Origin of the sequence: Kitasatospora sp. NPDC089913, from assembly GCF_044748625.1 — a bacterium.
GTDB lineage: Bacteria > Actinomycetota > Actinomycetes > Streptomycetales > Streptomycetaceae > Kitasatospora.
The window spans coordinates 1-115,343 of the sequence record NZ_JBIVGI010000027.1; the positions used below are offsets into that span (position 1 = coordinate 1).

A 115,343-nucleotide genomic window follows, 5' to 3' on the forward strand; every position below is an offset into this window, starting at 1 on the left:
CGCCAACAGCGGCGTACATGGCCGGACGGCGCGACACCTACAGACACTCCGCCCCAGGCCGTTCCAGAGCCGTCTGCGGGCCCCACGCGGCCTGACGTTCGGAAGGTCGCTCCACTGGATGAGTTTGTCGAGCTGATCGGCCATGAGGCCGTCTGCGGCTCTCATCGTCAGTGCCGACTCGTGGATGATCGCCCACAGTTTGAGTGGCGCATCGGCGCGCGTGAGAACCGACTGCCGATTGATCCGCACATCGACACGGGCCTCGACGCTGGGAGTTGTGAACACACCACTGGAGATGATGGCGTGTGCGTACCGTCGCGTCTGGAGAAGTCCAGGGATGTAGGAAGGCTCGTAGGACTTGTTGCCGATGGCGGTCTCTTCGAGTCTGATCAGATCGTGATACAGCGAGTTGAGCTGATCGAATCCAGCAGCCCAGCCCGGCCGGTGCTTGTCTCGCAGGATCTCGACGAGGACTTCCTTGAGGTCCGGCTCGCACTCGTAGAAGTCCAGGAGCGCGCGCACCACGTCGGGCTTCAGCTGGACCCGGGCGTTCTCGTATCTGCTCAGCTTCACCAGGTTGACGCCGTCGACCTGGGCGACGACTTCCTCCGCCGAGAGGTTCCTGAGCTCGCGAAGCCTCCGCAGCTCTGCCGCGATGCGCCGGTAGCGCACGGCCGGCACTGCAACTGCCATCTGTGTAACCCCTCCTGAGTGGTGCGTAGTCCAGTGTGCACGGCGGTGGCGGTGCTTCGCCACCGCCAACTCGACTCTAGACGTGCCACCTTGTGGGTGTAGGTGAAAGTTTTCATATTTGCTCGACATGACTTGCTTGCTACTCGCCCTCTGCTCCATGCTGTGTGTAGCGAGATGATGACGAGCTGTGACTCCCGTGTCGGCTGCTGGACTCTTCTTGCGTTGTGCGGCTGATCGGTGCGCACGCCCATGCCTGCGACCGCATCGCCGCCCCGGTTCAACCCCCATGTTCGGAAGGTGGCTCCCCCATGTCCGGATTCTCCGAAGCGGCCCGCGAGGCCAAGTGCTGGCTGCCGCGCAGCAGGCGATCGCCGGCCGAGGCCCGCCGCCGACTCGAACGTCTTCTCGATGGCGCCGTCGATGGCGAACGTTTCATCGACACCGGCCTGTTGCTCGTCACCGAACTGGTGACCAACGCGGTGCTGCACGCGACCCCACGTGACAACCGGGTACTGCTCGAACTCTCCGTCGACCCGGTCCGGCTGCGGATCGAGGTGCACGACGCACGGGCCGACGGTGTGCCGGAGGTCCGGGCCGCCGGTCGGGACGACGAGTCGGGGCGGGGCCTGATGCTCGTCAAGTCCCTGTCAGAGAAGTGGGGTTGCTGCCCCAGAGCCGGGATTGGGAAGATCGTCTGGTGCGAGATCGCCCCGTCGCCCGCCGCTGCGGAGGGTGCTGCGTGAAGGGCGACCGACTCGTCACGGCCGAGATCACCGGTCTCATGGCGCCGACGACGTACCTGCTGCTCCCGAAGGCGCTGGACTCGCTCTGGGCGGCGCTGCGGTTCCGGCCGATGAGCCGGCCGCAGTGGGAGTGGTTCGAGCGCTTCCTCACCGGCCCCTGCGCCGAGCGGATCGTGCGCGAATACCTGGACCGGACGGGCCCGTTGTCTCTTCCGGTGATCCTTCCCGACCGTGTGCACCACCTGTGCGTCCGGTGGACGGCCGGTGGCCGGGCCGACTGACCGGTGTCGCTGGACCTGAACGCGTCGAACCCGGTCCTGACACTGCCGCGCGCGGCTCACGCCTCGTCGGCCGGGGGCTCCAGCACGTCGTAGCGCAGCCCGCTGGAGCCCGAGCCGGTGCCGCTGACCTTGCGCCGGGCCGACCAGGCGTGGGCGGAGCCGTCGTGCCAGCGGGTGTACTGGCGGCTGCGCTCCACCCGGACGCCGGAGCGCGGGACCTCCTCCTCGAACAGCCACTGCTGCTCCCCGAGCAGGCGGCCGAGCGGGCGCGCCGGGGTGTTCTCGTCGCGGACCAGACCGGCGAGTTGCAGCCGGATCTGCTCCGGGGCGGCCGGGTCGACCGGCTGGGGAGCCAGCGGGTACCAGTGGCCCGGGACCTCGGTGGCGAGCAGGTACCGGTCGGCGGGCGGGTCGCCGGGTTCGGGGGTCGGGCGGGGCGGGAGGGCCGCCACCCAGCGGGCGTAGCGGTCCAGCGGCTCGCCGGCCAGGTCGCCGACGGTCTCCTCGACCGCCCAGGCGAGGTTCGCCGCCTCGTCGCGCAGCAGCAGCACGGACTCGTCGGGCGGGCTCTCCAGCCCGGCGGGCAGTGCGGCGGCCCGGTAGAACCACGGGGAGGGCGGCGGCCCGGTGCCGTCCCCGGCGCCGCCGCCCATGGCGCTGCCGCCACGGTCCTCGCCGAGGCCGAAGAGGTTCCACTCCGGGTCCTCCAGGGCGGCGTGGGAGAGCACCGTCGCGCCGCCGAAGACATCCGTGACCGAGCAGTGCACGACCCGGCTGAGCGAGCCCACCGGGCTCGGCAGCGGGCAGCAGAACCAGTCGTTCCCGTACACCGTGGTGAAGGCGATCAGCAGCAGGCGTCCGAGGTCGGCGGGGCTGGTGTCCACGGCGCCGAAGTTGATCCTGGCGTCCTCCATCTCCCAGTAGCGGGAGGCGGGCATGCCGCCGAAGATCGCCGGGGTGGGGACGACGGCGCGCTGTTCGCGCGTCACGGCGGCCTCGGTGACCGGGATGTCGGCGGGCAGGGCGTCGACGGCCCACCAGTCCAGGTGGCCGCCCGGGTACTCCTGCGCCCGCAGCTCGAGCCCGGGCACGGTGGAGGAGCGCACCGCGAAGGCGTATTCGAGCCGGTTGGGGTTCCAGCAGGCGGGGGGCGCGGGCGCTGCGGGCACCGCGCCGTCGGGAGTCGGGTCCGGCGCACGCGGCGCCCACCAGTCCAGCCAGCGGGCCGCCGCGCCGGCCAGCGCCTCCTGGTCGGTCCCGGCCGCGCCGAACTCCTTCGCCGCGGTCTCGTCCCGGTCCACGAGCCTGGCCAGCCACGGCGCCAGCGCGACGGGGTCGGGCAGCCGGCTCCGGACGGCGGCGGCGAGCGGGGCGGGCGCCAGCGGCCCGTCGACGGGGCAGGGGCAGGTGGTGGCGAACGCGGGGAGCAGCGCGGCGAGGCCGGCCGAGGCGAGTTCGCGGCGCCAGCGCAGGCCGGCGGCCAGCGTCAGCCTGGCGTCGGGTCCGGTCGTGGGCTCCTGCTCGACGAGTTCCTCCAGCACCATCCGGCCCGGCCGGTACGGCTGCCAGCCGCCCTCGCCTGCGCCGTCGCTTTCTCCTTCGCCCTCGCCTTCTCCTTCGGTCCCGGAGCTGCCGGGCCGCCAGCCGTCCAGCAGATGGATCTCCTGCGCGAGTGCGACGTCGACCGGCGAGGCGGCGTCGTCGCCGGCGAACTCGCCGAACGCGTACTGGCGGGCGAGCAGATGGGCGGCGTCGCCGATCCGGGCCGCCAGCGCCTCCTCGACGCCGACGTCACGGGGTACCGGCTCGTACCGGAACATCGTCGGCATGGCTCCTCCTGACGGGCTTCCGGGCCGCGGGCCCTCGCGGGCCGGGCGGATCAGACCAGCTGGTGCGGCGGGGTCTTGGTCTGGACGGGCAGCAGCCCGCGCAACTCGGTGAGGTCGTTGAGGTCCAGCCCGCGGATCCGGGCGACGGCGTAGGTCTCCTCGACGACCGCGTGCACGTCCTCCATCCGCCAGCCGCGCAGCGGGTCGGGCGGCACCGCGACCAGCAGGGCCTGCGGGGCGCGGGCGTCGGGCTGGTTGTAGTGGAAGGCCAGCCCGCCCAGTTCCTCGACGGCGGGTTCGGCGTCGCCCCCGGCCGGTGGGGCGTCGGCGGGAGGAGCGGGGGGCGGCTCGGGCACGGACTCGGTCCAGGAGTCGATCAGGAGTCCGGCGACCCGGTCCGGATCGGGCGCGCCGTCGGTGCGCAGCAGCGCGCTGTGGCGGGCCGCGGGCCTGGTCCTGGACGGTACGGGGGTCGGCCCGCGGGCGATCCAGGGCTGTCCGGCGGGGAGTTGGACGACGGTCGTTCCGCTGGGCGGGGTGTCGGCCAGGACCTCTGCGGCGGCGAGCGCGTCGTCGAGGGCGCGGACGGCCGGCCGGACGCGTTCCATCTGCACCAGCCAGGTGCCGGTGCCGTCCTCGTCCGCGCCCTCCGGCGGCCCGGCGGTGAGCGCGTCGCCCGCCGGGGTGCCGCCGAGGCGCAGCTCGGTGAGGACGGGCAGGGTGCCGGCGAGTGCCGAGGAGACGGCGGCGGTGACGGCGGTGACCCAGCCGAGTGCCGCGGTCGGTTCCGCGGGCGGGGGGCCGGGCAGCGGGGCGAGCGGGTCGGCGGCGAAGCGGTTGAGGACGGTGGCGGCCTGGTTCCGCAGCTCCGCGATCCCGGCCTCGTCGGTCGGCGGGCCGAGGCTGTAGGCGGAGGTGATCCCGAGATCGGCGAGGCTGTCCAGGGTGCGGGAGACCGTGTCGGCCAGGCCCGGCAGCACCTTCACCTGTTCGACCAGGTTGGCCAGGGCGCTGGTGGTGGCGCTGTGCCAGGTCTCCACCCGGGCGGCGAGGCCGGTCAGGTCGGCGCCGGCCCGGTCGTCGCCGCTCCCCTGGTCGAGGTGGGAGGTGAGCAGCGGTTCGGCCCCGGCGAGCACGCCCGCCAGCGCGTTGCAGAGCAGCCGCAGTTCGGCGAACCGGGCGGCGCCGGCCGGCGTGACGGGCGGGGTGGTGGCTGCGCCGGCCAGGGCGCTTGCCCGGCGCAGCAGGCGGCGGGCGAGGGCGGTGTCCTGTTGGGCGGGGTCGGTGTCACGGTCGCCCGCCGGCCCGGCGCCCAGGACCGCGTCGAGTGCGCAGATGCCGAGGTCGGCGAGGGTGAGGGTGAGCGGTGCGGCCGGGTCGCCGAAGTCGAACCGCCAGCCGCCGGGGTCGCCGAGCCGGGCCTCGCACCAGCGTTCGACGGCGGGCTCCAGCTGGGCGAGCGGCCGGGTCGCGTCCCAGCCGGGAACGGGGGCCCGGGGCGCGAGCACCGCGACCCGGTGGGTCAGGGCTACGGCGGCGCGCGGGGTGCGGATCACCTCGAAGTCCTGCGGGAGGCGGTCGCCGCGGGTGATGCCGTCGGCCGAGGAAGCGGCCCGCAGCGGGCTGCCGGCGACCAGTTGGTGCACGCTCTCGGCGAGCAGCAGGTCGCCGACCGCGTCGAGGGTGTCGTCGAGTTCCAGCACCAGGGCGGTGGCCGCGTCGAGCAGGGGCAGGTCCTCGGGGGGAAGGTTGCCGAGGACGTCCTGCAGCTGCTGGCCGTGGGCGCGCCAGTCGGCCAGCAGTGCGAGTCCGTCGACGACGTCGCGGGCCGCGATCGCGGTCCTGGCCTCGTCGCTGCCGGGGACGCTCGGGTCGACGAGCCGGGGCGTCGGGAAGGCCTCCCGGACCGGTGCGACGAGGGCGTCGAGCCCGTTGTCGTGCAGGCCGCGTTCGAACCGGTAGCCGAGCAGGGCACCGAGGCTCTGGCCGGAGCGGACGCCGTCGACGACGGCCAGCGCGCGGCGGACCCGGGCGGCCCGGAGGTCGACGGCGAAGGCCTGGCGGTCGGTGTGGCTGAGCCAGCCCGAGCGCAGCACGGCGGCGGTGACGGCGTGGTGCAGGGACGGGGCGAGCAGGTAGCCGTCGTTGGTCTGCGGCTCACCGGAGCCACCGGGTTCACCGGCCTCACCTGCCTCGCCGTCCTCGGGCACCGGCCCCGGTTCGTCACCGGGCAGCGGTTCCTCCGGGGGCAGCGACGCCGGGCTCGGGTGGAGGTCGGCCACCCAGCCGTACGCCCCCAGATGGGTGCCGTCGGGTCGGGTGGCCCTGGTCCTGGCGAGGCGGGCGTGGGCGACCGAGGACATCCACGCGTCCAGCCGGTGGGTCTGGGTGTCCAGCGCCTCGCAGAGCAGCAGTTCCAGGCGCGGAGTGTCGGCGTACGGCAGGTCCGCTCCCTCGGGCGGGGGCGGCTCCGACGGGCCGGGCGGGGGCGGGGTGACGAGCGACAGGTCCTCCGCGGCGGCGAGCTGTTCGAACGCGAGGGAGAGCCAGTCGAGGAACTGCGGCGCGAAGCCGGCGGCGGCGACGAGCTCGCCGTCCTTCAGCCCGACCCCGGGCGCCGGCACCGGCGCACCGGCCCGGAGGAATTCGCCCACGTGGAAGGCGTAGGTGAACATCACGCTGGTGGCGTAGTGGTAGAAGAGCCCCAGCCGGCCGGTGCTGATCGCCTCCGTGGAGGCGGACAGCGCCTGCATCCGGGCGACGAGCTCCGGCGAGGCCCCCTGCCCCGAGGCGAGCCCGGGGAGCACCTGCTGCCAGAAGCCCCACATGAAGCGGAGCGGTCGGGCCCGGGCGAGCTCCACCATCTCGGGGGTCGGCCGCTGGTCGCACAGGAACTCCACCGGGAAGGGGACGAAGTCCGGCGAGGGCGGCAGCGCCCAGGTGAACCGGCTGTCGTGCGGGACGGTCCCGATCGGGGTGTCCGGCGGCGGCTCGAACGGCGCGTCGAGGATGTCCTGCTGCATGTACCGCAGGCGCCGGGAGGCGGGCAGCCGGTGCAGCAGGTCGTTGATCACCTGGTCCGGGTCGCCGCCCGCGCCGACCCCGGGGGAGCGGAAGGCCTGCGACTCGACCAGGGTCCGGAAGCCGGAGATGTGGTTGAGGATCCGCAGGTCCACCTCGCTGCCGTGCCACAGGTCGAGCGAGGTGACGGGCAGCAGGCCGTACGGCTGGTTGCCCACCCGCAGGGTCGGCAGCAGGCCCCGGCCGCGGACGTGGTGGATGTAGTGCGAGACCAGGAAGGTGAGGTCGGGCAGGGTGGTGCCCTCGAGGGTGCGCCAGTTGCTGGAGGCGGCGGAGAAGGCGCCGGCCGCGGTCTGGAGCAGGGTCAGCAGTTCGTGCTCGTCGTCGGCGAGTCCGTCGGTGACCTCGGCGAGGACACCGGCGGCGCTCCGGCCGAGGGCGGTCGCGGCCCGCGCCGCCGCCTGGGTGCTGTCGGGGGTGAGGGCGGCCCGCTGCTCGTCGACGCGGTCCGGCGGCGCGGGCGGGGTGCGCGGGTGCCAGGCCGAGCGGGTGGCGTCGGTGTTGTTGGTGGGGGTGCCGGTGGGCAGGACGGCCAGGCCGTCGGTGCAGCGGTGGGCCTCCAGCAGGGTGCTGAGCAGCTGTGCGGTGTCGGCGGAGGCGCCGCCGCGCACGCCGGTCACGGTGACCAGGCTGAAGTCGGTGCGCAGCCCGGCCAGTGGCACCCGGACGCCCATGCCGACCCGTACGGCCTCGTCGAAGTCGCCGAGCCAGCGCGGTGGCACCGGTCGGCCCGGGGCCGGGCCGACGTCGAGCTCCGCGTCGATCGCTTCGCCCTCCTGGCGCCAGAGCAGGCCGATCTGGCCGTCACCGGTGGTCTCGTAACCGGAGAACACCAGCCGGTCGGGCAGCACGTAGCTGTGCGCGGCGCGGGTGAACGTGCTGTCGGCGACGGCCGGTTCGGCGGCCCAGGGCTCCGGGGAGGGCGCGATCGCGTCCGGTGGGGTCCGCGTCCCGGGGCGGGGGCCCTGTGGGTGCAGGACGCGGACGGCCCAGCAGGCCCGGCCGGGGCCGACGGCGGCGACGAGGGCGCTCCAGGCGTCCGCGCGGCCCTCCTCGTCCGGCCCGGCGGCCCAGACCTCCTGCCAGTAGGCCTCGGTGGCGGTGCGCTCCTCGGCGGTGAGGCCGGTCTCGTGGGAGTCGACGTGGATGTCGTCGGGGTAGGCCCGGATCCACAGCTGCGGTTCGGGGCCGCCCAGGCCCCGGTACACGGTCTCCAGCCGTAACGGGAGGAGCACCAGCGGGTCGGAGCCGTCCTGGGCCCAGAGCGGCGGCTCGGCGGTCGCCAGGTCGCGGTAGGCCTCGCGGGCCTGCTGGTGGCGGATCTGGGCGGCGTCTGCCTCCTGGGCGGCGGCCAGGTGCTCGGCCTCGAGACCGGTCTCTTGGGCCAGCACCCGCTTCTCGTAGCCGGCGAGTCCGGTCCTCGACCAGTCCAGGGCGATCCGGGCGTCACTGACGGCGCGGTGCGCGGCGGCGATCTCGCTGGTCACGGGGCTTCTCCCATCAGGCTGCGGGCGGTGCGGAGCAGACGGAACGGCCGTTGCAGGGTGACCCGGGCGACGTCGGCGGAGTTCCAGCTCCGCCCGGCGGTGCGGGGGTTCTCCCGCTCCGACACCGGCGGGTCGTCCGGCAGCCGGCCGAGCGAGGCGAAGCCGCCGACGAGGACCCGGTCCCAGTTGAGGTCGTCCCAGGTCTTCATGCCGGGGCCGGTGCCGGGTGCGGTGTCGTAGCCGAACCGGAGCCGTCGGCCGTTCTCGGCGAGCACGATCCACCAGTCGTGGATGTCCTGGCCGGGCGGCAGCTGGAAGGCGTAGGCGCAGGTCCGCTCGTCGACGGGGAGCACCATGACGGGCGCCACCCAGCTGTCCGGGGCGAGCAGGGGGTCCTGGACGGCGGCGGGCGGGACGGCGGCCACGACCATGCCGGGGTAGCGGTGCACCAGCCGGCCGCGGATCAGCAGCACGTCCAGGTCGTTGGCGTCCAGGGCGAGGTGGCTGCCGAGGGCGCCGTCGGGGGCCCAGCCGTGCACCGGCGGGATGTCGGCGAGGCCGTCGGGGCGCGGCCAGAAGTGGGTGAACGGGCTCCCGCGCAGGTCGGTGGGGTACTCGCGCCAGCGCATCTCCCGGTTGAGCTCGTCGTTGGCGCCGACCATGAAGGCGGCGATGAACGGCCCGTTGGCCTTCAGCAGGACGGCCCGGTCGTCCGGGACGGCGGCGATGCCGGGCAGGAACCAGTCGGGTTCGCTCTCCTTGATCGCGAGTGCCATCGCGGCGGGGAAGTCCGGGCAGACCATCACCGGGTCGGTGACCTGTTCCGGCAGGGCGACCAGCGATTCGCCGGTCACGGTGATCCGGTCCGCCAGCCGGGCGGTCAGCAGCGGCGTCGGGTCGAGCGCGCCGACCAGTCGCTGCCGGTAGGCGTCCGGGTCGATCGGCACCCCGTACTGGAGCAGTTGGCTGCCGGGGTCGTCGGTCATCGACTCCTGGCCGGGCAGCACGGTGAACGGGGCGGGGAGCGTCATGCCGAAGCCGTCCGGGAGCGCTTCCGTCGTGCCGGTGAGGTCGCCGACGAGCGGCGCGACCGTCCCGGAGTCGAACAGCTGCTCCGACGTCAGCAGGTCGTCGGCGGTCATCGAGTCCGCGGCGAATCCCTCCTGGCCGCCCGCCATCCGCCCGATCGAGGGGGCGAGCAGTGCGGTGATCGCCCCGGCCTGGTCCGTGAAGCCGTTGGCCAGCGCGGCCGGGGCCACCGCGGCCATCGTGCGCAGCATCCCGGTGGTGTGCCGGGTGGCGGCGGAGTGCAGGGCACCGTCGACGCGTTCCGCGAACGCGTCGCCGGCCGCGGCCTCGAAGGCGGGCGAGGTGCCGGGCCGGGTCACCAGCGGCACGGGCAGCGGGGGCAGCAGCGCGCCGGTCATCGTGCGCCGGGCCAGGCTGTCGCCGTCGAGGGAGGCGCGGCGGGCGAGCGGCCCGCGCCGGCGCAGCAGCCGGTGGTAGGCGGCGTCGGCCATCGCGGTCGGGGCCGGGCTGACCGCGACCTCGGTCCGCAGCGGCAGTCCGCTGTCGGTGCGGACCCGGTCGCCGACGGGCGCGGCCACCGCCATCAGCTCGCCGGGGGAGAGGGTCTGCAGGTGGCGCCGGTACAGCGAGTCGGAGACGGCGGTGCAGAAGGCGGTCTCCTGGAGCTTGCGGTTGGCCTCCCGGACGGCGCCCAGCTGGTCCCAGGCCCGGGCCATCAGGAACTCCTGGTTCTCCCGCACCCAGTCGCCGCCGAGGGCGGCCGCGATCCGGCGCTCCGGGTCGAGGTTGAGCTCGGCCAGCCAGCCCGTCGCACCCGGTTCGACGGTCCGGGCGGCGACCGGGTGGCCGCCGTACAGCGGCGGTGCGAGCTCGGTCTCGGTGCCGCGGTCGATGTGCGCCGCGACCCTGGTCCTGAAGTCGTCCAGCGCGGCCCGGGTGACGGTGCCCGGCGGCGGGTCGAACAGGGTGAGGACACCCTGGACGGTGACGGTCTGCCGGCCGGCCGCCGGGTCGCCGGGGGCGAGCGGATCGCCGTGCAGCCAGGGCCGGGTGACGTCGACGGTCCGCCCGCCCAGCAGTCCGGCCTCCTCCGGCCGCAGCGGCACCACGGCGGTCGCCAGCTGCTCGAAGTCGCCCTCCTCGCCGGTGCGGAAGCCCCAGGAGTGGTACACGGGCAGCCGGAAGACGTCCTGGCCGGGGAGCGGCCAGGCGTCGCCCGGCTGGTCGATCTCGGTGATGCCGCCGGTGAGCCCGGCGGTCACTCCGCCCTGGAAGGACGGCACCAGGCAGGCCAGGTAGTCGGTGTTGCCCTGGAGCCGGCGCGGGCAGAGCAGCCGGGAGATCATCGGCCCCGGCTGTCCGGCCGGCCGTTGGATGTGCGCCCACTGCCAGGCGTCGGCGAGCGGCGGCAGCAGGCCGATCCCGACGTCGACGACGGGCAGCGGGTTGCCCGGTCGGACGGCGTGCCCGGCGGCCTCCACCACGATCAGCTGCAGCCAGGGCCGCAGCCGTTCGTGCTCGGCGGCGGCCGGGGTGAACAGCCAGGGCAGCTCGGGCAGGTCGAACTCCACGAAGGGCAGGTAGTTGGGCTCCACGTCGACGCTGCCGGGCACCGGTTCGACGCGCAGGATGTGCCGGGTGTCCAGGCCCACCACGCCCTCGGGGCCGAGCATCCGCAGCTTCGGGCCCTGGACGGGCAGTTTCCGGGGCCCGGACAGGGTGAAGGTGGGCAGCAGGTCGGGTTCGACGGCGGTGTGGGCGATCGACGCGGCCAGCGGGCTCTGCAGGTACGGCGCGAACTCCAGGTCGTCGCCGCTCATCGGAGTCTCGCCTCCCAGGCCTCCACCACCCGGACCCCGGCGCGGTCGCGCAGCAGGCCGCGCAGTTCGGCGTTCGGTATCCCGGTGCCGCCGCCGGGCGGTGCGGCCGCGACCGTGAGCTGCGTCATCGACCAGCTGGACACCGCCGCGAGCGGCTGTTCCGCCGCCACCCGGAGCGCCGGCCCGGCGGTCCGCCACCAGTGGGCGTCGCGGATCGAGGCGGCGGCGGCCACGTGCTCGGCGGAGACGTGGGCGTGGGAGCGGACCATGCGCAGGAAGTGGGTGCGCATCGGCACCGGGTCCTGGACGATCCTGGTCTCCCAGCCGAGCTCCGCCCCGACGAAGGCCGCGTCGGCGGGTCCCGAGAGGTCGGGGGCGAGCCGGACGCCCGAACGGTACTGGGCGTAGGCGTCGGTGCTCAGCTGCTGGTCCTCGGTCAGGTCCAGGAACTGCCCGGGCGCGAACGAGTCGGAGACCGGGCCCTCGGCGTCCTGGTTGCCGAGCCGAGGGACGGTGATGTCCCACCGCTCCGGCGGGTCGACCGCCGCGTTCCCGAAGCGCGCGATGTCGACCCCGAGCGGCAGCACGTGCTGGCGGGCCGCCAGCCGGCCGTGCGGGTGCACCCGGCTCCCCTCGGCCAGCAGCCGGTTCGCGGACGGGGAGAGCAGCACCGGGCTGCGTTCGGCGGCGGACGGCGGCAGCACGCTCCACGCCGACGGCTGCGCGAACGCCTTGACCAGCTCGCCGCCGAGGTCGACGCGGGCAGTGGGCAGCGGGGGCGGCCCGTCGCCCCAGCTCAGGTCGAAGTTGAACGACACCTTGAACAGGAACAGCTTGATCCGGCCCCGGCCGACCGCGTGCCAGGGGGTGGGGCCCTCCAGGACCAGCTCGAAGGCGATGCCGAGCAGGGTCTCGCCGAACGCCTCGACCGACAGCGCGCCGCGCATCGACGCGGTGAACGCCATCTGCGGCTTGAAGTGGATCAGGACGTCCAGGGCGAACTGCCCGCGCAGGCCGCAGTCCGCGATCTCGGCGACCAGGGACAGCTTCGCCCCGAACTGGACGGTGTTGCTGGTCACCGCGAAGTACGCCTCGCAGCGCAGCTGGAGCCACGGCGCGGGGGAGAGGTCCATCGCCAGCCGGTGCAGCTTCGGCACCCCGCGCGGGACCGGGAACGCCGGGTGGAAGCCGCCCGCGCTGAGCACGAAGAGCGGGTCGTCCCCGCCCCGGCTGAGCACCAGGACGTCACCGTCGAGCGGGATGCCCGCCATCCGCGAACCCGTCAGCGAGGCCATCAGGAAGGCGCTCGGCTCGGCCGTGTCGTACTGGCCCGCGAAGGTCGCCTTCAGCTCGATGACCGGCGCCGCCGGATCGGGCACCATCACCCGCAGGATGCCGAGGACCGACAGCCGCACCGGATCGGGCAGCTCCGCCACCACGGCCGCCGACAGGTCGACCATCCGGCCGCCCCAGGAGATCCGGAACATCGGCCCGACCACGAGCCGCCCCGGAACGGTCGGGAACAGCGACGCCAGGCGCGGGACCACCCGCAGCGCGGCCTCCACCGGGTCGGGCGGGAACAGCAGTTCGCCGGCGGTGCCGTCGGCGATGCAGGCCAGCAGCGTGTCCCGGTCGACCGCCTTGTTGACGCCCACCACCCCGCCGATGCCGCTGACCGCGAAGCCCAGCCCGATCTGCAGCCCGGGCTCGGGGAAGGTCGCGCCCATCAGCACGATGAACGCCGGCGGCCGGCCGAGCGAGATCTGACCGAACGCCGTCACCGTGGTGACCGGCATCGCCGCGCTCAGCACGCCGGACAGCTCCTTGGTGCCTTTGCGGTCCAGCTGCCCGCGCAACCGCACCGGAGGCAGGGGCAGGTCGATCTTCAGCGTGTCCGGGAGAACACCGTCCGCCAGTTTCTCCAGGTCGAGCCCCGGAAGAACGCCCATGGCACACCTCGCTCCTCGTCAGCCGCGCGTCGGCGGCATCCGGCCTCCGGCCGGCAGGACGTCCCAGAAGTCGTGCTCCCCGGCGGGCCGGTAGCGGACCAGGCCGAGGAAGGCCGGCGCCCGGGTGACCGGTGCGTCGGGCCCGTCCGGGCCCTCGGCCGCGGCGTCGGCGAGCGAGTCGGTCGCGGTGCCGTGCCAGTACCCCTGATCGGCGAGCGGGTCGCCGGTCGGCTCGGCCGGGGGATCGCGGGGTACCAGCCGGACCGGCAGATAGAGCCGGAAGACGCCCTTGTCGGCGCAGGCCCGGTCCAGGCGCAGGCCGGGGAACTCCCGGTCGGAGCCCGGGGCGAACTGCTCCAGCAGCACCCGCAGCGCCGCCGCGCCCACGCAGTGCCAGGCCAGCGGGTAGTCCGCCCGCGCCGGTCCGCCCTCCCCGGCGTTCACCGGCTCGGCGGGGCTCTGCGCCGGCTGCGGTCCCTGCCCGGTGTCGTCGCCGGACCGCGCGTCCTCGCCGAAGTACCGCCAGCGCCAGCCCTCGGCCAGGCCGTCCGCCCGGCCCGCCGCCGCGCCCAGTTCGAACGCGTCCATGAACTCGGTGCTGCGCACCAGCGGGGTCCGGGGCGGTGCGGACGGCGAACTCACCGCGGCGACGTACCCCTGGTGCCAGCCCTTGGCCGAGGCGGACGGACCGAGTCCGCCCTCGCCGTCGTGGGGGAAGGGATTGAGCTGGGGCATGGCGGACTCCTCGCGGCGAATCCGGGAGAATGGCCGGGAAATATCACGGGCAGTGACAATTCACGGCCCGTGCCACGGATGGTGATCGATGCGGGAACGCCGCGCCGGTGGCACTGCGCCACCGATCGGACCGTGGAATGCCGCACCGCCCCCGAGGGGAATCGGTCGCGCCGATGGGACGAAGCGCCGCCGATCTGATGAAGCGCCGGTTCCGGGTCCGACGGCAATGGTCCGGGACATTCCGGACCCAGCTCCTCAACAGCGGGTCGACCTGCGGGAAAGAACTCCCGGCAGGGAAAGTTGTCGGGTATGTGACCCACTCTATTCCCGAGCCTGCGGGTGCTCCAACACTTTCCGTGAGATTCTTTGCGCCCCTCGGACCTGTCACCGTGAGGAGTGGACCGTGTTCCCGGATCGGAGCGACAATGGTCGCATTCCGTCATTCGTCTCCTTTCGATCCTTTCGACGCTCGATGAGAGCCGACCCGATCAAGTCGACCCAGGAGGCCGTCATGACCGCGACCGCGACAATTCGTGACGTGTGGTGCCTGCACGCCGCGACCGGTACCGATGTGGGGGTCAACGAAGCCATCGCCAACCTGGCCGAGTCCATTCCGCTGGACGAGCTCGGCCTGGGGTCCTTGGAGTCCATCGTGCGCGGCATCCCCTCGGCCGTGCAGATGATCGACACCGCCCGATCCGACCCCGACGACCTGTACCTCACCACCGACACCGCCGGCGGCCTGGACCGCAGCATCTGGCCCGGCGGCGAGCAGACCACCAGCATCCAGGCCGGCCAGTCCGCCCAGCCGGGCATCGACGTTCCGGTCTCCTTCGCCCAGAACCTCTCGCTCTGGGACTACGACTCCGTGTCCAGCGACGACCTGCTCGGCTCCGTCCAGATCCGCGAGGACGAGCAGGGGAGGGGCAATATCGCCAAACTCGCCAAGTCCGACGTCGAGGGCTCCGTCTACTACGTGACCTACGCCGTGAACTGAGCCCCCGTGGCTCCCGCGCCGGGGGCCGACCCGCTGTCACCGCCGGTCCGTCGACGGACCGGCGGCCGGCGGGACCGGGCCGGACTCGTGGGCGAGGAGAACCAGGTGGACCCGGTCGCGGACACGGGCGCGGGTGCGGCGACCGGGACCGGGACGTGTGAGTGGGACGCCCGGTCGGGAGCGGGTCCGTGGCGGTCGGTCTTGACGGTCCGTCGGGATGATCGGTGGGGGGTGATCGGTGGGGGTGATCGGTCGGGGGGTCAGTCGTCCCGGACGGGGAGAGCCCGGTCGCGACCGGGACCGGGAGCCGTACCGGCCCCGGCGGAGGGGCGCCGCCGGCCGCGCCGCAGGGTGCGCAGCGCGCCGAACGCGACCAGCAGCCACACCGTCGCCGCGACCCAGAGCAGTGCCCGGCCCAGCGGGTCCAGCCACTCCACCCGGGCGGCGGCGGAGGTCGACAGCGCGGCCACCGAGGTCATGCCCAACGGGAAGACGGTCGACCAGCGGCGCAGGTCGTAGCGGAAGCGGGGGTGCGTCAGCTCGGCGACGGCCAGCACGGCGTACCAGAGCAGCGCGATCCCCAGCAGGACCAGCGTGACCACCCGCAGCGCCGTGTGCGCGCCGCCGCTCCAGACGCCGGAGGCGAGCAGCTTGGAGCCGGCCAGGGCGGAGATCGCCAGGGCGCCGCCGGCCACCCAGTGGTCACCGGCGCCCTCGGTCACCTGGCGGAGGTCGAAGCGCAGCAGCGCGTCCAGGTAGAGCAGCAGCCCCAGCAGGAACAGCGCCAGGGCCGCCCGGGCGAGCCAGTCGGCGGTGTGCGGGGCGAGGGTGGCGGCCAGGACGGCCAGGCCCTGGGTGGCGACACAGATCAGGAAGGCGCCGCCGGGCAACCGGCGTCCCAGGTGGCGCAGTACGGAGGTCAGCAGCACCGGCCAGGCCGCGGCGGCCAGGGCGAGCAGGGCCTCCGCCGCCGTCGTCCGGCCGAGCTGGTCGAGCCGGACGCCCAGCACGGTGGTCGCGGCCACGGCGGTGAGCGCGGGCGGGGTGTGCGCCCGGGCGGTCCAGTCGCTCCGGTCGCCGACGAGCAGGGCGACGAAGGCGGCGGCGAGCAGCAGCCAGAGCAGTGCGGCGATCCAGAGCGCGGCGGCCGACAGCGCGTCGAAGCCGCTGAGGTGGAAGCCGATCGAGATGATGCCGGTCGCCATCACCGCCGCCCCGGTCGCCGGGGGGAGGGCGGCCCACCGCGGTCCCCCGCGCCGCCCGCCGGGTCCACCGCGGTCCGCGCCGTGCCCGTCCGCTGTTCCCACGGCTCTGTCGTCCATGACCCCATCGCACCGCCCGCGCGGGCGTCCTGCCAGCCGGGCCCGCCGGACCGGGCCGCGGCCGGGCGACAGGTCACCCGACGGGACGTCCCCGGGTGCGGTGCCGCGGCCGCGCGGTTTCGATGGGCACACAGTCCGGCCCGGATCGGGAGGGTGTTCACGTGCGGGAGCCGACCAGCGGCACCGGCGGTACCGGCAGTGATGGTGGCAACGCCGGCACCGGCGCCCCGGCGCCGGGCGAGCCGGGAGCCGCGTTCCTGCGGGCGGGCCGGTTCTTCCGCCCCGGAACCCCGGCGCCCGACCTGCACAGCGTCCGGCTCACCGGCGGGCGGGACTCCGACTCCTTCTACCGGGACCGTTGGAGCCACGACAAGGTCGTGTACTCCACCCACGGCGTCAACTGCACCGGCTCCTGCCGCTGGAAGGTCTTCGTCAAGGACGGCATCATCACCTGGGAGACCCAGGCCACCGACTACCCGTCCGTCGGCCCCGACCGCCCCGAGTACGAGCCGCGCGGCTGCCCGCGCGGCGCCGCCTTCTCCTGGTACACCTACTCGCCCACCCGGGTCCGCTACCCGTACGTGCGCGGGGTGCTGCTGGAGCTGTACCGGGAGGCGCTCGCCCGGCTGGGGGACCCGGTGCTCGCCTGGGCGGACGTCCAGGACGATCCGGAGCGCCGCCGCTCCTACCAGCGGGCCCGGGGCAAGGGCGGCCTGGTGCGGACGAGCTGGGACGAGGCGGTGGAGATCGTCGCCGCCGCGCACGTGCACACCGTGAAGCGGTACGGGCCGGACCGGATCGCCGGGTTCTCGCCGATCCCGGCGATGTCGATGGTCTCGCACGCGGCCGGCGCCCGCTTCCACGCGCTGATCGGCGCGCCGATGCTCTCCTTCTACGACTGGTACGCGGACCTGCCGGTCGCCTCCCCGCAGGTGTTCGGCGACCAGACCGACGTGCCCGAGTCGGGGGACTGGTGGGACGCCGCCTATCTGATGATGTGGGGCTCCAACGTGCCGGTCACCCGGACGCCGGACGCGCACTGGATGGCCGAGGCCCGCTACCGGGGGCAGAAGGTGGTGGCGGTCTCCCCGGACTACGCGGACAACACCAAGTTCGCCGACGAGTGGATGCACCCCCACCCCGGCACCGACGCTGCGTTGGCCCTCGCGATGGGCCATGTGATCCTGCGCGAGTTCTTCGTCGACCGCACGACGCCCTTCTTCGACGACTACGTCCGCCGCTTCACCGACCTGCCGTTCCTGGTCACCCTCACCGAACGGGACGGTGGGTACGTGCCCGCCAAGTTCCTGCGCGCGAGCGACCTCGGGGGCGGTGGCTCGGGCGAGGACGGGGGCGGGGACGGGGGCGACGGCGTCGAGGGCGCCGACTGGAAACTCGTCGTCCTCGACGGGGCGACCGGCCGCCCCGCCGTGCCCAACGGCTCGCTCGGCTTCCGCTGGACCGCCTCCGGCGAGGGCCGCTGGAACCTCGACCTCCAGGACGTGCACCCGCGCCTCACCCTGTACGGCGACGAGGCGGCCACCCCGGTCGAGGTGCTGCTGCCGCGCTTCGACACCGACGGCGGCGAGCACGGCCAGGGCCTGGGCGGGATCGTCCGCCGCGGCGTCCCGGCCCTGCGCCTCGACGGCGGCGCGCTGGTCACCACCGTCCACGACCTGCTGCTCGCCCAGTACGGCGTGGGCCGCCCGGGCCTGCCCGGCCGCTGGCCGGACTCCTACCAGGACGCCGAAACCCCCGGCACCCCCGCCTGGCAGGAACGCCACACCTCGGTCCCGGCCGCCCAGGTGGTCCGGGTGGCCCGGGAGTTCGCCCGCACCGCCGAGGAGTCCGGCGGCCGCTGCATGATCCTGATGGGCGCCGGCACCAACCACTGGTTCCACTCCGAGACCATCTACCGGTCCTTCCTCGCCCTGCTCACCCTGACCGGCTGCCAGGGCCGCAACGGCGGCGGCTGGGCGCACTACGTGGGCCAGGAGAAGTGCCGCCCGTTCACCGGCTGGGCCACCCTCGCCGGAGCCACCGACTGGTCCCGCCCGCCCCGGCAGATGATCGGCACCGGCTGGTTCTTCCTGCACACCGACCAGTGGCGCTACGACACCTACCCCGCCGACGTGCTCGCCTCCCCGCTCGGCACCGGCCGGTTCCGCGGCCTGGCCACCGTCGACCTGCTGGCCCGCTCGGCCCGGGTCGGCTGGATGCCCTCCTATCCGACCTTCGACCGCAACCCGCTCGACCTGGCCGACGAGGCCCGCGACCTCGGCCGCGACCCGAAGGAGCACGTGGTCGCGGAACTGCGCGCCGGACGCCTGGGGTTCGCCTGCGAGGACCCGGACGAACCCGCCAACTGGCCCCGGGTGATGACGCTCTGGCGGGCCAACCTGCTCGGCTCCTCCGCCAAGGGCGCCGAGTACTTCAGCAAGCACCTGCTCGGCACCCACTCCTCGCTGCGGGCCCGCGAGGCCGGGCCGGAGCAGCGCCCGCGCGACGTCCGCTGGCACCCGGAGGCACCCGAGGGCAAGCTCGACCTGCTGCTCTCGCTGGACTTCCGGATGACCTCCTCCACCCTGCTGTCCGACGTCGTCCTGCCCGCCGCCACCTGGTACGAGAAGCACGACCTCTCCTCCACCGACATGCACCCCTTCGTGCACTCCTTCGCCCCGGCCGTCGACCCGCCCTGGCAGGCCCGCACCGACTTCGACGCCTTCCACGCGATCGCCGGGCGGTTCTCCGAACTCGCCGCCGAGCACCTCGGGGTGCGGCACGACGTCGTCGCCACGCCGTTCCAGCACGACACCCCCGGCGAGACGGCGCAGCCCGGCGGCACCGACGCCGACTGGCGCGACGGGGACTGCGAGCCCGTCCCCGGCGTCACCCTGCCGAACCTGGCCGTGGTCGAACGCGACTACCCCGCCGTGGCGGCGAAGATGGCCGCGCTGGGTCCGCTGGTCGAGCAACTCGGCCTGCCCGTCAAGGGCGTGGTGCTGCGGCCGGACCAGGAGGTCGAGCAGCTGAAGGCACGCAACGGGACCGCCCGCGGCGGCCCGGCCGACGGCCGCCCGCTGCTGGACACCGCCGTCAAGGCCGCGGACACCGTGCTCGCGCTCTCCGGCACCACCAACGGGCGGCTCGCCACCCAGGGCTTCCGGGACCTGGAGCGCCGCACCGGACGGGAGCTGGCGCACCTCGCGGCGGAGAACGAGGGCCGCCGGGTCACCTACGCCGACACCCAGGCCGCCCCCGCCCCGGTGGTCACCTCGCCCGAGTGGTCCGGCAGCGAGTCCGGCGGGCGCCGCTACAGCCCGTTCACCGTCAACACCGAGCACCTCAAGCCCTGGCACACGCTCAGCGGGCGCCAGCACTTCTTCGTCGACCACGACTGGATGCACGAACTCGGCGAGGCGCTGCCGGTCTACCGGCCGCCGCTCGACCTGCGCCGGCTCTTCGGCGAACCGGCCCTCGGGGCGGACGGGCACGCCGAAGTGACGGTCCGTTACCTCACCCCGCACAACAAGTGGTCCATCCACTCCGAGTACCAGGACAACCTGTTCATGCTCGCGCTCTCCCGCGGCGGGCAGGTGGTCTGGATGTCGGTCGAGGACGCCGCCGCCATCGGCGTCGCCGACAACGACTGGATCGAGGCCGTCAACCGCAACGGCGTCGTCGTCGCCCGGGCCGTCGTCTCGCACCGGATGCCGCCCGGCACGGTCTACATGCACCACGCGCAGGAACGCACCGTCAACGTGCCCCGGGCCGAGACCGGCGGCAGACGCGGCGGCATCCACAACTCGCTGACCAGGGTGCTGCTCAAGCCCACCCACCTGATCGGCGGCTACGCCCAGCTCTCCTGGGCGTTCAACTACCTCGGACCGACCGGGAACCAGCGCGACGAGGTGACGGTGATCCGCCGACGGAGCCAGGAGGTGCGGTACTGATGCGTGTGATGGCCCAGCTCGCCATGGTGATGAACCTCGACAAGTGCATCGGCTGCCACACCTGTTCGGTGACCTGCAAACAGACCTGGACCAACCGCGCCGGCACCGAGTACGTCTGGTTCAACAACGTCGAGACCCGCCCCGGGCTCGGCTACCCGCGCCGCTACGAGGACCAGGAGAAGTGGCGCGGCGGCTGGCGGCTGGACCGCCACGGGCGGCTGAAACTCCGCCAGGGCGGGCGGCTGTACAAGCTCGCCACCATCTTCGCCAACCCGGTGCTGCCCACCCTCCAGGACTACTACGAGCCCTGGACGTACGACTACCGCGCCCTCACCGACGCCCCGCTCGGCGAGGACTACCCCGTCGCCCGGCCGCACTCGATGATCACCGGCCGGCCGATGGCCGTCGAATGGTCCCCCAACTGGGACGACGACCTCGGCGGCGCCCCCGAGCACGGACCCGCCGACCCCAACGTGGAGCGGATGCGCGAGGAGGTCGGGCGGCGGATCCGGTTCGAGTACGAGCAGAGCTTCATGTTCTACCTGCCCCGGATCTGCGAGCACTGCCTCAACCCCGCCTGCGTGGCCGCCTGCCCGTCCGGCGCGATCTACAAGCGGGCCGAGGACGGCATCGTCCTGGTCGACCAGGACGGCTGCCGGGGCTGGCGCCAGTGCGTCACCGGCTGCCCCTACAAGAAGATCTACTTCAACCACCGCACCGGCAAGGCCGAGAAGTGCACCTTCTGCTACCCGCGCACCGAGGTCGGCCTGCCCACCGTCTGCTCCGAGACCTGCGTCGGGCGGCTGCGCTACCTCGGCGTCGTCCTCTACGACGCCGACCGGGTCACCGAAGCCGCCTCCGTGGCGGACGAGCACCAGCTCTACCGGGCCCAGTTGGGCGTCTTCCTGGACCCGGAGGACCCCGAGGTGCGGCGGGCCGCCGAACGCGACGGCGTGCCCCACGACTGGATCGAGGCCGCCCGCCGCTCGCCCGTGCACGCGCTCATCAGCACCTACCGGGTCGCGCTGCCGCTCCACCCCGAGTACCGCACGCTGCCGATGGTCTGGTACATCCCGCCGCTCTCCCCGGTGGTCGAGGAGGTCGCCGCCAGCGGCCACGACGGCGAGGACGCCGGCAACCTCTTCGGCGCGATCGACGCCCTGCGGATCCCGGTCGACTACCTCGCCCAGCTCTTCACCGCCGGGGACCCGGTGCCGGTGCGCGCCGCCCTCGACCGGCTGGCCGCGATGCGCGCCCACATGCGCGCCGTCAACCTCGGCCGGACCCCCGACCCCGCCGCCGCCGAGGCGGTCGGGCTCGACGCCCGGCAGGTCGAGGACCTCTTCCGGCTGCTCGCGATCGCCAAGTACGAGGACCGCTACGTCATCCCGACCGCCGCCCGCGCCGACGCCGAACGCCTGGAGGAGTCCGCCGTGCCCACCGGCTGCGGCCTCGACCACACGGACGGCGACCCCGGCGGCGCGGACGGGCCGTTCGGCGAGGGATCGGGGCGCCGCTCGCTGCCGCTGATCACGGTCGAGAGCTTCCACGCGCTGCGCCGGCGCCAGACCGGCGACCGGCAGGACCCGCCGGAGGCCGGCCGGTGAGCGGCGACGGGGCGGCGGCGGTGGTGCGCCGGGTCGCCGCCGAATGCCTCTGCTACCCCGACCGGACCACGCCGCCGACGGAGCTGACCGCGCTGCTGGCCCCGGTCCGGCACGCCGCCGCCGCGCCGCTGCGGGCCTTCCTCGGCCGTGCCGCCGGCCTCCCGCCCGGCGAACTCGCCCGCCAGTACGTCGAGGTGTTCGACTTCCGGCAGCGGCACAGCCTCCACCTGAGCTGGTGGACCGACGGCGACACCCGCCGGCGGGGCGCGGCGCTGCTGCGCTTCAAGGCCGCCTACCGGGCGCACGCCCTGGAGTTCACCGGCGAGGACCTGCCCGACTTCCTGCCCGCCGTACTGGAGTTCACCGCCGCCACCGGCGACGACACCCTGCTGCGCGAGCACCGGCCCGCGCTGGAACTGCTGCGGCTCGCCCTCACCGAGCACGGCACGCCGTACGCGGACGTGCTCGCCGCCGTCTGCGCCACCCTGCCCGGCCCCTCGCCGAAGGACCGCGCCGCCGCCCTGGCCCTGGCCCGCAGCGGGCCGCCCCGGGAGGACGTCGGGCTGGACGCGCTGACGCCGTACGGGCACCTCGGGCTGCTGCCGCTGCTGACCGAGCCGTCCTGACCGAGCCGTCCTGACGGAGCCGTCCTGACGGAGCCGTCCCGACCGAACCGTTCCGACCCCCGACCGGAGACCCGCCGATGGACACCTTCCTCTGGGGCGCGCTGCCGTACATCGCGCTCGCGCTCCTCGTCTCCGGCCTCGTCTGGCGCTACCGCTACGACAGGTTCGGCTGGACCACCCGCTCCTCCGAGATCTACGAGTCCCGGCTGCTGAACCTCGCCTCGCCGGTGTTCCACTACGGCATCCTGTTCGTCCTGGTCGGCCATCTGATGGGCCTGTTCGTGCCCGCCTCCTGGACCGACGCGGTCGGCCTGGACGAGCACGCCTACAACCTGCTCTCGCTGTTCGCCGGCTGCGCGGCCGGACTGCTCGCCGTCACCGGGATCCTCGTGCTGCTCTACCGCCGGCGCACCAACCCGGCCGTGCTGCGCGCCACCACCCGCAACGACAAGCTGATGTACGCGGTGCTGCTCGCGGCGATCGTGCTCGGCCTGGTCGCCAAGCTGACGCACGCCTCGCTCGACGCCGGATACGACTACCGCACCACCATCGCCCCGTGGGTCCGCAGCCTGTTCACCCTGAGCCCGGACGTGTACCGGATGGCGGGCGTGCCGGTCGCGTTCAAGGTGCACGCGGTGGTCGGCCTGCTGCTGTTCGCGCTGCTGCCCTTCACACGCCTGGTGCACATGTTCAGCGCACCCGTGCAGTACCTCTTCCGCCCGTACATCGTCTACCGCTCCCGCGACCCGAAGCAGCCCGCCGGCGCCCCGCCCCGGCGCGGCTGGGAGGGGATCGAGGACTGACCGCCGTCCGGTTGTCGGTGGTCCGTGCCAGGATCGGTGCCGACCCACCCGAATCCGGAACGGAACGGTACGACCGTGAGCACCATCGACGAGGCACCGGCGGCAGAGCTGTCCTGGCAGCGGTTCTGGCAGCTGATCGACCTGATCGGCGGCGAGCCCGCGGTCGCCGTCTGCGCGACCCTCGACGAGGGCTGCGAGCGGCTGGGCGAGGTGCTCGCCGCCGGTCCGGTCGAGGAGATCCTCGGCTACGGCGAACGCCTCGCCGAAGCGCTGTACCGCCTGGACCGGGAGGAGTACGGCACCCAGCGGGCCGCGGACCCGGACCTCCCCGGGGCGCCGGTGCCGCTGAGCGACGACGGCTTCCTCTACGCCCGCGCCGCCGTGGTCGCCGCCGGACGCGCCGCGTACGACCGGGTGCTCGCCGATCCGGAGCTGTTCGCCGCCCACTCCTTCCGCAGCGGCGAAGCCCTGCTGTACGTCCACGAGGAGGCGTACGAAGCGGCGACGGGCGAGGAGTGGGACCACGACACCCGCTACGACTACGAGTCCTGCTCCAACCGCGAGGGCTGGCCGAACCTCTGACGGTGGTCCGGCCGTCCCCGCGGGGGAGGTCAGCGAGTGCCGAAGTCGGCGTTCCAGGAGGCCGCGCCGACCTGGGAGAGGCCGACCTCGGTGTAGTTGCCGTCGATCATGATGTTGAAGTGCAGCGAGGACCTCACCCAGCCGTCGAAGGCGGCGTCGATGCCGGTGGGGCCGTAGAAGGCGATCTCGCCCCAGGCCCGCCAGTTGTAGCCGAGGCCCTTGGCGATGGCGCCCGAGTCGCAGAAGTGGCCGGACACGTGACGCTGGTCCATCTGGCCGGCGTTGCACCGGGCGGCCTGGCCGAGGGTCGCGTTGAGCCGCACCGGTGCCTTGCCGTACTGGGCGCGCAGCTCGTTGAGGCGCTGGAGGAAGCGCTGCTCGTTCGAGGACGTCGGGGGCTGGGTGGTGCCGGACCCGGGCACCAGGTCGAACCGCTGGGACATGCTGCCGTCGCAGGACTCGACGGTCACCTCGCGGTCCTGGCCGTGGTAGGTCAGACAGCGGTTGTCCCGGGCGTTGTGCAGGTAGGTGCCGCCCTCCGCGGCGTTCTCCAGGGTCCACTGCTGGTTGTCCCCCGCCCACCAGTGGACGAACTGGGTGGTCCGGCCGTCCCTGGTGTCCATCTCGACGACACGCTCGGTGCCGTTGACGTTGCGGACGAAGTCGACCCGGCCGTTCGGCTTGTTGGATATCCAGAACTGGGTGGAGCTGTCGCGGTAGTTGCGCGCGACGATCCGAGAGCCCTCCCCGTCCGCGCCGGCCAGCGCGTGGTGGTTCTGGTGGTCCTGGATCGTGATCGTCTGCTCGACCACGTCCGTGGCGGCGGCGTTCGCCGGCGCGGCGGACAGCGCGAGGCCGGTGACCGACAGCGCGCACGCGGCGAGCACCGCCCCCGCCGACCGGGCGCGGACACGGGTGGTGCGGGTGGAGGTGTCGTTCACGGGGTTCTCCTACTGCTCGACGGTCCCGCCCCGGTTGCGGGGCGGGCATGAGCAGGACACCAGCGGCGTGTGCACAGGACGTCAGCGATCCGTGGACGCCGTGGCGGCGACGGTCCACCGGTCGTGTACGGCGTGTGTACGCGGGCGGGCCAGAGTCGTTCCCGTTCCGCTCGACCCGGCCGGCCGGATGCCGCCCGGGCAGCGACTCACGGAGAGACGGACATCATGTTTCGCAAGTTCCTCGGAACGGCGCTCGCCGCCGTCACCGCGACCGCCGGCATCGCTCTCGTGGCGCCGACCCAGGCGTCCGCCGACATCAGCATGGGCGTCGAGTGCCGGCAGATCGTCGGCGGGATCAGCACCCCGGTGGTCCGGACCTCGCCCATCACGCCCAGGAGCTCGGCCGGGGGCATCGACCCGGGTGCGCTGATCGGCGGTGTCTTCGCGGGAGCCGACTTCGTGAAGTCGCTGATCGACGAGGCCCGGAAGAGCGCCGAACTGCGGGAGAACCAGGCCGGGTTCCTGGAGAGCCTGTCCAAGAAGCTGCAGTACCTCACCCGGGGCGAGTACAACATCAGCATCTTCCGGTCCGGCAAGGGCTTCCGGGAGAACATCCTGCAGAAGTCGAACTGCTTCGGCACCGTCCAGTACGAGGGCTCCGACGACAAGGCGCTCTACGACGTGTACGTCTTCGACTCCGACGGCCAGGTCTGGAGCAACGACGGCAACTACGGCTACCAGAACTGGCGCCACTACGGGCACACCCACTCCACCGGCACGGCGGGCAGCACCAGCGACAAGTACACCTACTGGTTCCCGACCACCTCGCAGAAGTCCGCGCACGAGGCGGCCGACGCCCGGGCCAGGGGCGAGGGCGGCCGGCCCGCGCACGGGAAGGTGACCACGCTGATCGCCGACAACGGCCTCGCGGTGGACCTCCAGGACGCCAACACCAACGCGGGGGCGTGGATCCAGGGCCAGTACCCGAACGGCAACCAGGCCCAGAAGTGGGCGCTGTGGGACGTGGGCAACGGCAACTGGCAGATCGAGACGGACTACCGCGGCGCCATGCTGGTGGACGTCATCCCCAACGACTGGCGGACGCACCTGGTGAAGGCGCACGGTGGCAGCAACCAGCTGTGGCGGTTCGAGGAGTACGGCAACGGCTGGTACCGGATCCGGGGCGTCTACAACATGCAGAACGGCTACCCGAACGGCGGCTGCCTGACCGCCGGTTCGGCCGGCAGCCCGCTGGCCGCGCTGGACTGCACCAAGGGCCTGGGCGGTGGCCAGCTCTGGAAGCTGGCGGGCTGACGGCCTCCGGGCACGAGCCGCTGCGGCTCGTGCCCGGTAGCCCTGGCGGCGGGTAGCTGCGGTGCCCGGTAGCCCCGGCGGCGGGTAGCCGCGGTGCCCGGTAGCCCCGGTGGCGGGTAGGCCGGGCGGCGGGTAGCCGCGGTGGCGGGGAGCCGCGGAAACCCGCTGGAGGCCGGTGGTCCGGCCTCCGTAGAATCCCGTGTCTGTGACCGACACCAGCACCCCTTCCGACGCCTCTCCCGCCGCGCTCCGCCAGGACGCCGAGCTGATCGCGGGCGTCGTGGCCGCCGCCGGGCGCGACATGGTCGACCGGGAGACGGTCGCCGAGGTGGTGGCGCTCTGCGCCGTCGCCGGGGAGCACCTGCTCGTCGTCGGACCGCCGGGCACCGCCAAGTCGGAGGCCGTGCGCCGGGTGGCCGGGCAGCTCGGCGGCCGCTACTTCGAGTACCTGCTCGGCCGGTTCACCGAGCCCAACGAGCTGTTCGGCCCGGTCGACCTGCGCAGCCTGCGCGAGGGCCGGGTCGAGTTCGAGACCTCCGGCATGCTGCCCGAGGCGGACGTGGCCTTCCTCGACGAGGTGTTCCTCGGCTCCACGGCCGTCCTCAACACCCTGCTGGGCCTGCTCAACGAGGGGGTGTTCCGGCGCGGCGGCACCGTCCTGGCCAGCCCGCTGCGGGTCTGCGTCGGCGCCGCCAACCACCTGCCGGAGGACCCGGCGCTCGCCGCCTTCGCCGACCGCTTCCTCGCCCGGGTGTTCGTCGATCCGGTGGCCGACGCCCGGCTGGAGGAACTCCTGGAGGCCGGGCGCCGGCCGGCCCCGGACCCGGTCGTGCAGCTCCCCGACGGCCCACGCGGTGGGGCCGGCCCGGACGACCGGCTCGGTGCGCTGGACCGGCTCGCCGACGCTGCCCGGGGCTGCGGACTCGACGGCGTCACCCCGCTGCTCGCCTCCGCGCTGCGCCGGTTGCGCGCCGCCGGGGTGCCCGTGAGCGACCGGCGGGCCGTCCGCTCCCAGCGCCTGGTCGCGGCCGCCGCCGTCCTCGACGGCCGGACCGTCGCCACCGCGCGCGACCTGTGGGTGCTGCCACTGGTCGCGCCCACCGCGGACACCCAGGCGCTGGCCCGCGACACCCTCGGCGACCTGATCGAGAAGGCCGCCAACCAGAGCCTCGCCCACGCCGCCGAGGAGCTGTCGCGCAGCTCGGCGGCCCGCGCCGAACGACTCGCCCGCACCGGCGCCGCCCTGCTCGCCGGCCACCGCGGCCTGCCCGAGGGCCGGGACTCCCGGCTGCGCCTGGAGGCCGCGCTGCGCGAGATCGACGCCGGCTTCGCCCCGGCCGACCTGCCCGCCGCCCTGGCCGGTATACGCGCCGAGCTCGTCGCGGCGGTCGCGCCCTCGTGACCGCCACCGACGGACCGACCCCGCCACCCGCCGTGGCGCTCACCTGGGAGCGCCGCGAGCCCCCGCTGACCGCCGCCGCCGTGCTCGCGGTCGGCGATGCCGTCCCGGCCCTGGCCGCCGCGACCCGGGACCGCCTCGCCGACGGCGCCCGGCTCGGCGTGCTCGCCGACGACACCACCCTGCTCGTGCTCGGTGCCGAGGACGGGCTCCCGTGGGCGGACGGCGCCCACTACCTCGGCCACGACGAGGAGTTGCTCGTCCCGACCACCGCCCGCCCCCGGCCTGCCGCGACCCTCTGGCGGTCCGCCCTCGGCGCCCGGCCCGGGGACCTCTGCGTGCTCGTCCCCGGCCACGCCCTGGTGGCCGCACCGCCGGCCGCCGCCACCGACCCGGACGCCCTCACGCCCTTGACCCGGCGGGCCGGACGATGAGCGCCACCCGACTGCCCGCCGCACTCGCCCCGTGGGCCGGGACGCTGTCCGCGCTGACCCCCGAACTCGCGGTCGCCCTCGGGCCGTTGCTGCGACGGCTGGACCGACTCGTCGGTGCCCGCGAGCCGGTGGCCGACGGACCGGGGGAGCCGGACGGCGCGGGCGGGATCGGCCGCCACGGCCGGCCGGACCAGCTGCTGCCCGCCGAGTGGCTGCTCGCCCAGGAGCACCCCGAGGAGTTCCTGCGCCGCTTCGTCGACCGCGAACTCCTGTACCTGGCACCCGAGTTCCGCAGCACCGCCACGCGCGGCCGGACGGTCGTGCTGGTCGATGCCGGCCCGTCCCAGGCCGGCGCCGGCCGACTGGTCCAACTGGCCGCGCTGCTGGTGCTGCACCGCCGGGCCACCGCCCGCGGCAGCGAACTGCGGGTGGGCGTGCTCGGCGACCCGCCCGGCTGGTGGCTCGCCGGTGAACCGGCCGACCTGCTGCCCTCCTGGCTCGCGGCCCGCCGCCCCGCCGAGCCGACCGCCGAGCACGTGCGCCAGGCCGTCGCCGGACTCGACGCCGCGGACCGGGTCTGGCTGCTCACCTCGCCCCGGCTCGCCGACGGGCTCCCGGGGCTGCTCGGTCCGCCGGACGGCTCGCCGTCCGGCCCGCCCCGCGTCCTCGCCACCGACGTGGCCCGCTGGGGCCCGGAGGGCGCCACCCACGTCACCGTCCGCCTCGACCGCACCGAGGCCGAACTGCCGCTGCCCACGGCCGACATCGCCGTCCGCGCGCTGCGCGGCGCGGAGTTCCGGCGCAACGGTCCGGTGCTCGTCCCGACCCCCGCCGACACGGCCGGTCCGGCCGGCCTGGCCCTGCCCGTCTTCACCACCGACACGACCGTGCTGCTCACCCGGGGCCGGCACGAGGGGGTCCTGCTCGCCACGGACGTTCGGCAACCCGAGCACAAGCACGCCGCCGCCACCCGCTCCAAGTCGCACCACCTGAACGGCCGGGTGATCGCCGCCGGCCGGACCGGCCGCCGCCTGTTCGCCCTCCACCTGCACCGGGACCGGGTACTCCGGTACGTCAGCGGGCGACAGGTCGGCGGGAGCGCGGAGTTCGCCGTCGACCCGGCCTTCCTCGGCCTCGACGGGACGGTCCTGGGGGCTCTGGCGAGCCGCCCGGTGCTGCCGCTGCTGCGCTCCGGGGACGACCTGCTCGTCCCGGTCGCCGGCCGCTGGCGCCGGATCGGGCCCGACGGCGCGGTCACCGACGACGGCCCGGTCGGCCTGCGGGCGGAGGGCCCGTTCGGCTTCGAACGATGCCGCGAGCCAAGGCTGTTCGAGCAGACGCTGCCTACCGACGCGCTGCGGGCCCGGCACCTGGTGCACGCGGGCGGCACCGCGGCCTGGTCCGAGGACGGCAGGACCTGGACGGTGCGGACCCGGCTCGGCGACGAACGCCGGCTTTCGTTCCGGGAGAAAGCCCAGGTGGCGGGCCTGGTGCACGACGGGCGCGAGCCGGTGCTGATCACCTGGGCACCCGGGAGCCGGACGGTGCGGGCGATCCGGCACGACGGTGTCCGGACCCTGAACGGATTCTCCGGCGGCACCGCCCCGCCGGCCGTGCACCCCGCCCGACCGCTGATCGCGGCCGAGCGCCCGCCCGGCCGGGTCGTGGTCGGCGACGCCACCACCGGCCGGATCCACCACGTGATCGGGAGCAGCGCGTGAACGCCCCCCTCCGGCGTGCCGCCGGGACCGTCCTCGCCACCGGCTTCGTGCTCGACGTGCCGCTGATCGGTGCGCCGGAGGCCGCCGGGCGCGTCCTCGAACTCTGGCGTGCGGACGCGCGGCTGTGCGAACTGCCCGACGGCCGCTGGCTCCTGCTGCTGCCCGAGCCGGTCCGCACCCGGGTGGACCGGGCGCCAGGGCTTCCGCTGGAGCGCGCCGGGCACGGCGGGCACGGCGGGCCGTCGGCTGCGGACACTCCTGCCTCCGGCTCCGCCGCGGTCACCGCCGACGGCCGCCTCGTGCTGACGGCGGGCGGATCGACGGTCACCCACCTCGTCGCCGAGCTGCCCGGGTTGGACCCCGCCGACTGGCTCGATCCGACCGGCCTCGCCCTGCACCGGCCGCGCCCGGTCGGTGCGGCCCCGGCACCGGAGGCGCCGCCCGTCGAGGACTCGGTCCCGGACGTCCCCCGGCCGGACCTCAGGGCGGCGGCCGGCATCCGGCCGCCGTCCGGGCGGGCCCGGCGGCTGACCGCCGGGACGCCGCGCGCCCGCGCCCGCCGGGCCCGGCGGCAGTCCGAGCGGCCGACCGACCCGCCGTCCGCCGGGCGCACCGGCGCCGGGGGCGGTGCCGGGGGCGGCGCCGGCCGAGGGGCCGGCCGAGGGGCCGCCTGGTGGCAGACCACCCGGCCGATCACCCTCGCCCCCCACCACGCGGCGGTCGTCGTCGTCCTGCTGATGGTGGTGCCCCTGCTGTTCGTGGTGCTCTTCGGCCTCGGTCTGCTCAAGGACGCCGGTTTCGACCCGGGCGGCGTCGTCTTCGCCTCGATCGTCGGGGGTCTCGCCCACGGGGCCCTCTTCGGCCGACGCGCCGCCCGGGACGGGGGCGGAGCCACGGCGGGGCCTTCCGGTCCCGCCGCCCCCGGGCCTTCCGGCAGCGCCGCCCCCGCCCCGCGCCGGGGCCGCCGACCCTGGCTCGGCGACCTGCTGGCCCGGTTCACCCTGCGCACCCCCGCCGCCCGCCTCCTCCACCAGCGCCACGCCCGCTACCTGCGCGACCTCACCCGCGCCTTCGAGCAGCAGCGCTGGGAGGACGCCCTGCGCGACGCCCCGCCGCTCGCGGGCCGGGAGCGCGGCGCCGCGACCGAAGGCCCCCTGGTCTCCCTCGCCCTGCCCACGCGCTTCACCGGGCAACTGCGCCCCACTCTGCTCCGGATCGGCCCGGCCGCGGCGAACGCGTTCTCCGGCCCGACCGTGCACCAGCACCTCACCGAGCTCTACCGGGCCGCCGCCGAGCGACTGGAGCAGCAGGGCCGGTACGACGAGGCGGCCTTCGTCCTGGCCGACCTGCTGGAGGCACCCGCCGAGGCCGTCGCCCTGTTCGAACGGCACGACCGCCTCACCCGGGCCGCCGAACTCGCCGAGGGCCGCGAGCTCGCCGCCGACCTGGTGGTCCGCCTGTGGTGGCGGGCCGGCGAACGCGCGCGGGCCGTGCGGACCGCGCACCGCCGGGGCGCCTTCGCCACCGCGGTCGAACGGCTGGCCGCCACCGATCCGCAGGCCGCCCGCGAACTGCGCGCGGCCTGGGCCGAACACTGCCGCGCGGCCGGCGACCGGCTGGGCGCCGTCGAGGCGGTCTGGCCGGACGAGGCGCTGCGGCCGTCGGTCGCCGCCGACCTGCGGGACGCGGTCGCCCTCGGCGGCCCCACCCGGGGCCGGGCCCTGCCCTACCTGCTCGCCCTGCCGGACCTGACGGCCCAGGGCTCCGGCACCGCCACCCGGGCGCTCGCCCGCGCCGTCCTCGACGGCGACGGCGACCCGAACGCCACCGGCCGCTCGGCGCTGGCCGCCGGCCTCGCCCGCCTGCCCGCCGCCGACCCGGCCACCGACCGCGAACTCGCCACCGCCGCCGCCCGGGCGGCCGTCCGCGACGGCGGCCTCGGCGGCGGCGTCGCCGAGCACCCCCTGTTCGACCGACTGCTCGGCCGCGCCGACCCGTTGACCGCCGCCGACCTGCCCCGCCCCCGCCCGCGACCGGTGCCCCGGCCCGGCGGAGCCGCTCCCGCCCACACGGCGGTCGACCGGCCGGGCACCCTGCCGGTCCTGGACGCGGTACTGCTCGCCTCCGGCTCCCTGCTGGTGGCCTGCGGCCAGGCCGGCGTCCGGCTGCTCGCCCCCGACGGTCGCACCCGGGCCCACTGGGACACCCCCACCGACCGCCTGGTCCTCGCCGACCACGGCGGCGGTGCGCTGCTGGTGACCGAGCACGGTCCCGACCTGCTCGGACTCGCCCGTCTCGATCTCGCCACCCGCACCGTCCGGCCCTGGACCACCCTGCGGGCCCGGCGGCCGGCCCTCACCTACGACGGCCACCGGCTGATCGCCGCGGCGGACGGCGGCATCGTCGTCCTCGACACCACGGCCCCGCGCCCGGTCGCCGTCCGGCGCGAACTCGGCGGCGAGGAAACGCTGCTGGGCGGCATCACCCGAACCGCGAACGGCTGCGCGGCGCTCGTCCGCAGCCCGTCGACCGCCCACTCGCCGCTCACCGAGGTCTGGCGCTGGGACCTGCCCGGCTGGGAACTGCGGGCCCGGCTGCGGGTGGACGACGCCCTGTCGGACCTGCTCTCCCGCACGGACCCGGCGGACGCCCTCGAACCGGTCGCGCTCGCCGCCGGCGGCCTGCTCACCGCCGAGGCGCTGCCCGCCGGGAGCGGTACGGCCTCGGCCGACCGCACCGTGCTGCGCTGGACCTCCGGCCTCCCCGCGGCCGAACTGACCGTCGACGGCTGCGCCCCGCTCGGCCCGGCCGCCGACGGCGACCACTGGGCGCTCACCGTGCCGACCCCGGACGGCACCGGCCTGCGCGCGTACGCCGGTTCCGGCCCGTGCTCCGCGCCCGGCGTCACCGTCCTGGTGCCGAACGCGTCCGGCGACCGGATCGGCGTGCGCCACCATGCCGGCACCGTCACCTACTGGCACCGCTCGGGCCGCGTCCTCGCCACCTCCGCCGACGGCACCGCCCTGCTCGCCAACCTCAGGGTCACCGTCCGCTGACCGGACACCGGGCGGCCCCGGATTCCGCTTTTCCTCGACGCGCCACCCTGCGAACATGCGACGCTACTCACTGCGTCCGTCCGAGGAGGAATCCTGTGTCATCGCCCTGTGACCCCGCCAACGCGCCCGTCGGTGACGTGAGCACCGCGCTCATGGTGATCGACTCGCGGCTCAAGGCCATCTACGACGGCCGGACCGGCACCGACCCCGAACAGCAGCGGATGGTCGACCAGTTCGCCGCCTCCCTGGGCCCCGCGGAGGCGGACGCGCTGCTGGAAGGCGTGTGCACGCTCATCTACATGTACATGGACTGGCTGCGGGTCGTCTGCGAGCGGCACGACAAGGAGGTGGTCGAGCACGTGGTGCCCACCCTGGTGGCCACGATGCGGATGATGCCCAACACCTTCCGCCCCGAGGTCATCCCCACCATGGCGGGCTTGCTCATCGCCGCCGGTACCGGCCTGAGCCCCAACCTGTGGCGGGCGCAGTACGGCGACTGGACCGGCGCCGAGATGAACCCCCTGGAGGCGACCTCCGTCCTGCTCGCCGAGCACATCAACCGGATCGTCGGCGACGACCAGGACTTCGCCACCCGCCTGATCGCCGACGCCCTGGCGGTCACCGACGACCACTGACCGCCCGTCGGGCCGGTTGCCGGTTGCCGGTTGCCGGTTCCGCCCGCCTCGGCCTCCGCCCGCCTCGGCCTCCGCCCGCCTCGGCCTCCGCCCGCCTCGACCTCCGGCCGGTGGGTCCCGGAGGCGCGGATCTTTAATCGGTGGCGCCGGGTGGCGGGGTGCCGCTAGGTTGATCGAACGCGGGCGGCTCCGCGGCGTGCTTCCTTCTCCTTCACTCCGAAACCTGTAGCGCGCCCCCTCTCCGCCCGCTTCTTCAACCTCTCTGCCACGTTCGTGGGGGTCCTTCCGCATGCCCCGAGCCATCACGGCTCCCTTCGACAGCGATGTCGACCTCGATCTCGGTTCCTTCCTCCTCCGCCGGCGCGGCGCCGTCGCCGTCGCCCCCGGTGACCTCCTCCCCGCAGCCGACCCGTGGAGCACCCGCGGCCTGGTGGCGCTGGACGCCGATCTGGCGCGGCGCGGGTACCTGCTCACCAGTGAACTGCGCTCGGCACTGGCCAGGTTGTCGCCCTCCGCACTCGCCGGGACCGGGGACGGGCTGCTCGCCCGGATCGACCACCTGCTCGGCGCGGACCGGGAACACGTACCGCTGTTCCGCCGCTTCCCCGACGCCGTGCCCGACCACGCGCAGCTGTTCTTCACCCGGCAGATCCGGGCGTTCCTGCTCAACCAGCCCCGGCAGCCCTGCGCCCACTGCGGCCGCCGGGGAGCCGAGGCCGGGATCGGCGCGCTCGCGCCGTGCGCGCACCTGCTCTGCGCCGGCTGCCTCGACGGGCTGACGGCCGAGGGCCGGGGCGAGCGCTGCCCGACCTGCGGGACGCCCCTGCACACCGGCACCTACCTGCCCGAGGACCACCGGATCGGCCGGAAGGCCGCCGAGGAGTTCGGCGGCGAGCAGGCGATGCGTCCGCTGCGGCTGATCACGGCCGACCAGGTCACGGCCGCGATGAACGAGTTGGACCGGCTGCTGGCCCGCCGCACCCCGCTGTCCCCGCAGGACCGCGACGACCTGACCGCGCTGCTCGCCCACGCGCCGGAGGACCTGCCGGAGCGGCTGCCCGCGCAGATCCCGGTCCGGGAGACCAAGGCCACGGTGCTCGCCGCGCTGCTGCGGCGCGGCGGCACGGACGCCCTGTCAGTACTCGCCGAGCGGATCGACACCGCGACCGACGTGCTGCGACTGCTCTGGGCGTGGTCCGGCGCCGAGCCCGACCTGCTGCCCGCGACCGCCCGGCGGCTGCGGCTCAAGGGCCTGCCCCGGCCGCTGCGCCGGGGCCTGCTCGACCTCCTGGAGGGGCTGCACCCGACCGCCCTGGTCGAGGACCTGCGCCGCCACCGCTCGGCCTGGCTGCGGGCGGGCGAACTGCTGCACCCGTACGAGTTCCGGCGGCGCCTCCCCAACGTCGCCGCGGCGTTCGTGGTGCTGCGGCAGACGGACCTGCGCACCCACGAGGTGGGGCGGGAGCACGCCGAACCGCCGGCCGGGCCGCTGCACGTGGTGAGCGCGGGCGAGCGGACCCGGCTGGGGTTCACCGGGTTCGCCGCGCGGGTCGAGGGCCTGCTCGCCGCCGGGGACACGGACGGTGCGCTGCGGGCGCTGGCCGCGCGGCCGGGGGAGCTGGTGCGCAGGCTGCACCACGTCCTGCGGGTGCACGCCACCGTTTCGCCCGGGACGCCGCTGTCCGCGTCCGGGCTGGGCACCGTCGCCACCGCGCTGACCCGGGTCGCCCCCGGGCCGTTGCTCGGCGCGTACGGCGCGCTGCGCGGCACCCGGACGGCGGGGGAGCGGCGCCTGTACTTCCCGCGCGGCACGGTGTCGCTGGCCCACGCCCGGGAGGACCACGGCACGGTGGTACCCGGCGAACTCGCTTCTCCGGTAGTGGAGCTGATCGAGGCCGAGCTGCTGCGCCGCAGCGGCGCCGACGGCGAGCGCTACGAGGTGGCGCTGCTCGACGAGGGGCTGACCGAGCTGGTCGCGCCGTTCGCCGAGCGCGCCGCCGCGAAGACGCTGGTGTGCGTGCCGCGCGGCAGCCGCCAGCGGCTGCCGGCGGGGGAGCGGCTGCGGCTGTTCCTGCACTGGATGCAGCCGGAGGAGCTGCGGGTCGACCTTGACCTGTCGGTGGCGCTGTACGACGAGCGGTGGAACTTCACCGGCCTGTGCGACTACACCAACCTGGTGCACGGCGACCGGGCCGCCGTGCACTCCGGCGACTACGTGTCCGCACCGCCGCCGGACGGGGCGACGGAGTTCGTGGACCTGGATCTCGCGCGGCTGGTCGCCGGCGGATCGCGGTACGCGGTGATGATCGTGTTCAGCTACAACGACGTCTCCTTCGAGCAACTGACCGACGCTTTCACCGGGTTCATGGATCTGGGCGGCGCCGCGTCGGCGGGGAGTCCGCACTTCCACCCCCGGGCCGTCCGGCAGCGCCTGGACCTGGTCGGGGACGCCAAGGTGTGCGTGCCGATGATCGTCGACCTGGCCGACCGCCGCTACACCTGGACCGACCTCAACACCGGTGCGGACGGCGGCTTCCACAGCGTCTACCGGCACCAGGCCGAGGTGGGCGCCCTCAGCCGCGACGTCCTCGCCCACTTCTCCCCGGAGAACCGGGCCACCCTCTGGGACCTCGCCGCCGCCCGCGCGGCGGCGAGCACGGACGAGGTGGTGGTGCGCGGGCTCGACGGCGGGCTGCGGCGCTGGCGGCGCGGGGCGGGGGAGGACGACGGCGGGTTCGCGGAGCGTCTGCGTGCGCTCCGGGACGAGGACGGGGGAGTTGTGCCGGCCCTGCCACAACTCCTCGCCGGGCGACGGTCGTTCGTCGCGCTCGTCGACGGGGACGTCCCCGCGCCGGAGAAGGTTTCGGGAACGCTGTACCGCCTCCACCCGGGGCCGATCGACGCCGCGCCGGAGGCCCTGGAGCGCCTGACGGCAGGGGACCTGGTCGCGGGCCTGGTACCGGGGCCGGTCGGGGTCGCCGCGCGGTGACCCCGACCGGGCGGACTTCATCGGTCTCGAGTCCCGGAACCGTGAACGGCCCCTGATCAAGCGGCTTCGGCCCGGTGCAGTGCGGCGCCGCCGGGTCGCGCGAGCCGGACGAGTCCGGCGGAGAGCCCCTGGGGCCGGGGCTGCGGAAACCGATTGCCCGGCCGCTCGCGCCCGCGCAGAATCGCCCCATGAACCATCGTGCGGCGGACCTCCGGCAGCCTGGCCTCTCCGACGAACCCGTGCTCACCGGAGAGCGGGTGCTGCTGCGCCCCTTCGACCTCGCGCAGGACTCGCCGGCGCTTCGCGACCTGCTCACCGACGTCGAGGTGGGGCGGTTCACCGAGGGGGACCCGGGGGTGGAGCCGGCCCCGCCGTGGGACGCGGACGCCGAGCGCCGGATGCGGGACTGGTACGGGAGCCGCGCCGCGCAGGCGGACCGCTTGGACCTGGCCGTCGTCGACCGGGCGAGCGGCCGGTGTGTCGGCGAGGTCGTGCTCAACGGGTGGAGCCCGGCCAACCGCAGTTGCGGCTTCCGGATCGCGCTCACCGCCGCCGGCCGCGACCGCGGGCTGGGCACCGAGGCGACCAGGCTGATCGTCGGCCACGGCTTCGAACGGCTCGGGCTGCACCGGATCTCGCTCACCGTGTTCGGCCACAACCCGCGTGCCCGCCAGGCCTACGCCAAGGTCGGCTTCGTCCTGGAGGGCACCCGGCGCGACGCGCTCCGCTACGGCGGAGTCTGGGTGGACGACCACGACATGGCGATCCTCGCCCCCGAGTGGCAGCGCCACCGCGGCCACCCGTAGGACCGGCCGCAGCCCCTCGGGCTGTCACTCGCGGTACGAGGCCGAGAGGTCCGAGGAGTCCGGGGAGCTCGGCGAGGCGGCAGCGCAGCGGCAGGAGATGCGATACGCCCTGGCAGAATCGGCGCCATGACCACCCCCCTGCCCGAGCCGAGCACGCAGCTCTCCGACCCCGGCGCCCTGTTGCTGGACTACCTCGACCACTACCGCTCCGCGATCGGAGCCAAGATCGAGGGACTGTCCGACGAGGAGCTGCGCACCAGCTGCCTCCCCTCCGGCTGGACGATGCTCGAACTCCTCAAACACCTCGTCCACATGGAGCAGCGCTGGCTGCGATGGGGATTTTCTGCCGAGCCGGTCCCGGCCCCCTGGGGCGACCGCGGTCCGGAGGGCCGCTGGCACGTCACCCCGCAGGAGAGCGCTGCCGACCTTCTCGCGGCGCTGTACGCGGGTGGCGAGCACACCCGGGCCGTCGCCTCGGGAGCGCCTCTGTCCGCCGTGGCCGCAGCCGGCGGCCGCTTCCCCGACGACGGCACCGAGCGCCCCACCCTGGGCTGGATTCTGTTCCATGTCCTCCAGGAGTACGCCCGCCACGCGGGCCACCTCGACATCGTCCGCGAACTCACCGACGGCGCCACCGGCTAGTGACACCCGCGCACAGGACGTCGGCCCCGCCGACTTCCTGTGCGATTGCCCTGCCCGGAGCTCTAACCGGGAAGGTGCGCCGGGTTGGTGGGCGCTTGCTCCGTGGGCGGGGAAAGAAGGACGGCTCAGGGGGCGGACGGCTCGATCTCCCCCGCGAAGACGATGATCTGGTCGATGAGGTTCCGTCGCAGATGGACGACGTCGGTTCCCGCCAGGCGCGGACCTCCGTCGGGCGTGGTGAAGACCCACCGGTACCGGGCCCATTCGTCGGGCATGTCCACCGCCGAGCAGCGCACCATCGTGCCGGCCCCCGCCGGGTGGCGCCGGATGTCCAGCACGAACCGCTCGACCGCCGCGATTCCTTCGCTGCGACCCAACGGTCCCCAGAAGACCACGTCCGAGGTCAGGGCCCGGGGGAGCAGGGCAGTCACATAGGTGTCGTCCGAGGCGTTGAACGCGGAGATGAACGTGTCGATCGCGGAGCGTGCCGTCTCTTCCTGCATGCCCCAGTAATACCAGCCGTTGCGGGTGGGCATTCGTCGGCAACGTCGTCGGCTCGCGGGAGGACTTCCGGATACTGAACGTCAAGGCGGGGTTCGTGATGCTGTGGGGGGATCCGCTGTGCCCCGCCGCCCGGTCGGCGGGGCACAGCCTCGTTCCGGCTCAAGCGGCATCGGCCCGGTCCAGTGCGGCGGTACCCGGTCGCGCGAGCCAGACCAGTCTGGCGGAGAGGCCCGGTCGCCCCGCGAACAGGCGGAGGGCCCGCTCGGGCGAGGTGAGTGTCATCCGCGTCCGCCCGTCGACGACGAGGAGCTGTGTCAGACCGTCGCTGTCGGCGAACCCCCAGGCCGCAACCCATCCGTCGGCGCCCTGGCCGCCGACGTCGTACACCTGGACCACGGCGAACTGCCTGGGTGCGGTGTCGAGCACGAGCCCGCACAGCTCCTCGTCGAAGGAGGGGAGGGAGTTTTGCGAGGGCACAGCGGGCATGGAAGTCTCCTGAGGGAGGCATGGGCGAGCCGTTGGTCGGCACTTTGCGTAACTGACCTATGCCATACGGTAGCGCTACGATGGCATAACTTCCATGAGGTCTATTGAAGACTTGCCATGGACGCTGGGTGATGGGTGAGAGAGGTCGGGATGGCTTTGGGTGGTGTCCTCACGTTGCGGCAGCAGCGTCTCGGGTTTGAGCTGCGCAAACTCCGTGAGAATGCTGGTCTCACCTCGACTGCCGCTGCTGCTCGAGTCGGAGTGAACCAGGCTCACATGAGCCGAATCGAAGCGGGACGGTACGCGGTGAGTGCCGATCGGGTACGCGCGTTCGCTCGTGCGTACGCCTGCACAGACCAGGACTTGGTCGAGGCTCTCGCCGCCATGACCGGAAGGCGAGTTCGCGGCTGGTGGGAGGAGTACCGTGACATCCTCCCACCTGGAGCTCTCGACCTCGCCGAACTCGAACACCACAGCACGGCGATGCGGATCGCCACGGTGATTCACATTCCTGGGCTGCTGCAGACTGTCGACCACGCTCGTGCGATCTTCCTGGACGTCTTCCCGCCCCTGTCGCCGCCCGAGGTGGAACATCGCGTCTCCCACCGCATCAAGCGTCAAGCGGTGCTCTTCGGCGAGCAGTCGATTCCGCTGACGGCCGTCATCCACGAGGCAGCCCTCCGGATGGGGCTCGGCGGCCCTGCGGTGGCCCGAGCGCAGTACCGGCACCTTGTGGAAATGAGCACCCGTGACAACGTCTCGGTTCGCGTGATCCCCTTCGGCGCAGGTACGTTCTCCGGATCAGGCCAGTCCATGGTCTACTTCTCCGCCGCTGTTCCCCAACTCGACAGCGTGCAGTTGGACACGGAGCATGGTTCCGAGTTCCTCGACTCCTACGCACACCTGGTGAAGTATCGACTGATGCTGGACCGACTGGAGTCCAGCGCGCTCGATCGGGTGGAGTCGCGTGATTTCATCTCCCGCATCGCACAAGACATCTGAGAGGTAGGTTGATGTCATCCCTCAACTGGCAGAAGTCTACGTACAGCTCGCAGGCAGCCAACTGCATCCAGGTGGCGGCTATGCCGGACGGTGCCATCAGGATTCGCGAGAGCGACGAGCCCGCCGCCATCCTTGCCACTACACAGGCGCGGCTGCGGGCGCTTCTGCTGGGTGCCAAGGCGGGGAAGTTCGACCACCTCGCGCAGTAGTTGTCATACGGCCTTCCCCGTCCTCCGGATGGGGAAGGCCGACATCCTCAACCACACAACGCCAACACCCGCTTACCGGCCGAGTCAGTGCGGATCCCGGTGCCCGGCCTCTCAGTGAGGCCGGGCACCCTCCAACTCGTTCCCACCGGTTTGCCTCCTCGGGAAGCCTCTGTGGCAGTTTCTTGGAAAACGGGCCGGCTTCGCATCAAGCGAAAGGCGGTCCTCTTCGGCGCGCCGAGGTCACGCGCTTGGGCAGCGTTCAAGTTGGCGGGGACAAGTTCGAGTTCATTGACGCTGGACCGCAGCTGTCGCCCAGAGCATTTGAGACGGGAAGAACCATGACAACGTACTTCTGGCAGAAGTCCTCCTTCAGTGGCGACACCGCCAACTGCCTCTACCTCGCGGCTGCGCCCTACGGTGCCGTCAAGCTTCGGGAGAGCGATGAGCCCGAAACCGTCCTCACCACCACGCCGGGGCGCCTGCGGGCGCTTCTACTGGGCGTCAAGGCAGGGGAGTTCGACCACCTCGCGGAGTAGCTGCGGAGGCTAGGGACGAAGGCGTCAGGTGTGGTCAGGGCGCAGCGTTCATCCTTCACCGACCCGCGCCACAGGTCTGGGTCGGTGTCGAGTTGCTTGGGCCGCAGCTCGGCACAAAGAGCTTCCCGAAGTCCGGCGCGGCGATTGTGCAGGTACTCCGGCGCGGAGGTCGCGCGCTTGGACAGCGTTAAGGTCGATGGGGGCAGATTCGAGTTCATCGACACTGAGTCGCAGTCGGTCAAGTATCGAGCTGTGACGGACCGGCTGTAGGCGACCGCGCTCGAGCTGGGTGCGTCACGCGTTCTGGTCCACCGAATCGCCCGAAGCATCTGAGACAGGAACGACCATGGCTGCTCTCATCTGGCAGAAGTCCTCAACCAGTGGCGACGCCGCGAACTGCGTATACGTCGCAGCAACCGCCGATGGGGGTATCAGGATCCGGGAGAGTGACGAGCCCGACGTCGTCGTTACGACGACGGCCGAAACGTTCCGCGCCCTTGTGCGCAGCGTCAAGGAGGGTGACCTGGATCGCCTGATGGAGGAGGGGCCACGGCGTCAGATGCGGGCGATCAGGGCGTAGCGTTCGTCGTCCACCGGCTTGCCCCACAGGTCCGGGGCGTCGCCGAGCTGCTCGATCCGCAGCTCGGCGACCAGCGGACGTACGGCGGTGGCCAGGTCATGGGCGCCGACACCACCGGTCCACGGGTGGCGTGCCGCTTCCGGCACGTACGGTCCGGCGGAGCCCCAGCGGCCCTCGACCATGACCAGCCGGCCGCCGGGGCGCAGTCGGGCCACCCATTCCCGCAGGGCGGCCCCGGGCTCGGGCAGCGTCCAGAGCAGGTGGCGGGCGAGTACGACGTCGAAGGCGGCCCCGCCGGTGGGCGGGGCTGCCGCGTCACCGACCAGGAACCGGCCCGCGAGCCCTGCGTCGAACAGTTTCCGGCGGGCCCGGGCGACCATTTCCGGCGACAGGTCCACCCCGGTGACCCGGTGACCGGCCTCGGCCAGCAGCAGGGACAGCGAGCCGGTGCCGCAGCCGACATCGAGCACGTCGGCCGGGGCCGACGGCATCCAGGCCGTCAACCGTGCGGTCCACGCCGAGCGGACGTGCTCGGCCCGCAGCCCGTGATCGGGTCCGTCGTCGAAGCCCGCCGCCGCCGCGTCCCAGTACGCGGCGACGGCTGCGGAGTCCTCGTTCATGGCGCGCATCCTCGCAGCGGCCGCAGGCCGGTGGCAGGAGAACACGGCGACGCTGTCACATTCCTCTCTCGGCGCGCGTCAGTGCAGTGAACGAGAAACCGGACGGACGGAAAGAGGACAGATCATGACCGACGCGCGGATGGCGAACCCGGCCGTGGTGATTCCCGAGGCGATGCCGGCGATCCTCGGGGTCGTGAAGGCGGCGAAGAAGGGCGGCGTGCCGGAGAGCGTGCTGGAACTGGTGCACCTGCGGGCGAGCCAGATCAACGGCTGCAGCTACTGCGTGGTGGGCGGCGTCGCGAGTGCGAAGAAGAACGGGGAGACCGACGAGCGGCTGCACGCGGTGGCCGCGTGGCGGGAGGCGCCGTTCTTCACCGAGGCCGAGCGGGCCGCGCTGGAGCTGTCGGAGCACGTGACGCGGCTCGCGGACCGGGCCGTGGTGCCGGACGAGGTGTGGAACGCGGCCGCCGAGCACTTCGACGAGAAGCAGCTGGCCTCGCTGGTGCTGTGGATCAGCCTGACCAACTTCTTCAACCGGATCAACGCCACCACCCGCCAGCCCGCCGGGGACACCTGGTAGGCCGGGGGAGCGGCCCGGGTCGGACGGCGGGGACCGTCGGCCCGGGCTGGGCGGCCCGGGGAGAGTCAGACGGCCGGGGTGTCGGCCGGGGTGCCGTGGCGCTCGTCGTCGTGGGCGCCGGAGAGGACGGCGTCGAGCAGGCCGGGGTAGCGGGCGTCGAGGTCCTCGCGGCGCAGCCGGAGGAGGTTCTCCCGGCCGGAGGGCAGCTGGTGGATGACGCCGCTGTCGCGCAGCACCCGCCAGTGGTGGGTCATCGTCGACTTGGCGGTGATGCCGATCGCGGTGAGCACGCTCCCGCAGTTGTGCGCGCCGCCGCCGTTCAGGACCCGGACGGCGGAGAGACGGACGGGGTTGCCGAGGGCCGTCAGAACGTGTTCGATCCGGATCTGCTCGCGGTCGGGGTGGCGGTAGCTCATGGCCCCACCGTAACGCGGGGCGTGCACCGGCCGACCCGCACCGTCGTCCCAAGTGGACGCGGGGAAAGCCGGGTTGCGAGGATGCGGGGTTACCGTGCCGCGACCCCGGCCGGTGCGCCGGTCCGGCCGGACCGCGAAGGCGGGCCGGCGGCCGCCCCCGGGGACGCGAGGAGCGCGGCCAGGGCGCGCCGGAGCGGGGTGGGGCCGAGCTTGCTGAGGAGGTGGTGGCGAGGGCTCATACCCGTGAACGACCCGCCGGGGCGCCCGCGTGGTTGCAGCGTCCCCGCCTCCTTGCCCGATGGGGAACCCGAGAAGCCGGGCGGGGCGGTCGACAGGTACGCTGTAATGCATGAGTGCAGAGATTGACCCTTACGAGGTGCGAGTCGGTGTGCCCGACGTGGCGACCTTCCGGCAGCTGCGGACGGCGTCCGGGATGAGCGACCGCCCGGCCGCCGCGGTGGCCGCCGGCCTGCCGAACACCTGGTTCGGCGTGACCGTCGAGCACGGGGGTGCGCCGGTCGGGATGGGGCGGATCGTCGGGGACGGCGGGGTGATCTACCAGATCGTCGATGTGTGCGTGCTGCCCGAGCACCAGGGGCGTGGGCTGGGCAAGCGGATCATGGAGCGGCTCACCGCCGAGCTGGAGCGGCGTGCGGAGAAGGGCGCGTACGTGTCGCTGATCGCCGACGGCGAGGCACACCGGCTGTACGCCCAGTACGGGTTCGTGGGCACGGCTCCGGCCTCGGTGGGGATGCACCGGCTGGTGTGAGCCGAGGTGCTGCGACCTCGGAGGAGTGCGGCCCGGCCCGGTGGGCCCGCGCGCCCGCCGGACGGGCGGGTCGCGCGGGTCGTGGTGTCAGGAGTGGATGCCCTGGCCCGGGGTGAGGATCCCGGCCGGGTCGAAGCGGTGCTTGGCCGCCACCACGCGCCCCCACCGGCTGCCGTAGTGGCGGCGCCAGTCGGCGTGCGTGACGTCCGGGATCGCGCCGATCAGGTACCGCTTGCCGCCCAGCTGCACCGCCCGGTCGTACAGCCGGCGGTTGCGCCGGAGCGCGGCGGCGTGGTCGGCGCCCGGGAACGGGAAGGACAGCAGGTCGAAGTGGAAGCCGACCGGCTCGTCCGGCATCACCGTCATCGGACGGGTGAACACATCGGTGCGGAACGGGTAGAAGAGCAGCAGGCCGGCGCCCAGGTCCTCCGGCGTCAGCAGGGCGAGGGCCTCGCGGGTGAAGGTCCCGGCGGTCGAGGCGGGCAGGAAGAGGCTCATCCAGGGCTTGGGCTGCGACCAGAGCCCGGCCCCCTTCAGGAACCCGGCGAAGGCGTCCACGCGGTACGCGTACTCGCGCGCGGTCTGGTCGGTGAAGGTCGTCTCGGCGGCGACGCAGCGCAGGCCGCGCACCAGCTTCGCCCGGTCCGGCGCGGCGGCGCCGTCGTAGAGGACCACGCCCTCCACCTTGTAGCGCCAGCCGGTCCCGGCCGCGTCGCGCGACACGTCGCCGACCTGGAGGTCGAACCGCCGCTCCAGCATCACCTTCTTCTGGTCCGCGAGGTAGGCGCCCAGGTCGTCGTAGAACAGGTTCAGGACGAGCGCCCGCTCCCGGGCCCGCACCAGGCGCAGGGTGGCGCGGACGATCAGCCCGGCCTGCCCGCCGCCGCCGAGCACGGCCTCGAACAGCTCGCGGTTGGTGCTCGCCGAGGCGGTCACCAGCTCGCCGGTGCCGGTGACGACGTCCACCGACTCGACCGTGTCCACCTGGAATCCGTGGCGCTGCACACCTCCGCCGATGCCGCCGACGCTCAGCGTGCCGCCCACCGACAGGTGCAGGTAGTCCGTCAGGCAGGGCGGCATCCAGCCCTGGGCGAGCGCGGCGTCCGTCAGCTGCGCCCAGGTGACGCCGGCCTCCACGACGGCGCGACCGGGGGTGATCCGGATGATCCGGTCCAGTCCGCGGGAGTCGATCGCCACGCCGCCGCGCACACCGGCCTGGCCGTAGCTGGAGTGCGACTCCAGCTCCGTCGTCTCGCCGGTGCCGCTCTGGCCGTTCATCGCGACCGGGATGCGGTGACGGCGGGCGAAGCCGACCAGGGTGGCGACGTCGCGCACGGAGCCCGGCCGCAGCACGGCGCGCGGGGCGGCGGTCACCAGGTGTCCGAAGTCCCCGTCGAACCGGGCCAGGGTGGCGGCGTCGGCGACCAGGGTGCCGTCCAGCCGCGGCAGCGCCGCGAGGGTGTCGGTGCCGGAGGCGGCGTCGGCGCCGGCCGCGGTGGCCTCGGCATCGGGGGAGGTGTCCGGGGAGGTGTCCGCGGCGGGAGCTACGGCCCAGGAGCGGCTCACCGTGTTCCAGCCGACGACGGTGGCCGCCGCACCGACGATCACGCTGCGGCGGGGCAGAGCTGACTTGCTCATTCCAGATTTCTCCGATCAATCGTCATATGAGCAGTGTTGTATCGCAGTCGGTACGCCCACGTGCAACAGTCGCGGGCGGAACGGTTCGGTGACGGCCGGTCGGACGGTGAAAGTCGTCCGGAGTGCGGAGAGTGGTCTACACCACATAGGGGGTCGGGGGTAGGGATCCGGACACCCGTCGGACCCGTCCGACGTGCCCGCGACCAGGGCGGACGGCCGTCAGGAGCGGTTCGGGAGCGGGTGTCCGGTGGCCGGAAACCCGGTTGTCCGGCACCGGTGCCCCGGGGGAGAGTGGAGGTGTCGGGATCAAGGAACGGCAGGAACGGCAAGGAACGGATCCCGACGACCGAGGGCGAGCTGGGCCTGGGAGAGCCCAAGGGCCTGTAAAGCCCCCGCTTCGGCTGTGATGGTTCGAATCCATCCTCGCCCACCCTCGGACCGCGGCGGCACCCCTGCCGCAGCCTGTTCGCCCGGGTCCGTCCCACCCGGGCGAACAGGTGCCCGGATAGGCTCGGGCCCATGTTCGTCCTGGAACTCACGTACACCGTGCCGCTCGACCGGATCGACGCCCGCCTGCCCGACCACGTGGACTGGCTGAACCGCCACTACGCGGACGGGACCTTCCTGGCCTCCGGGCGCAAGGTTCCGCGCGACGGCGGCGTCATCCTCGCCGTGGGCGAGGACCGGGCGGCGATCGAGGCGCTCGTCCGCACCGACCCGTTCGCCGTCGAGGGTCTGGCGACCTACACCGTCACGGAGTTCCTCGCCACCGTCGTCGCCCCCGTCCTGGAACCCCACCGGCAGCAGCTGCCCGGCTGAGGCAGCGGCCCCGGCTCCGCCCGTACGGCGTCGGTCGTCCGTCCGCGCGGCATCGTCCGGGTGTCGGTGCGGCGCCCGCGCGGTGTCGGCGGGGAAACGGCGGGGTGCCTCGCCGCCCCGGTTCGGAGACCGGTCGTGCACTGGCTACGATCGGTGAGCACGGGGCACAGAAGCGCCGGGCCGCGGGCCGGGCGCACGGCGAGACATTCCAGTGGGAGAAGACGATGGCACACGCACGGGCCGGTCAGCCGGCGCAGGCGGGCGACCTGGTGGACGTCGCGAGGCTGGTGACGGCCTACTACACGCTTCACCCGGACCCGGAGGAGCCGGGCCAGCGGGTCGCGTTCGGCACCTCGGGCCACCGCGGCTCCTCCCTGGACGCGGCCTTCAACGAGGACCACATCGCCGCCACCACCCAGGCGATCTGCGAGTACCGGGCGATCGAGGGCATCACCGGTCCGCTGTACCTCGGCGCCGACACCCACGCGCTGTCCGAGCCGGCCGCCGCCACCGCCGTCGAGGTGCTGGCCGCCAACGGCGTGACCGTCCTGCTGGACAGCGCCGACGGCTACACCCCGACCCCCGCCGTCTCGCACGCGATCCTCGCCCACAACCGCCGCAGCCCGCAGTCGCTCGCGGACGGCATCGTCGTCACCCCGTCCCACAACCCGCCCCGCGACGGCGGCTTCAAGTACAACCCGCCCAGCGGCGGCCCGGCCGGCTCCTTGGCCACCGGCTGGATCCAGGACCGCGCCAACGCCCTGATCCGCGAGGGCCTGCGCGGCGTCAAGCGGGTCCCGTACGCGCGCGCCCTGGCCGCGGCGACCACCGGCCGCCACGACTACCTCACCTCCTACACCGAGGACCTCGCCTCCGTCCTCGACCTGGACGCGATCCGCGCGGCCGGCCTGCGGATCGGCGCCGACCCGCTCGGCGGTGCCTCCGTCGCCTACTGGGGCCAGATCGCCGAGACCCACCGCCTCGACCTGACCGTGGTCAACCCGGTCACCGACCCGACCTGGCGCTTCATGACGCTGGACTGGGACGGCAAGATCCGGATGGACTGCTCCTCGCCCGCCGCGATGGCCTCGCTGATCGCCCGCCGCGACGAGTACGACATCGCCACCGGCAACGACGCCGACGCCGACCGGCACGGCATCGTCACCCCGGACGGCGGCCTGATGAACCCGAACCACTACCTCGCGGTCGCCGTCGACTACCTCTACCGCCACCGTGCCGACTGGCCGGCCGACGCCGCCGTGGGCAAGACACTGGTGTCCTCCTCGATGCTCGACCGGGTCGCCGCCGACCTGAAGCGCCAGCTGGTCGAGGTCCCGGTGGGCTTCAAGTGGTTCGTCGAGGGCCTGCTGGAGGGCTCGATCGCCTTCGGCGGCGAGGAGTCGGCCGGCGCGTCCTTCCTGCGGCGCGACGGCGGGGTGTGGACGACGGACAAGGACGGCATCCTGCTCGCCCTGCTGGCCGCCGAGATCACCGCCGTCACCGGCCGCACCCCCAGCCAGTACTACCGCGACCTGACGGACCGCTTCGGCGCCCCCGCCTACGCCCGGGTGGACGCCCCGGCCGACCGCGACCAGAAGGCGCTGCTCTCCCGCCTGTCGGCCGAGCAGGTCAAGGCCGGCGACCTCGCGGGCGAGCCGGTCACCGCCGTGCTCACCGAGGCCCCGGGCAACGGCGCGGCCATCGGCGGCATCAAGGTGTGCACCGAGAACGCCTGGTTCGCCGCCCGCCCGTCCGGGACCGAGGACGTGTACAAGATCTACGCGGAGTCCTTCCAGGGGCCCGAGCACCTCGCCCGGGTCCAGGAGGAGGCGCGCGAGCTGGTCAACGAGGTGCTGGCGGGGTCGGCGTCCGCCTGACGGCCTGAAGGCCTGCCGCCCGGCGCGGGGTCGTGCCGAGTCGTGCCGAGTGCCGAGTGCCGAGTGCCGAGTCGTGCCGAGGCCCGGTGGGGTGCACCCACCGGGCCTCGGCACGCGGTTCAGCCGGTCGGGACGAGCGCGGTCCCGACCGGCTGCCGGACGACGCGCCCGGCGTCCAGCTCCAGGTGCCCGCCGGAGAACCGCCCGCGCAGCCGGCGGTCGTGGCTGACGACCACCACCGTGCCCCGGAACTCCGCCAAGGCCGCTTCCAACTCCTCCACCAGGCCGGGCCGGTGGTGTGCAATCGGCTTTCCGGCCGGGGTGCTTGCCCCGCTTCAGCGGATGTCCGGGGCGGCCACGAACCACAGGGTGATCGGGGAGTCCAGCGGGACCACCGTGCCCGCGGCCGGATCGGTGCGGAGCGCCTGGCCCACGGGGTGGTCGCGGTCGGGGGTGGCGGAGGAGGTGACCTTGGTGAAATCGAGGTCCCGCAGCACCTGTTCGGCGTCGCCGCGGGTGCGGCCGGCGACGGCGGGAACCGGTGCCCGGCCGTCGGAGACCCGCAGGACGACGGTGCCACCCACCGGTACCTCGGTGCCGGCGGACGGTTCGCTGCCGAGAACCTGGCGTGCGGGCACCCGGCCGATGGCGACGACGGTGGTGGTGGAGCGCAGGCCGAGGCCGTTGAGCTCGGCCTCGGCGGTGGTCCGGTCGAGTCCGGCCAGGGCCGGGACCGCGACCGTCCGGGGCGGGGTGGTGACGGACGTGGTGGGGGGAGGGGACGGCCGGGTGGAGGTGGAGGAGGGCTTGGCGGAGGTGCCGGTGGAGGGCTTCACCTTCCCGCCGCCGCCACTGTTGCCGCCGGTGCCGGGGCGCCCGCCCGCCGGGCTCGTCGGGGCGATCGGTGGCGGGCTGAGCAGCGCGGGTCCGGCACCCGTACCGGGCCCCGCTGTGGCGGTGTCACCGCTCCGGCCGAGACCGAGGACCACGACGACCGCCACCAGTACCGCCACGAGCGCCACCAGTACGGCGATCAGCAGCGGTCCGCAGCCGCCTCCGGTCCGGCCGTCCGGCCGCCCGGGCCGCTGCGGCCGCCCCGTCGACGGCGGGAGACCGGGCGAGGGCCGCCCGCCGCCGTTCCCCCCGCCCCCACGGCCCCGTCCGTTGCCGCGATCGAGGTCGACGTCGAGCTGCCCGGGCACGTCCACCGCGAACGCCGCGCAGGCCGCGCCCTGGTGGGCCGAGGTCGCGGCGACCCGGAGGGCGACACCGAACCGCGAGGGCAGCGCGCCCTGCGCCTGGCCCACCGTGTCGGCCCCCGGCACGCCGAACCGGGAGGCGATGTCGAGGCCCGGTCCGGCCAGGTCCAGGGGCACGGTGTACCGCAGCTCGACCCGGCGGGTCGCCCCGGAGGCGAGCGGCGCCTCGGCCGACCGCCGGTCGAAGTCCAGCCGCCCGCGCACGGGTTCGACCGGTTCCAGGTGGAAGCCGGTGGCCCGGGGCCCGGCGTTGCACACGAGCAGGTCCACCAGCACCGTGCCACCGGCGATGCCGAACCGGCGCTCCGGCTCGCACCAGGCCCGCACCCCGGCGTCCGCGCCGGCCCGCAGATCGGTGCCGCAGTACTCGCCCGGGCAGTAGACGCCGAGCCGTTCGGCCCCGTCCGTCCGAGTACCGCACAGTTCGCAGTACAGCGCCATGGTCCCCCCTCGGTCCCGGCCCGCCCCGGAGGTACCCGGCCCGCCGCGAGGGGAACCTCCGCCGCGCGGACCGGGACCGGCCCGTGACCGGTCGACCGCGCACCCGTCATCGTCCGTTCGAGGGTTCTCGGTGGCCCGGCGCGATGCCCGGTGGCAATAATTGGGAAAGTTTCCTAACCAAATCTCTTGACCGTGCATCCTCACGCCGGGATTCTGTACGTCACCCTCCCCGAGGGTCCGTCCGTCCCAGGAGCCCCACCTCCGCCGCCTTCCCCCTCCGCTGCTCTCCGGCGATCTCCCCCGACCGCGAGGAGTCATGTGAACAGGCCCACCCGTCGCACCGTCCTCGGCGCCGCGCTCTCCGCCGTCACCGCCGCCGGACTCCCCCGAACCGCCGCCGCAGCCGCCGCCCCGGCCGCCGCCCTGAGCGTCTCCAGTTGGCAGCAGCGCTGGGCGCCGTCCGCCGCCGCCGACGGGCTCGCCGCCTTCGAGACGGTCGAGGACGACCGCGCCGGCTCCCACCCCGCCGGCCACCCGCACATCCGGGCGGAGAACGACACCTACCGCTGGACCATGCACACGGTCGACCGGGACTCCGCCACCGACCGGCAGCGGCACGAGGTCACCGGCATGCGCAGCCCGGCCGGCGGGGCCTTCCTGGAGTGGAAGGCCGGCCAGACCTGGCGCACCACCTACTCCCTGTACATCCCGTCCACGCTGAAGGCCACCACCACCTTCACCCACATCATGCAGATGAAGCAGCCCGGCAACGGCACCTCGCCGATCGTGGTCCAGTCGTTGCGCCGGGTCGCCGGCGAGCAGACCATCGAACTCCAACTCCCCATCAGCAACGTCCTGGTGGGGCGGACCGGCCTGGATCCGCTGCACGACCGCTGGGTGGACGTGGACTTCCGGATCACGGTCGGCGACGGCTCCTCCGGGGCGGTCCGCTGGATCCTCCGCTCCGCCGGCGCCACCGTCGTCGACCTTGAGCGGACCGGCGTCGACACCTTCCTCGCCGACCGGGTGCGGCCCAAGTGGGGCATCTACCGCTCCCTCGGTGACACCTCCGGCTCGCTCCAGGACTGCTACCTGCTGACCAGGGCGATGCGCGGCTACCAGCTGGTGTCCGGCTCCTCCGGGGTCTACCGGGCCGACGAGGCCCGGGTCCCGCAGGGCACCCTCGACACCGACCACACCGGCCACAGCGGCACCGGCTACGTCAATCTCGCCAACGCGCCCGGGAGTTACGCCGAGTGGACGGTCCGGGCGGCGGCCGCCTCGACGGCCTCGCTGGAGCTGCGCTACGCCAACGGCACCACCGCCGACCGCCCGATGGACATCTCCGTCAACGGCACCAGGATCGCCGCCGCGCGGCCGTTCCCCCCGACCGCCGACTGGGACACCTGGACCACCAGCACCCTGCCCGTGTCGCTGAAGTCGGGGGCCAACACCGTCCGGTTCACCTCGACCACCGCCGACGGCGGCCCCAACCTCGACCGGATCACCGTCCGCTGACCCCCAGGAGGAGCACATGCGTCCGACAACCGCCGGCGGCGTGGGTCTCGCCGTCGCCGCACTGATCATCGGGACCCTGGCCGTCCCCCCGGCCCAGGCCCTCACCGCATCCGCCGCCACCGGAACGGGCCCGGCCGCTCCCGCCGCGAGCACCGACTACCAGGCCGAGTCCGCCGTCGTCGTCCAGGGCACCGTGGCCACCAACCACACGGGGTACACCGGCACCGGCTTCGTCGACTACACCAACGTCGCCGGCTCCTACGTCGAGTTCGCCGTCGCGGCCGGCTCGGCCGGCACCGCCTCGCTGGCCTTCCGCTACGCCAACGGCACCGCCACCGACCGGCCGATGGACATCGCCGTCAACGGCACCGTGGTCGCCGCAGGCGTCTCCTTCCCGGCCACCGCGGACTGGAACACCTGGGCCGACCGGACGCTGAACGCGCAGCTCCGGGCCGGGACCAACACCGTGCGCGCCACCGCGACCACCGCCAACGGCGGCCCCAACCTGGACCGGCTCACCGTCGCCGCCACCGCCGACACCACCGCGCCGAGCCGCCCGGGCCAGCCGTCCTGCACCGCCATCGGTCCCAACGGCCTGACCCTCGGCTGGCCGGCCGCCACCGACAACGTCGGCGTCACCGCGTACGACGTCTACGAGCACGGCAACAAGCTCGCCGAGACGCCCGGCGACACCACCACCAAGGTGCTCACCGGCCTCACCCCCGCCACCACGTACAACCTCAGCGTGATCGCCCGGGACGCGGCCGGCAATGCCTCCCCGGCCAGCGTCGCCGTGGACTGCACCACCACCGCCGGCACCGACCCGGCGCCGAGCGCGCCCGGCGCCCCCACCGTCTCCGGCGTCACCGCCACCTCCGCCGAGCTCGCCTGGGGGGCCGCCACCGACGACAAGGGCGTGGTGGCATACGAGGTCCGCAGCGGCGCCGCCGTGCTGGCCACCGTCACCGGCACCCCGCCGGCCACCGGCACCACCGTCACCGGCCTGGCCTGCGACGCGCCGTTCACCCTGACCGTGGTCGCCAAGGACGCCGCCGGCGGCGTCTCCCCGGCCTCCGCCCCGGTCTCCTTCACCACCGGTGCCTGTCCGGCCGACGGCGGCGTCCCCGGCTCGCCGACCACCCTCAGCAGCGGCTGGACCGTGCCCTGGGGCGTCTTCTGGATGCCGGACGGCGCCGGCGCGCTGGTCACCGAGCGGGACAGCTTCAAGGTGTTCAAGCAGGCCAAGAGCGGCACCAGGACGGAGATCGGCGCCGTCCCCAACACCGTCACCACCGACGGCGAGGGCGGCCTGCTCGGCGTGGCCGTCGACCCCAACTGGTCCACCAACCACTACGTGTACTTCATGCACACCGCCGCCGAGGGCAACCGGATCGCCCGCATGACGTACAACGGCAGCACCCTATCCGGCTACACGGTCCTGCTCCAGGGCATCAAGAAGAACCGCTACCACAACGGCGGCAGGCTGGCCTTCGGCCCGGACGGCTACCTCTACGCCAGCACCGGCGACGGGCAGACGCCGAACCTCGCCCAGGACAAGAACTCCCTCAACGGGAAGATCCTGCGGATGACCACCGCGGGCAAGCCCGCCCCCGGCAACCCGTTCAACAACTACGTCTACAGCCTCGGCCACCGCAATCCGCAGGGCCTCGCCTTCGACCGCAACGGACGGCTCTGGGAGGCCGAGTTCGGCGACTCCAAGTACGACGAGCTCAACCTGGTCAAGCCCGGTGCCAACTACGGCTGGCCGACCTGCGAGGGCACCTGCTCCACCTCCGGCATGACCAACCCCAAGGCCACCTGGCCGGTCAACGTCGCCTCCCCGAGCGGCATCGCCATCGTGCGCAACGTCGTCTACATGGCGGCCCTGCGCGGCACCCGGATGTACCGCATCCCGATCAACGGCGACAGCGAGTCGGTCGGCACCGCGACCTCCTACTACGTCGGCACCTACGGCCGGCTGCGCACCGTCACCAAGGTCCCCGGCGCCGACCAGCTCTGGCTGACCACCACCAACGCGGACAACAACGGCAACCAGCCGGACGGCTCCGACAAGATCCTCAAGATCACCATCGGCTGACCCGCCCCGCCCCGCCCCGCCCCGACCCGCCCCGACCCGGGCCCGCACCGCTCGGCCGGTGCGGGCCCGGCGGCGCGGTCCACTCCTGGTCCCGTGACCCCTGTGACCGTTCCCGACCACCTTCGGGGCACAAGGACGCTCGCGTACGGTTCTGGGGCGATTAGCCGTCATCGGCTGTTGCCTGGACCGCAATTGTTCATCCACCGGACGGCCGTCGGCCGGTCGGACGCCGAGATCCTCTACGGCATGCGAGTGCTGAGAAGATCGACGATCGCCGTTCTGGTGGCCCTGGCACTGGTCTGCGGACTGGTCCAGGCCGCCGGAGCGGCCGCCGCCGGCGGACGCCGGGCGGCCGTACTACCAGGGCCGGTGGCCACCGACCCCTTGCCACCGGGGCAGGTGTCCGGGCAGGCGAAGGCGGGGCCGGAGAGCGGCCGGACCCAGGAGATGGAACCGGAGTCCGGGCCGCTCCACGAGCAGGCCGAACGGATCCGGGCCGCGCTGGCCGAACGGCAGGCGCCACCGCCCGAGGTACCCGGACCGCCTTCGCCCGACGACACGGCGGGCGCCGCCGGGGTCGTCGGACAGCCGCAGAAGGCCGAGCCGGCGTCGCCGCGGAGCGCCCCGCAGGACGCCACCGCCGCCACGGCGGTCACCGCCGCTTCGGCGCCCGGGTCGGCGCGCACCACCGTCGGTGACGCCGTCCACCGCGGGCCGAGTGCCGAGGGGGCAGCGGCCGAGGGGGATTCGGCCGACGCGTCCGGCGGCGTGGTCCGGGCGGCGGCCACCTACGGCGCCACCTACGACCCGGCACCCTCGTTCGTCGAGAACCCGCGCTACGACAACCCGGGCCGCCAGATGGTGCGGGTCACCAACACCGGGAACACCGCCTGGGCGGCCGGAACGGTGAGCCTCGGCTACCACCTGCGCCGGAGCGACGGCGCGATCTACAACGACAACGGCACCGGCACCGTCATCAACGCGACGGTGCCACCCGGCTACTACGTGGACGTCAACGCGATCTTCCAGACGCTGCCGGCCGGTTCGTTCGTCCTCAACTGGGACCTGCGGACGCTGAACGGCGGCGGCAGCGGCTTCTACTCCGCGCAGGGCGTACCCGCCTCGCGCGCCGTGGGCATCAACGTCCCGCACTACGCGCCGACCGGGTACGTGTACGGCCCGGAGTACAACGCGACGGTCGACAGCCTCGCCCCCAACCTGATCTTCAACGTGGGTGCGGACCGCACCCAGAACAACTACACCGAGTTCCAGGTCTGCCCCGACACCTCACTGTCCGGCTGCTGGAGTTCCGGGCAGAACCCGCTTCCCATGAACGGCTTCTCCGCGGCCGCCGTGCTCCAGCCGCCGGCCGGGGTACTGTCCTGGAACCGGACGTACTACTGGCGGGCCCGGGTCACCGACGCGAGCTACCCGAACACGCCGTGGTCGAACCTCTCGCCGTTCACCACCGTGGTCACCGCCGCCCCGGACACCCACCTCGGCCCGGGCCAGGCCGACCCGGCCGGGGTCGACCTCTACCAGGGCAACTTCAGCCACACGGACACCGACTTCACCCTGCCCGTGGACGGTGCCGTGGTCACCGTGGCCAGGACCTACAACAGTGCCAGTACGACGCCCGGTGTCTTCGGCCCCGGCTGGTCCTCGTTGCTGGACGTGCGCCAGGACGTGTCCGCGGACGGCTTCCTGACGGTCACCTACTCCAGCGGCCGCCGGATCCGTTACGGCCGCAACCCCGACGGCACCTACGTACCGGCCTACGGGCAGTCCGACGAGGCCCGCTACGCCAAGCCCGGTGCGGTGGGACTGGCCGACGGCACGGTCTACTTGTTCAACCCGGACGGCACCCTGCACAGCATCACCGGTCCCGGCGGCCAGGTGAGCAACCTCAACTACACCGCGGGCCGCCTGAGCCGGATCGACCTGGGCGTCTCCCGTGCCCTCTACGCCACCTGGGACGGCAACGGCCGGCTCGCCGCGCTCTCCACCAACGGCGGAACGCCGCAGCGGCTGCCCGGCGTGCAGACCTGGACGTACGGCTACAACGGCCAGGGTGCGCTGACCTCCGCCTGCAACCCGCGCTGGGACGTGTCCGCGTGCAGCACCTACGCGTACGGCGGGCCGGGGCAGCGGCTGAGCACCATCACCCCGCCGAACGGGGCGGCCGAGACCGTCACGCTCGGCTACGACCCGGTCGACGGCCGGGTGACCACCGTCGCGCTCCCCAACGCCTCCGGCCCCGGCGGCGACACCTGGTCCTACACCAAGCGCGATCCGGTGCAGAGCAACGCGGCGTTCACGGTCCACGTGTCCGCGCCGACCGGGCTCACCACCGACTACCAGTTCGGCCCGCGCGGCGAGCTGTGGAACCGCTGGACCGGCACGCCCACGCCCCAGACCAACAACACCCGCACCTGGACGTACGACCGGGCCGGCCGGGTCGAGTCCCTGACGGACGAGAACGGCAACATCACCGAGTACTACCATGACGGCTGGGGCAATCTGCACACCGTCAACCAGGCGCGCGACGGGCAGAACCTGGTCAGCACCAGCTACCACTACTTCACCGGCGCCGGCACCACGTACGACCTCGACGACCCCCGGACGGGCAGGATCGTCGAGATCGTGGACCCGAACTTCCACCGGACCACGATGGCCTACAACGGTCACGGCGACCTGACCGCCGTCACCGCGCCCCCCACCGCCGCCGCCCCGGGCGGGGCCCGGACGACCTACGAGTACACCTGCGACACCGGCGGGGGCTGGAACCCCAACGCCGCCCCGGTCACCGTCAACGACCCGGCGGGCGGCGGCGGCAGGCAGCCCTGCGGCATGCTCGCCGCGACCACCGACCCCGACGGACGCACCACCCGCTACGGGTACGACTCCTTCGGCGAGCAGACCAGGATCACCACACCCGCCGGTGAGATCACCGACCTGTTCCACGACGGCCTCGGCCACCTCACCCGCAAGACCGTGACGCAGCCCGACGGCTCGCCCGCGGCGGAGACGACCTACGTCTACGACGGCGCCGGCCATCTCGTCACCCAGACCGACCCGGCGGTGAAGAACGAGATCACCGGGGTGGTCCACCAGCGCAGGACCGTCAACACCTACGACGCCAACGGCAACCTCAAGAGCGCCACGGTCTCCGACACCACGCCCTCGGCGAACGGCGGCGACGCCCCCCGCACCACGGCGTACGACTACGACACCCGCGGCCGGCAGACCGCCGTCCGGGTGAACGGCACGGGCACCGGGACCAAGACGTACGACGGCCTCGGCAACGTCGTCCGCAGCACCGACGGCAACGGCAACGTCTACACCTACACCTACCACCAGCGGACCGGCTGGCTGCTGGGCATCGCCATGCCCACCTTCGCCGACGACCCGGCGTCCCCCGGGACCACGCGCCAGGTCCAGCTGGTCGCCTACACCTACGACAACGCCGGGCGGGTCGCCACCAGCCAGGACGCGATGGCCGCCCGCGTCGCGTACACCTACTCCCCGGACAACCTCAAGCTCACCGAGACCTTCACGGACTACCGGGACACCCCCGCCTCACCCGCCCGGGACCTCGTCCTGCACAGCTACACCTACGACCTGGCCGGGAACGTCCTGACCGACCTGGCCGGGGGCTCACGCACCACCACCCACACCTACGACGCCGACAACGCGCTGCTCAGCAGCACCCTCGACCCGGCCGGGCTCAAGCGGACCACCACCCACACCTACGACCCGGCCGGACTGCGGCTCACCAGCACGCTGTCCGACGGAGTCCGCACCGAGACCAGCGTCGACCAGTACGACCCGGTCGGCCGCCAGGTCCGTCGCACCGTCCGCAACGACGCCACCGCCGACCTGGTGACCGCCTACACCCGGGACGCCCGCGGCCAGCCGCTCACCGTCACCGACCCGCGCGGCATGCCGACGGCCGGCTCCACCCCGGACCCGGCGTTCACCACCACCCAGCGCTACGACGCCCTCGGCCGCCTGGCCGCGACCACCGGCCCGCAGGTGAAGGCGGAGGACGGCACCGGCGCCGCGCCCACCACCGTCGCACCGACCGACGCGCGCGGCTACAACACCTTCGGGGAACTCACCGACGTCCGCGACGCGCGCGGCCAGGTGACCCGGACCGTGTTCGACAACCGCGGCCGCCGGGTCGAGCTCGTCCACCCCACCTCCACCGAACCCAACGGCAATGTCGTCACCCCCAGAGAGAAATGGGCGTACGACAACAACGACAACGTCGTCGCCCGCACCGACCTGCTCGGGCAGACCACCGACATCACCTACGACGGGCGCAACCGCCCGGTCAAGGTGACCGCGCCGGCGGCCACCGCCGGCGGCACCCGGGGGGTCACCCGCTACGCCTGGAACGACGAGGGCAAACTGCTCTCCGAGATCGGCCCCACCGGCGCGCAGACCCTGCGCACCTACGACGGCATGGGCCGGGTCAGCACCCTCGTCACCGTCGAGCGCTACGTCCAGGGCCCGGGCGGCGCCCAGCAGTTCACCACCACCTACCGGTACAACCCGTTCGGCGACCTGCTGACGGAGTCCTCGAACGGCACCGGCGTCATCCGCAACTACAACGCGGCCGGGGAGATGGTCAACCGGACCGTCATCGGGCGCGCCACCACGGCCTACCACTACGATGTGGCCGGCCGGGTCGACCGGGTCACCGACGAGCTCGGGCGCCGCACCGACGTGACCTACGACCTCGCGGGCCGGGAGATCCGCCGCACGGTCGCCGACGACAACGGCGTCACCCTCTCCACCACCGCCTGGACCAACGACCGGGCCGGTCTGCGGACGGGCGTCACCGACCCGAACGGCAACACCTGGCAGGCCGCCTACGACGCCCTCGGCCGGGCCGAGAAGCTCACCGACCCGGTGCCCACCGACGCCGACGGGAACACCCTGGCCGCGCCGGTCACCACCTTCGGCTACGACGCCGCGGGCAACCGCACCCGGCTGACCGACGGCAACGGCAACGCGACCTACACCACCTACAACGCCTGGAACCTGCCCTCGGTCCGGACCGCGCCCGCCACCACCGCCCACCCGGCGGCGGCCGACCGGACCTGGCGGACCAGCTACAACGCGACCGGCGCGCCGGTGGCCACCACCGCCCCGGGCGGCGTCGCCACGGCCTCCGGCTACGACCTGCTCGGCCGGCTCACCGCCACCACCGGCAGCGGCGCCGAGGCGACCACCCAGGGCCGGCACTTCGGCTACGACCAGGCCGGCCGGCTGACCTCGATCGACGCGATCTACGGCACCGAGAACTTCGTCTACAACGACCGCGGCCTGCTCCTCGCCTACAGCCACCCGAGCTTCGCCGGGGACGGCGACGCCGTCTACGTCAACCAGTACGACGCGCTCGGCCGGACGACCGTCCGGTCCGGCGTCGCCGGCACCACCACCTTCGGCTACGACAACGCGGGCGCGGTGACCACCGCGACCGACTCGCTGACCGGCACCACCCGCAGCTACGGCTACGACCAGGCCGGCCGGATGACCGGCCAGACCGACACCACGGCCACCGGCACCGTCGCCACCCGCTACAGCTTCGGCTACGACGGGCTGGACCGCCCGCTCACCGAGTCGGCCTTCGACGCGGCCGGCAACCAGACCGGCCGGATCACCTACGGCTGGGACGCCAACGGCAACCTGACCAGTACCAGCGGCAGCGGAAAGCTGGTCGGACAGTCGAACCGGAGCTACCGCTACGACGCCGCCAACCGGCTGATCAGCACGACCGAACAGGACACCCGGACCGACTACGGCTGGGACGCCGCGGGCAACCGCACCTCGGCGACCGTCTCCACCCTGGTCGGCGGGGTCCGGACCGACCCCGTCACCACGACCGCCCAGTACGACCAGCGCAACCGCCTGATCCGCACCGACAGCCCGCAGACCGCCGCCTCCTACCAGTGGCAGCCGCGCGGCACCCTCGCCGCGGTGACCACCGAGTCCCTGCCCGAGGGCGACCCGGTCACCGTCCGCACCAAGTCCGACGCCTTCGACCAGCTGGTCGACGACGGCGGCACGGCCAACACCTACGACGCGCTCGGCCGGATGGTCCTCAGCAACGGCAGGAACGTCGAGTACGACGGACTGGGCGCCGAGCCCGTCTCCGACGGGCAGTGGCTCTACGCCCGTGACCTGGCGGAACGCCCGACCGGCGCCAAGTCCCTGGCCGGGCAGACGTCCTCGCTGCTCACCAATGTGCACGGTGACGTGATCGGCGCCGCCGACCCCGGCAACGGCGCCACCCGGGGGACCCGCAGTTACGGGGCGTTCGGCGAGCCGCGCGCCGGCACCGCCGGGCTCAGCCCGCTCGGCTTCCAGGGCGGCTGGACCGCGCCCTCCGGCAAGGTCGGCGCCCGGTCGCGCTGGTACGACCCCACCACCGGCGGCTTCACCGCCCAGGACAGCGCACCGGGCCCGGTCTCCGACGCCGCCTCCGCCAACCTCTACGGCTACGGCGCGGCCAACCCCACCAGCCGGGTCGACCCGGACGGGCACTTCTCGATCGGCGTCATCGGGAGCACCTTCAGCGAGATCGTCGCCGGGCTGGGCGACGTCGCGGCGGCCGGCGCCGAGATCATCGCCGGGGCGGCCCCCGAGGTCGCCGAGGCGATCGGCGCGGGCCTGCTGGAGGCCGGGGTCGACGTCGCGGCCGGGGTGGCCTGTGTGATCGGCTGCCTGGAACTGCTGATCGTCGGCGTGGTCGTGGTGGTCGTCGTCGCCGGCGTCTACTACACGATGCAGGTCAGCGCCGACGGCTCGCTCGACCCGACCTCGACCGGGAGCCCCGAGACGGCCCCGATCGCGGTCGACCCGATCACCTCCGAACCCGTCGGCATCGACGCGCCCGTCGGCGACCCGGTCCGGGCACCCACACCGGAGGCCGGCCCACCGCTCCCGCCGCACGGCCCGCCCACCCCGCCGGAGGTCCGCCGGCCGGTGGCCACGTCGACGACCAGCACCAACAGCTGGTCCGAGACCAGTAGCTGGTACGACGAGACGTACCTCTACAACCGCACCGACAACTACGTCCGGACCACCACCACGTACTACCTCGACGGTGTCCAGACCGGCCAGCCGTCGGTCCGCACCGACCACAGCTGGGTGCTCACCTGGCAACTGCTGATCGACACGTCCAACCCGGTCGTGATCGAGACCCCGGTCCCGGGCGAGGCCCAGAAGCCCGTCGACGGTCAGGGCACCGCCCGCCCCGACGGCACCTGCGGCAGCGGAGGCTCCCCGACGGCCTGCGCCGGCGAGGAATCGGCACCTGTGCCGGACAGCGCGGGCAAGGGCGGCAAGGGCGGAGGCGGGGGGGCCGAGCCGGAGAGCTGCCTCCCGGATCCGGCGGACTTCGACTGGGACAAGGGATCGGCGACCGGCAAGAACCCGGCGCCCAACGCCAAGGCCGGGAAGGGCAAGAAGGACCAGAAGGACATCGAGACGATGAGCCGTGCCGGCCGCTCCCTGGCCAAGAAGCTGAAGGGAGGGAAGAACCCCAACGGATGGCCGAGTGCCTCGGGCCCGAAGACGAACCTCAACCCTCTCGCCGAGGCCCTGCTCGACCGGCTGCTCGGAGATCCGTCGGCCGTGGTGTCCGGCGGGCGTGGTCGGATCGACGGCGAGTGGACCGAGTGCTACGACTTGCAGATTCCGGACGGGCCGTTCGGGGCACGGTTCTCGATCGAAAGCGTCTTCGAGACCTTCCTGAACTTCTGAGGTGTCCGTGCTGACGCCGTTGAGAGGAGTACGCGTGTCCATCGAGCCCGCGCAGTGGCAGCTGGGCCCGGAGAGCCGGGTCATCGAATCGGAGGGTTCGGACCCCGACACCTGGATCGTCGAGTTCCGGGACCGGAGGATCGACGAGCGGGGCTCGGTGCTCGCGGTCATCCGCCCGGAGGAGGGCACCTGGGCCGACGCCGTGGTGAGTGTCCCCCCGGACGTGGACACCCTGCCGGTGGCGTTCGTCGTCTGGGCACTCGACGAGGCCAGGCGGCGGCTCGACCGCTGACCCGCGGCCCGTTCGCCGGGGCTGTCGCACACCTGCGGCAGCCCCGGCTCCGTACAGCCGGGACGACTCCGTCCGGGGGATCCCTTCGGACATGACGGTGCTCGCCGCCTCCCTCGGCCCTACTCTCGGAGCCCGGTGACGAGGAAGAGGGCCGCATGCGCAAGGTGACGTACTCGATGGGGATGTCGCTCGACGGTTACATCGTCGGGCCCGACGGCGGTTTCGACTGGTCCGGTCCCGACGAGGAGGTGTTCCGGCTCGCGCTCGACGAGATCCGGGGCGTGGACGTGCATCTGATGGGGCGGCGGCTGTACGAGACGATGCTGTACTGGGAGACCGCCGAGCAGGACCAGTCGCTCGACGAGACCGAGCGGGAGTGGACCGCGCTCTGGAACCCGCTGCCGAAGGTGGTGTTCTCCACCACGCTGTCGGAGGTGCGGGGCAACGCCCGGCTGGCCACCGGCACGGTCGCGGAGGAGATCGCCCGGCTGCGGGCCGAGCCGGGGGAGGGGGAGATCGCCATCGGCGGTGCGACCCTCGCGGCGGCGGTGGCCGCGGCGGGCCTGATCGACGAGTACCGGCCCCGGGTGCACCCGGTGCTGCTCGGCGGCGGCATTCCGTACTTCCCCCGGCACGAGCGCCGGGAGGACCTCGAACTCCTGGAGACCCGCACCTTCACCTCCAAGGTCGTCCACCTCCGCTACCGGGTGGTGCGCTAGCCGCGTCGTTCGAGCCGTTCCCCGGCCGTGCCGTGGCCGGTTCGGGCCACTGCCCGCGCGGGGGTGGGCGGCGCACTACGTTCCGGAGCAGGGAGGCCCGCCCGTCCGGGGGCGGGCGGCGGAGCGAGCGGGGAGCACGGCTGATGGCCGATCAGACGGTGGACGACCGGAACCTGTGGCGGTCGGTGTACCGCGAGGACGGTGGCTGGGGGCCGGACTCGCGGTTCCCGGGTCACACGAGCGCGGCCGCACCGGTCCTGGTGGCGCTCGAGGACGAACTGCTGTGCCTGCACCTCGGCGAGCCGTACGGGAAGGGCGAGCACGACGTCCTCGACCTGCGGTGGACCGGGATCGTCCCGGACGGGGCGCGGCGGCGGGCGGCGGAACTGGACGCGCTGAAGGAGCGGACGGCCGGGCAGGCCGGGCGGGCCGAGCCGGACGCCGGGATCGCGGCCGCCGAGGCGACGGTGGCGGAGGCGGTGACCTGGGCCCCGGACGCCGTCGTCGACACGGCGGTGCACTACGAGGGCGCCACCCGCGTCCGGTACGAGAACGCGGTGAGCACCGGGACCCCGGCGGCGGCCGTGCACAACGGCGCCGCCCACGTCCTGCTGACGGTGCGGGACGCCGAGGAACCGGACTCGCCGGTGCGGCTGGTGGAGCTCACCTACGGCCGGCCGCCGGGGGCCGGAGCGGACGCCGCCCGGGTGTGGCGGGAGGGCCGCGCGCTCCCCGTCCCGGGTGCCGAGGGGGCGGCCCTGGTCCCGTTCCGGGGCACGCTGCACGCCTTCGTCCCGGACGTCGAGGGCGGCGTCCACTGCGTCCGTGACGAGGCGTCGGGGCAGTGGCGGCGCCTGGAGGAGCCCGTCGAGGCGCTGGCGGGAGCGTCGTCCCTGGCCGCCGTCGTGCACCGGGACGGCGTCCACGTCCTCGCCGGGGACGGTACCGGCCGCCTGGCGCACGTGGTGTTCGACGGTACGGCCTGGACCGCACCCGTCGAGGTCGCGGACGCGGTCGCGGTCGGCGCGAACGTCGCGCTGGCCTCGTCGGACGGCGTCCTGCACGCCGTGTTCCCCGGTCGGGGCGGGCCGCGGCTGTTCCACACCGTGTTCGACGGCGGGGGCTGGACGCCGCCGGTCGCGGTCGAGGGGCACGACTCCCGGCACACCCCGGCCCTGCTCGCCCTCACCGACGGGCCCGAGGGGGACCGGCGGAGCGCGCTGCTGATGGTCCACCGGGGTGTGGACGACTTCGTGCCGCCCCCGCGCCCGGCCCCGCCCGCCGCGCCGTCGGTGACCGGTACCGGAGGCTGGGTCGTCGGCGCCACGGTGGAGGGTTACGGCAGCGGCCGCTGGTCGCGGGCCCGCGCCCACGTCGAGGCGGGTCCGGCGGAGTTCGACGACGACGGCCGGGCCACCAGGGGTGTCCTGGCCGAGGCGCTCGTCCGGGCCGAGTACTACTGGGGCTTCTGCTACCAGGCCGACACGGCCGGGATCGCCGGCCGCGCCGCCCTCTACGAGGTCGTCGCCGCACCGGACGGCGGCGAGCGCCTGGAGCACCGGAGCGACCAGGACCGGCACTTCACCGCCACCGCCGGCGCGGTCTCCCGTTCCACCCTGACCTGGACCGGCCTGGACCCCGGAACGTACGAGATCCGCTTCACCGGACGGCGCAGCGGCGGCTACTGGTCCGCCACCGGCACCGCGGGCACCGTCGGTGCGGACCTCGGCGACGCGGACCTCGCCGTCTCCACCGTTCGCGTCACCCTCTGACCCGCCGCCGGGGTCCGGGCGGCGCCCGCCCGGACCCCGGCTCTCAGGCCCGCCCCCGCAGGCCGTCCAGGACGGTGTCCGCGAGGCGTTCCGGCAGGTCCGGCTCGATCGGGCGGTGGCCGAGCAGGGCGCGGGTCTGGAGGGGGGAGCAGAGCAGTTCGAGGGCGAGGCCGGTGTCGGTGCCGGCGGGGAGTTCGCCGCGTGCGACGGCCCGGTCGACGATCGCGCCCGCCAGTTCCAGGCGGGACTGCCAGAAGCTCTCCCAGGTTTCGGCGAGGCCGGGGTCGTCGGAGCTCAGCGCGGCCGCCCGGGCGACCGCGCGGCCCGCCGGGGTGGCGAGGTAGCCGGCCAGTGCGCGGGCGAAAGCGGCCAGGTCCGTGCGCACGTCACCGGTGTCGGGGACGGGGATGCCCTCGCTGCTCCCGGCCAGCACGGCGTCCAGCACCAGCTTCTCCCGGGTGCCCCAACGCCGGTACACCGTGGTCTCGTTGACGCCGGCTCGGGCCGCCACCGCCGCGATGCCGAACCGGGCGACACCCTCTTCGGCCAGTACCTCCAGGGCGGCGGCCAGAACGGCCTGCCGGACCCGCGCGGCGCGGCCGCCCGGGCGGCGGCGGATCGGGTCCGCGTCTTCCTCGGTCATGTGTCGATCACCTCGGTCACCACCCTAACGCAAGACCACTTGCGTTAGGTGCTGTCCAGGCGCATAGTCGTTAACGCAAGTGTTCCGGCTTTAAGCGCAATGGGAGGAACCATGTCCTTCACCTGGCCCGTGGACCCGCAGGACCTGTTCGTCGAGCGCCACCCCCAGATGACCCTCGGTCTGCCCGCCGTGGAGGTGGACGCGGTCCGCGCCGCCGTCACCGAGATGTGGCCGGACCGGCCGGGCGGCTGGGTGTACGAATGGTCCGCCCTCGCCGCCCGCCACGCCGCGGCGGGCCGCCACCGCCTGGCCGCGCAGGCCTACGGCTGGGCCAAGTTCCCCGCCCTGGCCGACGGTCCGAAGCGCACCGCGCTCGCGCGCCAGGTCGAGCAGTACGTCCTCGCCGCCCCGGACTTCCCGGTGGAGTTCGAACGCCGCACGGTCGACGTCCCGTACCTCGGCGGTGAGGCCCGTCTGCCGGTCCACCTGATGGCGGCCCCCGGACTGCCCGCCGACGCACCGGTGGTCCTGGCCAGCGGCGGCGTGGACTCCTGGAAGACCGACCTGCACGGCATGTGGGAGGGGCTCGCGCTCACCCTGCCCGCCCGGCTGCTGCTGTTCGACCTCCCCGGCACCGGGGAGACCGCCCACCTGCCGATGACCCCGGACGGCGGGGCCGAGGTGATCGCCGGGCTGGTCGCCCTCGCCCGCACGATCGGCAACGGCAGGGTGGGCCACTTCGGCATCTCGATGGGCGGTCACTACTCCGCCCGGACGGGACTGACCGGCGCCGTCGACGCCGCCGTGGTGCTCGGCGGCCCGGTCGAGCGGTCCTTCGCCCCCGGGCGAGGCTTCGCCTTCGGCATGGACGGCATCGTCGGCAACGCCCTGGGCTTCGACGCGCTGCCGGGCACGGCCGAGCGGGAGGCGGCCTTCGCCGCCTTCGACCTGCGCGCACTGCTGGACCGGGACACCAACGGGCCGATGCTGGTGGTCAACGGTGCCGAGGACGTCCATGTGCCGGTCGAGGACACCCTGGTGTTCGAGGGGCGCCGGGACACCGGGGTCGTGCTGATCCCGGACACCGGCCACTGCGCCATCTCGCGCTTCGGCGAGGCGATGGCCGTGATCACCCCCTGGCTGGCGGACGCGCTGTCCCGCTGACGCGCGCCGCCTGCTCGCCGCCTGCTCGCGCCTGCTCGCCGCCGGGCCGGTGCTCCCGGGAGCGGTTGCGCGCAGGGGCGCGGCGACCTGCGGAGGCCGCCACGGCACCGTGGCGGCCTCCTGTGCTCGTTGGCCGGTCCGTCCGACCGGGGTCGGCGCGCCCCGGTCAGCCGATCCGGATCAGCCCGGCGCTCGCGGTGGCGGGCTGGAGGGCCGGGCCGCCGGCGTAGGCGGCGGTGTAGCCCAGGTTGAGCAGGACGGTGAGGACCGGGCAGGGGCCGCTGCAGGCGGCGGTGCCGTTGGCACCGGTGACGGCGGTGCAGACGGTGGTGGAGCCGACGGTGAAGGTGATCGTGGCGCCGGCCACCGGGAGGCCCGTGACGGTGTCGGTGAGGGTGGCCGACAGGTTGAGGTTGACGCTCAACTGGCCGGGGGCGATGGAGAGCAGCAGCGGCGCCGCCGTGAGCCGGGTGGTGTCCCGGGTGTAGGTGTAGCGGTCGGAGGCGGTGGCGGTGCTGGTGCCGGCCGGGGTGGTGACGGTGACGTCGACGGGTCCGGCGGCGCTCGCGGCGGGGGCGGTCGCGGTGATCCGGGTGTCGCTCTCGACGGAGAACGACGTGGCGGCGGTGGCGCCGAACGCGACGGCGGTGGCGCCGGTCAGGTGGGTGCCGGTGATGACGACGGCGGTACCGCCGGCGGCCGGGCCCTGGGCGGGTGCGATGCCGGTGACGGTGGGCGCCGGGTCCTGGTAGGTGTACCGCCCGGCGGGGACGGTGCGGCCGGAGGCGGTGAGCGTCACGTCCACGGCGCCGGCCGGGTGCGGCGGGACGGTGGCGGTGACGGTCGTGCTGTTGACCACCGTGACGCCGGTCGCCGGGGTGCCGCCGAAGTCGACGGCCCGGGTGCCGGCCAGGTGGGACCCGGTGATGGTGACGGTGGTGCCGCCCGCGCTCGGTCCGTGGTCGGGGGCGAGGGCGGTGACGGCCGGTGCGGCCGGGGCCGTCGCCAGCGCGAACGGGGTGTTCCCGACGGGGACGGTCGCGGTCACGGTGTTGGTGGCGGTGTCGATCACCGAGAGGGTGTTGCCACCGCCGTTGGTGACGTACACGGCGCCGCCGTCCGGGTCGGCCAGCACGGCGGTCGGGATCGAACCGACCGGCACGGTGGCGACGACGCTGACGCTCGCGGTGTCCAGGACCGACACCGTGTTGGCGTTCTCGTTGGCGATGTACGCGAGGTGTCCGTCCGGCGAGACGGTGACGCCCGCCGGGCCGCCGCCGACCGGGACGACCGCGCTGATGGTGTCGGTGGCGGTGTCGATCACGGAGAGGTTGTTGCTGTTGAAGTTGGAGACGTAGACGTGCGCCCCGTCGGGGGCGACCGCCAGCCCGCTCGGGGTCCTGGCATCGGGCCTGGCGACGGTCGCGGTGACGGTGTTGGTGGCGGTGTCGATCACCGACACCGAGCTGCCGACGAAGTTGGCGACGTAGGCGCGCCGGCCGTCCGGGGTGAGGCCGATCGCGAAGGGCTGGTTGCCCACCTGCACGGTGGCGGTGACGGTCCGGGTGGCGGTGTCGATCACGTCCACGCCGCCGATGCCGGGGCCGAGGAACCGGCCGACGTAGGCGTGCGCGCCGTCCGGGGCGAAGCTCACCGGTCCGGGGAGCCGGCCGACCGCGATGGTGCCGGAGACGGTGTTGGTGGCGGTGTCGATGACCGAGACGGAGTCCGAGCCGTTGTTGGCGACGTACGCCTGCGTGCCGTCGGGGGAGACCGTCACGCCCTCGGGGAAGCTGCCGACCGGGACGGTGGTGATGACCGTGCCGCTCGCCGGGTCGTAGGCGGTGACGGAGTTGCCGCGCAGGTTGGCGATGTAGACGGGCCGGACGGCGGATTCCGCGTGCGCCGTCACGGCCGGGAGGACGGCGCCGAGCGTGCCGAGCATCGCGGTGGCGACGGCCGCCGCCGTAGCTCGCCGCAGTCTTCGCCGTCGTCGCGGCCGACCCGTCCTGCTGTCGGGGACCAGTGCCATGTGCTCCACCTCTCCGCGGGATGCGAGCAGCCCGGCCGCGCGACCGGGCACAGACTCATCACGTTATCCGCAGAATTCCTGACCTTTTGTCGGATGAGAGATGGTGGACGGTTCTGCCCGTTCGTCGGTGGAATGCGATCGTTCGGGATCGCCGGTGCCGTACGGGGGCGCTTCCGGCGCTGCGCTCGGGCGTGGGTCCGTGGGTCCGACAGCACGCCCTACGGCCGGACGGCGCCCATGTAGGGCATGACGCCGATCGGGAGGACCTCGATGTTCTTGCCGGTCCGGGGGGCGTGGATCATCTTGCCGTCGCCGATGTAGACGCCCACGTGGTGCAGGTCGTTGTAGAAGAAGACCAGGTCGCCGGGCTGGAGGTCGCCCCGGGCGATCCGGGCGCCGACCTTCCACTGCTCCTGGGAGGTGCGGGGAAGGCTGACGTCGGCCGCGCGGTAGGCGGCGCCGGTGAGGCCGGAGCAGTCGAAGCTGCTGGGACCGGTCTTGCTCCAGCCGTAGGGCTTGCCGAGCTGGGCGTAGGCGAACTGCACGATGGCGGCGGCGCGCCCGCCGGCGGCCGGCGGGGCCGGGGTGTTCGCGGCCGGTGCCGGGGTGTTCGCGGCGGGGGTCTGCGGGGCCGGTGCCGGGGTGTTCGGGGCCGGTGTCTGCGGGGCGGCGGTGGCGCCCTTGCCCGAAGCCTCCTTCGCGGCGGCCTTGGCCCTGTCGGCGGCCTCCTTCTCGGCGGCCTTGGCGCGCTCGGCGGCAGCGGCCTGCTGGGCGGCGGCCCTGGCCCTGTCGGCCGCTTCCTGGGCGTTGATCCTGGCGCGGTCCTCGGCACTGAGCCTGTTGAGCAGCGCCTCGGACTGGGCGAGCTTGCTCTGGATCTGGGTCTTCTGGGCGTTGAGCGAGGCACCGACGGCGTCGAGGTCGGCGAGGGTGGCGGCGGCCTCGGCGCGCTCCTGGTCGAGCTTGCGCTGTTCGTCCTGGGCCCGCCTGAGCAGGTTCGTCCAGGAGTCGGCGACCTGGCCCTGCACCGAGGCGCGTCCCAGGTAGCCGGCCGGGTCGGAGTCGAGCATCAGCTGGATGCCCGGGTCGATGCCGTTGGTGCGGTACTGCTCGGCGCCCACCACACCGAGCTGGGTGCGCAGTTCGTTCATCGCGTCCTGGCCGCGGGCGAGCTTCTCCTGGATCCGGTTGGCCTCGCCCTGGAGCTTCTGCTGCTTCTCCTGGAAGCCGTTGTAGCGCTCGATCGCCTGCTCGGCCTCCTCGTTGAGCCGGTCCACCTGCTCCTTGACGGAGGCGAGGGTGGGAGCGGGCTCGGCACGGGCCGCGCCGGAGGCGAGCACCGTCCCGCCGACCACGGCCGTGGTGAGGACCGCGAGGCGGGCCCGGCTCGGCGGGCTGGGCTTTCGACGCTTTCCCATGGCGGAGGGTGCTCCTTCGGGCGGGCTGAACGGACACTGAAGAAACGTTCCGGGGATCTTCGCGGGTTCAGCCCGGGGCCCGGCGCGGCCCGAAAGGGCAGGTCGAGGGCGTGCCGGAGCCCCTCCCCGCAGCGGTGCGGGGAGGGGCTGGGAGGGGCGGGAGGGGCCGGGGAAGGCTCAGCCGGCGACGAAGTAGCCGGTCAGGTCGGCGATCACGTGGGTGAATCCGCCGGAGTGGTGGTAGATGTCCACGGAGCCCGGGGCACCGCCCAACTGGGCGGTGACGCCGTTGGCCACCGTCTGGCCGGCCGCGAAGTTGAGGTTCGACGTCCCGGGGCGGCCGGCCCCGTCGGCGGCGAAGACCTCCAGGTGTCCGTCGGCCCGAGGTTCGGTGACGGTCACGTTCAGGGTGGCGGCGGTGGCGTCGGCCGGGACCCCGGCGACCCCGGCGACCGGGAACTCCAGCGTGCTGAAGGCCCAGGCGCCGTATCCGGGACGGGTGTCGAGCAGCCGGGTCTGGTCGGTCACCGCGCTGTAGAGGTTGTGGCCGGACGGGCCGTAGAAGCCGACGAGGTCGACCACGAGGTCGGTGGAGCCGGTGTTGAAGAGCTTGACCTTCCCGTCCGCGCCGACCGGGACCACGACCTGGTTGGCGACGGTCCGGCCCGGTCCGTAGCTGACGTTGGAGCCCTGGTTCGGCAGGGTCTCGCCGGAGGCGTACGCGACGACGAAGCCCTCCTTCGACGGGTCGACGGCGGTGACGTTCAGGACCACGGCCTTGGCGCCGGCCGTGCCGAGCTCCTCCCGGGCGACGTCGGCGGTGACGATGCTGCCCCAGCCGAGCCGCCCGCCCTCGACCCGGGTGTCGGCGAGCCTGGTCGGGCGGACCGGGTCGTACTTCTGGGCCGGCCGCTCCGGGGTGCTGGGCGCGTAGTAGCCGAGGACGTCGGCGACGACGTCGGTGGTGCCCGCGTTGTTGTAGACGCTGATCTCCGGGGTGTCGTACCGCCCGTTCGGGGCGAGCGCGACGGTGACCGTGTTGGAGACCGTCTCGCCGGCCTTGAAGTTCAGCGTCGACGTGGCGGGAACACCCGGCAGGCCGGCGTCGCGGCGGACGGTGAGGTAGCCGTCCGCGGTGGTGTTGGTGGCGGTCACGTTGACCACCACGGCGGTGGCGTCCGCGGGGACGGCGGCGTAGTACTGCGGGGCGTGGTTCCTCCAGCTCACGATGGGAACGTGGAAGTTCTCGCCGGCGGCCAGCGGGTGCCAGGTCCGCGTCCAGTTCTGGTTGTTGCGGGTGTCGAGCACCCGGGTGATGCGGAGCGGCACGAAGGCGGCCGGGGCGGTGGCCCCGTCGGTGCCCGCGGACACCGCGGCCGGCGCGGTGCCGGGTGCCGGGGCCGGGGCGGCCGAGGCGGTGGTGACGGGCAGGGTGAGGACCAGGGCCGTGAGCGCGGCGACGGCCATGGCGGAACGGGTACGCATGAGTGGATTCCCCCAGGGAGCTGTGTGCGCAGGCTGTTTCCGACAGCCTGCGTATCTGCGGACGACTGAGCCGTCGTTCCGACGACGAATGACTTCGGGAAAGTTCGACGGCGATCCAGGGCACGCCGAACGACCGTAAGGTGGGTGTGTTTCTTGCGGCAAGGACTTTTTCGGCCCCCCCGCGGCGCGATCGGCGGCGACCCGTCGGGCGTCGCCGGGGAGCAGCGGGGCGGGGCGGCGGCCGGGGGAGCGGGCGTCCCGTCGCCCTCCCCGCGCCGCCGTGCGGGGAGGGCAACGGGATGCCGGGTCAGCCCTGGACGAAGTAGCCGGTCAGGTCGGCGATCAACTGGCTCCGGCCGGCGGCGTGGTGGTAGATGTCCACCGAGCCGGGGTCGCCGCCGAGACCGGTGGTGACGCCGTTGGCCACCGTCCGGCCGGCGTCGAAGTTGAGGTTCGACGTCCCGGGCCGCTGGAACAGGTCGTCGGACTCGAAGACCTCGAGGTGTCCGTCGGCCTGCGGCTCGGTGACGGTCATGTTCAGGGTGACGGCGGTGGCGTCGGCCGGGACTCCCGAGATCCCGGCCACCGGGAGCCGCCGGGTGCTGAAGGCGAGCTCGCCGGAGCCGTAGCGGGTGTCCACCAGGCGGCTCTGCTCGGTCATCGCACTGTAGAGGTTGGTGCCCGAGGGGCCGTAGGCACCGACGATGTCGACCACGAGGTCGGTGGAGCCGGTGCTGAAGAACTCGATCGTTCCGTCCGGGCCGACCGGGACCACCACCTGGTTGGCGACGGTCCGCCCCGGTCCGTAGTTCACGTGGGAGCCTTCGAAGGGCAGCGGGCTGCTGGCCTGGTGGGCGACGACGTAGCCCTCCGTCGACGGGTCGACGGCGGTGACGTTCAGGACCACCGCCCTGGCGTCGGTGGTGCCGAGGTCCCGCCGGGCGACGACGGCGCTCACCACGCCGCCCCGGCCGAGGCGCCCGCCCTCGACCCTGGTGTCGGTGAGGCGGGTCGGGCGGATCGGTGCGTACTTCTGGCCCGGCAGCTGCGGGGTGCTGGGTATGTAGTAGCCGAGGATGTCGACCACGACGTCGGTGGTGCCCGCGTTGTTGTAGACGTTGATCTTCGGGCTGGTGCCCGCCCCGCGCGGGTCGACCGCGACCGTGACCATGTTGGAGACGGTCTCGCCGGCCTCGAAGTTGAGCGTGGACGTGGCCGGCGCCCCCGGCATGTTGCCGTCGCGGCGGACGGTGAGGTAGCCGTCCGCGGTGGGGTTGGTGGCGGTCACGTTGACCACCACGGCGGTGGCGTCCGCCGGGACGACCGGAATCTCGCGCGGGGTGTGGTTCTTCCAGTTGGAGAGCGGGACGTCGAAGCTCTCCCCGGGCTGCAGCTTCCGGGCCTGCGCGGCCGGGGTCTCCTGGTAGCTGCGGGTGTCGAGCGCCCGGGTGATGCCGAGCGGTACGAAGGCGGCCGGGGCGGTGGCCCGGCCGGGGCCGACGGGCGGGCCACCGGGGGTGGCCGGTGCGGCCGAGGCGGTGGTGACGGGCAGGGTGAGGACCAGGGCCGCGAGTGCGGCGACGGCCACGGCGGAACGGACGCGCATGAGTGAATTCCCCCCAAGGATTGGTGTGTTGCAGGCCATCCCCCTGGCCTGCATTCCTATGGACGGCCGGTCCGGCGCATCGGTTGCGAGGAATTCCGGGGAATTTTCGGCCGCGGATCCGGGGCTCCGCAAACCCGGCAAACCGGGTGGGAATATCCCCTTCGCGGGCGCGGATGCGCTTTTGCTGTCCGAATTATGACGACCTGTCGGAGAAGAGCGGCCGGTGGTCCTGTCCGCAGCGCCGCCGCCCTCCCCGTGCCAGGCGGGAAGGGCGGCGCCGAGTACCCGTCAGCCCTCGACGAAGTAGCCCGTCAGGTCGGCGATCAGCTGGCTCGGGCCGGCGGAGTGGTGGTAGACGTCCACGGCGTGCTGGACGCCGCCCTGGTCGGTGGTGACGCCGTTGGCCACCGTCCGGCCGGCGTTGAAGTTGAGGTTCGACGTGCCGGGCCGGCCGCCCTGGTCGGCCGGGTAGACCTCCAGGTGCCCGTCGGCCTGTGGCTCGGTGACGGTCATGTTCATCGTCACGGAGGTGGCGTTCTCCGGGACCCCGGCGGTACCCGTCACCGGCAGCCGGCGGGTGCTGAAGGCGGGCTGGCCGCCGTCGTAGCGGGTGTCCAGCAGCCGGGTCTGCTCGGTCACCGCGCTGTAGAGGTCGTGCGCCCAGGGGCCGTAGTAGCCGATGACGTCGATGACGAGGTCGGTGGAGCCGGTGTTGAAGAGGTTGATGTTCCCGTCCGGGCCGACCGGGACCACGACCTGGTTGGCGACGGTTCGGCCGGGCCCGTAGTTCAGGTGGGAGCCCTCGATCGGCAGGTCGCTGCCGGAGGGGTAGGCGACCAGGAAGCCCTCGGTCGACGGGTCGACGGCCGTGACGTTCAGGAGCACCGACGTGGCCTCGTAGGTGCCGAGGGAGTCCCGGGCGACGCCCGCGGTCACGACGCTGCCCCAGCGGAGCCGTCCCCCCTCGGTCCGGGTGTCGGTGATCCGGACCGGCCGGACGGTGTCGTACCGGTCGGCCGTCCGGGTCGACGTGCTCGGCGCGTAGTAGCCGAGGACGTCGACCACGACGTCGGTGGTGCCCGCGTTGTTGTAGACGCTGATCTGCGGGCTGGTGCCCGCCCCGCGCGGGTCGACCGCGACGGTGACCGTGTTGGAGACGGTCTCGCCGGCCTTGAAGTTCAGCGTGGAGGTGGCCGGTGCACCCGGCCGGTCGACGTTCCGGCGGACGGTGAGGTAGCCGTCCTCGGTGGGGTTGGTGGCCGTCACGTTGACCACCACGGCGGTGGCGTCCGCCGGGACGGTCGGGATCTCGCGCGGGGGGTGGGACTTCCAGGCGGAGAGCGGGACGGCGAAGTTCTCCCCGGGCTGGAGCTTGCGCGCCGCCCCGGCCGGGTTCTCCCGGTAGCTGCGGGTGTCGAGCAGCCGCCGGATGCCGAGCGACACGAAGCCGGCCGGGGCGGTGGCCCCACCGGTGCCGGTGGACGCGGTGCCGGGCGTCGCTCCGGGGGCCGGGGTCGGGGCCGGGGCGGCCGAGGCGGTGGTGACGGGCAGGGTCAGGACCAGCGCCGTGAGTGCGGCGGTGGTCATGGCGGAGCGGGCTCGCATGGTTGTTCTCCCCAGGAGGGTGGTGTGCCGCAGGCCGTTCCGGTGGCCTGTACTCCTAAGGACGGGCGGGTCCCGCGCAGGTTGCGAACGAGTCCCGGGAATCTTTTCGACGGCGGGCCGGGCGGGCCGGCAGGGCGCGGCGACACCGGACGGCCCGCCCGTCGTCAGCCCGCCGGGCCGGCGGTGGCGGGCTGTTCGGCGTCGCCGAAGCGGGCCAGGGTGAGGGCGCCGAGGACAGCGGCGGCGAAGCCCAGCACGGCGAGCGGGGTGAGGTCGTGGCGGGTGTGGTCACCGAGGAGGAGGACACCGACGACCGCCGGCCCCAGGGTCTCGCCGAGGACCATGGCGGCGGTCGCGGCCGTGACCGACCCGGTCTGCATGGCCGAGGTGAGGGCGGCGAAACCGCCGAGCCCGGCCAGGGCGACCGCGTAGGCGGAGGGTTCGGTGAGCAGGTCCGGCAGCCGGGGGTCGGGCAGGACCCGGACGGCGACGCCGACCACGCCGAACTGGAGACCCGCCACCAGACCCAGCAGCGGCGCCCGGCGGTGGTCGGTGAAGCGGACCACGGCCCAACCCGCACCGATCAGCAGCAGCGAGACGAGCAGCACACCGAGCCGCAGCCCCGTGCCGCCGTGGCCGGGCCCGTCCCGCCCGGCGCTCACGGCGAGCACGCACAGCCCCACGCAGACCGCCGCCACCCCGGCCCACTCGCTGCGCCGCAGCCGCACGTGCAGCACCCGGGCGGCGCCGACGGCGGTCACGGCGAGGGCGGAGGCCAGCACCGCCTCGACCTCGTACAGGGGGAGCCGCTCCAGGGCGAGGAGTTCGGCGCCGAAGCCGAGCATGTCCATCCCGACGCCCACCAGGAACGGCCACTGCCGGAACGCCCCGGCGAGCGCCGCCGCCCCGCCGGGCGGCAGCCCGGCCGAGGCGCGGCGGGCCCCGACCGCCTGGAGCACGGTGGCGGAGCCGGTGAGCAGGGCGGCGGCCAGGGCCGCGAGCAGGCCGAAGGACATGCGCCGACGGTACGGTCCGCCGCCGCCCCTGCTCCGCTCCGGCGCGCCGGGCGGAGGGCCTACGATTCCGGTGACCGGTACGTCTCCGTGCGGAGCCGCACGGTGTCCGTCCGTCGCCACCGTCGTCGACGGGGCGACGTGGGCGACGTCAGTACCGTCAATACCCTCAAGACCGTCATGCTGTCGTGCTGAAAGGGGCCCCAGAGTGGCCAGTAGTGTCGAGACGCTGGAATTCCAGGCCGAGACCAGGCAGTTGCTCCGGCTGGTGATCCACTCGATCTACTCGAACAAGGACATCTTCCTGCGGGAGCTGATCTCCAACGCCTCCGACGCGTTGGACAAGCTGCGACTGGAGTCGCTGGCCGGCTCCACCGTCGGGGCCGACACCTCGGACCTGCACGTCGCGCTGGAGGTCGACCGCGAGGCCCGCACGCTGACCGTCCGTGACAACGGGATCGGTATGAGCCGGGACGACCTGGTCGACCTGATCGGCACCATCGCCAAGTCCGGCACCGCCGGCCTGCTGGAGAAGATCAAGGAGTCCCAGGACGCCGCCGCCGCGCAGAGCCTGATCGGACAGTTCGGCGTCGGCTTCTACTCGGCGTTCATGGTGGCCGACAAGGTCACCCTGCGCACCCGGCGGGCCGGTACCGACGCCGGTACCCAGTGGGAGTCCGACGGCGAGGGCACCTACGAGCTCCAGGCCGTCGACGGCCTGCCGGTGGGGACCTCGGTCACGCTGCACCTCAAGCCGGTGGACGGCGAGGACGGTCTGGCCGACTACCTGGCCGGGTGGAAGATCCGCCAGATCGTCAAGCAGTACTCGGACTTCATCCGCTGGCCGATCCGGATGGCCGCCGAGGGCACCGCGGCCGCCCAGGCCGGCCAGGCCGCGGAGGACGCCGAGGAGGGCGGGACCGGCGGGGACGCCGCCGCGGAGCCCGTCGTCGAGACCCTCAACTCGATGAAGGCGCTCTGGGCCCGGCCCCGCAGCGAGGTCACCGAGGCCGAGTACACCGAGTTCTACCAGCAGATCAGCCACGACTGGCTCGCCCCCGCCGAGACCATCCACATGCGCGCCGAGGGCACCTTCGAGTACGAGGCGCTGCTCTTCGTCCCCGCGCAGGCACCGTTCGACCTGTTCTCGCGCGAGACCAAGCGCGGCGTGCAGCTGTACGTCAAGCGGGTGTTCATCATGGACGACTGCGAAGCGCTGATGCCGAACTACCTGCGCTTCGTCAAGGGAGTGGTGGACGCCCACGACCTGTCGCTGAACATCTCGCGGGAGATCCTGCAGCACGACCGCCAGATCCAGGCCGTGCGTCGGCGGCTGGTCAAGAAGGTCCTCGGCGCGCTCAAGACCGTGCAGGCGAACGACGCCGAGCGCTACGCCAAGCTCTGGGACCAGTTCGGCCGGGCGCTGAAGGAGGGGCTGGTCGAGGACCCCGACAACTCCCAGGCCCTGCTGGAGCTGCTGTCGCTCCCCTCCACCCACGACGCCGAGCGGCCCACCACCCTGCGTGCCTACGTGGAGCGGATGAAGGAGGGGCAGGAGGCGATCTACTACCTGACCGGCGAGACCCGGACCGCGGTGGAGAACTCCCCGCACATGGAGGCGTTCACCGCCAAGGGTTACGAGGTGCTCGTCCTCAGCGACCCGATCGACGAGATCTGGGCCGACCGGACCCCCGCCTTCGACGGCCACCGCTTCCAGTCCATCGCCAAGGGCCAGGTCGACCTGGACGACGCGGCCGGCGCGGACCAGGAGGCCGAGGCCGAGCGGACGCGGCGCGAGCAGGACTTCGCCGAGCTGCTGCCCTGGCTGACCTCGGCGCTGTCGGAGCAGGTGAAGCAGGTCCGGCTGTCCTCGCGGCTGACCACCTCCGCGGCCTGCATCGTCGGTGACGCCGACGACATCTCCCCGACCCTGGAGAAGATGTTCCGGGCGACCGGGCAGGAGATGCCGCCGGTCCGGCGCACCCTGGAGCTCAACCCCGGCCACCCGCTGATCACCGCCCTGCGCACCTCGCACGCGGCGGACCCGGCGAACCCGGCGCTGACCGAGATCGCCGAGCTGGTGTACGGCGGCGCGCTGCTCGCCGAGGGCGGTGACCTGCCCGACCCGGCCCGCTTCACCCGGCTGCTCACCACCCACCTGACGCGGGGTCTGTAGGGCACCCGGGTGCGGTCCGCCGCCCCCCGGCGGCGGCCCGCACCCGGCCTCCCGGCTCCCGCGGCCGGCCGCCGTCGCCGTCGCCGTCCGTGACCTCCCGCGGCCTCCCGCCCGCGCGGCGGCGGGCCGTGGTGGATCATGGGTGGACGGCGACGGAGGTCGTCGTCCGAGGTCGGGGGCCGGGCGATCGGCGACCCGACACGGCGCAGCGGTGGGGGGTCTCATGGGGTGGTCCAGCGTGTCGGCGGCCGTCGTACCGGCGGCGGACCGGTTCGAGTGGTTCCGGGAGGCCGTCGCCACCGAGGTGATGCCGTTGTCCGTCAGCTCGGACCACGCCGGCGACTTCCACGCCGACATCGCGGGCGTGGAGCTGGGGCCGGTCCGGATGGCGTCGTTCGCCTACTCGCCGATCGTGGCGCGGCGCTCGGCGGCACACGTCCGGCAGGGCGATCCCGAGGACTACCAGCTGACCCTGGTGTCGCGCGGCTGCTTCCGGCTCTCCCACCTTGGCCGGGAGGAGCCGATCGCCGGGGACATGGTCCTGGCGGACACCTCACGGCCGATGGTGACCGAGTGCGTGCGGGCCGACGGACCGGTCCGGGCCCTGGTGCTCCAGGTCCCCCGGTCCGCGGTGCCGCTGCGCCCCGACCGGGTGGACCGGCTGCTCGCCCGGCGCATCCCCGCCCGGCGGGGCAGCGGGGCGATCCTTTCCGGCTTCCTGAACACCCTGGCCGAGCAGGCGCCGTACTGCGCCGAGGACGAGCTGGCCGGTCTCGGACCGGTGCTGGTCGATCTGGTCGGTGCCTGTCTGGCCCACCAGCTGGGAGTCCTGGACGAGGTGCCGGCCGACGCCCGCGCCAGGCTGACCCTGGAACGCGTCCTCGCCTTCATCGAGCACAACCTCGGTGATCCTGACCTCACACCCCGGCTGATAGCCGAGCGTCACCACTTGTCCCTGCGTGCCCTCTACGCGTTGTTCGAGGACCGGCCCGAGAGCGTCTCGGCCACCGTGCGCCGCCGTCGGCTGGAGCGGTCCCACGCCGACCTCGCCCGCCGCGACCTCGGCGAGCGGTCGGTGCGGGCGGTCGCCGCCCGCTGGGGCTTCTCCAGCCACACGGCCTTCAGCCGCGCCTTCCGCGAGCGGTACGGCATCACCCCGCGCGAACACCGGGCCGTGGCCGTGGCGGAGGTCGGGGCGGGGGCGGGGGCCGACCGCCCGGCCGGTGCGGACGACAGGCCCGGGGCGGGGGCCGCCCGCCCGGCCGGTGCGGACGGTCAGGCGGTGGGAACGGGCCAGGGGACGTCGGTGGCGACCGGAGCGGCGTAGTCGACGCCCGGCACGGCGAACCCGTAGAGGCGCTGGACCTCGGCGCGGAACCAGTCCAGGTCGGCGAGCCCGGCGACGGTGTCCGTGGTGGCGGCCCGCCAGCGTTCGGCCACGGCCGCCTGGACGGCGTCGGCGAGTTCCCAGCCGTCCAGGCGGACCCGGCCCTCCGGGTCGAGGGCGAGCGGGGCGGCGCCGGTGAGCCCGTCCCACAGGGCGGCGAGCTGGTGGACCGGCGGGACCATGCGCTCGCCGAGGACGCCGCGCAGCAGACCGGTGTAGAGGGCGATGCCGGGGACGGCGGTGGAGGACTGGGTGACGGCGGCGCCGTTGACGGAGGTCACGGCGCGGCCGCCGACCGCGGCGCCGAGCCGCTCGTCCAGGGTCCGGGCGGTGGCCTCCAGGTGCATCTTGGCCGCGCCGATGGTGCCCCGACGGTAGATCGCGGACGTCAGTGGCGAACCGATGTACGACAGTGCGGCGGTGCTGAAGCCCTCGGCGAGCAGGCCCCGGCCGGCCAGGTGGTCGATCCAGCGCTCCCAGTCCGCGCCGCCCATGACGGCCACGGTCTGCTCGACGTCGTCGCCCCCGGCCGGCGCGGTCTCGACCTCGCGGACCTCCGCGGCGCCCTGGTCGTCGAAGACCAGGGTGCTGGTGCGGCTCGCCGCGCCGATCGGCCTGAGCACGGAGGCGTAGGTCGTCCCCGTGTCGGGGTCGGTGCGGCGGGGCGCCGCGACGGAGTACACCAGGTGGTCCAGCCGGCCGCCGAATCGCTCCTGGAGGAGATCGGCGACCTGGTCCTTCACCGGGTCGGAGAAGGCGTCGCCGTTCAGGAACACCAGGTCCCGGCCGGCCGCGCGGGCGAGCTCGGCGGTGGCGGCGGTGCGGTACCAGCCCGCCGTGGCGGTGCGCCGCTCGGTCGGGGCCTTCTCGAAGGAGACCGCGATCCCGCGGACACCGGCCCGCTTGAGCCCGGCGACGGTGGCGGCGAGGCCGTAGCCGGCCGAGGAACCGATGACCAGGGCGACCGGTCCGTCACCGTCGGGCAGCCGGTCCGGCGCGGGGCAGGTTTCCCACATGTCGGTCACCAGCTGCCGGCAGCCCGCCGGGTGGGCGTCGAGGAAGAGGAAGCCCCGGTTGCGGGGAGTGAGAACACGCGGGGTCATGGTGGTCCGTCCTGGGGGTCGGCCTGGGTGGGCCGGGAACGAGGTGCGGCGTCCGGCGGGGCCGCCGGTGTCCTGCCAGTCTGCGGTGGCGGGGACAGGGAAGCGGGAGGTGTCCGGGGACAACGATCATGAGCGGATCTTGGAGAGCTTGCACCACGGGCCGGCTGCGGCGGTCGGCCGCCGCAGGCCACCGACGGCGGTCTGACGTGCGGTGATGTCCCCGACGGACGGCGGGGGCCGAACGGCGGGTGGGATTCCGGCCGCTGGCTCATTGTCATGTGCAAATTGGACCGGAAGTTACTTCTGGGTAATCTTGCAGCGTCCGACGGGTGAACCACGAACCGCCCGCCATGCTCTGAAGGAACATCACGTGTCCCGACCCGGCTCCCGCCGCCCCGGTCGCGCGCTGCGCACCGCCCTCGCCGCCGCCGCGGCCACCACCCTGCTCGCCGTCGTCCCCACCGCGCCCGCCCACGCGGCCTCCGGAGGACCGGCGGCCCCGGGCGGTGCCACCCACCTCGACGCCGTCGAACGCGTCCTGCGGGAGGTGTCCCCCGGACTCGAGGGCACCGTGTGGCAGCGCACCGAGGGCAACAGCCTGCCCGGCGCCGGGAACGCCGCCGACCCGGCCGACTGGCTGCTCCAGACGCCCGGCTGCTGGGGCGACCCCGCCTGCGCCGACCGGCCCGGCACCCGCGCCCTGCTCGCGAGGACGACCGCCGACATCGCCGCCGCGACCCGCACGGTCGACATCTCCACCCTCGCGCCGTTCCCCGAGGGCGGCTTCGAGGACGCGATCGTGGCCGGTCTGAAGGCCGCCGTCGCGGCCGGGAACCGTCCCGTCGTACGGATCCTGGTCGGCGCCGCGCCGGTCTACCATGCCAATGTGCTGCCCTCCCGCTACCGGGACGAACTGGTCGCCAAGCTGGGCCCGGCCGCCTCCTCGGTCAGCCTCAACATCGCCTCGATGACCGCCTCGCGCACCGCCTTCTCCTGGAACCACTCCAAGATCCTGGTGGTCGACGGACGCACCGTCATTTCCGGCGGCATCAACGGCTGGAAGAACGACTACCTCGACACCGCCCACCCCGTGTCGGACGTCGACCTCGCGCTGAACGGCCCGGCCGCGACCTCCGCCGGCCGCTACCTGGACACCCTCTGGGAGTGGACCTGCGGGCGCACCGGTGTGTTCGACAACGCGTGGTTCGCCTCCTCGGACGGCGGCGCGTGCCGCCCGTCGGTCGAGCGCGAGCTCAACCCGCCGGCCGCCGCCACCGGTGGCGTCCCGGTGATCGCCGTCGGTGGCCTCGGCGTCGGCATCAAGGACGTCGACGCCCGGTCCGCGTACCGGCCCGGGCCCGTGGCGGGTGCGGCGGACGCCAGGTGCGGCGTGCTCACCCTGCACGACAACACCAACGCCGACCGCGACTACGAGACGGTCAACCCCGAGGAGAACGCCCTGCGCGCCCTCGTGGGCAGCGCGCGCGAGCACATCGAGATCTCCCAGCAGGACCTCAACGCCACCTGCCCGCCGCTGGCCCGCTACGACGCCCGCCTCTACGACACCCTCGCGGCCAAGCTCGCCGACGGGGTCAAGGTGCGGATCGTGGTCAGCGACCCGGCCAACCGGGGTGCGGTCGGCAGCGGCGGCTACTCGCAGATCAAGTCCCTCGCCGAGATCAGCGACCTGCTCAAGGCCCGGCTGACCGCGCTCACCGGCGACAAGGGGAAGGCCGCCGCCGCGCTGTGCGGCAACCTGCAGCTCGCCACCTTCCGCGCCGCGCCCACCGCCACCTGGGCCGACGGCCACCCGTACGCGCTGCACCACAAGCTGGTCGCGGTGGACGGCTCGGCCTTCTACATCGGGTCGAAGAACCTCTACCCGGCCTGGCTGCAGGACTTCGGCTACATCGTCGAGGACGGCAACGCCGCCGCCCAGCTCGACCGCGAGCTGCTGGCGCCGGAGTGGAAGTACTCGCAGGCCGCGGCCACCGTCGACTGGGCCACCGGGACCTGCCGCGCCTGACGCCGCCCCCGCCCCGGCCGGCCCGGCCCCGTCCGGCCCGGCCGGGGCGGACCGTCCGCCGGGACGACCGCAGGGACGACCGCCGGGGCCGCCCGCGCGTCAGTCGTCGAGCGCGGAACCGTTCCGGCGCCGGGTGCGAGCGTGTTCGTCGTCGCGCGCGTGCGGGTGCTTGCGGTCGCGGTCGCGGGCACGGCAGGGGAGGTGGCGGGCGAGCGCGTCGCCGCAGTTGGCCGCGGCCATCCGTCTCACCAGGGCGGCCAGCCGGGTGACGAGCGGGCGCAGCCGCGCCCGCAGGGCCGCGTCGGCGCGGTTGTCGAGGTGCTCGACGGTGCTGCAGAGCCGGGTGACGAGGTGTGCGGTACCGCGAAGTGCGCGGCGGAGGTGGTTCACGCGAGTGCAACCGGCGAGTCACCCGGCCGGTTCCGGCCCGGGGCCGGGTGGCCGATGCCAGTCACCCGTCCGCGCGCCCCGTGCGCCCCGCCTGCGCCCCGTCCGCGCCTGCGCCCCGCCCCCGTCCGCGCCCGGCGCGAACCCCCCGGGCGGGTCGTGGTGGGCCGGTGACAATCCGGTGTACGACGGGCGGCGGCCCCGGGATACTGGCCGCCATGGACGAGGTCGAGATCGTGGTCGCCCATTCCGAGCGCGCGACCCTGCGGGTCGGTGATGTCTTCCTGAAGGTGGACGGAGACCGGGCGCGCGTCGACACCGAGGTCGAGGCGATGGCCCTGGCACCGGTCCCGACCCCGGAGGTGCTCTGGCGGAGGCCGCCCGTACTGGCGCTCGCCGCCCTCCCGGGGACGGCGCTCGGTCGCCTGGGCGCACCGTCGACCGGCTCGCCGGCCGCGTGGGCCGCGGCGGGCGCCGCCGTCCGGAAGCTGCACGACGCGCCCCCGCCGCCCTGGTCCGGCCGGGGCGGCAGCACCTCGGCCGCGGATCTCGACGCCGAGTGCGCGCTGCTCGTGCGCGACGGCGTGCTGCCCGCGGACCTGGTCGGCCGCAACCGCCGGGTCGCCGAGGCCGCGTTCCGGCCGTGGACCCCGGTGTTCACGCACGGGGACCTGCAGATCACCCATGTGTTCGTCGACGGTGACGAGGTGACCGGGATCATCGACTGGTCCGAAGCGGGCCGGGGCGACGCCGTGTTCGACCTCGCCACCCTGACGCTCGGACACGAGGAGCACCTCGGCGACCTCCTCGACGGCTACGGCGCCGACGTCGACCTCGACGTCGTCCGTGCGTGGTGGTCCCTGCGCAGCCTGATGGTGGTCCGCTGGCTGGTCGAGCACGGCTTCGACCCGTTCGCGCCGGGTTGCGAGGTCGACGTGCTGAGGTCGCGGATGTGACACCGCGTCGGCGGGCTCCCGGCCGGACCCGGCGTCGGACCGGCGGGCTCAGCCGGTCGGCGCCGACCACCCCGGGTGCGGGGCCCTCACCGCCGTCCGACCGCGAGGGCCTGCACACTCACAGGTGGAAGCCGCCGCCCCCGGTCTGGCGGTAGTTGTCGCCCTCCGGCGAGTACGGCTGGCCCGTGCGCTTCCGGTCGCCCAGGCCCAGGTACCACAGCACGGACGACAGTGCCGAGACGATGCGCTTCATCGGTGTTCCCCCTTGTCCCCGACGCGCCGACGGAACCGGCGTGCCCTGCCCCGGATCGTACGGCAGGTCGGCCGTCGACGAACCGGGCCTGAGCGTTTCTTGAGCCTGGTGCCCTCGCGGGCCCGGCGGGCCCTACCCCCGGCGGTGGCGCAGCAGTGCGGTGGCGATGGCCGCCTGGGTCGGCTCCAGCGCGGTGCGGCCGTCCTCGATGTCCCAGAGGGCGTTCTGCAGCACCCGGGCGAGGGTCCAGCCGGCGGCGCGGGAGCGGTCCAGGCCGAGCGTCTCGGTGAGCAGGTCGAAGCGGCGCAGCACGGTGCGGCCCGCGTCGGCCCCGGCCAGCACGGTGTCCCAGCGCTGGTCGATGGCGGGGAGCAGTTCGAACCCCGGGTCGCCGGACAGTGGTTCGGGGTCGATCACGAGCCAGGGTTCGCGCTCGCCGGCCAGCACGTTGCCGTCGTGCAGGTCCCAGTGCAGCAGCCGGTCGCCGGGCTCGTCGAGCAGTGGGGCGACCGCCGCCGCGCAGTCCCGCAGCAGCCGGCGTTCGTCCGGGTCGCGCAGGGCCGGGGTGGCGCGGGGTGCTTCGTCCAGCATCGCGGTGGCGATCCGGCGGAGCCCGCGCAGGCCCGGTGGGGCGGGGACGGCGGTGAGCCGGGCCATCAGTGCGGCGAGCAGGCGCAGCGCGGTGTCGTCGTCGGCCACCGTGGCCAGCGGGCGGGCCGCGTCCAGGCGTTCGAGCAACTGGGTGCCGCTGTCGGGGTCGTGGTCGAGCAGCAGGACGGTGCCCTGGCCGCGCCAGGCCCGGAGTCCGGCCGCCACCCCGGCGGTCTCGGGGCGGACCTGTTGCAGTCGCAGGACGGCGGGCGTGCCGTCGGGCCGTCGGACCGGGAGGACCAGGGAGGCCATGCCGTGGGCGGCGGGACCGTCCGGGAGAAGACTCCAGCGGTCGAGGAACTCGGCCGCAAGGGAGGGGAGTTCGCGGATCCACCGGCGTTCGGCGGCGCCGTGTGCGCGGTAGGGGGCGGCGAAGGCCTCGGGGATGTGGACCGGGCCGGGTGTGTTCATCGGGACCTCCCTCGGCGGGGCCGCGGTGTACCCCGGCTCGTTCGTTCCGACTCTCGCACGGACCGGCCGCGCGGTCGAATCGGCGGAACGGGCGGAACGGGCGGCTTCGACGGAACCGGTGAAGTCCGTGAAGTCGGCGGAGTCGGGGCCGGATTCGGTCAGCTGACGGTGTCTCGGTCGAACGGTGTGCCGAGACTGGTCGTGGCACCCCGGTCCGGGGGAGTGGGGTGCCACCCGAGCCGGCTTCCGGGTCGGGTGCCATCGGCTGCCGGCGCCCCGGTCCAACCGGCAATGCCCATGCCATTGTTACAAGATGTACCGAATTTCTCCACAACTGCCTCCGGGGCCCTAGCATCCTGCGCGGGATCGCCGGAGGATCGCCCTCCGGCCCCCGCCCGTACGCCCTCGTGCACCGCAACTCCCTTGCGAGGAAACGTGTCTGACTGGTCATTGGCCATCGACTTCGGTACCTGCTTCACCACCGCGGCCGTCCGTGTCGAGCAGCCGGGCAGCGAATCCGGCGCGCGGCCCGGCGTGGAGTCCGGTGCGGGGTCCGGTGGTGCGGGGAGCGGGGCGGCGGCGGTCGAGATCGAGAACAGCCGCTACCTGCCGTCACTGGTCTGCCTGGGTGACGACGGCCGGCTGCTCACCGGCCGGGCCGCCGTGCAACTCGCCTCCCAGCGGCCGGAACGCGCCGAGCACCACCCCAAGCGGGCGCTGCTGCGGCAGTCGGCCGTCCTGCTGGACGACCGGGAGGTGGACACCGTCGACCTGGTCGCCGTCGTGCTGGCCCGGGTGGCCGCCGAGGCGCGGGTGCGGTGCGGCGGGACGGCCCCGGCCCGCACCGTGCTCACGCACCCGGCCGACTGGTCGCAGGCCGACCTGGACCGGCTGGTCGAGGCCGCCGGGCGGGCCGGGCTGGACGCGCCGGAGCTGTTGCCCGAGCCGGTCGCGGCGGCCCGCTTCCACGCGGCGACCGCCCCGGCCGGCGAGGCCGGGCCGATCGCCGTCTACGACCTCGGCGGCGGCACCGTGGACACCGCCGTCCTCCGCCGGGAGGGGGACGGCTACCGCGCCGTCGCGGTGGCCGGGAATCCGGACTTCGGCGGCCGTGACCTGGACCAGGCCCTGTTCGAACTGCTCCGGGACCGGGCCCTGGACCTCGACCCGGAGCCCTGGCAGCGGCTCCGGAGCGACCGGACCTCCGCCGGCGCCCATCAGCGGTCCCAGCTCGCACGTGAACTGACCCTGGCCAAGGAGTCGTTGTCGAGCACCGGCACGGTGTACCTGGCGGTGCCCGGCTACCCGGACCCGTTCGTCGTGCAGGGCGGTGAGTACCGGGCCGCCGTCACCCCTGCGCTCACCGCCTCGGTGGTACTGCTGGAACGGACCGTCGCCCGCGCCGGTCTGACCCCGGCCGAGCTCGGGGCCGTCGTGCTCTGCGGGGCGGCCAGCCGGACACCGCCGGTGGCCGACCTGATCGCCGCCCGGCTCGGCCGGATCCCCGAGCCGGCGGCCGACCCGAAGGCCGCCGTGGCCCTCGGCGCGCTCACCGATCCGCCCGCCGCACCGCCCCCCGACGGCGCCACGGCCGGGGAGGCCGGATCCGACCCGGCCGGCCAGGACCGCTGGACGGTCGCCCACTACCCGGACGAGGTCGACCCCTGGTTCGACTACGACTGAGCCCTGCCGGGCGGCCGGCGGGGTGGGCGCGGACGCACCGCCGCTCCGCGCTCCGCCCTGCCCGGAAACGGCCCCGACCGGGCTCCGCGCACCTGCGGGCGCACCGCTGCGCCGTACCCCGCGCCGATCCGTCCGGTCTCGCCCCCGCCTCGCCCCGCTCCGATCAGTCCCGACCCGCTCCGCCCCGACCCGATCCGAGGAACCGCATGGACATCGTGATGCTCGGCCACAGCGCGGCCGGGAAGACCAGTTACCTCTCCCTGATGTACGCCGCCATGTGCGACGGCGTCGAGGGCATGACCCTGCGCACGGCGGACCGCGACGCCCACCGCTCGCTGCTCGCCGACGCCCGCGCCATCCTGAACGGCCGCTACCCGCGAGCCAGCGACCGGCCCCACTGCTACGAGTTCGTGCTCTGCCACGACGGCGACGAGATCTTCCCGTTCCGCTGGACGGACCACCGCGGCGGAGCGCTGACCGAGCACCGCCGCTCCAGCCCGCAGGCCGCCCGGCTGCACGACGACCTGGTCCGGGCCGACGGGATCGTGCTGTTCGTCGACGCCCTCCGGCTGGACACCGACCCGGAGGCGGCGGAGGACGTCCGCCGGCTCGTCGTCCGCGTCCACCAGGCGGTCGCCGACCGGGAGGAGAACCTCACCCCGCTGGTGATCGCCCTCACCAAGACCGACCTGGTCGACCTCGGCGCCGACGACGCGGAGGAGCGATTCCTCGTCCCGTTCCTGCCGCTGATCGAGGCGGTGCAGGAGACCCGGCACATCCAGGGCGCGTTCATCCCGCTGGTCTGCGGGCCGGAGCCGGAGGGCGTGGCGCTCCCGGTGCTGTGGACGCTCCGGTTCGGCATCGTCGGCCGGGCCATGGAGCTGTCCGCGTCGATCGAGAGCCTGATGGCCTCGGCCCGCCAGGCCGACCAGCGGGACACCCTGTGGGACCGGATCAGCAGTTGGTGGGAGGACGAGCCCTCCTGGGCCTCGATCCGGGACCGCGACCAGGCCCGCGCGGCCGCCGAACTCTCGCGCCTGGAGCCACTGGTGGCCCCGGCCGACCGGCTGGGCGAACTGCTGGAGGACGTCCTCTCGTTCTGAACCGACCCTCCCGGCTCCGTACCGCCCGACCCGCCCGCACCGCCCGACCCGAACCGACCGACCTGCCCCGCTCAGCGAGAGGACCCCGCACCATGGACGTTCCCGAGCTCACCCTGACCATGCTCGGTGCCAGCGGCTCCGGCAAGACCGCCTACCTGCACGGCATGTACAACCGTCTCTCGATGGGCGTGCAGGGTTACTACCTCTACGCCACCGATCCCGACCTCGACCTCGACCTCGCCGAGCACTGGGCCCAGCTCCGCCGCAACGGCACGATGCCCAGGGCGACTTCGGAGGAGCCGATCGGCTACGAGTTCGTGTTCCGGCGTGGCATGCGCGACCTCATGACCATCGACTGCGTCGACTTCCGCGGCAACGCCGCCCTGGACCGCCGCGGCACCGCCAAGGACGTGGTCATGCTGCAGGAGCGGATCGCGGAGTCCGACAGCATCATCGTGGCGCTCGACTCCGCCCACGTCGCCGAGTGGATCCGGCACGGCACCCCCGGCAACCTGGAGCGTTTCGGCGAGCCGATGGAGATCTCCCGCTTCGGCCGGGCGATCTCCGAGGTCTTCAGCACCCGGCTGGCCGACGGCGATCCGGTGCCCGGCGTGACCGTCCTGCTCACCAAGGCCGACCTGCTGGCCGAGCGCACCGGCATGCGGGCCTCGGAGGCGCTGCAGACGGTGGTGCGCAACCTCCGCAACCTCCTGCCCTGGCTGGCCGGTGACGAGGCCGAGGGCGTGACGATGGCGCTCTGCGCCGTGCAGCTCGGCAACTTCGGCGCGGCGGCCCAGAGCACCGTGGACGCCAGCCGGATCGCCCCGAAGAACCTGCACCTGCCGATCATCTTCAGCCTCCGCCACTACCTCAGCGAGGGCATCGTGCGGAACCGGCAGCAGATGTCCCAACTCTCCGCCAGCCTGGACGCCTCGCGCGGTGAACTGGCCGCGCTCAGCCAGGGTTTCTTCGGCGGGCTGTTCAAGGGCACCGAGAAGAACAGCGCCCGTGAGCAGATCGACCGACTGGTCGCGAGCAGCTCCGCGACCGCGGCCGACCTCCAGAAGGCGCAGGACCGCTGCCGCGAACTGGACGACGAGCTGCGGGGGATCCCGATCTTCCGTGACGGCCGACTGCTGACGGGTTGAGGGCCGTGGAGCGATGGACCGACGGAGCGACTCATGGACGGGATGACGCGATGACGAACACAGAGCACGGGCCGGAACCCGATCCGGTCGGCGGGCCCTTCCCGCCACCCGGCCCCGCCGCACCGGAGGGCGCCGTCCCGGAGCCCGCCGTCCCGGAGGCGTCCGCAGCGGGCCCGTCCCCAGCGGGCCCGGCCGCGCCGGGCGGCTGGTCGGCACTCGTGTACGGCCGCACCCTCCAGGTCGACCAGTGGTGGCGGGCGCTCCCCGCCGGGGTCGACCGGCAGGGCGCGGTGGCGGACGCCGTGCGCGCCGCCGTCGCGGGCGGCAACCGGTTGGAGGCCGGACCGCGCTTCCTGCTCCACCGCGACGCCCGCGGCGTTCTGGTCGGCGCCGCCTGCGAGTTGGGCCTGATCAGCCGGACCATGGTGCACGACCGGTTCGGTCGCCCGCTGTACGGCTTCGTGGGCTGGTACCGGGCGGCGGAGCCGGGCGCGGCCGTCGGGCGGATCCCCGAACTCGCCGAACTGGCGAAGCACTTGGCCGACTGGGCGGGGCCGGTCTACACCGAGTGGATCACGCCGACCTGGGAGGCGGTCGGCCGGGAGGAGGCCGAGCCCACGACCACCCGGCCGGTCGCCGCCCCGTGGCGCGGGCTGCCGGCGTCGGCGCCCGCGGCGGCGGTCTGGCTGCCCGCGCACTCGGCCGGGACCCACCTGCTGCCCGAGTCGGACGCGGCGGGTCTGTGGGCGGCCGCCGCGGTGAGCCGGGACCGGTGCCTGCTGGCCACCGGCTGGCGGCGGCGCTCCGACGCGGACGCCCACCGGTTCACCCATCTGACCAGTGCGGACTGCCGGGGGTACGAGCTGCTGCGGCCCCCGCCGCCACCCCCGCCGCCGCCGCCGCGACCCGTGCCCGCGCCCGGGCCCGGCCCCGCGGGGGGTCCGGCCGGGCACGACGGGGGGTCCGGGGGGTCCGCCGACCCGGAGTCGTTGATCGGGGAGGCGTACCGGGCCGGCCGCCGTGCGCTGAGAAGGGTCGCGCGCGGCCTCCTCCCGGCCGAGCCGGACTCCGCCGGGCCGGCGGGCGCAGCCGGGGCGGCCGGAAGGGCCAGGACACCCGAGCCGCCGGGATCGCCGGCGTCCTCGGAGCCGCCCGCGAGGTCCGGGCCGCCCGGAGGGAAGTCTTCCGGGGCCCGCGACCGGCGCTACGGCGACGATCCGGTCACCGGCCGCCGCTACTACGGCGACCTGGACGGACCCTCGGCCGGCCCGCCCCAGCCACCCGCACGTCCGGCGCCGCCCGGCGGCGTCCACCCGCCGTCCGCCCGCCCGACGTCCACCGGCCCGGAATCCACGGGCCCGGGGTCCGCCGATCGGGGGCCCTTCGATCCGGGGCCCTTCGACCGGGACACCACCGACCGGGGGCCCGGCGGCCGCGCCGCCCCCGGCCACCGGGCACAGCCCCCGTCGTACCGGCAGGCCCGTGCCGTCGATCCCCAGCAGGCCGACCTCTCCGGCATGTTCGGCGAGTTCGACGAACCCGAGACCCCGCCGCCCGCTCCTCCCTCGGAACCGCGGCAGACCCGCTCCGAGGCCCCCGACCCCCGGCCGACCGACGACTCCGCCACGGGAGAACCCTCATGACCCCGCCCCGCCCCGAAGCCCCCTCCCGGGCCCGCGTGCTGGACTTCGCGGCCCGCACCGCCGACCTCCTCGAACGCGCCGCCCGCACCGCCGTCGCCGAGGCCCCGTCCGACGGCGGGGGAAGCAACGGCAGCAGCAACGGCAACGGCTCCGACCCCGACAACGGCTCCGCCTCCCACCCCGGCGACGGCGTCCGGCGCCTCCGCGACGAGGCCGCCCGGGCCGCCGACGGCGCCGCCACCCTGGTCGTGGTCGGCGAGAAGAAGCGCGGCAAGAGCTCCACCATCAACAGCCTGGTCGGCGTCCCGGACCTGCTCCCGGTGGACGCCGACGTCGCCACCGGAGTCCACATCGCCGTCCGGTACGGCGAGCACCCGCGTGCCGTCGCCCACCTGCGCTCGGACGGCGACGCCCCGGAGGCCCCGCCGCGCGCCGAGCCGGTCCCGCTGGAGCGGATCGCCGAGTACGCCGCCGTCGACCCCCGCACCGGCCGTCCGCGCCGACTCGACGTCCACCACGTCGAGGTCGAGCTGCCCGTCCCGCTGCTGGCCGCGGGACTGGAACTCGTCGACACCCCCGGCGTCGGCGGTCTCGTCGGCGGGCACGCCGAACTCGCCCTGGCCGCACTGGAGAACGCCGACGCGTTGGTGTTCGTGGTCGACGGATCCAGCGAACTCACCCGCTCCGAACTGGAGTTCCTCGGCCGGGCGACCGAGCGCACCGCCGAGACGGTGTTCGTGCTCACCAAGACCGACAGCTACGACGCCTGGCCCACGGTCGTCGAGCGCAACCGCGAACTGCTCGCCCGGCACGCGCCGCGGCACGCCGAGGCACCCTGGTTCCCGGTCAGCAACCGGGCCCGCCGGGACGCCGTCGCGGCCGCCGACTCGGGCGAACTCCAGGAGGCGGCCGAGCTCCTGGAGGAGAGCGGCTTCGAACCGCTGGAGGCGCTGCTGCGCCGCCGGATCGCCGCCCGCGCCGCCGAGCTGCGGCTCGCCAACGTGGTGCACGTCGCGCTCGCCGCGCTCGCGGTGCCGCTGGCCGAGCAGGAACTCCGGCTCCGGTCGCTCCAGCAGGAACCGGGCCTGGCCGCCGAGGTCGAGCGGGCCGAGGAGGCGCTGCGGCTGCTCCAGCCGGACAGCGCGCAGTGGCGGCGGGCCCTGACCACCGGCTCCCGCGACCTCAAGAACACCCTCCAGCTGGGTTTCCGGCGCAGCCTCAACGACATCCGCAGGGTCGCCGAGGCGAAGATCGCCACCTCCGAACCCGCCGCACTGGCCGAGGAGTTCCCGGCCGAGCTGGAGGCACAGGTGGAGGCGGTCTGGCTGCAGCTGGACAACGCGGCCCGCCGCGGTCTGGCCGTCCTGGAGGAGCGCGTCCGCCGCGAGTGCTCCACCGTGCTCGACACCGGGAACCCCGACGGGCGCGCCGACGGAGGTGCCGGCGGTCCCGGGCCCGGCGCCGAGCTGGCACTCGTCGAGGAGGGCGCCGTCATCCGCGCCGAACGCGGCACCCTGCTCCCGGAGATGGTGCACTCCACCCACCGCGACGGCGGCCCGCTCGGGATGATCGAGAACGTGATCCCGAGCGTCGGCACCGCCGCCACCTTCGGTACCGTGATCGGCCTGCTCACCAGCAGCGTGCTGCTGCCCGCGGTGGCCAGCTACGCGATGCTCGCCGTCCTCACCCGCCGCCGGCGCCAGCGCGCCGAACTCGGCCGGGTCCGCGGCGACGCCACCCGCCACCTCAACCGGGTGCTGACCGAGCTGAGCACCGAGATTCCCGCGCAGATCACCGACCACGTCGACGAACTGGCCGACCGGCTCGGCCTCGCGCTGGACCGGGCGATCGCCGACGAGCGGCTCCGGCTGGAACGCCGACTCGCCGAGCACCGGCGCAACCTGGCCGCCTCCGCCGCCGAACTCGCCGCCGCCCGGGACCGCACCAAGCGCCGGATCGGCGCCCTCACCACCCTGCGCGACGAGGGCCTCGCCCTCGCGCACGGCCTGGCCGCCACCGGCCGCCCCGACCCGGACCGGAGCTGACCGCCATGGACCTCACCCAACTGCGGCTGGTCGCCCTCGGCCACAGCAGCGCGGGCAAGAGCAGTTACCTCGCCGCGATGTACACCCGTCTGGCGGCCGGCCGCAAGGGTTTCCGGCTGGTCACCGCCGACGCCGCCCTCGCCCGTCAACTCACCACCACCGGCAAGCTGCTGGGGCGCGGTGTCTATCCGCCGCCGTCCTCCCGGCGGACGGAGCTGTCGGCCGGTCTCGAGTTCGGCCGCCGCGAGGTCCTCGGCTTCGACTGGACGGACTACCGGGGCGGGGCGCTCACCGGTTCGGCCGCCGACGACCCGGAGACTGCCGAACTGCTGGATCGGCTCCGCCACGCGGACGCGGTGGTCGTCTTCGCCGACACCCAGCGCCTGGTCACCGACCCCGAGTCCCAGGACGAGGTGCGCCGCACCGTGGTACTGCTGCACCGGGCCGTCGACGAGCAGCCGGCACCGCTGCCCGTCGTGCTCGTCTACACCAAGGCCGACCTGGTCACCGACCCCGCCGACTGGGCCCGCGCCCGGGCCGCGGCGGCCCCCCTGGAGGAACTGCTCGTCAGCGGCGGCCGGGTGCGCGGGACGGCGGTCGCCGTCTCCTGCGGCACGACGACGCGCGGCGTCGCCGTGCCCGTCCTGTGGTGCCTGTCCACCCTGCTCACCCATCGGGCGGAGGAGGTGGCCGAGAGCCTCGGGTCGACCAAGGCGCTGATCAAGGACCTGCGCAAGGAGGCCAACGGGATCGACAGCATGGTGTCCTGGTTCAAGGGGGTGGAGAGCGCGGCCAAGCGGCTCAAGTACTGGGAGGGCGTCGGTCGGGAGGAGAAGGCCGAGCTGGCCCGGCTCGGCCGCCCGGCGCGCCGCCTGGCCCGGCTGCTGGACAGCGAGCAGCGCGGTACCGTGCCCCCGGCGGACGCACCGGTCTCGGCCGCCGCCCGATGACGGCCGCCCCGCCGCAGAGCGGCCGACTCGCGCCGCTGGTGGCCGATTTCACCGCCGGGCTGGAGGAGCAGCTGCCCCCGGGACCGCCCGCCGCGGCGGTGCGGGCGGCCCGCGAGCGGCTGGCCGGCGGCGCCCTGCGGATCGCCGTCGGCGGCCGGATGAACGCGGGCAAGTCCACCCTGGTGAACGCCCTGCTGGGGCGCCGGCTCGCCGCGTCCGCCGCCACCGAGTGCACCACCGTGGTGGCCTGGTTCCGGCCCGGACCGCTCAACCGGATCCAGGTCCGCCACCGCGACGGGACCGCGCGCTGGCGGGCGGGCGGCCTGCCGCGCGACCCCCGGGACCTCGGCCTGCCCGTCGAGCAGATCGCCGAGGTGGTGGTCGAGGCCGCCGGACTGCGCCCCGTCGGTGACTGCGAACTCGTCGACACCCCCGGCCTGGACTCGCTCAGCGGCCTCGACGGGCCCGCGCTGGACGCCCTCGCCCGCGCGGACGCGATGATCTACGTCATGCCGCACCCCGGCGCCGGCGACGCCGAGGCCCTCGGCGCCCTGCGCGCCCAGGCCGACGGCCGGATGACCGCGCTCAACGCCGTCGGCGTGCTCAGCCGGATCGACCTGCTCGGCGAGGGCCACGGCGACCCCTGGCCGCGCGCCCGGCAGGTCGCCGCGACCAACGCCGGCCGGCTCGCCGGCCTCGTCGACGAGGTCCTGCCGGTGGTCGGGCTGCTCGCCCAGACCGCCCTCGGGGACGACTTCACCGAACCGGACGCCGCGCTCGTCCGCCGGCTCGCCGACGCACCCGCCGGTGAACTGCGCCGGGCCCTCTACTCCGGCCGGCGCTTCCTCGACCAGGACACCGGGACACTCACCCGGGCCGAACGCGAGCGGCTGTTCGGCCTGCTGGGCGTCTACGGCATCGACACCGCCCTCGCGGCCGCCCGCCGGCACCGCGCCGAGGGGCGGCCGATCGGGGCCGCCGCGCTGCTGGCGGAGTTCCGCGCCGCGTCCGGCATCGCGGCCGTGGTCGAGCAGTTGGGCCGCCGCTTCGTCGACACCGCCGACGTGCTGCGCTCGGCCGCGGCCCTCGGCGCCGTCGAGGCGGCCCTGGACACCGGCGAGGACCTCCCCGCCGACCTGATCCGGCAGGCCCGCGCCCGGATCGGCGAGCTGCGCCGGCACCCGGAGCTCCGCCGCCACGAACTCGCCCGCGCCCTGGCCGCCGTGGCCGGCCGGCGGATCGAACTCGACCAGGACGCGAGCGGGGCCCTGATCGCCCTCGCCACCGGCCGCACCCCGGCCGCCCGGCTCCGGCTGCCCGAGGACACCACCCCCGCCGAACTGCGCCGGGCGGCGGCGCGGGCCGCCCGCGACTGGCGCCGCCTGGAGGACGGCCCGCTGCGCGACGTCGGCCGGTACGCGCGGATCGCCCGAGAACTGTGCGAGGCCATCTACTTCGCCACTCCACCGGAAGGAACCCCATGACCGACCCCGACCGGACCTGGGACGACGGCCGCCTCCACCCCGAGGACGTCATCGAGGCCGCCGACCACACCGCCTACGAGTCCCCGTCCGACTACTACCACGGCGACAACGGCCACGAGCCCGACCCGGCTCCGGACCACGACCGGTCGGCCGAGGACGGCTGGTGAGCCGGGGCCGGGCGTCCTGACCGGGGCTCAGTGGTGCGGGCCGTGCCACCAGTGGCCGGCGCCGGGGTCGTGGTCGGGGTGGTCCGGGGAGGCGAAGGGGTCGTGGTGGTCGCCGTGCTGCCCGTCGTGGCCGCCGTGGTCCTCGCCGTACGGGGTGCCGGTGTCCTCGTGGTGGGGGCCGTGGTGGTGCGGGTCGGTGGACCAGGCGTCGGTGCCCCAGCCGTCGTGGTGCCAGGTGTCCTCGTGGAGCGGCGTCCCGTCCTGGTGGAGGGAGTGCTGCCCGTCGTGTCGCCCGTGCGGCTCGTCCCCGTAGCCGTCGTGGCCCCCGCCGTCGTGGCCCTCGCCGTCGTGGTCACCGCCGTGCGCGTCGTGGCCGTGGTGGCCGTCGTGGCCGTGCTCCCCGTCGTGGTCGCCGTGCCCGTGCCCGTCCCCGCCGTGCCGGCCGTGGTCGCCGTGCCCGTCCCCGCCGTGCCGGCCGTGGTCGTGGTGCCCGTGGTGCCCGTCGCCCGGGTCCCCGTCGTGGTGCGGCGGCGGGTCGTCGTGGTGGCGGGCCGGCGGGGTCGCGCCGAGGGCGATCCCGGCGGCGGCGTCGCCGAGGCCGCGCAGCAGCGCCGAGCGCCGGTCCCGGCGCGGGGCGCCAGGCGCGGACGGCGGGGGGAGCACCACCAGCGCGCCGTGCCGGGGTGTGCCGAGCCAGGCCTTCGTCTTGAAGCGCTTCGCCGGGACGGCCACCGTGACGCTCGTGAAGTCGTCCACGGGGAGGCCGCCGGCGCCTGCCGCGAAGGCGTCCGCGAACAGGTCGTCGGTGACCACGAGCGCCAGATCGGTGTCCGGCGTGTCCTTGAGCGCGGACCGGGCGTGCTCGCAGTCGAGCAGTCGGCAGGCCGTCTCCACGGCGCGGGCCACGTACCCCAGGGCGGCGCGCTGCACCCCGCCCTGGGCGAGGGCCGCCCGGATCCGGAGCCGTCCCGCCGTCCCGGGCGCCCGGTTGAGGGTGTGCAGGGCGTCGCGCAGGCCGAGGACGAGACCGGGCAGCGCCTTGGCCTCGTCGACGTCGGGCGGCAGCAGGAGCAGCTGCCCGTCGCCCCGGTCCTGGGCCTCGCAGCGCGCCCGGTCGACGCCGGCCCGCCCGCAGGCGTGGTCCAGGGCGCGGTCCAGCCGCTCCTGGACGGCCTGCTGCACCCAGTAGGGCCGGCCGCCGTACGCCTCGATGTCGACGACCAGGACGACCCGGCGCAGCCTGGGGGAGAGGGCGCCGCTCATGCCCGGCCGCCCCGGTCGGCGGGGAGCGCTAGTCCGGCCGCCGCGGCGAGCGGGGCGCGGTCCCGGACGACGAGCCCGCGGTAGCCGGTGCGGACGGCGCCCTGGTCCCGGAGGGTGCGCAGGGAGCGTTCGACGCTGGCGGCGGAGAGCCGGGCGAGCGCCGCCAGGTCGGCGTGGCTGAGCGGGATGTCGATCCGCGAACCCTGTTCGGTGGGCACGCCGCAGGAGTCGAGCAGGATGAGCAGGGTGCGGGCGAGCCGGGCGAGGCCGGTGCCGTGGCCGACGTCGATCCGGTAGCGGGTGGCCAGGCGGAGTTTGCGGGTGACGGAGCGCTGGAGCGCGAGCGCGGCGGCGGGGCGGTCGGCGAGGAAGTCGAGGAAGGCGGCGGCGCCGATCTCCCTGGTGGTGCTGGTGCGGACGGCGAGCACGCTGGCGGAGCGCGGTTCGCCGTCCAGGACGGCCAGTTCACCGACGAGTTCGCCGGGCTGGCGGATGGCGAGCAGGGCCTCGCCGCCGTCCTCGGTGGCGGCCACGACCTTCACCCAGCCGCTCAGCAGGACGACGACCCGGTCGCCGGGCTCGCCCTCGATCATCAGGGCCTCGTTGTGCGAGTAGACCCGTCTGGTACCCAGGCCGTGCAGGGTCCGCAGGTCGTCGGTGCCGAGCCCGGTGAACGGGCCGCGTTCGAAGGGAACGACCGGGGCGGTGCCGGGTCTTGCCCGCCCTGCCGCCCCGGTCCGGTCGCGCGAGCTGTCCATGCTGCCTGCCCCCACCCGGTCGGCAACCCGCCCCGACCGGGGCGATTCCGTACGGAACATAGCGCACCGCCCGCCGCGGTGTCAGTCCCGGAGCGCCGTGCGCATCCGGTCCGCCCGGGTCCGGGTTCGGTCGCCGACGAAGCACAACCTCGTTGCGTTGTCGGTTGGTTGACGATGCGTCAGGATTTGGGGGAGCGAGGCGCCGGGTTCCGGGCCTCGGACCGGAGGGGGTAGGACGGTGTTCTCAGGAATACGCCCGCGCAGGATCTGCGCGGTGCTCGGCGCGGCCGTCGCGCTGTCGATCGGCGCCGGTGGGGCGCTCCCCGCCTCGGCGGCGGTGCCCGAGGGGATCGTGCAGGGAGAGGGCTCCTCGGAGGCCGTCCCCGGCACCTATCTGGTGGTGCTCGAGCCGGCCGCCGCGCAGCGGAGTCCGCTCGCCGAGGGGGCGGCGGCGCTGGCCCGCTCGTACGGCGGCACGGTGCGCCGCAGTTTCGGCGCGGCACTGCCCGGCTTCTCGGCCGCGCTGACGCCCCGGCAGGCGCGCCGGCTGGCCGCCGACCCGTCGGTGGCGGTCGTCTCGCAGAACCGCCGGGTGCGGGCCGACGGCGTGCAGACCTCGCCGGAGTCCTGGGGGCTGGACCGGGTCGACCAGCGGCGCTTCCCCTACGACGACCGCTACACCTACCCGGACACCGCCGGCGCCGGGGTGACGGCGTACATCATCGACACCGGGGTGCGGATCACCTCGGAGGAGTTCGAGGGGCGGGCCTCGTACGGCTACGACGCGATCGACGGCGACGACGTCGCGGACGACGGCTACGGCCACGGCACCCACGTCGCGGGGACGGTGGCCGGAGCCACCTTCGGTGTCGCCAAGGCAGCGAAGATCGTCTCGGTCCGGGTGCTGAACGACGACGGCGAGGGCACCACCGAGCAGGTGGTCGCCGGCATCGACTGGGTGACCCGGCACGCCGTCCGTCCAGCGGTGGTCAACATGAGCCTCGGCAGCGAGCCGGACCCGGTGCTGGACGCGGCGGTGGCCGGCTCGATCGCCACGGGCCTGACCTACACCGTCGCGGCCGGCAACCAGAGCGTCGACGCGAACGAGCACTCCCCGGCCCGGGTGCCCAGCGCCATCACCGTCGGCGCGAGCGACCGCGACGACGTTCCGGCCTCGTTCTCCAACTTCGGCCCGCTGGTCGACCTCTGGGCGCCGGGCGTGGACATCACCTCGGCCTGGTACGTGAGCGACCTCGGCGGCATCGGGGTCCAGATGTCGGGCACCTCGATGGCGGCCCCGCACGCGGCGGGAGCCGTCGCGCTGTACCTGGCGTCCCGTCCGGCCGCCACGCCCGCCCAGGTGGCCTCGGCGCTGACCTCGGCGGCGACCGTCGGCTCGCTGCACGAACTCTCCGCAGGCTCGCCGGACCGGCTGCTGTACACCGGTTCGGTGCCGAACCGGCCGCGAGGCCCGCTCTTCGCCGCGCCGGGGCCGGTGGGCTTCGACGGGAAGGGCACGGTGGTCTCACCGGTCACGGTCACCGGCGTCACCGGCAAGGCCCCGCGCGACCTCGACGTGACCGTCGACATCGACTACTGGTGGCGCGGCGACCTCAAGGTGGAACTCGTCGCCCCGGACGGCGCCGCGTTCCTGCTGCACGACACCGACATCGGTGAGGCGTACTCGAACCTGGTCGGCGTCTACGGCGTGGACGCCTCCGCGCACACCGCGGCCGGGGTCTGGCGGCTGCGGGTGACCGACGTCGGCGGCTACTTCCCCGGCACGATCAACAGCTGGTCGCTCCGGTTCTGACGGCGGCGCGGACGGTCGGCCGCGAGGCGGCCGGCCCGGTGCTCAGCAGGTCTCCAGGGCGGCCGCCTCCTCCCGGACCAGCTCGCGCAGCGCGGCGAGCCCGGGACGGCGGTCGTCCAGGCGCCACTGGAGCTCCAGCGGGAGCGTGGCCCGGCCCGCCAGCCGCACCGTGACCACGTCCCCGGTGAGGTGGCCGGTCATCGAGGCGGGCACGAGGGAGAAGGCCCGGCTCTGCGACAGCAGGTAGAGCCGGGAGCCGACGATCCGGGCCGGGCCGACCAGGACCGGCGGCTCCACCCCGCGTTCGGCGCACAGCCCCAGGACGTGGTCGTAGTAGCGCGGGCTCTGTTCGCGCGGCCACAGCAGCAGCGGCAGGTCGCCGAGCTCGTCCAGCCGGACGGCGTCCCGCCCCGCCAGCGGATGGTCCCGGCTGAGGGCGACGTGCACCGGCTCGTCGGCGATCCGCTCCCGCCGGTAGCCGGGGACGTCGTCGAGGAAGCGGCCGAGGCCGAGGTCGGCGAGTTCGCCCGCCAGGGTGGCGGACACCCGGCCGGTGTCCACCGAGAGTTCGGCCAGGACGAGTTCGGGCAGTTCGCGCTCGGCCCGGCTCACCACGGCCGGCAGCAGCCGGTTGACCACGGTCGGGGAGGCGACGATCCGCGCCGTGCCGAGCCTGGTCTCCTCGTGCAGCCGCACCCGGGCGAGCAGCGTGCCGGCCTGCTCCAGCAGCCGGGCCGATTCGGCGGCCATCACCTCCCCGGCCGAGGTCAGCCGCACGGACCGGCGGCTGCGGTCGAAGAGTTCCACCCCGACCGTCCGCTCCAGCCGGGCGACCTCCTGGCTGACCGTCGGCTGGGAGATGTGCAGGCGTTCGGCCGCCCGGCCGAAGTGCAGGGTGTCGGCCACCGCGAGGAAGACCTCCAGCTGGCGCAGGGTGAGACTCGTAGCCCGACTCATAGTCCGGAGTCTATGAGAAGGGCCGGTATTCATTCTGGATCCCGATGTGATCGCTCCCTAGGCTGAGCCCACCGCTGCCACACCGTGGTGGCAGCCTCACAGGGAGCGAACGCCATGACCGGACTGCCCATCCGCATCTCCCAGGAAGTCGCCGAGGCCGTCGCCGCCGGCGCCCCCGTGGTCGCCCTGGAGTCGACGATCTTCACCCACGGGCTGCCCCGGCCGCGCAATCTGGAGGTCGCGCTGGAGGCGGAGCAGCGGCTGCGCGCCACCGGCGTCGTCCCGGCCACCATCGGCGTCCACGCGGGCGTGCCGACGGTCGGCCTGTCCACGGCACAGATCGAGGAGCTGTCGGCGGCCGAGGGCCTCGACAAGGCGAGCCTGCGCGACCTCCCGGTGGTGGCGGCGCTCGGCCGGCACGGCGGCACCACCGTCGCCGCGACCGCCTTCCTCGCCCACCGGGCCGGCGTGCGGGTCTTCTCCACCGGCGGCCTCGGCGGCGTCCACTTCGGCGCCTCCGAGAGCTTCGACGAGTCCGCCGACCTGACCACCCTGGCCGCCACCCCGGTGACCGTGATCAGCGCCGGTGTGAAGTCGATCCTCGACATCCGGGCCACCCTGGAGCGCTTCGAGACCCTCAACATCCCCGTCATCGGCTACCGCACCCGCCGCTACCCCGGCTTCTACGTCACCGACTCCGGCCACGAGATCGCCTACCGGGTCGACACCCCGGAGGAGGCGGCGCGGGTGATCGAGGCCCGGGACGGCCTCGACCTGCCGCAGGCCGTGCTGATCGCCAACCCGGTCGACCCGGACAAGCAGCTCCCGCCGCGCGAGCTCGACGCCCTGCTGGCCCGCGCCTGGGCCGAGGCCGACACCCGGGGCATCAAGGGCAACGCCGCCACGCCGTTCCTGCTCGACTTCATCCAGCGCGACACCGAGGGCCGCAGCCTGGAGGTGAACATCGAGGTCTACCGGGGCAACGTCCGCCTCGGCGGGGAGATCGCCACCGCGCTGGCCGCCGCCCGTAACGAGGGCTGACCGGTGCTGGGAGTGCTCGGCGACCTCGTGGAGGACGTCGTCGTCTGGGTGGCCGGACCGCTGCGGCACGGCACGGACTCGGCCGCCCGGGTCTTCCGGCAGCGCGGCGGCAGCGCCGCGAACGTCGCGGCCTTCGCCGCCGGGCAGTGCCCGGTCCGCTTCCTCGGCTGCGTCGGCGACGACCCGGCCGGCGGCGGCCTGGCCGCCGAACTGGCCGGCCACGGTGTGGACGTGCGGGTCGCGCACCGGGGCCGCACCGGCAGCATCGTGGTGCTGATCGACGACGCGGGCGAGCGCACCATGCTGCCCGACCGGGGCGCGGCCACCCTGCTGGAGACCGTCCCGGACGCCTGGCTGGACGGCCTGACCCATCTGCACGTGCCCGCCTACTCCTTCGACGGCGAACCGGTCGGCACGACCGCCGTCGACGCGCTGCGCCGGGTCCGCTCGGCCGGTGGGACGACCTCCCTGGACGCCTCCTCCACCGGGATGCTCGAGGGCTTCGGCCGCGAGCGCTTCCTGGCCCTCGCCGAGCAGCTGGCGCCGACCCTGCTGTTCGCCAACCGCTCCGAGTCCGCCTACCTGGGGCTGCTCGTCGACGGGCGGCCCGGTCCGGAGCGGGCCCGGCTGGGGGCCACCACGGTGGTCACCAAGTCGGGGGCGGAGGCGACCACGATCGACGTGCCGGGCGCGGCCCCGGTCACCGTGCCGGTCCCGCCGGTGGGCGAGGTCCGCGACCTCACCGGTGCGGGCGACGCCTTCGCGGCCGGGTTCCTCGCGGCGTTCCTGGACGCGCGGCTGACGGGGGCCGAGCCGGGTGTGCAGGGAGCGCCGGGCCTGCGCGAGGCGGCGGCGCGCGGCCACCGCTGCGCGGCGCGGGTGCTGGCCTCGCCCGGGGCCTCCTGCACGGAGGACTGAACCGGGGCGCGCCGTCCCCGGCCTGCCGGGTCCCCCCCGTCGCACCCGCGACCGGGGGCGGACCTGTCGGGCGGTCGGGGTGCGGCCGGGGAAGGCAGCGATGCCGGGGCGCCACGATCTAGGTCATGACCTGACCTACACGGCTCCTATCGTGGTCCACGTCGGACGGAACGGCCCGACGCACCACGGCAACCACGAAGGCGGAGCACCATGAACGGCACCACGACCACCACCACCGTCGCGGCCACCGGCGAGCGCGCCGACCTGCTGGAGCAGTTCACCAAGCAGCGCGAGTTCCTGCGCTTCACCACCCGGGACCTGACGGACGAGCAGGCCGCGCGCCGGACCACCGCCGGCGAACTGTGTCTGGGCGGTCTCGTCAAGCACGTGACGAACTGCGAGCGCACCTGGGTGGACTTCATCCTCGAGGGCCCCTCCGCGATGCCCGACTTCGCGAACATGACCCAGGAGGACCTCGAGCGCCGCACGGACGAGTTCAAGCTGCTGCCCGGCGAGACGCTCGCGGGCGTGCTCGCCGACTACGCCGAGACGGCCCGCCGCACGGACGAGCTGATCGCCGTGCTGCCCGATCTCGACGCCTCGCACCCGCTGCCGAAGGCCCCGTGGTTCGAGGCGGACGCCCGCTGGTCCGCCCGCCGGGTCCTGCTCCACGTGATCGCCGAGACCGCGCAGCACGCGGGTCACGCCGACATCCTGCGGGAGTCGCTGGACGGCGCCAAGACCATGGGCTGAGGCCGCCCCGCCCGCGGTGGGCGTGCCCCGTTGTCCGGGACACGCTCACCAACGGCGCAGGGTCCGACGGCGGGGGCGACGGGTCGGGTAGTCAATGGCTCGTCCCATCGCCACCCGAAAGGGGTTCGTCATGACCTTCGCCAAGTCCGCCGCCCGGGCCGTCGGCTCCGTTCTGCTGCTCGCCGCCCCCCTGCTCGCGCTGCCGCTCGCCACCGCGCAGCCGGCCGCCGCCGAGGGTCCGCACAACGCGAAGGAGGCCGCCGTCTGCCGCCAGATGCTGGGGAGTCTGCTCGGTTTCGCGGGTGCGACCACGAGTGCCGTCTGCGCCGTCCAGCCGGAGGACGGTGCGCCCACGACCCGCTGAGGCAGGGCCTGTTGCGGGCCCGTGCGGGGGCGTCGCCCGGGTGGGCCGGATGCAGTCGAAGGTCAAGATCGTGTAATGATGTTACTGACGGGTTATCGCGTGATGTCCCGTCAGTGAACCTCGCACGACCGTAAGGAAGCACCATGCGTCGACGCATTCCCGCCCTCGTCCTGACCGCCGTCCTGGCCGGCGGCGGCCTGGCCACCGTGGCCCAGGTCGCCACCGCCCAGCCCGCCGCGGCCGGTTCGATCAAGGTGAACATCAACCAGCTGCGTCAGCAGGTCTCCGACCTGCGCCAGAAGGCCGCCACCCTGGACCACTACGGCGCCCACGCCGAGGCCGCCAAGGCCCGGGCCGAGGCCAACGCCATCCAGCGCCGGATCGACCAGCTGGAGAAGTCCGAGCGCGAGTCGGGCCGCCGTTTCTGACGGTCGCCCACCGACAACCGCACAGCGACGGCGCCGCCCGTCCTGCCCGCACGGGCCGGGACGGGCGGCGCCGCCGCGTGCGGTCGGTGAATCACCTGCGGCGCGCGCCCCGTTCGCGCGCCCGTGATGCTCCGGGCACGAACCGGCCATTCTCGTGCGAGGTCCGGGACCCTTCGGCGGCCGGGCCCGCGGGCGTGTGCGGCGGGTGTCGGGGGCCTCCGCGTGCGCGTGTCGCCCGTCGCCGGGTGGCCGGATACCCGCTCGACCCCGCGGGGTGCCGATGGTTAGTGTCGGACCGAAACTTACGGTGACCGACCGGACACGCTGGGCATCCGCATCCGTGTGCGTCCGGGCGTCGGCCGTCCCTCCGCTCGAAGGGGAGCACCCCATGCGATCCATCACGACGACGAGGCCGCTCGTCGCCCTCGGCCTGGCCCTCGGCATCGCCGTCGGTGGCCTGGCCGTCGGTGGCGCGGCCACCACCGCCGCCGCCACCACCACCTCCGTCGCGGCCGCGCCGGCCGTGCGCGCCGTCCAGAACTTCGGGCTCAGCTCCGCGCAGGCCGGGAACGTGCAGAACTGGCTGAAGCAGAACTGGGGTTACAACGGCGCCATCGACGGGCAGCTCGGCACCGAGAGCTGGAAGGCGTTCCAGCGCAACCTCAAGCAGTTCTGGGGCTACCCCGGAGCCATCGACGGCATCCCCGGCACCGAGACGGTCAAGGCGCTGCAGCGGCTGCTGAAGGACGGCGGCTGGGGCTACAGCGGTGCGATCGACGGCATCGCCGGTGCCGGTACCCGGGCGGCGTTCAAGAGCTTCGCCGACGGCATCTGACCGCCGGGCCGCCCGGCCGCCCGGCCGCCCGGCCGCCGGGCCGCCGGGCAGTTGGGCAGTTGGGCCCCGAACCCCCGGGACCCCGGGCCTCCGGAGCCGGGCGTACCGTCCGCCGCCACCCGTCGGCGGACCGTACGCCCGGCCCGCGCCGGTTGCGGTAGGGTGACGGACGCCGTAGCGGAACACGAAGAACGGGGAGGTGAGAACCCATGACCGCTGTGCCGGATCGGGTGCTCCCCGGCCGTGACCACGGCGCCCCCGCACAGGTGCACGCCCGGTCCTGAAGCCGGCCGTACCGCGTGGGAGCGTCCGCCGTCCGGCGAGATGTGCGCGGAGAGCCCCGGGTCGGACGACGTCCTCCCACCTGTGCTCCTAGGGGTTCCCTTGCCTGTCCACCCGTCCGCCTCCCTCCGTTCCTCCGTGACCGCCAGGCTGCGTGCCGCCGGCTGCGTCTTCGCCGAGGACGAGACACGCATCCTGCTCTCCGCCGCCGACACCCCCGCCCGGCTCGCCGCCATGGTCCGCGACCGCGCCGCCGGCCGTCCGCTCGAACACGTCGTCGGCTGGGCCGAGTTCGCCGGTCTGCGGATCGCCGTCGACCCCGGGGTGTTCGTGCCCCGGCGGCGCAGCGAGTTCCTGGTCCGCACCGCCGCCGCGCTCGCGCGCGAGCACGCGCAGGTCGTCGATCTGTGCTGCGGCAGCGGAGCCCTCGGCGCGGCGCTCGCCGCGACGGCCGGCCACCCCGTCCGGCTGTGCGCGGCCGACGTCGACCCGGCCGCCGTGCGCTGCGCCCGCCGCAACCTGGCCGGGTCCGCGGCCCCCGGTGCCGAGGTGTTCGAGGGCGACCTCTTCGACGCCCTGCCGACCCGTCTGCGCGGCCGGGTGGACGTCCTGCTCGCCAACGTCCCCTACGTGCCCACCGCCGACATCGAGTTCCTTCCGGCCGAGGCCCGGGTGCACGAGGCCCGGCCGGCCCTGGACGGCGGCGCCGACGGCCTCGACGTACTGCGCCGGGTCGCCGCCGAGGCCCCGCACTGGCTGGCCCCGGGCGGTGCGCTGCTGTTCGAGACCAGCGACCAGCAGGCCGGAGCGGCCCTCGGGGTGGTCACGGCGGCCGGGCTCACCGCAGCCCTGGGCCACGACGAGGACCTCGACGCCACGGTGGTGACGGCCGTGCGGCCGCCGCTCGGGACGCCGTAGCCACCCGGGCCGGACCGCGGCGGCCGGCCGCGGTCCGGCCCCACGGCGGCGGTCCGGCCCGGACGCCCCCGCGGCGCCGTAGACGCGCACACATGCGGCTGAGCGCGAGGACCATGTCGGCGCGGTGGCGCGCGGAGTTGACTGATGCCCATGAACGAGAACACGAACAGCAACCAGCAGCCCGCCGCCACCACCACCCCCACCGCCGCCCGGACCGTCCTGGTCACCGGCGGGACCGGCAAGACCGGCCGACGCGTCGCCGAGCGCCTCACCGCCCTCGGCCACACCGCCCGGATCGGCTCGCGCACCGCACCGATCCCGTTCGACTGGGAGGACGACACCACCTGGGACGCCGCTCTGGAGGGCGTCGGCGCCGCCTACCTCGCCTACTACCCCGACCTCGCCTTCCCCGGCGCGGTGGAGACCGTCGGCGCCTTCGCCCGGCGGGCCGCCAAGGCGGGCGTCGGCCGCCTGGTCCTGCTCTCGGGACGCGGCGAGGAGGCGGCGCAGGCGGCCGAGGCGGCGGTCGCCGAGGCCGGTACCGGCTGGACCGTGGTCCGCTGCGCCTGGTTCGACCAGAACTTCTCCGAGAGCTTCTTCCTGGAGCCGGTGCTCGCCGGTGAACTGGCGCTGCCGACCGGGGTCGCCGTCGAGCCGTTCGTCGACGTCGACGACATCGCGGAGGTCGCCGCGGCGGCGCTCACCGAGGACGGCCACGACGGCGAGGTGTACGAGCTGACCGGGCCGCGCCTGCTCTCCTTCGCGGACGTGGCCGCCGAACTGTCGGCGGCCACCGGGCGCGAGATCCGGTTCACGGCCGTCTCCCTGGAGGAGTACCGCGCGCTGCTGGCCACCGTCGGCCTGCCCGGCGAGTTCGCCGACCTGTTCTCGATGGTCCTGGACGGACGCAACGCCCATCTGGCGGACGGCGTCCGGCGCGCGCTCGGCCGCCCGGCGAGGGACTTCGCGGACTACGCGCGGGCCGCCGCGGCGACCGGTGTCTGGAACGTCTGAACCCTCCGGCCCCGCCCGGCCCTGCCCCCCGCCCAGTCCTGCCGCCTCTCCCGGTCCGGGGATCCGTTCACCGCGATCCCCGGACCGCCCGCCGCCACTCCGTGCCCTCGACCGCCCTCCACATCCTCCGGAGCCCGCCATGTCCGCCGCCCTCGGTGCCGCCCCCGTCCGTGACCTCGCCGCCGCGACCACCACCGCCTCCCGCGCCGTCGGACCGGTGCTGGCCGCCGCCACCGCCGCGACCGGCCTGATGGCCGGCCTCTTCTTCGCCTTCGACGTCGCCGTCATGCCCGGCCTCGCCGCCGGCGACGACCGCACCTTCGTGACCGCGATGCAGCACATCAACGCGTCCATCCTCAATCCGGTCTTCGGGGCGGTCTTCGCCGGCGCCCTGGCCCTGCCGGCCGTCGGCACCTGGCTGCTGCACCGCTCCGGGCAGCGCGCCGCCACCCTGTGGACGGCGGTTGCCTCCCTGCTCTACCTCGCCGCGCTCGTCCTCACCTCCGCCGTCAACGTCCCGCTCAACGACCGCCTCGCCGCGGCCGGCGACCCGGCCGCCGTCACCGACCTCGCCGCCGTGCGCGCCGCCTTCGAGCCGACCTGGACGACGGCCAACATCGCCCGCACGGTGCTCTGCACGGCCGCCGCCGTCGCCCTCACCCGCGCGCTGCTGCTGCACCGCCGCCCGGGGTCCCGTTGACCGGGGGGCCGTCGGCGGTCGGCCTCCCCACCGTGGGCCCGGCGGCCGTGGGCCTTCCCGCCGCGGGCCCGGCCGCCGAGGGTTGGTCGGCCCCGGGCCGGTGGACCGTCCGCGAGCCGCTGACCGCCCGTCACCTGTGCCCGGTCCGACCGACGTCACCGGCACCCGGACCACCGCCGCGTCTAGGCTGTCCCCTCATGGACACCCTGACCGGGCTGCTCGACGGCCCCAAGGCGCGCGGCGCGTTCCTGCTGCGCTCCGTCCTCAGCGCGCCCTGGGCCCTGCGGATCGAGGACCGCGCACCGCTGTCGCTGATCACCATGCTGGACGGTGAGGCCTGGATCCTCCCGGACGGGGCGGATCCGGTCCTGGTGCGGCCGGGGGACCTCGCCCTGCTGCGCGGGCCGGAGGCCTACACGGTCGCCGACCACCCGCGGAGCGAGCCGGACATCCTGATCGGCCCCGGGCAGATCTGCTCCCGGGACGGCGCCAGTGTGGCCACCTCGATGGCGCTCGGCGTGCGGACCTGGGGAGAGACCCGGCCGGACGACGACCGCCCCTCGGTGATGCTGTCCGGCACCTATCTGGCCGAGCACGAGATCGGCCGCCGGCTGCTGGGCCACCTGCCGACACTGCTGGTGCGGCCCGCCGGGGCGGACACCACCGAGGACACCCTGGTCCGGTTGCTCGCCACCGAGGTCACCCGTGCCGAGCCGGGGCAGGAGGTGGTGCTGGACCGGCTGCTGGACCTGCTGGTGGTCGGGGTGCTGCGGAGCTGGCTCGCCGCCCCGGACGGTTCGGCGCCCGGCTGGCTGCGCGCCCAGGCGGACGAGGTGGTGGGCCCGGCGCTGCGGCTGCTGCACGACGATCCGGCCCGGCCGTGGACGGTGGCGGCGCTCGCCACCGAGGTCGGGGTCTCCCGGGCGGGCCTGGCCCGGCGGTTCACCGCGCTGGTCGGCGAGCCGCCGATGGCGTACCTGGCGAACTGGCGGCTGGCGGTGGCGGCGGACCTGCTGCGCGACCCTGGGCTCACCGTCGCGGCGGTGGCCCGCCGGGTCGGGTACGGCGACGCGTTCGCGCTCAGCACCGCGTTCAAGCGGGTGCGCGGGCTGACCCCGCAGGAGCACCGCCGGCTGGCTGCCTCCGCCGAGACGGCCGAGGCGGGCGGTGCGGCCGTCGGCCTGCCGGGCGGAGCGGAGGGCGAGGCCGCGGGCGACGCCCCGGCCGGGCCGTCGCCCGCGGCGCGGTCGGCCGCGGTCCCGACCACGGTGGTGCTGGCCGCCGGCTGACCGGTCGGTGGTCGATGGTGCGGGTGCGGGTGCGGGGCCGTGCCGCGACGCCGTCGGCCCGGTTCTCAGCTCGGCCGCAGGTGGCAGTGCAGGACCAGCGCCCAGCAGAGGAAGCCGAGGGCCGCCGTGGACAGCAGCGCCCGGGCCGCGTTCCAGCGCACCCACCTCGCCCGGAACGGCCCGCACATCCGCGCCGACTGCCCGGTGCGGCCCGGTCGGGCGGTCGGGCCCGACTCCCGGGCCGGACCCAACTCTCCGGCCTGCTCCGCCAGCGCCTGGTTCAGCGGGAGGTTCACCATCCTGGTCACCACCAGGGAGGCGGTGTAGCAGACCAGCGCGCCTACCGCCGCCGGAAGCACCCGACGGCCGTCGCTCGGCAGGTGCAGCACGACGGCCACGCTCGTGAAGACCAGCGCGCCGACGAATCCCACCAGGAACCACCCGTTGAGGATCGCCACGTTGAGCCGCTGCATCACCTGGGCGACCATGAAGTCCCCGGTGCTGCCGAGCCCGGGCGTCACCGAACAGGCGTAGGTGTAGAACAGTCCGGCGGTCAGTCCGGTGGTGACCGTCGCCGCCACCAGTGCGAAGACCCGCATCGCCTCCATGTCGTCCCTGCCCCCGTTCGTTCGCCCGGAACCGCCCGGTCGGAGCGGCCCGCGTGCCGATCATCCGTCATCGAACTGCCGTTTGCCCACCGAATTGGCGGATACACACCCGATGATGACGGATGGTCATGTCAATCGCGGCCGGAACCCGTCGCGGAGGCGGATCCTCCGGTGTGCGGGGCGAGCGCGGCGTACAGGGACTCGACGGTCCAGTGGCCGGCCGCGCCCGGCCGGGTGGTGAGGTAGACGCTCGCCCGGCGTGCGGACCAGCCGTGCGCGTCGGTCAGTCCGGCGGCGATGGCCCGCAGGTAGCGGGCCCGCGGGGCGTTCAGTTCGGCCTCGGCGAGCCTCCACGGGGCGGTGACGGTCAGCACCGGGAGGCCCTCCAGGGTGCCGAGGCAGACCAGGGTCCGGTAGCGGCCGGGCCCCTGCTGGTCGCGGCCGGTCCGCAGTACGGTGCCCAGGTCGAGGTCCGTGCCCGGCCCGCCGCCGGTCTCCTGGGCGGCGATGTCGCTGAACTGCCCCGCCGTCAGCAGATGGGCGCGGGCGGGCGCGGTGCCCGGTCCGTACGGGTCGTAGAACGCCATGCCGCCGCCCCAGACCCGCGACTCCAGGGCGAAGTAGAGACTTCCGGGCAGTCGAACGGGCACCGACCGCCGCGGCGGCCGGCCGTCCCGGCAGCCGGGGTACTCCCGGGCGCCGTCGGCCGGCCGCCCGCCGCCCAGGTAGCAGGCGAGCCGCTCGGTGTGCATGTTCGAACCGTAGGCGGCGTACCAGACCGGACCGTCCCGGCCCGGGGCGTCCGCGGCGTCCGCCGGGTCGACGGGCCATCGGATCGGCAGGATCGGTCGGATCGGTCGGATCGGCAGGGAGTCCTCCACGGCCGGTGACGCTACCCGCCCTCGGGCGCGTTACTCGTGGAGCACACTTTCGAGTGGACCGGGTATGACGGCCCTGGACCGGGGGGTAGGGCGCCGGCATGACGACCCGCGGACCTCAGGACGCGCCCTGGCGCGCGGACGGCCCGCCGTGCCCGGGCGGGAGCTGCTGCCCGGGCGTCCTTCCCGGCGTTGTGGTCGGCGTTGTGGCCGGCTCCGCCTCCGGCGCCGCGTCCGGCCGCGTCTGGCGTGTCCGGCGTGTCCGGCGTGTCCGCCGCGATCGCCCCGGCCGGCGCGCCGGGTGCGCGCCGACCGGGGCGTCCGGGCGGGGGTGGGGCGGATCGGGCCGGGTCGGGTGAGGCCGGGGAAGTGCCCCGCGGTCAGCGGCCGCTGGAGACCGAGGCCGCCGGGCGAGCGGCGGTCGCGGTGGCGGCCGGGGCGGGCCCGCCCTCGGTGCCGGGGGTGACGGTGACGAAGGCCGCGCGGCCCTTGCACTGCGCGTTCTTCTCGGCAGTGGTCATCTTGCGGGCGTTCCAGGTCACCACGCCGGCCTCCTGCGGGACCGGTCCGGTGCCGGAGAAGTTCTTGACGTACCAGACGTAGTGGCCCCAGTGCTTCGACTTGTAGTGCAGCTCGTAGGTGCCGCTGGCGGACTGCAGGTGGGTGTTGCGGTCGACCCAGCCGACCTGCCCGGCCGGCACCTGGAGCGTGGTCTCCTCGGCGAAGGTGTCCGCCCAGGCCCACTTGTGGCCGTAGGTGGCCTTGAACGTGACCTCGAACTTCTCCAGGAAGTCGAATCCGGCCGTCACCGAGATCTCGGTCGAGACGGTGTTCTCCCCGCTGGTCTGCTCGGTCCAGGTCATCTTCCTGGTCTGCGGGGTGGAGGAGCAGTTGTAGCCGCGGGCCACCTCGTGCGCGCCGCCGTACGTGTAGCTCGCGTTCCCGGTCGGCCGGAAGTCGCAGCTCTCGGTGGCCTTGCCGCAGTCCTTCAGCAACTGGGCGACGGTGGGCGACTCGCCGTAGGTGAAGTCGATCGAGCTGGCCCGGTCGTTGAGGTCGCCGATCCAGTCCTGGTCGCCGACCTGGTAGCCGGTGTTGGCGCCGGAGAAGTCGGTGTGCTCCCAGTGCCGCACCTGGCAGTTGTTGAAGGTCTTGTAGGAGCTGATCCGGTCGTTCCAGTCGGCGCCCAGGGCCAGCTGCCAGCGGGCGCTGCCGCAGGCGGAGGGGCCGGTGACGCTCAGGCTGGCGCCACCGAAGTTGCCGTGCTCGTACTCGGTGGACAGCACGACGGCGGCAGCGGCCGCCGCCGCTCCGGGCCGTGCGTCCCGCGCCCGGTTGCCGACCGCCTCGCCCGCCCGGTCGATCCGGTCGGCGAACGACGGGTCGGCCATCGCGGTCTCGACGTCCAGCGGAGCGTCGGCGACCAGACCGCCCGTGGCGGCGGCGATGGCCTGCCGGTAGGTGTCGAAGCAGCGCAGGTCGCCGCCCTCGACACTGACCGTGCAGTGCTGGGGAGCTCGGGTGGCGGCGGTCGCGGTGGCGGAGGCGAAGGCGAGCAGGGAGCCGGCGGCGGCGAAGACGCCGACGGACTTGAGGTGGCCGGTGCGCATGGGACGGTGGTCCTCTCCGGAACGGGGAAGCGGGCGGACGGAGCACGGGCGCGCCGGGGAACGCCGGCACGGACGGGTGCCGGGGAGCGTGCCGTCGGCGTTCCGGTGAGTGCGCGGCCGCCTCCGTCGACGGAGACCATAGGGGCGCCCGGTGGCCGCCCGGCGACCCCTTGAGCGAAATCTGAGGATGCGGCGGAGGATGCGTCCCGACGGGCACCGGCCCCGCTGTCGGGCGGCATCGGGACCGCACAGGTGGCGACCCCGAAGTGTTTGTTCCGGAGCGGAGTCGGCGACTGTCCGGACGTGTACGACAGGCCGGTGCCGGGTTGCCCCGGCGTCTGCCCACTCGGGCACACGGCCGTCACCCGTGCCGTTGCCACGGGACCGTCGTGGCCGAGGGGCGGCCGGTTCAGCCGGCCGTCGGCTGCGGGTCGGTGGCCCGAGGGCCGGTGGGCCGCGGCTCGGTCGGTTCCGCGACGGCGGGCCCGGGCCCGGTGCCGGTGACGGTGCGGCCGGAGGTGCGGGCGGCCAGGGCCTGCCGGGCCCGGTCCGCGCGATCGGTACCGGCGGCGGCGTCCAACTCCCCGCCGTCCGGGTGGAACCACGCCCAGTCGGTGATCTCCCCGTCCCGGCAGCCGAGCCGGACGGTCTCGGGGTCGGCCGTGCCGAAGTCGTGGAAGAACTGGACGATCGGGTGGTCCGCGCCCGGCTCGGGGTGCCGCCAGAACACCGCCAGCAGCGGCCCGGCAGGCCGGTCGAGACCGGTCTCCTCGCGCAGCTCGCGGGCCGCCCCGGTCGGCGAGTCCTCGTGGGTGTCGAGCACGCCGCCGGGGAAGTTCCAGGCCGCGGTCCGCGGCCGCCGGTCCGGTTCCCGGACCCGGGGCTTGACCATCAGCAGCCGCCCGTCCGGGGCGGTCACCACGGCAGCCGTGCACAGCCACGAGCGCGGGGTGGTGGCCAGCCACTGGGCGCGCGGCAGATGCGGTCGCGCCGGGCCGTGGGCACGCAGGAACCGCACCGTCGCGGGGGTGACGCCCGGGAGGTTGTCCGTGAAGAACCAGGCATGCGTGCTGTGCCGGGGGAGGGCGAGCCGGTCCAGCGCGCCGGGCGCGTGCGCCGACAGCGCGTACACGTGCCGCAGCGCCGGTTCCGCGGTGTCCTCGAACACCCCGACCGGGCGCTCCGCCACCCCGGCCGTCCCACAGCTCTCGGCCAGCGCCCGGACGGCGCCCCGCGCCGGGTCCTCGCCCGGGCGCACCGCAGCGGACGGCAGCTCCCAGCGGCCGTCCGGGCGGCGCAGCAGCAGGACCCGGCCGAGGGTGTCGGTCACCAGCACGGCGGCGACGGGGACGGACCCGTCGGGCACTCCGGTGACGGAGGTGCCGGGGACGGACGGCTCCGCGCCGTGAGCCCTGGTCGGCGGCAGGGGACGGGGGGAACGGTGCACCTGGAGGTCTCCTTGGGCGAGGGGGATCAACGGGGCGGGGAAAAGGGGGACCGGGCCTGGCCTCAGGGGGGCGCCCGCCTGGCCGCGCCGAGTGTCCCCGGCGGCCCCTACCCGCCCGGATCCGGTGCGGAACGCCCACCGCCGCTCCGCCCCGGAGGCCCGGGAGCACGGTGGCGCGGCGCGTCCGGGTCCGTCCGCCTTCCGCGCCCCGTGCGCCGGACCCCGTCCCCGTGCCCGTTCCCGGCCCCGGCCGCATTCCTGCATCCGGCTCCGGCCCCGGACCCGGACCCCGGGGGCCGCTGTCCTCCCGCCGCTCACCGCTCCCCGCCCGGCGGGGGACTCGGGCACACCGCGGCGGGGTGCCCCGGCGGGGCGGGGTGGCCCAGCAGCGACCAGAGCACCCACCCCGTCAGCCCGTTGCGCACCACGACGACCCGGCTCCAGCGCGTCCCGAGCGGCGAGATCCAGGTGTCGACGATCTCCACCCGCTCCCCGCAGTGGGCCAGGCCCAGCACCGCGCCGTCGACCGAGGGCTCGCGCCGGACATTGGCGGCGTTCACCGTGACCACCCAGCCGCGCGGAGCGCTCTGCGGCGGAGGTCCGGCGTGCCGCTCCGGCTGCGGTGGAGGGTGGTCGGTCCCGGCGGCCGTCGCCGGGAGGACGAGGATCAGCAGGGAGAGCGCGGTCCAGCCGACCCTTCCGGGGTGTGCAGGCATACCGGGCACAACGAGCCGATCCGGCGGCGGCCGACCGCGCGCGCCCACGGCCACCCGGAAGGCTGCCCCGGCTCGCTCGGGCGGGTGCAATCACCGCGCCGCCCGTGCCCTCCGGAATCCGCCCGGCCACGGCTCCCGCCCCTGTCCCGCCCCTGTCCCGTCACCTGTTCCGTGACCCGCCCCGCCACCTGCCCCGCCACCGGAGCCGTCGGACGTCCCGCCGCGCCGGCCTCGGCGGTTGCGGCTCGGGCCGGATCGGACAAGGACCGGGCGTCCACGGAGCGTTCGGCCGCCCCGGCCGGTCGGCCCGTTGACGGCCCGGGCCCCTACGATGGCGGCCATGAACACTGGGGGGCCGGAGACACGGCTCATCGACAACCGCTTCGAACTGCTGGAACGCCTCGGTGGCGGCGGCATGGGCCTGGTCTGGCGCGCCCGGGACACCATGCTGCACCGCGAGGTCGCGCTCAAGGAGGTCCGCCCGCCGGACCCGGCCATGGCCGCGGCCAACCCCGAGGCCGCCCACGAGCTGCGCGAGCGGGTCCTGCGCGAGGCCCGCGCGCTCGCCCGTCTCCAGCACCCGCACGTCGCGGTGATCCACCACATCGTCGACACCCCCGACCACCCCCACCCCTGGCTGGTCATGGAGCTGGTCAGCGGCGGCAGCCTCGCCGACCGGATCGCCCGCGGCCCGCTCACCGTCCCGGAGGCCGCCAGGATCGGCCGCGGTGTGCTCTCCGCACTGTGCGCCGCCCACGCGGCCGGCATCCAGCACCGCGACGTCAAGCCCGGCAACGTGCTGCTGCGCGCCGACGGCACGCCCGTCCTCACGGACTTCGGCATCGCCGCGATGCAGGACGCCAACACCGCGCTCACCGCCACCGGCGCGCTGATCGGCTCGCCCGAGTACATCGCCCCGGAACGGATACGCGGCGAGGAGGGCAACCCGTCCTCCGACCTCTGGTCGCTCGGCATGCTGCTGTACGTCGCCGTCGAGGGCCACCACCCGCTGCGCCGCGGCACCACCCTGGCCACCCTCGCCGCCGTCCTGGACGAGCCGCTGCCGCCGCCGACCCGCTCGGGTTCACTGGGGCCGGTGCTGGCCGCGGTGCTGGCCCGCAATCCGGCGGTGCGGCCCGACGCCGCGCAGCTCGACCGGGCCCTCGCCGCCGCCGAGGCGAGCGCCGGTCCCGGTCCGGCGCTGCCGCAGGGCTCCTGGCAGCCCACCTTCCTGGACACCCCGCGCCCGCCGGCCGGTCCGGACCCGACCGCGGCCTTCGGGGCGCCGAGCCCCGGCTTCGGGACGCCGAACCCGGCGTTCGGCACCCCGAACCCGGCCTTCGGCACCCCGAACCCCGCTTTCGGTACGCCGAACCCGGCGTTCGGCACCGCGCAGACCGAGTACCCCCTACCGAGTCCCGCCCACGGCGGCGAAGCCGCCACCGACGGAGGGCACGTCGGCACCACCGGCGCCCAGTACCTGGGAGCCACCGGACCCACCGTGCCCCCGCCGCCCGCCCGCCGCCGCACCGGCGCCACGGTGACGCTCGCCGTCGCCGGGGTGGCGCTGGCGAGCGTGCTGGCCTGGAACCTCCGGCCGGACAACGACGGTTCGGGCGGTACCACGGGCAGCACCGGCGCGGGCTCCGCCCCCAAGGGGACGAACGCGCCCGCCGACCCCGGCGGCCCCCCGGCATCGACCGGAACCGCCGCGCCCACCGGCCCGGACACCACCGCCTCCGCCGCCCCCACGGCGAAGCCCTCGCCCAGCGCGCCGAAGAGCACCGCACCGGCCAAGGACCTGCTCACCCCGGACGGCATCCGCACCGTCGTCGCCGCGATCACCGCGCAGAGCGGCACCACCAAGGTCAAGCAGCTCTCCGTTTACCCGGAGTACGCGAGCGCCCAGGTCCCCACGGCCGACGGTCGCGGCTACGACTGGTACGACTACCGCAACGGCAACATCGCCAAGCGACCCGGTGGGTCGATGGCCAAGGAGAAGACGGTCGATCTGGCACAGTACGACTGGGACACCGTCCCGGCGCTGCTGAAGAAGGCCAACGAGACCCTCAACGTGCCGAACCCGACCAGCCGTTACCTGCTGATCGACATGTGGTCCGACGGCTACGCCTGCATCCGGGTCTACCTGTCCAACGAGTACCACAGCAGCGGCTACCTGCTGGCTGACTACAAGGGGACCGTGCGGCGCACCCTCCCCGCCGACTGAGTCGGCCGCCGTCCGCCCGGCCTCCTCCTGCGCGGCCGGGTCCGGCCCCGCCGGGCCCGGTAGGCCCACGGACGGTGGCGGGCAGCCCCGGCCCGGACGATGCTGGACTCGTTCCGGGGCGCCCCCGGCGTGGGCCTCCGGCCGCTCCGGTGCCGCCCCGCCCCCGAACGAGGAGCCGTCGCGACCATGAGCGAGAACCACCACGTCCTGCTGCTCGACTTCACCGACGCCGCCGCCTGCCGCGCCGCCTTCGACGAGGCCGAGCACCTGCCCGGCCTGCGGCAGTCCGCGATCGTCGAGCGCGGGGCGGACGGCACCCTGGACTTCCCGGCCAGCCAGGTCCGCGGCGCGGGTGTGACGACGGTCGGCGCGGGGGTGGCCGGCGGCATCGCCGGGCTGCTCGGCGGCCCGATCGGCGTCCTGCTGGGCTTCGTGGCCGGGACCGCGCTCGGCAACGCCGCCGAGACCTGGCGCGACCACGAGGGCGGCGCCGGCCTGATCGTTCTCGGCGAGGAGGTGGAGGACGGGCACTCGATGCTGGTGCTGGACACGGTCGAGTCCTCCCCGGAGCCCGCCGACGAGCTGGCCGCCCGGCACGGC

Annotated in this window: 91 protein-coding genes, 1 tRNA gene and 1 pseudogene (1 of these 93 running past the window's edge); 59 read left to right on the forward strand and 34 right to left on the reverse strand. The window is 74.3% G+C overall.

Features of this window, described 5'->3' with window-relative positions:
* On the reverse strand, window positions 1-693 hold a 693-nt coding region (locus ACIPYS_RS31375), incomplete at its 3' end, for a DUF5753 domain-containing protein (protein ID WP_400752471.1).
* A gap of 308 nt (window positions 694-1,001) precedes the next feature.
* On the opposite strand from ACIPYS_RS31375, the gene ACIPYS_RS31380 reads away from it, so the two are divergent.
* Together ACIPYS_RS31380 and ACIPYS_RS31385 are read left to right on the forward strand one after the other, a co-directional pair.
* Window positions 1,002-1,436: an ATP-binding protein gene (locus ACIPYS_RS31380; RefSeq protein ID WP_400752474.1), complete on the forward strand. Its 435-nt coding sequence runs from the start codon at window positions 1,002-1,004 to the stop codon at window positions 1,434-1,436.
* Window positions 1,433-1,717 carry a hypothetical protein gene (locus ACIPYS_RS31385; RefSeq protein WP_400752477.1) on the forward strand — a complete coding sequence of 95 codons (285 nt, stop codon included), beginning with the start codon at window positions 1,433-1,435 and terminating at the stop codon, window positions 1,715-1,717. The genes ACIPYS_RS31380 and ACIPYS_RS31385 overlap by 4 nt, the downstream gene beginning before the upstream one ends.
* Window positions 1,718-1,773: 56 nt before the next feature.
* On the opposite strand, the gene ACIPYS_RS31390 is transcribed toward ACIPYS_RS31385, so the two are convergent.
* The 5 genes from ACIPYS_RS31390 to ACIPYS_RS31410 are packed head-to-tail and all read right to left on the reverse strand — an operon-like array spanning window position 1,774 to window position 13,647.
* On the reverse strand, window positions 1,774-3,546 hold the full coding sequence (locus tag ACIPYS_RS31390; RefSeq protein ID WP_400752480.1) for a hypothetical protein: 1,773 nt from the start codon (window positions 3,544-3,546) through the stop codon (window positions 1,774-1,776).
* A 50-nt stretch (window positions 3,547-3,596) separates the two neighbouring features.
* On the reverse strand, window positions 3,597-8,114 hold the full coding sequence (locus ACIPYS_RS31395; RefSeq protein WP_400752483.1) for a hypothetical protein: 4,518 nt from the start codon (window positions 8,112-8,114) through the stop codon (window positions 3,597-3,599).
* A complete protein-coding gene (locus ACIPYS_RS31400) occupies window positions 8,111-10,963 on the reverse strand; it encodes a hypothetical protein (RefSeq protein WP_400752486.1) in 2,853 nt (950 codons plus the stop codon). Before ACIPYS_RS31400 ends, ACIPYS_RS31395 begins: the two co-directional genes overlap by 4 nt.
* Window positions 10,960-12,912, reverse strand: a complete 1,953-nt coding sequence (locus ACIPYS_RS31405; protein ID WP_400752489.1) for a DUF6603 domain-containing protein — start codon at window positions 12,910-12,912, stop codon at window positions 10,960-10,962. Before ACIPYS_RS31405 ends, ACIPYS_RS31400 begins: the two co-directional genes overlap by 4 nt.
* A gap of 18 nt (window positions 12,913-12,930) precedes the next feature.
* On the reverse strand, window positions 12,931-13,647 hold the full coding sequence (locus ACIPYS_RS31410) for a hypothetical protein (protein WP_400752492.1): 717 nt from the start codon (window positions 13,645-13,647) through the stop codon (window positions 12,931-12,933).
* 472 nt (window positions 13,648-14,119) lie between these two features.
* Between ACIPYS_RS31410 and ACIPYS_RS31415 the strand changes: the two genes are divergently transcribed.
* Window positions 14,120-14,644, forward strand: coding sequence for a hypothetical protein (locus ACIPYS_RS31415; RefSeq protein ID WP_159424769.1), 525 nt, complete (start codon window positions 14,120-14,122; stop codon window positions 14,642-14,644).
* Window positions 14,645-14,904: 260 nt separating this feature from the next.
* Here the strand turns inward: ACIPYS_RS31415 and ACIPYS_RS31420 are convergent, their stop codons facing one another.
* Window positions 14,905-15,849: a tellurite resistance/C4-dicarboxylate transporter family protein gene (locus ACIPYS_RS31420; RefSeq protein WP_400752496.1), complete on the reverse strand. Its 945-nt coding sequence runs from the start codon at window positions 15,847-15,849 to the stop codon at window positions 14,905-14,907.
* 374 nt (window positions 15,850-16,223) lie between these two features.
* Here ACIPYS_RS31420 and ACIPYS_RS31425 point away from each other — a divergent pair, with 374 nt between their 5' ends.
* From ACIPYS_RS31425 to ACIPYS_RS31445, 5 genes are all read left to right on the forward strand, one after another.
* Entirely contained in the window at window positions 16,224-19,919 is a 3,696-nt protein-coding gene (locus ACIPYS_RS31425; protein WP_400752729.1) for a nitrate reductase subunit alpha, read from the forward strand.
* Window positions 19,919-21,526: a nitrate reductase subunit beta gene (gene narH, locus ACIPYS_RS31430; protein WP_400752499.1), complete on the forward strand. Its 1,608-nt coding sequence runs from the start codon at window positions 19,919-19,921 to the stop codon at window positions 21,524-21,526. Before ACIPYS_RS31425 ends, narH begins: the two co-directional genes overlap by 1 nt.
* The gene (gene narJ, locus ACIPYS_RS31435; protein ID WP_400752502.1) at window positions 21,523-22,152 is read left to right on the forward strand and encodes a nitrate reductase molybdenum cofactor assembly chaperone; all 630 of its coding nucleotides are present in this window, start codon (window positions 21,523-21,525) and stop codon (window positions 22,150-22,152) included. The genes narH and narJ overlap by 4 nt, the downstream gene beginning before the upstream one ends.
* A 77-nt stretch (window positions 22,153-22,229) precedes the next feature.
* Entirely contained in the window at window positions 22,230-22,955 is a 726-nt protein-coding gene (narI, locus tag ACIPYS_RS31440; protein WP_400752505.1) for a respiratory nitrate reductase subunit gamma, read from the forward strand.
* A 75-nt stretch (window positions 22,956-23,030) separates the two neighbouring features.
* Window positions 23,031-23,537 (forward strand): DUF4240 domain-containing protein, encoded by a 507-nt coding sequence (locus tag ACIPYS_RS31445; RefSeq protein WP_400752508.1) that lies wholly within the window; start codon window positions 23,031-23,033, stop codon window positions 23,535-23,537.
* A 29-nt stretch (window positions 23,538-23,566) separates the two neighbouring features.
* Here the strand turns inward: ACIPYS_RS31445 and ACIPYS_RS31450 are convergent, their stop codons facing one another.
* Entirely contained in the window at window positions 23,567-24,478 is a 912-nt protein-coding gene (locus ACIPYS_RS31450; protein ID WP_400752511.1) for a CAP domain-containing protein, read from the reverse strand.
* 225 nt (window positions 24,479-24,703) lie between these two features.
* Between ACIPYS_RS31450 and ACIPYS_RS31455 the strand changes: the two genes are divergently transcribed.
* The 9 genes from ACIPYS_RS31455 to ACIPYS_RS31495 all read left to right on the forward strand — a co-directional run bounded on the left by ACIPYS_RS31455 (window position 24,704) and on the right by ACIPYS_RS31495 (window position 37,474).
* Window positions 24,704-25,792, forward strand: coding sequence for an RICIN domain-containing protein (locus tag ACIPYS_RS31455; RefSeq protein WP_093858800.1), 1,089 nt, complete (start codon window positions 24,704-24,706; stop codon window positions 25,790-25,792).
* Between the two features lie 205 nt (window positions 25,793-25,997).
* Window positions 25,998-27,194, forward strand: coding sequence for an AAA family ATPase (locus ACIPYS_RS31460; RefSeq protein WP_400752516.1), 1,197 nt, complete (start codon window positions 25,998-26,000; stop codon window positions 27,192-27,194).
* On the forward strand, window positions 27,191-27,625 hold the full coding sequence (locus ACIPYS_RS31465) for a hypothetical protein (protein ID WP_093858799.1): 435 nt from the start codon (window positions 27,191-27,193) through the stop codon (window positions 27,623-27,625). The genes ACIPYS_RS31460 and ACIPYS_RS31465 overlap by 4 nt, the downstream gene beginning before the upstream one ends.
* Window positions 27,622-29,346, forward strand: a complete 1,725-nt coding sequence (locus tag ACIPYS_RS31470) for a hypothetical protein (RefSeq protein ID WP_400752519.1) — start codon at window positions 27,622-27,624, stop codon at window positions 29,344-29,346. The genes ACIPYS_RS31465 and ACIPYS_RS31470 overlap by 4 nt, the downstream gene beginning before the upstream one ends.
* Window positions 29,343-32,402, forward strand: a complete 3,060-nt coding sequence (locus ACIPYS_RS31475) for a bpX6 domain-containing protein (protein ID WP_400752522.1) — start codon at window positions 29,343-29,345, stop codon at window positions 32,400-32,402. Before ACIPYS_RS31470 ends, ACIPYS_RS31475 begins: the two co-directional genes overlap by 4 nt.
* 95 nt (window positions 32,403-32,497) lie before the next feature.
* Window positions 32,498-33,037, forward strand: coding sequence for a hypothetical protein (locus ACIPYS_RS31480; RefSeq protein ID WP_093858796.1), 540 nt, complete (start codon window positions 32,498-32,500; stop codon window positions 33,035-33,037).
* A 289-nt stretch (window positions 33,038-33,326) separates the two neighbouring features.
* Entirely contained in the window at window positions 33,327-36,026 is a 2,700-nt protein-coding gene (locus tag ACIPYS_RS31485) for an MXAN_6230/SCO0854 family RING domain-containing protein (RefSeq protein WP_400752527.1), read from the forward strand.
* Between the two features lie 188 nt (window positions 36,027-36,214).
* Window positions 36,215-36,832, forward strand: a complete 618-nt coding sequence (locus ACIPYS_RS31490) for a GNAT family N-acetyltransferase (RefSeq protein ID WP_400752530.1) — start codon at window positions 36,215-36,217, stop codon at window positions 36,830-36,832.
* A gap of 126 nt (window positions 36,833-36,958) precedes the next feature.
* Complete coding sequence (locus tag ACIPYS_RS31495; protein ID WP_400752533.1) at window positions 36,959-37,474, forward strand: DinB family protein; 516 nt, start codon at window positions 36,959-36,961, stop codon at window positions 37,472-37,474.
* Between the two features lie 125 nt (window positions 37,475-37,599).
* Here the strand turns inward: ACIPYS_RS31495 and ACIPYS_RS31500 are convergent, their stop codons facing one another.
* Window positions 37,600-37,977, reverse strand: a complete 378-nt coding sequence (locus ACIPYS_RS31500; protein WP_400752732.1) for a nuclear transport factor 2 family protein — start codon at window positions 37,975-37,977, stop codon at window positions 37,600-37,602.
* A 160-nt stretch (window positions 37,978-38,137) separates the two neighbouring features.
* Window positions 38,138-38,464, reverse strand: coding sequence for a hypothetical protein (locus ACIPYS_RS31505; RefSeq protein WP_093858793.1), 327 nt, complete (start codon window positions 38,462-38,464; stop codon window positions 38,138-38,140).
* Between the two features lie 150 nt (window positions 38,465-38,614).
* Between ACIPYS_RS31505 and ACIPYS_RS31510 the strand changes: the two genes are divergently transcribed.
* The 4 genes from ACIPYS_RS31510 (at window position 38,615) to ACIPYS_RS31525 (ending at window position 40,791) form a co-directional block, all read left to right on the forward strand.
* Window positions 38,615-39,466, forward strand: coding sequence for a Scr1 family TA system antitoxin-like transcriptional regulator (locus tag ACIPYS_RS31510; protein WP_400752537.1), 852 nt, complete (start codon window positions 38,615-38,617; stop codon window positions 39,464-39,466).
* A gap of 11 nt (window positions 39,467-39,477) precedes the next feature.
* Window positions 39,478-39,675, forward strand: a complete 198-nt coding sequence (locus ACIPYS_RS31515; RefSeq protein WP_400752540.1) for a DUF397 domain-containing protein — start codon at window positions 39,478-39,480, stop codon at window positions 39,673-39,675.
* A gap of 338 nt (window positions 39,676-40,013) precedes the next feature.
* The gene (locus tag ACIPYS_RS31520) at window positions 40,014-40,211 is read left to right on the forward strand and encodes a DUF397 domain-containing protein (protein WP_400752542.1); all 198 of its coding nucleotides are present in this window, start codon (window positions 40,014-40,016) and stop codon (window positions 40,209-40,211) included.
* Window positions 40,212-40,557: 346 nt separating this feature from the next.
* On the forward strand, window positions 40,558-40,791 hold the full coding sequence (locus ACIPYS_RS31525) for a DUF397 domain-containing protein (protein ID WP_400752544.1): 234 nt from the start codon (window positions 40,558-40,560) through the stop codon (window positions 40,789-40,791).
* Here the strand turns inward: ACIPYS_RS31525 and ACIPYS_RS31530 are convergent.
* Window positions 40,767-41,411, reverse strand: a complete 645-nt coding sequence (locus ACIPYS_RS31530) for a class I SAM-dependent methyltransferase (protein ID WP_400752546.1) — start codon at window positions 41,409-41,411, stop codon at window positions 40,767-40,769. The two genes, ACIPYS_RS31525 and ACIPYS_RS31530, sit on opposite strands and share 25 nt — an antisense overlap.
* 124 nt (window positions 41,412-41,535) lie before the next feature.
* Between ACIPYS_RS31530 and ACIPYS_RS31535 the strand changes: the two genes are divergently transcribed.
* Window positions 41,536-41,991: a carboxymuconolactone decarboxylase family protein gene (locus ACIPYS_RS31535; protein WP_045943066.1), complete on the forward strand. Its 456-nt coding sequence runs from the start codon at window positions 41,536-41,538 to the stop codon at window positions 41,989-41,991.
* Window positions 41,992-42,056: 65 nt separating this feature from the next.
* On the opposite strand, the gene ACIPYS_RS31540 is transcribed toward ACIPYS_RS31535, so the two are convergent.
* Window positions 42,057-42,407 carry an ArsR/SmtB family transcription factor gene (locus ACIPYS_RS31540; RefSeq protein ID WP_400752549.1) on the reverse strand — a complete coding sequence of 117 codons (351 nt, stop codon included), beginning with the start codon at window positions 42,405-42,407 and terminating at the stop codon, window positions 42,057-42,059.
* Window positions 42,408-42,756: 349 nt separating this feature from the next.
* On the opposite strand from ACIPYS_RS31540, the gene ACIPYS_RS31545 reads away from it, so the two are divergent.
* Window positions 42,757-43,176, forward strand: coding sequence for a GNAT family N-acetyltransferase (locus ACIPYS_RS31545; protein WP_400752552.1), 420 nt, complete (start codon window positions 42,757-42,759; stop codon window positions 43,174-43,176).
* Window positions 43,177-43,263: 87 nt separating this feature from the next.
* On the opposite strand, the gene ACIPYS_RS31550 is transcribed toward ACIPYS_RS31545, so the two are convergent.
* Window positions 43,264-44,814 (reverse strand): FAD-binding protein, encoded by a 1,551-nt coding sequence (locus ACIPYS_RS31550; RefSeq protein ID WP_400752554.1) that lies wholly within the window; start codon window positions 44,812-44,814, stop codon window positions 43,264-43,266.
* A gap of 350 nt (window positions 44,815-45,164) precedes the next feature.
* Here ACIPYS_RS31550 and ACIPYS_RS31555 point away from each other — a divergent pair.
* The 3 genes from ACIPYS_RS31555 (at window position 45,165) to pgm (ending at window position 47,510) form a co-directional block, all read left to right on the forward strand.
* Window positions 45,165-45,244, forward strand: a tRNA-Tyr gene (locus tag ACIPYS_RS31555).
* Between the two features lie 89 nt (window positions 45,245-45,333).
* Complete coding sequence (locus tag ACIPYS_RS31560) at window positions 45,334-45,633, forward strand: YciI family protein (protein WP_400752557.1); 300 nt, start codon at window positions 45,334-45,336, stop codon at window positions 45,631-45,633.
* Window positions 45,634-45,857: 224 nt separating this feature from the next.
* A complete protein-coding gene (pgm, locus tag ACIPYS_RS31565) occupies window positions 45,858-47,510 on the forward strand; it encodes a phosphoglucomutase (alpha-D-glucose-1,6-bisphosphate-dependent) (protein ID WP_400752560.1) in 1,653 nt (550 codons plus the stop codon).
* A gap of 119 nt (window positions 47,511-47,629) precedes the next feature.
* On the opposite strand, the gene ACIPYS_RS31570 is transcribed toward pgm, so the two are convergent.
* Both ACIPYS_RS31570 and ACIPYS_RS31575 read right to left on the reverse strand, forming a co-directional pair.
* Entirely contained in the window at window positions 47,630-47,770 is a 141-nt protein-coding gene (locus ACIPYS_RS31570) for a hypothetical protein (protein WP_400752563.1), read from the reverse strand.
* Between the two features lie 75 nt (window positions 47,771-47,845).
* Window positions 47,846-49,210 carry a PASTA domain-containing protein gene (locus ACIPYS_RS31575; protein ID WP_400752566.1) on the reverse strand — a complete coding sequence of 455 codons (1,365 nt, stop codon included), beginning with the start codon at window positions 49,208-49,210 and terminating at the stop codon, window positions 47,846-47,848.
* A gap of 318 nt (window positions 49,211-49,528) precedes the next feature.
* Here ACIPYS_RS31575 and ACIPYS_RS31580 point away from each other — a divergent pair.
* The 7 genes and pseudogenes from ACIPYS_RS31580 to ACIPYS_RS31610 form a co-directional block, all read left to right on the forward strand.
* Window positions 49,529-50,338: pseudogene (locus ACIPYS_RS31580) on the forward strand (Tat pathway signal sequence domain protein); the annotation flags it as partial.
* Complete coding sequence (locus ACIPYS_RS31585; protein WP_400752735.1) at window positions 50,318-50,728, forward strand: carbohydrate-binding protein; 411 nt, start codon at window positions 50,318-50,320, stop codon at window positions 50,726-50,728. The pseudogene ACIPYS_RS31580 and the gene ACIPYS_RS31585, both read left to right, overlap by 21 nt.
* 16 nt (window positions 50,729-50,744) lie before the next feature.
* A complete protein-coding gene (locus ACIPYS_RS31590) occupies window positions 50,745-52,826 on the forward strand; it encodes a PQQ-dependent sugar dehydrogenase (protein ID WP_400752569.1) in 2,082 nt (693 codons plus the stop codon).
* A gap of 177 nt (window positions 52,827-53,003) precedes the next feature.
* Window positions 53,004-60,602, forward strand: a complete 7,599-nt coding sequence (locus tag ACIPYS_RS31595) for an RHS repeat-associated core domain-containing protein (RefSeq protein WP_400752572.1) — start codon at window positions 53,004-53,006, stop codon at window positions 60,600-60,602.
* Window positions 60,603-60,636: 34 nt separating this feature from the next.
* On the forward strand, window positions 60,637-60,894 hold the full coding sequence (locus tag ACIPYS_RS31600; protein WP_400752575.1) for a hypothetical protein: 258 nt from the start codon (window positions 60,637-60,639) through the stop codon (window positions 60,892-60,894).
* A 155-nt stretch (window positions 60,895-61,049) separates the two neighbouring features.
* Window positions 61,050-61,613 (forward strand): dihydrofolate reductase family protein, encoded by a 564-nt coding sequence (locus ACIPYS_RS31605; RefSeq protein ID WP_400752578.1) that lies wholly within the window; start codon window positions 61,050-61,052, stop codon window positions 61,611-61,613.
* A 143-nt stretch (window positions 61,614-61,756) separates the two neighbouring features.
* A complete protein-coding gene (locus ACIPYS_RS31610; protein ID WP_400752581.1) occupies window positions 61,757-63,385 on the forward strand; it encodes a hypothetical protein in 1,629 nt (542 codons plus the stop codon).
* Window positions 63,386-63,428: 43 nt separating this feature from the next.
* Here ACIPYS_RS31610 and ACIPYS_RS31615 read toward each other — a convergent pair whose 3' ends face one another.
* Complete coding sequence (locus ACIPYS_RS31615; RefSeq protein ID WP_400752584.1) at window positions 63,429-64,028, reverse strand: TetR/AcrR family transcriptional regulator; 600 nt, start codon at window positions 64,026-64,028, stop codon at window positions 63,429-63,431.
* Between the two features lie 111 nt (window positions 64,029-64,139).
* On the opposite strand from ACIPYS_RS31615, the gene ACIPYS_RS31620 reads away from it, so the two are divergent.
* Window positions 64,140-65,192: an alpha/beta fold hydrolase gene (locus tag ACIPYS_RS31620; RefSeq protein ID WP_093858776.1), complete on the forward strand. Its 1,053-nt coding sequence runs from the start codon at window positions 64,140-64,142 to the stop codon at window positions 65,190-65,192.
* A 166-nt stretch (window positions 65,193-65,358) separates the two neighbouring features.
* Here ACIPYS_RS31620 and ACIPYS_RS31625 read toward each other — a convergent pair whose 3' ends face one another.
* The 6 genes from ACIPYS_RS31625 to ACIPYS_RS31650 all read right to left on the reverse strand — a co-directional run bounded on the left by ACIPYS_RS31625 (window position 65,359) and on the right by ACIPYS_RS31650 (window position 74,354).
* Window positions 65,359-67,224, reverse strand: a complete 1,866-nt coding sequence (locus ACIPYS_RS31625) for an IPT/TIG domain-containing protein (protein WP_400752588.1) — start codon at window positions 67,222-67,224, stop codon at window positions 65,359-65,361.
* 218 nt (window positions 67,225-67,442) lie between these two features.
* A complete protein-coding gene (locus ACIPYS_RS31630) occupies window positions 67,443-68,642 on the reverse strand; it encodes a C40 family peptidase (protein WP_093858774.1) in 1,200 nt (399 codons plus the stop codon).
* 177 nt (window positions 68,643-68,819) lie between these two features.
* Window positions 68,820-70,127, reverse strand: coding sequence for a hypothetical protein (locus tag ACIPYS_RS31635; RefSeq protein WP_400752593.1), 1,308 nt, complete (start codon window positions 70,125-70,127; stop codon window positions 68,820-68,822).
* Window positions 70,128-70,434: 307 nt separating this feature from the next.
* The gene (locus ACIPYS_RS31640) at window positions 70,435-71,733 is read right to left on the reverse strand and encodes a hypothetical protein (RefSeq protein ID WP_400752596.1); all 1,299 of its coding nucleotides are present in this window, start codon (window positions 71,731-71,733) and stop codon (window positions 70,435-70,437) included.
* Window positions 71,734-72,021: 288 nt separating this feature from the next.
* A complete protein-coding gene (locus ACIPYS_RS31645) occupies window positions 72,022-73,338 on the reverse strand; it encodes a hypothetical protein (protein WP_400752599.1) in 1,317 nt (438 codons plus the stop codon).
* Window positions 73,339-73,502: 164 nt separating this feature from the next.
* Complete coding sequence (locus ACIPYS_RS31650) at window positions 73,503-74,354, reverse strand: hypothetical protein (RefSeq protein WP_400752603.1); 852 nt, start codon at window positions 74,352-74,354, stop codon at window positions 73,503-73,505.
* A 205-nt stretch (window positions 74,355-74,559) separates the two neighbouring features.
* On the opposite strand from ACIPYS_RS31650, the gene htpG reads away from it, so the two are divergent.
* On the forward strand, window positions 74,560-76,527 hold the full coding sequence (htpG, locus tag ACIPYS_RS31655; protein WP_400752606.1) for a molecular chaperone HtpG: 1,968 nt from the start codon (window positions 74,560-74,562) through the stop codon (window positions 76,525-76,527).
* 223 nt (window positions 76,528-76,750) lie between these two features.
* Window positions 76,751-77,854, forward strand: a complete 1,104-nt coding sequence (locus tag ACIPYS_RS31660) for a helix-turn-helix domain-containing protein (protein ID WP_400752609.1) — start codon at window positions 76,751-76,753, stop codon at window positions 77,852-77,854.
* Here the strand turns inward: ACIPYS_RS31660 and fabV are convergent.
* Window positions 77,803-79,017 (reverse strand): enoyl-[acyl-carrier-protein] reductase FabV, encoded by a 1,215-nt coding sequence (gene fabV, locus ACIPYS_RS31665; RefSeq protein ID WP_400752612.1) that lies wholly within the window; start codon window positions 79,015-79,017, stop codon window positions 77,803-77,805. The genes ACIPYS_RS31660 and fabV overlap by 52 nt on opposite strands.
* 370 nt (window positions 79,018-79,387) lie before the next feature.
* Between fabV and ACIPYS_RS31670 the strand changes: the two genes are divergently transcribed.
* Window positions 79,388-81,043: a phospholipase gene (locus ACIPYS_RS31670; protein ID WP_400752615.1), complete on the forward strand. Its 1,656-nt coding sequence runs from the start codon at window positions 79,388-79,390 to the stop codon at window positions 81,041-81,043.
* A 99-nt stretch (window positions 81,044-81,142) separates the two neighbouring features.
* Here ACIPYS_RS31670 and ACIPYS_RS31675 read toward each other — a convergent pair whose 3' ends face one another.
* The gene (locus ACIPYS_RS31675; RefSeq protein WP_400752618.1) at window positions 81,143-81,433 is read right to left on the reverse strand and encodes a hypothetical protein; all 291 of its coding nucleotides are present in this window, start codon (window positions 81,431-81,433) and stop codon (window positions 81,143-81,145) included.
* A 215-nt stretch (window positions 81,434-81,648) separates the two neighbouring features.
* Between ACIPYS_RS31675 and ACIPYS_RS31680 the strand changes: the two genes are divergently transcribed.
* Window positions 81,649-82,386: a phosphotransferase family protein gene (locus ACIPYS_RS31680; RefSeq protein WP_400752621.1), complete on the forward strand. Its 738-nt coding sequence runs from the start codon at window positions 81,649-81,651 to the stop codon at window positions 82,384-82,386.
* A 118-nt stretch (window positions 82,387-82,504) separates the two neighbouring features.
* Here ACIPYS_RS31680 and ACIPYS_RS31685 read toward each other — a convergent pair whose 3' ends face one another.
* Both ACIPYS_RS31685 and ACIPYS_RS31690 read right to left on the reverse strand, forming a co-directional pair.
* Window positions 82,505-82,639 carry a hypothetical protein gene (locus ACIPYS_RS31685; RefSeq protein ID WP_286158616.1) on the reverse strand — a complete coding sequence of 45 codons (135 nt, stop codon included), beginning with the start codon at window positions 82,637-82,639 and terminating at the stop codon, window positions 82,505-82,507.
* A 132-nt stretch (window positions 82,640-82,771) separates the two neighbouring features.
* A complete protein-coding gene (locus ACIPYS_RS31690; protein WP_093858764.1) occupies window positions 82,772-83,701 on the reverse strand; it encodes an aminoglycoside phosphotransferase family protein in 930 nt (309 codons plus the stop codon).
* Between the two features lie 435 nt (window positions 83,702-84,136).
* Between ACIPYS_RS31690 and ACIPYS_RS31695 the strand changes: the two genes are divergently transcribed.
* The 8 genes from ACIPYS_RS31695 to ACIPYS_RS31730 all read left to right on the forward strand — a co-directional run bounded on the left by ACIPYS_RS31695 (window position 84,137) and on the right by ACIPYS_RS31730 (window position 93,924).
* Entirely contained in the window at window positions 84,137-85,384 is a 1,248-nt protein-coding gene (locus ACIPYS_RS31695) for an Hsp70 family protein (protein WP_400752626.1), read from the forward strand.
* Window positions 85,385-85,590: 206 nt separating this feature from the next.
* A complete protein-coding gene (locus ACIPYS_RS31700) occupies window positions 85,591-86,487 on the forward strand; it encodes a GTPase domain-containing protein (protein WP_093858761.1) in 897 nt (298 codons plus the stop codon).
* A gap of 92 nt (window positions 86,488-86,579) precedes the next feature.
* Window positions 86,580-87,635 (forward strand): hypothetical protein, encoded by a 1,056-nt coding sequence (locus ACIPYS_RS31705; RefSeq protein WP_400752629.1) that lies wholly within the window; start codon window positions 86,580-86,582, stop codon window positions 87,633-87,635.
* A gap of 50 nt (window positions 87,636-87,685) precedes the next feature.
* Window positions 87,686-89,278, forward strand: a complete 1,593-nt coding sequence (locus ACIPYS_RS31710; protein WP_400752632.1) for a hypothetical protein — start codon at window positions 87,686-87,688, stop codon at window positions 89,276-89,278.
* Entirely contained in the window at window positions 89,275-91,323 is a 2,049-nt protein-coding gene (locus ACIPYS_RS31715) for a dynamin family protein (protein ID WP_400752635.1), read from the forward strand. Before ACIPYS_RS31710 ends, ACIPYS_RS31715 begins: the two co-directional genes overlap by 4 nt.
* 5 nt (window positions 91,324-91,328) lie before the next feature.
* Window positions 91,329-92,273, forward strand: a complete 945-nt coding sequence (locus ACIPYS_RS31720; RefSeq protein ID WP_400752638.1) for a hypothetical protein — start codon at window positions 91,329-91,331, stop codon at window positions 92,271-92,273.
* Window positions 92,270-93,757, forward strand: coding sequence for a dynamin family protein (locus tag ACIPYS_RS31725; RefSeq protein WP_400752641.1), 1,488 nt, complete (start codon window positions 92,270-92,272; stop codon window positions 93,755-93,757). The genes ACIPYS_RS31720 and ACIPYS_RS31725 overlap by 4 nt, the downstream gene beginning before the upstream one ends.
* Window positions 93,754-93,924 (forward strand): hypothetical protein, encoded by a 171-nt coding sequence (locus ACIPYS_RS31730; protein ID WP_400752644.1) that lies wholly within the window; start codon window positions 93,754-93,756, stop codon window positions 93,922-93,924. Before ACIPYS_RS31725 ends, ACIPYS_RS31730 begins: the two co-directional genes overlap by 4 nt.
* A gap of 27 nt (window positions 93,925-93,951) precedes the next feature.
* Here ACIPYS_RS31730 and ACIPYS_RS31735 read toward each other — a convergent pair whose 3' ends face one another.
* Both ACIPYS_RS31735 and ACIPYS_RS31740 read right to left on the reverse strand, forming a co-directional pair.
* Window positions 93,952-95,187, reverse strand: a complete 1,236-nt coding sequence (locus ACIPYS_RS31735) for a hypothetical protein (protein ID WP_400752646.1) — start codon at window positions 95,185-95,187, stop codon at window positions 93,952-93,954.
* Window positions 95,184-95,945, reverse strand: a complete 762-nt coding sequence (locus ACIPYS_RS31740) for a Crp/Fnr family transcriptional regulator (RefSeq protein WP_159424763.1) — start codon at window positions 95,943-95,945, stop codon at window positions 95,184-95,186. The genes ACIPYS_RS31735 and ACIPYS_RS31740 overlap by 4 nt, the downstream gene beginning before the upstream one ends.
* Before the next feature lie 238 nt (window positions 95,946-96,183).
* Here ACIPYS_RS31740 and ACIPYS_RS31745 point away from each other — a divergent pair, with 238 nt between their 5' ends.
* Window positions 96,184-97,758, forward strand: coding sequence for a S8 family serine peptidase (locus ACIPYS_RS31745; protein WP_400752650.1), 1,575 nt, complete (start codon window positions 96,184-96,186; stop codon window positions 97,756-97,758).
* Between the two features lie 42 nt (window positions 97,759-97,800).
* Here ACIPYS_RS31745 and ACIPYS_RS31750 read toward each other — a convergent pair whose 3' ends face one another.
* The gene (locus ACIPYS_RS31750; protein WP_159424762.1) at window positions 97,801-98,715 is read right to left on the reverse strand and encodes a LysR substrate-binding domain-containing protein; all 915 of its coding nucleotides are present in this window, start codon (window positions 98,713-98,715) and stop codon (window positions 97,801-97,803) included.
* Window positions 98,716-98,829: 114 nt separating this feature from the next.
* On the opposite strand from ACIPYS_RS31750, the gene ACIPYS_RS31755 reads away from it, so the two are divergent.
* The 10 genes from ACIPYS_RS31755 (at window position 98,830) to ACIPYS_RS31800 (ending at window position 107,257) form a co-directional block, all read left to right on the forward strand.
* Window positions 98,830-99,756, forward strand: coding sequence for a pseudouridine-5'-phosphate glycosidase (locus ACIPYS_RS31755; protein WP_400752655.1), 927 nt, complete (start codon window positions 98,830-98,832; stop codon window positions 99,754-99,756).
* Window positions 99,757-99,759: 3 nt separating this feature from the next.
* On the forward strand, window positions 99,760-100,674 hold the full coding sequence (locus ACIPYS_RS31760; RefSeq protein WP_400752657.1) for a carbohydrate kinase family protein: 915 nt from the start codon (window positions 99,760-99,762) through the stop codon (window positions 100,672-100,674).
* Between the two features lie 210 nt (window positions 100,675-100,884).
* A complete protein-coding gene (locus ACIPYS_RS31765) occupies window positions 100,885-101,427 on the forward strand; it encodes a DinB family protein (protein ID WP_093858751.1) in 543 nt (180 codons plus the stop codon).
* Window positions 101,428-101,557: 130 nt separating this feature from the next.
* A complete protein-coding gene (locus tag ACIPYS_RS31770) occupies window positions 101,558-101,791 on the forward strand; it encodes a hypothetical protein (RefSeq protein ID WP_093858750.1) in 234 nt (77 codons plus the stop codon).
* 143 nt (window positions 101,792-101,934) lie between these two features.
* The gene (locus tag ACIPYS_RS31775) at window positions 101,935-102,219 is read left to right on the forward strand and encodes a hypothetical protein (protein ID WP_093858749.1); all 285 of its coding nucleotides are present in this window, start codon (window positions 101,935-101,937) and stop codon (window positions 102,217-102,219) included.
* Window positions 102,220-102,607: 388 nt separating this feature from the next.
* A complete protein-coding gene (locus tag ACIPYS_RS31780) occupies window positions 102,608-103,054 on the forward strand; it encodes a peptidoglycan-binding protein (RefSeq protein ID WP_093858748.1) in 447 nt (148 codons plus the stop codon).
* A 384-nt stretch (window positions 103,055-103,438) separates the two neighbouring features.
* Complete coding sequence (locus ACIPYS_RS31785) at window positions 103,439-104,254, forward strand: putative protein N(5)-glutamine methyltransferase (RefSeq protein ID WP_231978274.1); 816 nt, start codon at window positions 103,439-103,441, stop codon at window positions 104,252-104,254.
* Window positions 104,255-104,404: 150 nt separating this feature from the next.
* Window positions 104,405-105,268: an NmrA family transcriptional regulator gene (locus ACIPYS_RS31790; protein ID WP_231978273.1), complete on the forward strand. Its 864-nt coding sequence runs from the start codon at window positions 104,405-104,407 to the stop codon at window positions 105,266-105,268.
* A gap of 139 nt (window positions 105,269-105,407) precedes the next feature.
* Entirely contained in the window at window positions 105,408-105,968 is a 561-nt protein-coding gene (locus tag ACIPYS_RS31795; protein ID WP_093858745.1) for a DUF1772 domain-containing protein, read from the forward strand.
* 197 nt (window positions 105,969-106,165) lie between these two features.
* Entirely contained in the window at window positions 106,166-107,257 is a 1,092-nt protein-coding gene (locus ACIPYS_RS31800; protein WP_400752666.1) for an AraC family transcriptional regulator, read from the forward strand.
* 65 nt (window positions 107,258-107,322) lie between these two features.
* Here ACIPYS_RS31800 and ACIPYS_RS31805 read toward each other — a convergent pair whose 3' ends face one another.
* The 5 genes from ACIPYS_RS31805 to ACIPYS_RS31825 form a co-directional block, all read right to left on the reverse strand.
* The gene (locus ACIPYS_RS31805) at window positions 107,323-107,856 is read right to left on the reverse strand and encodes a DUF1772 domain-containing protein (protein ID WP_400752669.1); all 534 of its coding nucleotides are present in this window, start codon (window positions 107,854-107,856) and stop codon (window positions 107,323-107,325) included.
* A 140-nt stretch (window positions 107,857-107,996) separates the two neighbouring features.
* Window positions 107,997-108,746, reverse strand: coding sequence for a histone deacetylase (locus ACIPYS_RS31810; protein WP_400752671.1), 750 nt, complete (start codon window positions 108,744-108,746; stop codon window positions 107,997-107,999).
* Window positions 108,747-109,123: 377 nt separating this feature from the next.
* On the reverse strand, window positions 109,124-110,353 hold the full coding sequence (locus ACIPYS_RS31815; protein WP_400752674.1) for a hypothetical protein: 1,230 nt from the start codon (window positions 110,351-110,353) through the stop codon (window positions 109,124-109,126).
* Window positions 110,354-110,762: 409 nt separating this feature from the next.
* The gene (locus ACIPYS_RS31820) at window positions 110,763-111,800 is read right to left on the reverse strand and encodes an NUDIX hydrolase (protein ID WP_400752677.1); all 1,038 of its coding nucleotides are present in this window, start codon (window positions 111,798-111,800) and stop codon (window positions 110,763-110,765) included.
* A gap of 314 nt (window positions 111,801-112,114) precedes the next feature.
* Complete coding sequence (locus tag ACIPYS_RS31825; RefSeq protein ID WP_093858740.1) at window positions 112,115-112,516, reverse strand: SH3 domain-containing protein; 402 nt, start codon at window positions 112,514-112,516, stop codon at window positions 112,115-112,117.
* A 340-nt stretch (window positions 112,517-112,856) separates the two neighbouring features.
* On the opposite strand from ACIPYS_RS31825, the gene ACIPYS_RS31830 reads away from it, so the two are divergent.
* Together ACIPYS_RS31830 and ACIPYS_RS31835 are read left to right on the forward strand one after the other, a co-directional pair.
* Window positions 112,857-114,743 carry a protein kinase gene (locus tag ACIPYS_RS31830; RefSeq protein ID WP_400752679.1) on the forward strand — a complete coding sequence of 629 codons (1,887 nt, stop codon included), beginning with the start codon at window positions 112,857-112,859 and terminating at the stop codon, window positions 114,741-114,743.
* Window positions 114,744-114,929: 186 nt separating this feature from the next.
* Window positions 114,930-115,343 carry the 5' portion of a hypothetical protein gene (locus ACIPYS_RS31835; RefSeq protein ID WP_093858738.1) on the forward strand. Its footprint extends 75 nt past the window's final position, so only the first 414 of its 489 coding nucleotides appear in the window; the start codon lies at window positions 114,930-114,932; the stop codon falls past the right edge of the window.

What these genes read in the sequence shown, in the direction of transcription:
- ACIPYS_RS31795 (WP_093858745.1), top strand. Translation starts at nt 105,408, where the DNA reads ATGTCCGCCGCCCTCGGTGCCGCCCCCGTCCGTGACCTCGCCGCCGCG.
- ACIPYS_RS31535 (WP_045943066.1), top strand. Translation starts at nt 41,536, where the DNA reads ATGACCGACGCGCGGATGGCGAACCCGGCCGTGGTGATTCCCGAGGCG.
- ACIPYS_RS31545 (WP_400752552.1), top strand. Translation starts at nt 42,757, where the DNA reads ATGAGTGCAGAGATTGACCCTTACGAGGTGCGAGTCGGTGTGCCCGAC.
- ACIPYS_RS31735 (WP_400752646.1), bottom strand. Translation starts at nt 95,187, where the DNA reads ATGAGCGGCGCCCTCTCCCCCAGGCTGCGCCGGGTCGTCCTGGTCGTC.
- ACIPYS_RS31720 (WP_400752638.1), top strand. Translation starts at nt 91,329, where the DNA reads ATGGACCTCACCCAACTGCGGCTGGTCGCCCTCGGCCACAGCAGCGCG.
- ACIPYS_RS31515 (WP_400752540.1), top strand. Translation starts at nt 39,478, where the DNA reads ATGTCATCCCTCAACTGGCAGAAGTCTACGTACAGCTCGCAGGCAGCC.
- ACIPYS_RS31470 (WP_400752519.1), top strand. Translation starts at nt 27,622, where the DNA reads ATGAGCGCCACCCGACTGCCCGCCGCACTCGCCCCGTGGGCCGGGACG.
- ACIPYS_RS31825 (WP_093858740.1), bottom strand. Translation starts at nt 112,516, where the DNA reads ATGCCTGCACACCCCGGAAGGGTCGGCTGGACCGCGCTCTCCCTGCTG.
- pgm (WP_400752560.1), top strand. Translation starts at nt 45,858, where the DNA reads ATGGCACACGCACGGGCCGGTCAGCCGGCGCAGGCGGGCGACCTGGTG.
- ACIPYS_RS31415 (WP_159424769.1), top strand. Translation starts at nt 14,120, where the DNA reads ATGAGAGCCGACCCGATCAAGTCGACCCAGGAGGCCGTCATGACCGCG.
- ACIPYS_RS31710 (WP_400752632.1), top strand. Translation starts at nt 87,686, where the DNA reads ATGACGAACACAGAGCACGGGCCGGAACCCGATCCGGTCGGCGGGCCC.
- ACIPYS_RS31630 (WP_093858774.1), bottom strand. Translation starts at nt 68,642, where the DNA reads ATGGGAAAGCGTCGAAAGCCCAGCCCGCCGAGCCGGGCCCGCCTCGCG.
- ACIPYS_RS31650 (WP_400752603.1), bottom strand. Translation starts at nt 74,354, where the DNA reads ATGTCCTTCGGCCTGCTCGCGGCCCTGGCCGCCGCCCTGCTCACCGGC.
- ACIPYS_RS31420 (WP_400752496.1), bottom strand. Translation starts at nt 15,849, where the DNA reads ATGGCGACCGGCATCATCTCGATCGGCTTCCACCTCAGCGGCTTCGAC.
- ACIPYS_RS31685 (WP_286158616.1), bottom strand. Translation starts at nt 82,639, where the DNA reads ATGAAGCGCATCGTCTCGGCACTGTCGTCCGTGCTGTGGTACCTGGGC.
- narI (WP_400752505.1), top strand. Translation starts at nt 22,230, where the DNA reads ATGGACACCTTCCTCTGGGGCGCGCTGCCGTACATCGCGCTCGCGCTC.
- ACIPYS_RS31815 (WP_400752674.1), bottom strand. Translation starts at nt 110,353, where the DNA reads ATGCGCACCGGCCACCTCAAGTCCGTCGGCGTCTTCGCCGCCGCCGGC.
- ACIPYS_RS31495 (WP_400752533.1), top strand. Translation starts at nt 36,959, where the DNA reads ATGACCACCCCCCTGCCCGAGCCGAGCACGCAGCTCTCCGACCCCGGC.
- ACIPYS_RS31500 (WP_400752732.1), bottom strand. Translation starts at nt 37,977, where the DNA reads ATGCAGGAAGAGACGGCACGCTCCGCGATCGACACGTTCATCTCCGCG.
- ACIPYS_RS31765 (WP_093858751.1), top strand. Translation starts at nt 100,885, where the DNA reads ATGAACGGCACCACGACCACCACCACCGTCGCGGCCACCGGCGAGCGC.
- ACIPYS_RS31605 (WP_400752578.1), top strand. Translation starts at nt 61,050, where the DNA reads ATGCGCAAGGTGACGTACTCGATGGGGATGTCGCTCGACGGTTACATC.
- ACIPYS_RS31805 (WP_400752669.1), bottom strand. Translation starts at nt 107,856, where the DNA reads ATGCGGGTCTTCGCACTGGTGGCGGCGACGGTCACCACCGGACTGACC.
- ACIPYS_RS31690 (WP_093858764.1), bottom strand. Translation starts at nt 83,701, where the DNA reads ATGAACACACCCGGCCCGGTCCACATCCCCGAGGCCTTCGCCGCCCCC.
- ACIPYS_RS31680 (WP_400752621.1), top strand. Translation starts at nt 81,649, where the DNA reads ATGGACGAGGTCGAGATCGTGGTCGCCCATTCCGAGCGCGCGACCCTG.
- ACIPYS_RS31530 (WP_400752546.1), bottom strand. Translation starts at nt 41,411, where the DNA reads ATGAACGAGGACTCCGCAGCCGTCGCCGCGTACTGGGACGCGGCGGCG.
- ACIPYS_RS31625 (WP_400752588.1), bottom strand. Translation starts at nt 67,224, where the DNA reads ATGGCACTGGTCCCCGACAGCAGGACGGGTCGGCCGCGACGACGGCGA.
- ACIPYS_RS31755 (WP_400752655.1), top strand. Translation starts at nt 98,830, where the DNA reads ATGACCGGACTGCCCATCCGCATCTCCCAGGAAGTCGCCGAGGCCGTC.
- ACIPYS_RS31715 (WP_400752635.1), top strand. Translation starts at nt 89,275, where the DNA reads ATGACCCCGCCCCGCCCCGAAGCCCCCTCCCGGGCCCGCGTGCTGGAC.
- ACIPYS_RS31485 (WP_400752527.1), top strand. Translation starts at nt 33,327, where the DNA reads ATGCCCCGAGCCATCACGGCTCCCTTCGACAGCGATGTCGACCTCGAT.
- ACIPYS_RS31660 (WP_400752609.1), top strand. Translation starts at nt 76,751, where the DNA reads ATGGGGTGGTCCAGCGTGTCGGCGGCCGTCGTACCGGCGGCGGACCGG.
- ACIPYS_RS31635 (WP_400752593.1), bottom strand. Translation starts at nt 70,127, where the DNA reads ATGCGTACCCGTTCCGCCATGGCCGTCGCCGCGCTCACGGCCCTGGTC.
- ACIPYS_RS31610 (WP_400752581.1), top strand. Translation starts at nt 61,757, where the DNA reads ATGGCCGATCAGACGGTGGACGACCGGAACCTGTGGCGGTCGGTGTAC.
- ACIPYS_RS31390 (WP_400752480.1), bottom strand. Translation starts at nt 3,546, where the DNA reads ATGCCGACGATGTTCCGGTACGAGCCGGTACCCCGTGACGTCGGCGTC.
- ACIPYS_RS31510 (WP_400752537.1), top strand. Translation starts at nt 38,615, where the DNA reads ATGGCTTTGGGTGGTGTCCTCACGTTGCGGCAGCAGCGTCTCGGGTTT.
- ACIPYS_RS31740 (WP_159424763.1), bottom strand. Translation starts at nt 95,945, where the DNA reads ATGGACAGCTCGCGCGACCGGACCGGGGCGGCAGGGCGGGCAAGACCC.
- ACIPYS_RS31700 (WP_093858761.1), top strand. Translation starts at nt 85,591, where the DNA reads ATGGACATCGTGATGCTCGGCCACAGCGCGGCCGGGAAGACCAGTTAC.
- ACIPYS_RS31830 (WP_400752679.1), top strand. Translation starts at nt 112,857, where the DNA reads ATGAACACTGGGGGGCCGGAGACACGGCTCATCGACAACCGCTTCGAA.
- ACIPYS_RS31380 (WP_400752474.1), top strand. Translation starts at nt 1,002, where the DNA reads ATGTCCGGATTCTCCGAAGCGGCCCGCGAGGCCAAGTGCTGGCTGCCG.
- ACIPYS_RS31550 (WP_400752554.1), bottom strand. Translation starts at nt 44,814, where the DNA reads ATGAGCAAGTCAGCTCTGCCCCGCCGCAGCGTGATCGTCGGTGCGGCG.
- ACIPYS_RS31575 (WP_400752566.1), bottom strand. Translation starts at nt 49,210, where the DNA reads ATGGCGCTGTACTGCGAACTGTGCGGTACTCGGACGGACGGGGCCGAA.
- ACIPYS_RS31405 (WP_400752489.1), bottom strand. Translation starts at nt 12,912, where the DNA reads ATGGGCGTTCTTCCGGGGCTCGACCTGGAGAAACTGGCGGACGGTGTT.
- narH (WP_400752499.1), top strand. Translation starts at nt 19,919, where the DNA reads ATGCGTGTGATGGCCCAGCTCGCCATGGTGATGAACCTCGACAAGTGC.
- ACIPYS_RS31585 (WP_400752735.1), top strand. Translation starts at nt 50,318, where the DNA reads ATGCGCGGCTACCAGCTGGTGTCCGGCTCCTCCGGGGTCTACCGGGCC.
- ACIPYS_RS31400 (WP_400752486.1), bottom strand. Translation starts at nt 10,963, where the DNA reads ATGAGCGGCGACGACCTGGAGTTCGCGCCGTACCTGCAGAGCCCGCTG.
- ACIPYS_RS31620 (WP_093858776.1), top strand. Translation starts at nt 64,140, where the DNA reads ATGTCCTTCACCTGGCCCGTGGACCCGCAGGACCTGTTCGTCGAGCGC.
- ACIPYS_RS31590 (WP_400752569.1), top strand. Translation starts at nt 50,745, where the DNA reads ATGCGTCCGACAACCGCCGGCGGCGTGGGTCTCGCCGTCGCCGCACTG.
- ACIPYS_RS31410 (WP_400752492.1), bottom strand. Translation starts at nt 13,647, where the DNA reads ATGCCCCAGCTCAATCCCTTCCCCCACGACGGCGAGGGCGGACTCGGT.
- ACIPYS_RS31800 (WP_400752666.1), top strand. Translation starts at nt 106,166, where the DNA reads ATGGACACCCTGACCGGGCTGCTCGACGGCCCCAAGGCGCGCGGCGCG.
- ACIPYS_RS31455 (WP_093858800.1), top strand. Translation starts at nt 24,704, where the DNA reads ATGTTTCGCAAGTTCCTCGGAACGGCGCTCGCCGCCGTCACCGCGACC.
- ACIPYS_RS31780 (WP_093858748.1), top strand. Translation starts at nt 102,608, where the DNA reads ATGCGATCCATCACGACGACGAGGCCGCTCGTCGCCCTCGGCCTGGCC.
- ACIPYS_RS31615 (WP_400752584.1), bottom strand. Translation starts at nt 64,028, where the DNA reads ATGACCGAGGAAGACGCGGACCCGATCCGCCGCCGCCCGGGCGGCCGC.
- ACIPYS_RS31640 (WP_400752596.1), bottom strand. Translation starts at nt 71,733, where the DNA reads ATGCGCGTCCGTTCCGCCGTGGCCGTCGCCGCACTCGCGGCCCTGGTC.
- ACIPYS_RS31730 (WP_400752644.1), top strand. Translation starts at nt 93,754, where the DNA reads ATGACCGACCCCGACCGGACCTGGGACGACGGCCGCCTCCACCCCGAG.
- ACIPYS_RS31705 (WP_400752629.1), top strand. Translation starts at nt 86,580, where the DNA reads ATGGACGTTCCCGAGCTCACCCTGACCATGCTCGGTGCCAGCGGCTCC.
- ACIPYS_RS31490 (WP_400752530.1), top strand. Translation starts at nt 36,215, where the DNA reads ATGAACCATCGTGCGGCGGACCTCCGGCAGCCTGGCCTCTCCGACGAA.
- ACIPYS_RS31525 (WP_400752544.1), top strand. Translation starts at nt 40,558, where the DNA reads ATGGCTGCTCTCATCTGGCAGAAGTCCTCAACCAGTGGCGACGCCGCG.
- ACIPYS_RS31725 (WP_400752641.1), top strand. Translation starts at nt 92,270, where the DNA reads ATGACGGCCGCCCCGCCGCAGAGCGGCCGACTCGCGCCGCTGGTGGCC.
- ACIPYS_RS31775 (WP_093858749.1), top strand. Translation starts at nt 101,935, where the DNA reads ATGCGTCGACGCATTCCCGCCCTCGTCCTGACCGCCGTCCTGGCCGGC.
- ACIPYS_RS31770 (WP_093858750.1), top strand. Translation starts at nt 101,558, where the DNA reads ATGACCTTCGCCAAGTCCGCCGCCCGGGCCGTCGGCTCCGTTCTGCTG.
- ACIPYS_RS31520 (WP_400752542.1), top strand. Translation starts at nt 40,014, where the DNA reads ATGACAACGTACTTCTGGCAGAAGTCCTCCTTCAGTGGCGACACCGCC.
- fabV (WP_400752612.1), bottom strand. Translation starts at nt 79,017, where the DNA reads ATGACCCCGCGTGTTCTCACTCCCCGCAACCGGGGCTTCCTCTTCCTC.
- ACIPYS_RS31540 (WP_400752549.1), bottom strand. Translation starts at nt 42,407, where the DNA reads ATGAGCTACCGCCACCCCGACCGCGAGCAGATCCGGATCGAACACGTT.
- ACIPYS_RS31790 (WP_231978273.1), top strand. Translation starts at nt 104,405, where the DNA reads ATGAACGAGAACACGAACAGCAACCAGCAGCCCGCCGCCACCACCACC.
- ACIPYS_RS31645 (WP_400752599.1), bottom strand. Translation starts at nt 73,338, where the DNA reads ATGCGAGCCCGCTCCGCCATGACCACCGCCGCACTCACGGCGCTGGTC.
- ACIPYS_RS31505 (WP_093858793.1), bottom strand. Translation starts at nt 38,464, where the DNA reads ATGCCCGCTGTGCCCTCGCAAAACTCCCTCCCCTCCTTCGACGAGGAG.
- ACIPYS_RS31750 (WP_159424762.1), bottom strand. Translation starts at nt 98,715, where the DNA reads ATGAGTCGGGCTACGAGTCTCACCCTGCGCCAGCTGGAGGTCTTCCTC.
- ACIPYS_RS31560 (WP_400752557.1), top strand. Translation starts at nt 45,334, where the DNA reads ATGTTCGTCCTGGAACTCACGTACACCGTGCCGCTCGACCGGATCGAC.